The organism is Pseudomonas sp. ADAK13 (assembly GCF_012935715.1).
Classification (GTDB): domain Bacteria; phylum Pseudomonadota; class Gammaproteobacteria; order Pseudomonadales; family Pseudomonadaceae; genus Aquipseudomonas.
Genome location: NZ_CP052860.1, coordinates 397,672 through 511,419 on the forward strand (window position 1 = coordinate 397,672; position 113,748 = coordinate 511,419).

Here is a 113,748-nt window from a genome sequence, read left to right on the forward strand (position 1 = left end):
TTACTCGCCTTTTGCGCCGATATTTACGGCCAGTTCACAAAGTGCAGTCAGTCTTGAGCCAGACCACGGCGAATGCTTCGGAAACAACGCCTGTTACGAGCTGAGTGAGAGCACAGTCGCCCACACCCGGTCTTGTTTAGCCATGAGCGTGTTCTCCCCATTGGAGAACACGGTAAATGCCAACCCGCTGCGGATTCTGCGCGCGGCAGCACCCGAATTATCAGGGATACGTGTAGGGTGGAGATGCACAACCGTCGGACCGTGTAGCACTAGGCTTATATTTAGACGCTTCATCTCGTCCACAGTCGCCGGTTGATTCCTCCTCCTGACTGAGTGCTTAAGTCACCACAGCAAGCAGGAAGCGTACGTCGCGATATCGCCCATTTTGGCGGGTATTGCTGGACACTGGAGTGGCCAACCACTCTTGACGCACCTGACACCGACCGTGAGAAGTCGTGTGTGCCGAACGCCGTTTCCGGCAGCCCGGAAACCGACGGTACAACATGAAAAGAATGCTGATTAACGCAACTCAACCCGAAGAGTTGCGTGTTGCACTGGTAGACGGCCAACGCCTCTACGACCTGGACATCGAGTCCGGTGCACGCGAGCAAAAGAAGGCCAACATCTATAAAGGCCGGATTACTCGTATCGAACCAAGCCTTGAGGCTGCCTTTGTCGATTTCGGCTCCGAGCGCCATGGCTTCCTGCCCCTCAAAGAAATCTCCCGCGAATACTTCAAGAAAGCCCCTGAAGGCCGCGTGAACATCAAGGACGTCCTGAGCGAAGGCCAGGAAGTCATCGTTCAGGTGGAAAAAGAAGAACGTGGCAACAAGGGCGCGGCCCTGACCACCTTCATCAGCCTGGCTGGCCGCTATCTGGTCCTGATGCCGAACAACCCGCGTGCCGGCGGTATCTCCCGTCGCATCGAAGGCGAAGAGCGCAACGAACTGCGTGAAGCGCTGAACGGCTTGATCGCTCCGGCCGACATGGGCCTGATCGTGCGCACTGCCGGCCTGGGCCGCAGCAGCGAAGAAATGCAGTGGGACCTCGACTACCTGCTGCAACTGTGGACCGCTATCAAAGAAGCGTCCCTGGATCGTTCCGCGCCGTTCCTGATCTACCAGGAAAGCAACGTGATCATCCGCGCCATCCGCGATTACCTGCGCCAGGACATCGGCGAAGTGCTGATCGACAGCGTTGAAGCCCAGGACGAAGCCCTGACCTTCATCCGCCAGGTGATGCCGCAGTACGCCAGCAAGATCAAGCTGTACGAAGACAGCGTTCCGCTGTTCAACCGTTTCCAGATCGAAAGCCAGATCGAGACCGCTTTCCAGCGCGTGGTCGAACTGCCTTCCGGCGGCTCCATCGTGATCGACCCGACCGAAGCCCTGGTGTCCATCGACATCAACTCGGCGCGCGCCACGAAGGGTAGCGACATCGAAGAAACCGCCCTGCAGACCAACCTGGAAGCGGCTGAAGAAATCGCCCGCCAACTGCGCCTGCGTGACATCGGCGGCCTGATCGTGATCGACTTCATCGACATGACCCCGGCCAAGAACCAGCGCGCCGTGGAAGAGAAAGTCCGCGAATGCCTGGAAGCTGACCGTGCCCGCGTACAGGTCGGCCGTATCTCGCGCTTCGGCCTGCTGGAAATGTCCCGTCAGCGCCTGCGTCCATCCCTGGGCGAAAGCAGCGGCATCGTCTGCCCGCGTTGCAACGGCACCGGTATCATCCGTGACGTTGAATCGCTGTCGCTGGCGATCCTGCGCCTGATCGAAGAAGAAGCCCTGAAAGACCGCACTGCCGAAGTGCGCGCCCAGGTGCCGATCCCGGTCGCTGCGTTCCTGCTCAACGAAAAACGCAACTCGATCACCAAGATCGAACTGCGCACCCGTGCCCGCATCGTCATCCTGCCGAACGATCATCTCGAAACGCCGCACTTCGAAGTGCAGCGCCTGCGTGATGACAGCCCGGAAGCCCACGTCAATCAGTCCAGCTACGAAATCGCTGCGGCCGCTGCCGAAGTGGAAGAAGTCCAGCCAGCCGCTGCGACCCGTACCCTGGTTCGCCAGGAAGCCGCCGTCAAGACCGCGCCAGCCCGTGCCAACGCACCGGTTCCGGTTGAAGCTGCTGCTCCGGTTGCAGCGCCTGCTGCCCTGCCTGAGCCAAGCCTGTTCAAGGGCCTGGTGAAGTCACTGGTCAGCCTGTTCGCCACCAAGGAAGAGCCGGTTGCTCCGGTTGTGGTCGAGAAGCCTGTGACTGAACGCCCTGCACGCAACGAAGAGCGTCGCAACGGTCGTCAGCAGAGCCGCAATCGCAACGGTCGCCGTGACGAAGAGCGCAAGCCTCGTGAAGAACGTGCACCGCGCGAAGAACGCGCCCCACGTGAAGAGCGCCAGCCGCGCGAAGCCCGTGAAGAAACGCCAGTCGTAGCCCGTGAAGAGCGTGCTCCGCGCGAAGAACGTGCACCGCGCACTCCACGCGCCCCGCGTGAAGACCGCAAGCCACGTGGCGAGCGTGAAGAACGCGTGCGTGAATTGCGTGAGCCGCTGGACGCAGCTCCTGCTGTAGCCGCTGCTGCTGCCACCGTTGCCACTGCTGAAGAACGTCCAGCTCGTCAGCCTCGTGAAGAACGTGCGCCACGCCCTCCTCGTGAAGAGCGTCAACCACGTGCCGAGCAGGCTGCTGTTGCCGGTGAAGAAGAAGAGCTGCTGTCCAACGAAGATCAGCAACAGGAAGACGGCCAGGAGAACGCCGAAGGCGATCGTCCACGCCGCCGCTCCCGTGGTCAGCGTCGTCGCAGCAACCGTCGTGAGCGTCAACGTGACGCCAACGGCAATGAAATCGAAGGCTCGGAAGAGACCGGCGAAGCTACCCCAGCCGCTACCGGCGAACCGACTGGCGCCGAACTGGCTGCCGGCCTGGCCGTCACCGCTGCGGTTGCCAGCTCGGTCATCAGCGCGCCTGCTGAAGCCCAAGCCAACGAGCAAGCTGAAGCCGCTACCGCTGCCATCCAGGAAAACACAGTGGTAGAGACGCCAGTCGTCGAAGCCCCGGTGGTTGAAGCTACGACTCCGGTCGAAGCGCCAACTGTTCCGGAAGTGGAAGTCGCGCCGGTTCGTCACGTTCGTGAAGTTCGCGAGCCTCAGCCTGTCGCTGAAGTGGTTGCCGAGCCTGAGGTTGTGGTTGAACCACAGCCAGTGGTTGAAGCGGTTGTTCAAGCACCGGTTGCCGAGCCAACCCCGGAAGTGCGTGAGGTTCGCGAAGAACAGACCGCCTTCCAGTGGACCGCCGAGCCAGCTCCAGTGGCTGAAGTAGTCGAAGCTCCAGCGCCGGCTCCCGTCGTCGAGGAAGCTCCAGCGCCCGTCGCTGAAGTGGTTGTCGCCGCGGAACCGGTTGCCGTTGTTGCCGAGCCTGCACCCGTGGTTGAAGCACCCGTGGTTGCCGAAGTCGCCGCTCCGGTGGTTGAAGCCGCTCCGGTCAGCGCCCTGACCGAAAACGGTCGTGCGCCGAACGACCCGCGTGAAGTGCGTCGTCGTCGCAAGGAAGCTGAAGCAGCTGCCGCTGCTGCCAAGGCCGCTGCCGAAGCAGCTCCAGCCGTCGCTGAAGTGGTCGAAGCAGCTCCTGCTCCGGTTACCGAGGCCGTGGTTGAGCACACTGCCCCTGTCGTCGACGAGAACGTGCGTTCCGTTGAAGAAGTGGTAGAGCACCAGCCTAAAGCCCTGGAAGAAGAGCACGAGCCTAAACCCCTCGTCTGATTCCATCGGCCACTAAAAAGCCCCGCCTGAGTGATCAGGCGGGGCTTTTTTATGTCTGCCCATCAGCTAGCGATAGCTCAGCAAAGCCGGCACGTCCACATCCCACAACACACCGGGATCATCTACCGCCACTTGCTTTAGCGACGCATGGGCAAACAGTGGCTTTGCTCCACGATCACCCGTCAGCGCCATTAACGCCGGGCCGAACGAACGGCCAAACCCTACGGGATGCCCGTACTGGCCTGCGTGCACCGGCACACTGATATCGTCTTCTTCAAGGCCTGCCATCACCTGCTCGATACTCGTGGACAGGATGAACGGCATATCTCCCAGCACCACCAACCAGCCAGCAGACGGCCCGCTGGCCGCCACCGCCGCGGCGATGCTGTCGCCCATGCCCGGCGAGCGCAAAAGCAGCACTTCGCAACGGTGCACTTTTGCCAGCCGGATGACCTCCGTGCGATCCGGCGACGTCACCAGCCAACGCCTGCTAACCGTCGGCGGCAAATTCACCAGCACCTGTTCGATCACCGGCCGCGTGATGCCATCCCGGCCCACGCAAGGCGCCAGCAACTTGTCCTGATCCGCGCCCGCCTCGGCCCGAAAACGACTGCCCTGCCCCGCCGCCAGGATGATCGCGGTGACGCCCGTCAACTGACTACTGCCTGCAACGGCTTTTTCTGCAACAGATCAATCCCGTTCTTGATGGCGACGATTTCTGCCATCAACGACAAGGCGATCTCCGCCGGCGTATGGCTGCCGATATGCAGGCCGATAGGGCCATGCAACCGCGCAATGGCCTCCGCACTCAACCCCAGCGCCGCAAGGTTCTCCCGGCGTTTCTGGCTGTTGACCCGCGAACCCAGGGCGCCAATATAGAACGCCTTGGAATTGAGGGCCGTCAGCAGCGCCATGTCATCCAGGCGCGGGTCATGGGTGAGCGCGACGATGGCGGTGCGTTCATCGGTCTGGATATTCAGCACCGCTTCATCCGGCATGCCCGGCACAAAGCGCCCGTGTTGCTCTTCCCAGCCATAGACAAACTCCTGGCGCGGGTCGCAGATCAGCACTTCGAAATCCAGCAACCGCGCCATTTCCGCCACATAGCGTGACAGTTGGCCCGCGCCGATCAGCAGCAGGCGCCAGCGCGGGCCATAAATCGCTCGCAATCGGTCACCGTCGAAGGTGACCGTATCGGTCTTGCTCGCACCGCTCAGCACCACCTCACCGGTGGCCAAGTCCAACTCGCGGGCGACTATCTCGTGCGCCTCGCAACGCGCCAGCAGTTCAGCGACCCAACCCGGATCGCCCACCCGCTCCTCCGTCAGGCGCAAGGTGCCGCCACAGGGCAGGCCAAACCTTGCGGCCTCATCGCGGGTTACGCCATAGGTCACGAGCTGTACAGGCGGCCCGTCATCAGGCAACCGGCCATCCTGCAAACGGGCGATCAAGTCGTCCTCAATGCACCCGCCCGACACCGAGCCAATCACCACCCCATCGCCACGCAAGGCCAGCATGGCCCCCGGTGGGCGCGGCGCGCTGCCCCACGTCTGGACCACGCTGTACAGCACCACCCGCTGCCCGGCGCGGCGCCATTCCAGCACGCTGCGCAATACATTCAGATCGACACTGTCCATCAGGCGTTCGCCTCCTGCCAATCTTCCATGAGCTGATAAAAATATTGATAGTCAGCTAAGTTAACTCAGCGGAAATAAAAAAGCCCTGCAATGCAGGGCTTGGTGCGTCAAAAAACAAGCTTAGTTCAATAGCGATTGGGCTCCATTTCCAGCACAACCTGGAAACGCTTTTCGATGTCCTGCTGGATACGTAGCGCCAGGCCGGCAATGTCCTGGCCGGTGGCCGCGCCGTAGTTCACCAGCACCAGTGCCTGCAAGCGATGCACACCGGCGTCTCCCTCGCGAAAGCCCTTCCAGCCAGCCTTGTCGATCAGCCAGCCGGCGGCCAGTTTCATCTGCCCGTCGGCCTGGGGGTAAGCCACCAAGTCCGGGTATTGACGCTGCAACTCGGCGGCCAGCGCCTGGGACACCAGCGGGTTCTTGAAGAAGCTGCCAGCATTGCCGAGCACCGCCGGGTCCGGGAGCTTCTCGCTTCGAATACTGCAAATGGCCCGGCTGACGTCGCTGGGGGTGGCCTGCGTAACGCCTTGCTCGGTCAGGCGCTGTTGCACCGGCCCGTACTCAAGCTTCAGGTGCACGGCGCGACTCAAGGCAAAGCGCACCCTAAGGATCAGCCAGCGGCCGGTTTCGTGCTTGAACAGGCTGTCGCGGTAGGCAAAGTTGCACTCGGCCAGGCTGAAATCCCGCAGCTCGCCGGTCTGGCGGTCGAGGGCAGTCAGGCCGGCGAACACGTCCTTGATCTCCACCCCGTAGGCGCCGATGTTCTGCATTGGTGCGGCACCAACCGTGCCCGGAATGAGGCTGAGGTTTTCCAGGCCGGAAAAGCCCTGGGCCAACGTCCACAGTACAAAGGGATGCCAGGCTTCGCCGGCTTCGGCTTCGACCACGACGTGCACGCCTTCATCCTGCACTACCCGAATGCCGTGGCTGGCCATGCGCAGCACCAGCGCGTCGATGTCCTGGGTCAACAGCAAATTGCTGCCACCACCAATCACCAGCAATGGCAGCTGTTCCCCGGCGGCGTAGGCCAACGCCTCACGCACGTCCGCGTCGTTGTGGGCCTCGGCAAACAGCCGGGCACGCACGTCGATGCCAAAGCTGTTGAACGGCTTGAGGGAAACCTGTGCCTGCACCTGCAACGTCATAACCGGCCCTTCAATTCAATCACCAACAAGTCACAGGCGCGCTCGATCAGGTCGAGGACAGTTTCGAAGCCCTGGTCGCCTTCGTAGTAAGGGTCCGGCACCTCATCCACCACCGAGTCGTAACGGCGCAGGAACAGGTCCAGGTCCGCCTTGCCCTGGGCCGGCTGCATGGCCTTGAGGTTGCGCAGGTTGCTCTGGTCCATGGCCAGGATCAGGTCGTAGCGGGAAAAGTCCGCACGCGACACCTGCTGTGCACGCTGGGCCGACAAGTCGTAGCCACGCTGCAGCGCCGCTCGCTGGCTGCGCTTGTCCGGCGGGTTGCCGACGTGCCATTCACCGGTGCCGGCCGACGCCACTTCAACCTGATCAGCTAGGCCGGCTTCACGCAGTTTGTGACGCAACACGCCTTCTGCCGTGGGCGAACGGCAGATATTGCCCAGGCAGACGAACAGAACCTGCATCAGGCCCCCAGCAGGCGACGGACGCGCTCGAGGTCTTCAGGGGTGTCGACACCGGCCGGGGGCGCTTCCAGGGCATCGCCCACGTGAATGCGCACGCCGTGCCACAGGGCCCGCAGTTGTTCCAGGGATTCGGTGTTTTCCAGCCAGCACGGACCCCAGCTGACGAAGTCATGCAGGAAACCGGCGCGGTAGGCGTAAATGCCGATGTGGCGGCGGTAAGGCACGCCAGTCGGCAGCACGTCAGGCTGTTTGGCGAATGCATCCCGCGCCCACGGCAAGGTGGAGCGGCTGAAGGTCAGCGCCAGGCCATTGATGTCGCTGACCACTTTCACCACGTTGGGGTTGAACAGGGTCTCGATGTCTTCAATCGGCTCGGCCAGGGTCGCCATGCGGGCTTCGCCATGGGCTGCCAGGTTGGCTGCGACCTGATCGATCACGCAGGGCGGAATCAACGGTTCGTCGCCTTGCACGTTGACCACGATGGCGTCGGCCGCCAGCCCCAGCTTGGTGGCCACTTCGGCCAGGCGGTCGGTGCCGGAATTGTGGTCTTCACGGGTCAGCACCGCTTCGGCGCCAAAGCGTTTGCAGGCCTCGATGATGCGCGGATCATCGGTGGCTACCACCACCCGCTCGGCGCTGCTTTTGCAGGCCTGTTCCCACACCAGCTGGATCATCGGCTTGTCGCCGATCAGCTGCAGCGGTTTGCCGGGCAGGCGAGTGGAGGCGTAGCGGGACGGGATGACAACGGTGAAGGCGGTGGTCATTTATCCAGGCGCTCGTCGGTGGTCAGGGTGCGGGCTTCGCTTTCGAGCATTACCGGAATGCCATCACGGATCGGGTAAGCCAGGCCGGCGCCCTTGCTGATCAGCTCGGTTTTGTCGGCGCTGAGCTTGAGCGGGCCTTTGCAGATCGGGCAAGCAAGGATATCGAGCAGTTTGGTGTCCATGAGTGTGTCCTGGAGAGCAGCGTTTTAAGGCAAAAGGCGGGCGGGCAGCAAGCGCATCAACTGCGTGTCGAACCAGGCGACAAACGCCGGTGACGGTGCCGCGTCCACCGCAAGGTACCACCAGTCGGGCCTGGCAAAGGCGCGGCACTTCACCGCGTCCTTTTCAGTCATGACCAACGGCAGTGCCGGTGTGAAATTCAAGACCTCGGCGCTGTAGGGCGCGTGGTCGGCAAAAGCATGGGGTATTGGGCGCCAGTGTAGCGTTTCAAGGGTGTTGAAGAAACGTTGCGGGTTACCGATGCCGGCCACCGCATGCACCTGCTGCCCCACCGGAAAGTGATCCACGGGTTTGCGCTCGCCGGTGTGCAGGTTGACCAGCGTGGTGGGCAGCAGACGGAAGGCAAAGCCATCCTCGCGGTCAGCGCCTGCGCCGTTGTAAAGCAGCGCATCGACGCTCTGCAAACGCTCGGCCGGCTCGCGCAACGGGCCCGCCGGCAGGCAACGGCGATTGCCGAGCCCACGGGCGGCGTCAATCAACACCAGCTCCAGGTCACGGGCCAGGCGGTAATGTTGCAGGCCGTCGTCGGAAAGAATCAGATCCAGGGTTTCGCTGGCCAGCAGCGCTTTTACGGCGCGACTGCGGTCGGGGTCGATCATCAGCGGTACGCCGCTGCGTTGTACGATCAACAGCGGTTCATCCCCCGCCACCGCAGCGGTATCACTGGCTTCAACGCGCCATGGAAATTGTGGCGGTTTTGCGCCATAACCCCGGCTGACCACGCCGACGCGCAAGCCGCTGCGCTGGCAATGGTCGATCAGCCAAAGAATCAGGGGGGTCTTGCCGGTGCCACCGACGGTGATATTACCGACGACCACAACCGGCACCGGCGACTGATAGATCTCGCCCTCGCCCGCCAGGAACCGCGCACGTTTGCGCTGCACTACACCGCGATAGAGGGATTCCAGCGGCTGCAGCAACGCCAGCGCCGGATGGCCTTCGTACCAGGCCTTGAGCAAACGATCGGTGATGGCCATCAGGGTTGGCTCGCCGCCTCGACGGTGGTCATGCGCAAATGGCTGAAGCCGAGCTTGCCGGCAGCGTCCATCGCAGTGATCACGGCCTGGTGCTTGGTGTTGCCATCGGCACTGATGGAAAGTGGCAGGCTGGTATCGCCACCCGACTCTTTCTGCAGTGCCTCCATCAGGCTGGCCAGGTCGTTTTTCTCCAGCAGCTGGTTATTCACCGAGAACACGCCGTCGGCACTGATGGCGATGTCCAGTTGCTTGGCCTGTTGGTCTTCCGCCGGCGAGCCGCTGACGGCTTCCGGCAGGTCGACCCGCAGCTGGGTTTCCCGGGTAAAGGTGGTGGTGACGACAAAAAACAGCAGCAGGATAAACACGACGTCGATCAATGACGCCAGGTTGATATCAACGTTTTCCCGTTGCTTGCGGCGAAATTTCACGCGTTGCCCTCAACCAGGTCCACATCACGGTCGCCCTGCACCACCTCCACCAGCTTGATGGCTTCCTGTTCCATGCCCACCACCAGTTCGTCGATGCGCCGTTGCAGGAACCGGTGGAAGAACACCGAAGGAATACCAACCATCAGGCCCGCCGCCGTGGTGATCAGGGCCTTGGAAATACCACCGGCCAGCACTGCGGCGTTGGTGGTCATGCCCGAGCCCATGAAGGAGCTGAAAATATCGATCATGCCCAGCACCGTGCCGAGCAGACCGAGCAAGGGCGCCATGGCGGCGATGGTGCCCAGGGCATTGATATAGCGCTCCAGTTCATGGATGACCCGGGCGGCGGCCTCTTCAATGCATTCCTTCATGATCTCGCGACCATGCTTGGAGTTGGCAAGGCCGGCGGCGAGGATTTCACCCAGGGGTGAGTTGGCCCGCAGCTCCTTGAGTTTTGCCTTGTCGAGCTGCTTGTTCTTGATCCAGCCCCAGACCTGGCCCAGCAGGTGGTCAGGTGTTACACGGCTGGCACGCAGGGTCCACAGGCGTTCGGCGATGATGCCGAGTGCGGCGATGGAACTCAAAATGATCGGCAACATCATCCAGCCGCCGGATTTGACCAATTCCCACACAGTGAATGTCCCCTTGAAAAAGTGCGCCACTTTACCATAAGGGTCCGGTGGAAGGGCTGGCCTGCCCCAGCGCATCCTGTCGCAGGGGCCGGTCTTTGGTAACGCTGTTTTGCGGCAGGTGCTCACGCCAGAAACGCCGCTGGCTGCGCGCGGCCACGGGCGGCTGGAAGGAGCCCAGTTGCAGGCGAAGCGCGCCTTGTTCGGCACTGTCGTAAATCGCAGCGCCCACCGCCTGGTAACGCTCCAGCACTTGAGGATGGGGGTGGCCAAAGGCATTGCTGCGACCCCGTGAAATCAAAACGGCCTTGGGCGCGAGGCGCTGTAGAAATGGCCCCGACGACGAACTGCGACTGCCATGGTGGGGCGCCTGCAACCAATCGACAGGGGCGCCCAAAGGCGTGGCCAGTAATGCCCGCTCGGCTTCCCGGTCAATATCCCCGGTCAGCAACAACCGCTCGCCATTGGCCTGCACCCGCAACACACAGGACATCTGGTTACCGTCCGTCGCATCAGGCCATTGCCACAATTCGAACGTCACGCCATCCCATTCCCATTGCTCGCCGCTGACACACGCTTGAGTACCGAGCGCCGCCGGTAGCCGCTCGGTCTCACCGCCCACCACACGCTTGATCGGCAGCCCTTGGGCGACAGCCAACGCACCACCGGCATGATCGGCGTCGGCGTGACTGAGCAGCATCAGGTCCAGCCCGGTGACACCCAGCTTGCGCAACGCGGGCAGTACGACACGAGCGCCGAGATCGAACTCGCCGGACCGTGGCCCGGCGTCATACAGCAGCACGTGGTTGCGGGTACGCAGGATGATCGACAACCCTTGGCCGACATCCAGTTGCACCACCTCGACCCGCCCGTGAGGTACCGTTTCCCGAGGTGGAAACACCGCCAGCAGCAACATCGGCCAGCCCAACAGTCGAAACGGGACGCCCTTGGGTAGCAATAACAGGACTGCCCCCAACACGCTGACCAGCCATAACCCCACGGGGACCTGGGCCGGGAGCCAGGCCGGCACGTACTGCGCCAGCAGCGCCAGGGCGTTGAACAGCCAATCCAGCGTGCCGCCCGCCAGCCACAACAAACCCTCACCTATATAAGGCAACGGCAATAACGCCGTCCCCAGCAGCGCCAGGGGCAATACCACCAGGCTGATCCACGGCACCGCCACCAGATTGGCCAGCGGCCCGCTCAGGCTGATGGGCAGGCCGAGCACCAGCAGCAGCGGAAACAGACCGATGGCAATCAACCATTGGGCACGGGTCCAGGCCTGCCAGGCACTCCAGGGGCCCAGTCGACCGCTGAACGCCAGGATCAGCACCGCGACGGCCGCAAAAGACAGCCAGAACCCCGGTTGCAGGCTCGCCAGCGGTTCGAGGACCAGCACTGCGTTCAGCGCCAAGAGCAGCGGCCACCAGATCCCCAGGTGGCGAAACCTCAGCCGCCACAGCAGGACCAATCCCACCATCACGCAAGCCCTTTGCACCGGCACCTCGAAGCCCGCCAGCAAGCCGTAGCCCAGCGCGGCGGCGAACCCCAGCCCGCAGGCCCAGGGCAGCCACGGCAAGGGTTTCGGCCAACACCCGTAGCGCGCCAGACCGGCGACCAGGCCATAGATCAACCCCGCCAGCAGGCCGATATGCTGGCCGGAAATCACCAATAGATGAACGGTGCCGGTGTCTTGCAGAACCCGCCAATCCTCGGCGGCCAAGCCTGAACCATCCCCAAGCACCAACGCTGCCAGGCCCGCCTCTCGCCCCTGGGCATCCACCGCCAGCAGCCGCTGGCGAATCCCGTCGCGCCAGGCATGTCGCGCAGGCGCCAGCCGCTGGCCGTCCTTGACCGAGCCGGTGGCGCCGATCCGCTGGGTCAGCAGCCAGGCTTCATAGTCAAAGCCCTCGGTATTGAGCAAGCCGGAAGGACGTTTGAGGGTGACGGCCAGCCGCCAGCGCTCGCCGCTCTGAACCGGCGGCCCGCCGCGCCACGACACCCGAATACGCTTGGGCAGCAGGTCCTTGCGTGACCGGCTGTCGGTCAGTTCGAAGCGCACACCGTCAGCCGTCTGCTGCGGCAGCCCGGTCACACGCCCTTCCAGCCAACGGGTCTGGCCATCCAGACGCGGCGCCAGCCGGTCATCCAGTGCCCACTGCGCACTGAGGCACGCCCAGCCCAACCCGAGCAGGAAAAACGCCAGCGGATAGGTGCGAAAAGGCAACAGCATCAGGGCCAGCACCGGTATCAACAGCAACCAGCCGCTGGACGGCAACGCGGGTAAAAAGCGCAAGGCGAGCAGCCCCAACGCCAGTGCGAACATCCCTGTTCTCATGGATCTTTCCTTGAAAGCGACCCAATGAGTCTTAGCCGGGCTACCGATGCGGCCTATTATTATTTGTCACAAAGTCTGAATTTCCCGTTCGTAGAATGCGGGCATACTTGCCCCTCGAACTGACCTGGACCCCTTATGCCACGGCGCTTATTCAAACGGTACATGCCCGATCCGACCAGCATTCGGGAACACAAGTCCTTACGCTTTCTCGGCAAATTGCTGCATGACCCGAACCTCTGGCACCTCAATCGGCATTCGGTCGCGCGGGCCATGGCGGTGGGCCTGTTCGCGGCATTTATCCCTATTCCCTTGCAGATGCTGCTGGCCGCGGTCCTCGCCATCAGCGTGCGCGGCAACATGCCGATTGCCGTCAGCCTGGTCTGGCTGACCAACCCGCTGACCATGCCGCCGGTGTTCTTCTGCACCTACATGACCGGCGCCTGGCTGATGAACGTGCCCCCCCGCAGCCTGCCCGATGAGTTGACCTGGGAATGGATCAGCGGGCAGTTGTCGACGCTCTGGCAACCCTTCCTGCTGGGCTCGGTGGTATTGGGGCTGGTGATGGCGGCGCTGGGGTATTGCCTGACCATGGGCTACTGGCGCTGGTGGGTGGCCCGCCAGTGGAAACGACGCAAACAGCGCAGGCTGTAGGCCTCAGCGGGCGAGCAAGCGCATATGCACGCGCAATCCCTGCCCGGTGTTTTCCGCCCACAGGCTGCCGTCCTGACGCTGCACGGCGTTGCGCGCAATGCTCAAGCCCAGGCCAAAGCCGCCGTCACCGGGACGTGAACCGTCCAGCCGGATGAACGGCGCAAAGATCCGCTCCAGCTCCAACTCATCAATCCCGCCGCCCTGGTCCTCCAGCCACAAGTGCCACTCATCGCCCTCGCGCTCGCCGCCCAACTGCACCGTGCCGTTTTGCGGGGAATGGCGGATAGCATTGCGCAGGATATTTTCCAGGGCCTGGGCCAGCAGGTTCAGATGGCCACGTACCCAGCAGTCAGCACCAAGCTCGCACTGCAAGCGTGAGGGCGACCAGCCACTTTCAAAACAGGCGTTTTCCCGAAGCATGTCCCACAGCGCCTGCACCTGGATGTCTTCCTTGGGCAGCGGCGCGCGTTCAGTGTCGAGCCACGCCAGTTGAAGGGTGTCTTCCACCAGCCGCTGCATGCCGTCGATTTCCCTTCCCAGGCGCTCGCGCAGTTGGGTCAGGTCCTGCTCGCTGTCGCTGGCCACGCGCAAGCGACTCAACGGCGTGCGCAACTCGTGGGACAGATCCCGCAGCAGTTGCTGCTGGAGCGCCACGGTGCCTTGCAGGCGTTCAGACATCTGGTCAAACGCGCGACCCAACTCCCCCAGTTCATCCTGGCGGCTGGTGGTGTCGCGGGAAAGCCGGGTACTCAGTTGATCAGCGCGCCAGGCGTTGGCCTGCTCGCGCAGGTGGTTGAGGGGCATGATCAACAACCGGTAAAGGCCAATGCACAACAACAGGGTGAACAACCCGGGAATCACGCCATTGGTCACGATTCGCCAGAACAACTGGTGTTGCCCGGGCATAAAACGCCTTGGCAACTCGATCACCAGAGACCCCGCACCCGGGTCGAGGGGGAACGGGATTTTCAACCATGGCAGGCCCTTGGCATGCCGGCTGACGGGCCAGTCCAGGCCACGCAGGAAGGTCAGGCGCTGGCTTTCCTTGTCCGTCAGCGGGTAGCTGCTCAGGGATTGCAGATCGTTGCCAATGACCCCCACCCACGTACGCTCGCGCTGGCCCATGGTGTGCAGCCACTCGTCTACCCCGGCGTTGCCGCCCTGGTTCCAGGCCAGTTCCGCGCCGGCCGCATAACCGCTCAGGGTGGCGCGGGCCTCGCTGGACAGAAAGGCATTCTGCTCTTCCATGTACCGGCCCCAGGACCAACTGAGCCAGATCATCAGCAAGCAGAAGGCAATCAGCAGGCAGGCCAGTTTCCAGAATAACGAGTGCTTGCCCGGCAGCCGTTTGAGCATGGCCTTAAAGCCCGTCATCGTGACCGCTCAACACATAGCCCTTGCCCCACACCGTGCGTACTTCCCGCTCGCTGTAGCCGATGGCCTTGAGCTTGCGACGTATCTGGCTGATGTGCATGTCCAGGCTGCGGTCATGGGGCGCATAGCCACGCTGAAATACGTGCTGGTAAAGGAAGGCCTTGCTGAGAACTTCCTCACTGTTGCGGTGCAGGGTTTCCAGCAGGCGATATTCGCTGCGGGTCAGCCCGGCCCATTGGTCCCGGTGAAAGACGTCAAACAGCTCATCATCGAAACGCAGGCTGCGGGCATCGCCGCGCACCGCCGCCAGCGCTGGCAGTGGCCGCCGGTCCAGGGCGACCCGGCGCAGGATCGCCTCGATGCGCACCCGCAACTCGGCCATGCTGAACGGCTTGGGCAGGTAATCATCCGCCCCCAGGCGAAAGCCGCTGATGCGGTCGGCTTCGGCGCCCAGGGCCGACATCAGGATCACCGGGATCGAATGGCTCCGGCGCAAATGCGTGAGCACCGACAGGCCGTCCATGCCCGGCAACAGGATGTCCATCAACACCACGTCGAAGCTCTGATCACGGGCCATTTGCAGGCCCTGCTGGCCATTCTGGCACCAGGTCACCCGGAAGCCACAGCGGCCCAGTTGTTCATGGACATAGGCGCCAAGCACAGGATCATCTTCAATCGCCAGGATACTGGGTAAGCCAACTGCTGCGGGATTCATTAGCGTCTGCAAGTCATTCTCAATGACTGATTATTCAAGATTGGCCCCCCATGAGCAACCGCCGCCAGGCGCCCGATGGTCCAAGGTTTGCTTCAGGTCATTAATTTGCAAGATTCCACGCCGCGCAAATGGCTACACTGCGCAGGTGGCGCGGGCCGGATGCCTGCGCGGAATTTCGACAACAGTGTGGTAGCAGGAGAGTGGCGTGCTTAGAAGAATGGGGATAAAGGGCCGCGTACTGTTGCTGACCTTATTGCCTACCAGCCTGATGGCGTTACTGCTGGGCGGGTATTTCACCTGGATGCAACTGTCGGAGCTGCAGTCGCAGTTGCTGCAACGTGGCGAGATGATCGCCGAGCAACTGGCGCCGCTGGTGGCCCCGGCCCTGAGTACCAAAAACACCGACCTGCTGGAACGCATCGCCACCCAGTCCCTGGAGCAAACCGACGTGCGCGCCGTGTCGTTCCTGGGGCCCGACCGCACGCCACTGGCCCATGCCGGCCCGACCATGCTCAATCAGCCGCCCATCGGCAACAGTTCGCACCTGTTGCAGCGCACCGGCAATGACGCGACGCGTTACCTGCTGCCGGTGTTCGGTCGCCATCGCAACCTCGCCGGTGACCTGATCCCCGACGAGTCCGACCGCCTGCTGGGCTGGGTCGAGCTGGAGCTTTCCCACAATGGCATGTTGCTGCGCGGCTACCGCAGCCTGTTCGCCAGCCTGCTGCTGATCGCCATCGGGCTGATTTGCACTGCGGCGCTGGCGTTGCGTATCAGCCGTACGATCAACGCACCGATCGGCCTGATCAAGCAGGCCGTGGCACAGCTCAAGGACGGCAACCTGGAAACCCGCTTGCCGCCCCTGGGCAGCCAGGAACTGGACCACCTGGCCTCGGGCATCAACCGCATGGCCGAGACCCTGCAAAACGCCCAGGAAGAATTGCAACACAGCATCGACCAGGCCACCGAAGACGTTCGGCAAAACCTGGAAACCATTGAAATCCAGAACATCGAGCTGGACCTGGCCCGCAAGGAAGCGCTTGAGGCCAGCCGCATCAAGTCGGAGTTCCTGGCCAACATGAGCCATGAGATCCGCACACCGCTGAACGGCATCCTCGGCTTTACCCACTTGTTGCAGAAAAGCGAGCTGTCGCCCCGTCAGCTGGATTACCTGGGCACCATCGAAAAATCCGCTGACAACCTGCTGGGCATCATCAACGAAATCCTCGATTTCTCGAAAATCGAGGCCGGCAAGCTGGTGCTCGACAGCATCCCGTTCAACCTGCGGGACCTGCTGCAAGACACCCTGACCATCCTCGCCCCGGCCGCCCATGCCAAACAGCTGGAGCTGGTGAGCCTGGTCTACCGTGACACGCCGTTGTCGCTGGTGGGCGACCCGCTGCGGCTCAAGCAGATCCTCACTAACCTGGTGAGCAACGCGATCAAGTTCACCCGCGAAGGCACTATCGTTGCCCGCGCCATGCTGGAAGACGAACAGGAAGACAGCGTGCAACTGCGCATCAGCGTGCAGGACACCGGCATCGGCCTGTCGAACCAGGACGTGCGGGCGCTGTTCCAGGCATTCAGCCAGGCGGACAATTCGCTGTCACGGCAACCTGGCGGCACCGGCCTGGGGCTGGTGATTTCCAAGCGCCTGATCGAGCAGATGGGCGGCGAGATTGGCGTCGACAGCACGCCGGGGGAAGGCTCGGAATTCTGGATCAGCCTGAACCTGCCAAAGACCCGTGACGACATCGAAGACCTGCCCTCCGCGCCGCTGCTGGGCCGCCGTGTGGCCGTGCTGGAAAACCACGAACTCGCGCGCCAGGCCCTGCAACACCAGTTGGAAGATTGCGGCCTGGAAGTCACGCCGTTCAACAGCCTGGAGAGCCTGACCAACGGCATCACCAGCGCCCACCAGACCGAACAGGCCATCGACCTCGCGGTTCTGGGCATCACCGCCAACGACATTCCGCCGGAGCGTTTGAACCAACATCTGTGGGACCTCGAACACCTGGGCTGCAAGGTGCTGGTGCTGTGCCCCACCACCGAACAGCTGCTGTTCAACCAGTCGGTGCCCAACCCCAACAGCCAGTTGCAGGCCAAACCTGCCTGCACGCGCAAACTGCGCCGTGCCCTGGCCGACCTGATCAGCCCGCGCCCGTTGCGCAGCGAACCCGGCGAGCCGCTATCCAGTCGCGCGCCGCGGGTGCTGTGTGTCGACGACAACCCGGCCAACCTGCTGCTGGTGCAAACCCTGCTGGAAGACATGGGCGCCAAGGTCCAGGCGGTGGAAAGCGGCTACTCGGCCATCGAAGCGGTGAAACAGGAAGCCTTCGACCTGGTGTTAATGGACGTGCAAATGCCCGGCATGGACGGTCGCCAGAGCACCGAGGCGATTCGCACCTGGGAAAGTGAACGCCACGGCACACCGCTGCCCATCGTCGCGCTGACCGCCCATGCCATGGCCAATGAAAAACGCGCCCTGCTGCAAAGCGGCATGGATGACTACCTGACCAAACCCATCAGCGAACGGCAACTGGCCCAAGTGGTGTTGAAATGGACCGGGCTGGCCCTGCGCAATCAAGGCCCGGAACGCGGCGCCGAGAGTTTCGGGCAGGCCACGCAATTGCCGGTACTGGACCACGAAGAAGGTTTGCGCCTGGCGGCCGGCAAGGCGGATCTGGCGGCGGACATGCTGGCGATGCTGCTGGCTTCGCTGGAGGCCGACCGGGAAGCCATTCGTATCGCCCGCGACGCCAACGACCGCAACGCCCTGATCGAGCGGGTTCACCGCCTGCACGGCGCCACCCGGTATTGCGGCGTGCCACAACTGCGCGCGGCCTGCCAACGGGCCGAGACCCTGCTCAAACAGGACGACGCCAAGGCCATGCCGGCCCTGGATGAGCTGGACATGGCGATTGCCCGGCTGGCCAGCGAGGCGCGGGTCAGCGCGTAAGCCTCACACAGCAAAGAGGCTTTCCTGTGGCGAGGGGGCTTGTCCCCCGTTGGAGTGCGTAGCGCTCCCGCTTTTTGGGGGCCGCTACGCAGCCCAACGGGGGACAAGCCCCCTCGCCACAAAATCAGCTTTCCATCATCAAGAAGGAATATTTGATGCGCATCATCCTCTTCAGCAGCCAGACCTACGACCGCGAGAGCTTTCTCGCCCAACCGTTGCCCGAAGGTCTGCAACTGCAATTCCAACCGGCCCGGCTGAACCTCGACACCGTGGCCCTGGCCGAACACCACGAAGTGGTCTGCGCCTTTATCAATGACGACCTCAGCGCCCCGGTGCTGGAGCAACTGGCCAACGGCGGCACGCGCCTGATCGCCCTGCGCTCGGCCGGCTACAACCATGTCGACCTGGCCGCCGCCAAGCGCCTGGGCCTGACCATCGTGCGGGTGCCGGCCTACTCGCCCCATGCGGTGGCCGAACATGCGGTCGCGCTGATCCTGGCCCTCAACCGCCGCCTGCACCGCGCCTACAACCGCACCCGCGACGGCGACTTCAGCCTGCATGGCCTGACCGGTTTCGACTTGGTGGGCAAGACGGTCGGCGTGGTGGGTACCGGGCAGATCGGCGCCACGTTCGCCAAGATCATGGCCGGGTTCGGCTGCCAGTTGCTGGCGTACGACCCCTACCCCAACCCGCAGGTCGAGGCCCTCGGTGCGCGCTATGTGAGCCTGCCGCAGTTGCTCGGCGAGTCACAGATCATCAGCCTGCATTGCCCGCTGACGGCGGACAGCAAACATTTGATCAACGCCCAAAGCCTGGCCCATATGCAGCCCGGCGCAATGCTGATCAACACCGGGCGCGGCGGTTTGGTGGACACCCCGGCGCTGATCGACGCGCTTAAGGACGGCCAACTCGGCTATTTGGGGCTGGATGTGTACGAAGAAGAGGCCCAGCTGTTTTTCGAAGACCGCTCGGACTTGCCCCTGCAAGACGACGTACTGGCACGCCTGCTGACCTTCCCCAACGTAATCATCACCGCGCACCAGGCCTTCCTGACCCGCGAGGCGCTGGGAGCGATTGCCGGCACCACCCTGGCCAACATTGCGGCGTGGGCCGGCGGGCAGGCGCAAAACCTCGTCGAAGGATGATCAGCGGTCACATAGCCGCGCCATGATGGGGCGCGGCCCGTGATAGGATGCCGCGCCTATTTGGAGGATCCATGGCCGAACACGATTTCCGCTTCAGCTTGCTGAGCCCGCAACACACCCTGATCGAATGCCGCGCCCTGGTGCCGGGCCGTTATCAGGTCACCGGCAACGGTGGCTCGATCAAGCACGGCGACGTTCTGATCGTCACCCTGCGCGGCAGTAAAACCCTGTCGATGCGCCTCACCGTCGAAGGCGATGCGCGCTACTCCATACGCCCGGCGGGCCAGTGGGTCGCCATGGCCCAGGGGCCGAAATTCGGCGAGCTGGAGATTCACACCTGGAAGGTCAACTGCGACAGCTGCGACAACGTGCTGGAGTTTGAATTCGCGGTGGAAACCAAGCTGACCAAGGAGCCGCTGCAACCGGCCGCCACTGCACGGGTTACCGAGCTGGGCTGGGCCACGATGGGTGACAAGCACCGCTGCCCGAAATGCCAGCAGGCCGCGCAATGAAAGCCGTGCTGATGCTGGCCGTGCTGGGCGCAGGCCTTGCGGGCTGCGCCAGCGATGAGGTCAAGCTCAAGCAGGATCACAGCTACGTGGTGGAATGGATCGGTGAGCGGCCGCTGATGGATTACGCGCACTTGACCGTAACCCTCGGCGCCGATGGCCGGGCTTACGGCAACGGCGGCTGCAACCACTGGTTTGCACCCTACACCCTGGACGGCGACAAGCTGAGCTTCGGCAAGGTCGGCAGCACCCGCAAACTCTGCGCCGAGGCGTTGATGGAGCAGGAACACCGTTTCTTCCAGGCCCTGCAGGGCGTACAGCGCTGGGACATCTCGCCGATCGAACAGACCCGTTTCTGGCCGGCGGACGGCAAGCCGTTGCGGTTGTGGCTGGAAGAAGGCTGATTCCTCGCTTCTGTGGGAGCTGGCAAGCCAGCTCCTACATTTAACCGCGCAGCGCCTTGAGCTTGGCCAACACACCCTCGGCCGTCTGCTCACCCATCAGTTGTTCGCGCACCTTGCCCTTGTCATCGATGATGTAGGTCACCGGCAAGGCTTCGCTGCGAGGAATATCGAAGATTTCGTCCGGGTTCTGCGCCAGTACGGTGAACTTGATGCCCAGTTTCTCGCTGGCGCTTTTGAGCTCTTCACCCTGGGCGTTGTCGAAGTTCACGCCGAACACCCCCACCGACTGGCCCTTGAGCTGTTCGGCCAAGGCGTTGAGTTCAGGGATTTCGGTACGGCACGGGCCACACCACTCCGCCCAGTAGTTAACCACCAGCCATTGCTTGTCCAGGCGCTCGGCGGCCACTTTCTGACCGTATTGGTCAACGCCATAATCATTGCCACAGCCGCTGAGCAGCAGTGTGCCGATGATTGCCAATGCGCCTAACAGTCGCCTCGTCATGGGGTAATCCTTCGTAAAAATGAACGTTGGCTGCGGCCTATCGCCTCTCATGGTTTAAGGACGTGGCGCAGCGCGGGTAGAATACCCGCCACCTTACGCAAGATGCGACCCGCACATGACCGATCTGACGCTTTATCACAACCCGCGCTGCTCGAAATCCCGCGGTGCGCTCGAACTGCTGGAAGCCCGTGGCCTCACACCCAACGTGGTGCGCTACCTGGAAACCCCGCTCGACGCCGCGCAATTGCAGGCCTTGCTCGGCAAATTGAAGATCAGCGCGCGACAACTGCTGCGTACCGGCGAAGACGAATACAAAACCCTCAACCTGGCCGACGCCAGCCTCAGCGAGGCGCAGTTGATTGCCGCCATCGCCGCTCATCCGAAACTGATGGAGCGCCCAATCCTCGAAACCGCCGACAAGGCCGTGATCGGCCGCCCGCCGGAGAATGTCCTGGAGCTGGTTTCGTGAGTGCGCCGTATGTGCTGGTGTTGTATTACAGCCGCAACGGCTCGGTCAGCGAAATGGCCCGGCAGATTGCCCGGGGCGTCGAGCAAGCCGGGCTTGAGGCGCGGCTGCGTACCGTGCCGGCCATCTCCAGCGAGTGCGAAGCCGTGGCGCCGAGCATTCCGGTCGACGGTCCGCTGTACTGCAGCCTCGACGACCTGCAGAACTGTTCCGGCCTGGCCCTGGGCAGCCCGACCCGTTTCGGCAACATGGCCGCGCCGCTCAAGTACTTTCTCGACGGCACCAGCAACCTGTGGCTGACCGGCGCCCTGGTCGGCAAGCCGGCGGGGGTGTTCACTTCTACCGCCAGCCTGCACGGCGGCCAGGAAACCACGCTGATGTCGATGCTGCTGCCGCTGCTGCACCACGGCATGCTGATCACCGGCTTGCCCTACAGCGAACAGGCGTTGCTGGACACCAAAGGCGGCGGCACGCCCTACGGCGCCAGCCACCACTCCGGTGCCGACGGCAAGCGTGCGCTGGATCAGCACGAGATCGCCCTGTGCCGCGCCCTCGGCCTGCGCCTGGCGAAGACCGCCGCGCTACTGGAGAACGGCCGTGGCCAGGAAGCCTAAGGTACTCCCGCCCCAGGCCTGGCTGGAGCCACGGGTCAAGGCGATGCGGGCGCTGAGCCTGCTGGCGTTTCTGGGTCTGGTGGGGTTGCTGTGCGCCTACTACCTGGCGTTCGCCGACCTGCATGGCGCGCGGCCGTGGGTGATTCTGCTGATCGAACTGGTGCCGCTGCTGTTACTGGCACCGGGGATGATTCTGGGCAGCGCGCGCGGGCATTCGTGGATGTGCTTTGTGGTGAATCTTTACTTCATCAAGGGCGCGCTGGCGGCGTATGACCCGAACCGGCAATGGTTTGGCGTGCTGGAGATGCTGGCGAGCCTGGCGGTGTTCTGCACGGCGTTGATGTATGTGCGGTACCGTCATCAGTTGAATCGGCGGTTGGCGGGGGAAGGTTTGCCTGCCTGAATGCATTTATTCAGGCAAAGCCGCAATCAATGTGGCTGGGGAGCTTGCTCCCTCACCACAGCAAGCCCCCTCACCACAAAAGCCCCCTCACCACAGGGTTATTTGTCGGGCTCAGTGGTTAACGGTGTAGGCCAACATCATCGACAACTGGCACATCGGCCGCCCGCTTTCGGCATGCCACTGGTTGAACGCGCCCTGTACCGTGGCCAGGTCCCGCAGGCTGGTCGGTACCTTGTCGACAATCTTCTGCGCGTTCAGCGCCGCCACCACGTCATAGCTCGGCACGAACGTGTCCTTGCCCACCATCCGCAAAAAGCGCGGCGCCGACAGCCCGCCCAACTGGTGGCCGTGCTTGCTCAGGTACTTCCACAGGCCGACGATATCGGTCACCGGCCAGTCAGCGATCAACGCGCCGAAGCTGCCCTTTTCCTTCTCGACATCCAGAATCATCTGCGCATTGCGCGGCACGCTCTTGAGCTTGCCCAAGTGGCGGATGATGCGCGTGTCCTGCATCAGCCGCTCCAGGTGTTCGGCACCCATCAGCACGACTTTTTCCGGGTCGAACCCAAAGAACACCTGCTCGAATGCCGGCCACTTGGCGTCCACCACGCTGTGCTTCAAGCCGGCGCGAAACACCCGCAGCGACAGGGTCGACAGGTAGCGGTCATCGCTGATCTTGCGCAGTTTCGCCGGGGTCAGGGGCACGGGCAGATGGGCTTCCAGCTCGGCCGCCGAACCGAAACGGTTCAGACAATATTCGTGCAGCCACTTGTAATCGCGCATGCCCTCTCCTAAGGATTGAAATGAAAACGGCGCCCAGGAGCGCCGTCTGTCAGAGCGGTGAAATGGCTCAGAGGTTCACTACGTTGACGAAGCGCGAAGCCGCACTTTCGTCGATACGCAGGCTGGTGAAGTCGAACAGGTTACGGTCGGCCAACTGCGAGGGCTGCACGTTCTGCAAGCTGCGGAAGATGCTGTCGACGCGGCCGGGAGTCTTGCGGTCCCAGTCCTGGAGCATGTCCTTGACCACCTGGCGTTGCAGGTTTTCCTGGGATCCACAGAGGTTGCACGGGATGATCGGGAATTGCTTGAGGTCGGAGTACGCCTGGATGTCTTTCTCATGGCAGTACGCCAGCGGGCGAATCACCACGTTGCGCCCGTCGTCGGCCCGCAGCTTGGGCGGCATGGCCTTGAGGCTGCCGTTGAAGAACATGTTCAGGAAGAACGTTTCGACGATGTCATCGCGGTGATGACCCAGGGCCATCTTGGTCGCGCCGATCTCGTCGGCAAAGGTGTAGAGCGTGCCCCGGCGCAGGCGCGAGCACAGCGAGCAGGTGGTCTTGCCTTCCGGGACCAGTTCCTTGACCACCGAGTAGGTGTCTTTCTCGACGATGTGGTACTCGATCCCCAATTCCTTGAGGTAGGCCGGCAGCACATGCTCGGGAAACCCCGGCTGCTTCTGGTCCATGTTCACGGCGACGATCTCGAACTTGATCGGCGCAACCTTTTGCAGGTGCATCAGCACGTCGAGCATGGTGTAGCTGTCCTTGCCGCCGGACAGGCAGACCATGACCTTGTCGCCCTCTTCGATCATGTTGAAATCGGCGACTGCCTCACCGGCCTGGCGACGCAGGCGTTTTTGCAGTTTGTTCTGGTTGACCGTAAGAGTGCCCATGGCGCTTGGATCCGCGAAAGGTGTGTGACGAAAAGCCGGGTATTTTACCGGGATGGGCGAGCGAGTTCCAATTAACAGACCCCGCCGCGATTAAGCCCAATGTTTACAGCGCAATTTGCTCTAAAGCCCTACAGTTTTTCAGGTCATCACTTCCTATACTGCGACATAAGGTCGCACATATATCCAGACCTTTCAGGCCAATTGGCCCGTGGGCGCTCCACTGGGGGGCGATGGTAATAACGACAGGAGTGACTGGCATGATCCATCACGTCGTGGGACTTTTCACCCACCCCGATCAGGAATGGCGGGAAATCCGTGGCGATAAAGAAGAAAGCATCGGCCACATGTACCTCACCCACACGCTGATCCTCGCGGCGATCCCCGCTGTATCAGCCTTTATCGGTACCACTCAGGTAGGTTGGGTGATCGGCAGCCGCGCCCCGGTGATGCTGACAGTGGAAAGCGCGTTGTGGATGACCCTCATGTCTTACGCCGCGATGCTCGGTGGCGTGGCGGTGATGGGCGCGTTCATTCACTGGATGGCCCGCACCTATGACGCCAACCCCAGCATGGCGCGCTGCGTGGCGTTTGCCACCTACACCGCGACACCGCTGTTTATCGGCGGGCTGGCCGCGTTGTACCCGCATATGTGGCTGGGGATGGTCGTCGGCACGGCCGCCATTTGCTACACGGTGTACCTGCTGTACGTAGGGCTGCCGACCTTCATGAATATCCATCCGGACGAAGGTTTTCTGTTTTCCAGCTCGGTGCTGGCGGTAGGCCTGGTGGTGCTGGTGGCGATCATGGCCTTTACCGTGATCGTCTGGGGGCTGGGCGTAGGCCCGATCTACACCAACTGACGCGGTTCAACCCGCAGGAAAAGCCACCGCAAGGTGGCTTTGTGCGTTATGCATGACCATTCGGCGCCTGACAGATTCGGATACACCCTGGTTTGCGGCATACTGGACGTCTCTGGAGATATGTACAGCATGCCCGAGCAACTCAATACCCGCGTCGAAGATTGTTTCCTGCAAGCCGAATCCTTTTTCAAACGAAGCTTCAAACGCCCCCAGGTCAGCCTCAAGCTGCGGGGCCAGAAGGCCGGTGTCGCGCATTTGCACGAGAACCTGCTGCGCTTCAACCCGCAGTTGTACCGTGAAAACAGCCAACACTTCCTTAAACAGACGGTCGCCCATGAAGTGGCACACCTGATTGCCCACCAATTGTTCGGCGAGCACATCCAGCCCCATGGCGAGGAATGGCAGTTGATCATGCGTGGGGTTTACGAACTGCCGCCGGATCGCTGCCACACCTATGAAATCCAGCGGCGGCGGGTGACGCGGTATATCTACCGCTGCCCGTGTGCCGACAGCGACTTCCCGTTTTCGCCCCAGCGTCATGGGTTGGTGAGCCAGGGGCGGCGGTATTTGTGCCGCCGGTGCCGGCAGACTTTGGTGTTTACCGGGGAAACCAGGGTGGAATAAGGGCCTCATCGCAGGCAAGCCAGCTCCCACATTGGAATGCATTTCAACTGTGGGAGCTGGCTTGCCTGCGATAGCGTCAGCCCAGGCGCTACTGAATCACCTTGGCACGCCGCAGATCGTCTATCTGCCGAGCACTGAAGCCCAACTCCGCCAACACCTCTTCGCTGTGAGCGCCCAATGCCGCTCCGATGTGCCTGGCCGCCGGCAAGCCTTCGGAAAACTTCAGCGGACAGGCTATCTGCGCCTGTGCGGAACCATCGCCCCGCGGCACCTGGCTGACCAGCTCCCGGGCTTTCAATTGTGGGTGCTCGACGGCCTCGCTCAGGCCCAATACCGGTTCGACACACGCATCAATCCCGGCAAACAACGCACACAGCTCATCAAAGCTGCGTTTCTCGAACTCGACCTGCAGCGCCAGCTTGAGGGTTTTCTGCTGCTCGGGTTTGGGCGACAAGCCCTGCGTGGCCAACTCCGGCCGCCCGAGCGCCGTACACAACTGCTGCATAAAGGCCGGCTCCAGGCTGCCCACCGACAACCAGCGCCCTTCCCGCGAACGGTAATAGTCATAGAAGCTGCCGCCATTGAGCACCTGGTTCTCCCACGCCGGCTCCACGCCACACGCCAGGTAACCCGCGCCGGCCATGGCATTCAGGCTGAACGCGCAGTCGGTCATGCTCACATCCAGGTATTGCCCCACCCCGCTCTGCTGCCGGGCGATCACCGCCGCCAGCAAGCCGACCACCGCGTGCAACGAGCCGCCGCCCACATCCGCCAATTGCACGCCCAGGGGCAACGGGCCGCTGTCCTGACGCCCGGTGTAGCTGGCGATACCGGCCAGCGCCAGGTAGTTGATGTCATGGCCGGCGCGATCCTTGTAGGGGCCGGTCTGGCCGTAGCCAGTGATGGAGACGTAGATCAGCTTCGGGTTGATCGCCTTCAAGGCCTCGTAGCCCAGGCCCAGGCGCTCCATCACCCCGGGACGAAATTGCTCGAGCACGATGTCGTAGTCCGCCACCAACTGCCGCACGATCGCCACGGCCTCGGCCTGCTTGAGGTCCAGGGCCAGGCTGCGTTTGTTGCGATTGAGGTAGGCATGGCTGGCCGATACACCCTGGTCATGGGGCGGCAACACCCGCAGCAGGTCCATGCGCGTGGGTGACTCGATGCGCAGCACCTCGGCGCCCATGTCGGCCAGCAGCAACGAGGCAAACGGCCCCGGCAGCAAGGTGGAGAAATCCAGTACTTTGAGGGACGCCAAGGGGCCTGACATGAAGACTCCGATTCCGGTTCGATGAGTCACAGAGTAGGCAATCCCGGCAGAAAGCGGCAATCACCTTAACCAACACCAACAGTGACCGTTGTGCTCGAACAGGCATAAAAAAACCCATCCGAAGATGGGTTTTTTACACGCGGTGCAGCCTTACTTGACGGCGGTTGGGGTCGGGCCTTCGGCCACGCCCAGGTCGTCTTCTTCACGGGTCTCGGAGATACCGCGACCACCGGAAGCCAGTTCGACTTGCAGTTTGTCTTCGTCCAGTTCCTTGACCCACTTGGCCACAACCAGGGTCGCAACGGCGTTGCCTACCAGGTTGGTCAGTGCGCGGGCTTCGGACATGAAGCGGTCGATACCCAGGATCAGCGCCAGGCCGGCAACCGGCAGGTGGCCAACAGCCGACAGGGTAGCGGCCAGTACGATGAAGCCCGAACCGGTTACGCCAGCCGCGCCTTTGGAGGACAGCAGCAGTACCAGCAACAGGGTGATCTGGTGGGTGATGTCCATGTGGGTGTCAGTCGCCTGGGCGATGAACACGGCAGCCATGGTCAGGTAGATCGAAGTACCGTCCAGGTTGAAGGAGTAGCCAGTCGGGATAACCAGACCCACTACCGACTTCTTGGCGCCCAGGCGTTCCATTTTGATCAGCATGCGTGGCAGTGCGGACTCGGACGAGGAAGTACCCAGTACGATCAGCAGTTCTTCACGGATGTAGCGGATCAGTTTCAGGACGCTGAAGCCGTGAGCGCGGCAGATGCCACCCAGCACGATCAACACGAACAGGATGCAGGTGATGTAGAAGCAGATCATCAACTGGCCCAACTGCACCAGCGAACCTACACCGTAGGCACCGATGGTGAACGCCATGGCGCCCAGGGCACCGAGTGGCGCGAGCTTCATGATCATGTTGATGATGTTGAACATCACGTGAGCGAAACGATCGATGAAGTCCAGCACCGGCTTGCCGTAGGCACCCAGGCGATGCAGGGCGAAACCGAAGATCACCGAGAACATCAGCACTTGCAGGATGTCACCGGTGGCGAACGCGCCAACGATGGTGTTCGGGATCACGTTCAGCAGGAAGCCAACGATGCTCTGGTCTGCACCGGCAGTCACGTAGGCCGCGACTTTCGAAGCGTCCAGGGTAGCCACGTCGATGTGCATGCCGGCGCCCGGTTGCACAACGTTGACCACGACCAGGCCGATCAGCAGGGCGATGGTGGAAACGATTTCGAAGTACAGCAGCGCGTAGCCGCCGGTTTTGCCGACCGATTTCATGCTTTGCATGCCAGCGATGCCGCTGACAACAGTGCAGAAGATGATCGGGGCGATGACCATTTTGATCAGCTTGATAAAGCCGTCACCCAGTGGCTTGAGGGCCACGCCGGTCTGCGGGTAGAAGTGACCGAGCAAAATACCGATAACGATTGCAACGATCACCTGGAAATACAGGGATTTGTACAGTGGCTGACGAGTCGTCATTGCAAAGTTCCTCAATCGTCTCGTGTGGCAAATATCCGCCATTGCCCACGACACTTGAATTGCGAACCCTCCTGCACTGGAGGGATTTGTTGTTTGAGAGCCCGCTCAAGGCCGGTCTCCCTGCGCTCTGTATCGCAAGCGTCGTGCCACATTTGCTGAAAACCGCTGAAGGCCTTTAGACATCAGCGCTCGGGGGATTTTCAGCTTCAGACAGCCCCTACAGACAGTGGCGGGTTTCCGCCTACCCGCCCGATCTCGTCCTACAATTTGGCGGATATCCGCCTTGTTGCCCCCGCACAGGATGGCTAACATCCGCCACTCAATGGACGAGGCCCCTCATGCGTGAACGTACCATCGCCAGTCACTACGCCCGGGCCGCCCTCGGCGGTGCGCGCCGGGCCGGTTTCGATTACTCGGGCCTGCTGCAGCAAGTGGGCATTACCCCGGAATTGCTGAGCGAACCCCGCGCCCGCATCGCCCCGGAACAATTCACCCGGCTCCTGCAGATGCTGTGGTTGGCGCTGGATGACGAATACCTGGGTTTCGCCGAAGGCCCGAGCAAGCGCGGCACTTTCGCCATGATGTGCCACGCGCTGATTCATTGCCGCACCCTGGAGAAGGCTCTGGAACGCGGTCTATTATTTTATAGCCTATTCCCGCAGGGTCCGCGCTGGCGCCTGACGCGCGAGGGGGAAATGGCCCGCTTGAGCCTGGATGATTCGCAACTCTGGGACCCGGATCACTTCCTCAGCGAATGCCTGCTGGTGATCTGGCATCGCCTCGGCAGTTGGCTGATCGGCCAGCGTATCCGCCTGGACCAGGCCACCTTCAGCTACCCGATGCCGCCCCACGCCACTGAGTACGACTTGCTGTTCCCCTGCCCGCAGGTGTTTTCGGCGCCTACCAGCAGCCTGGTGTTTCCGAGCCGCTATCTGAGCCTGCCGCTGTTGCAGGACGAGCGCACCCTCAAGCATTTCCTCGAACGTTCACCGGCCGACCTGTTGTCACGCCCGGATGAAGGCGACAGTTTGAGCAGCCAGTTGCGGCGCTTGTTAAGCCGCGACCGCACGCCCTGGCCCGACCTGGAAGCCGTCGCCCAGCACCTGCATATCAGCCCACAGACCCTGCGTCGGCATTTGCGGGAAGAAGGCACCAGCTTTCAGGCACTCAAGGATGAACTGCGCCGGGACATTGCGATTTATCACTTGGGGCGGGCGGATTTGTCGCTGCAGGAAATCGCCGAGCAGTTGGGGTTTTCCGAACCGTCGGCGTTTCATCGGGCGTTCAAGAAGTGGACCGGGTTGACGCCGGGGGCCTATAGAGCACAAGAGAGTTAGATAAGCGTTGCCAGTACCCGCCTCATCGCGGGCAAGCCCGGCTCCCACAGTTTGATTTGTGGACACAGTCACAATGTGGGAGCTGGCTTGCCTGCGATGAGGCCGGTGCAGCCATAAAGATCACACGGCCGGAAAGTGAATCTTGAACGCGGCCCCCCCTAGCGGTGAATCCCCCAGGGTCAACCGTGCGCTGTAGCTTTCAATGATGTCCTTGACCACCGCCAGGCCAATGCCCTGCCCCGGATGCTGGCGGTCGAGCCGCTCGCCTCGTTGCAGGATGCGCGCACGCTGGTCCGGCGGCACGCCGGGGCCGTCATCTTCGATGCACAACTCGGTGCCTTCCAGGCTTTCCTGCAAGCTGATGCGCACTTCGCTCAGGCACAGGCGGTAGGCGTTTTCCAGCAGGTTGCCGAGCAGTTCCAGCAAGGCGCCCTTCTCGATCGGCACGTCACAGTCGTCCGGCAAATCGAAAGCCACCTTCACACCCTTGTCGCGGTAGACCTTGTCCAGGGTATCGCACAGGCTTTGCAGCACCGGCTCCAGCCGCACCTGGTGACGCACCAGGCCGCTTTTACGCAGGCTGGCGCGCTGCAACTGGTAGCTGATCTGCTGGCTCATGCGCTCGATCTGCGATTGCAGCACCCAGGCCTGGTCCCGGTCTTCGGGGCGCTGGGCCATGTCTTCGCTCACGCCCTGCAACACCGCCAACGGGGTTTTCAGGCTGTGGGCCAGGTCGTCCAGAGAATCGCGGTAACGGGTGCGTTGCTCGCGCTCGCTGTGGAGCAAGCGGTTGAGGGAGCCGGTCAGGCGCAGCAGTTCGCGGGGGTGTTGCTCGCTGAGGCTTTCCCGGGTGCCGCCTTCGATCTCATCCAGCTCCTGGCTCAGCCGGCGCAGCGCTTGCAGGCCCCAGGTCAGGCCCAGCCACAACAGGGTGAGCAGCACCAGCAAGGCGGCGCCGAAACCCAGGTAGAGGTTTTCCCGCAGGCCTTCGAGGGTCAGTTGGTATTCGCGCACCGGTTGCAGGGCGACAATACTGAATGCCGCGCTCTTGCCGCCCAGCAGCTTGACCTCGACGTCATAGACAAAAAATTCCTGGCCGTTGGCCTCGCGAATCCGTGCGAACTCGTTGCCGCGCCCGTCATAGCGCGGCTTGTAGTTGATGTTCTCTTCCTGGGTGGCACGCGAACGCCAGACCAGGTGGCCTTCGCGGTCATAGATGTAGCCCAGCAGGCGGCTATCGGTGAGGTTGAAGCGCTCATCCGGTAACTGCGCGGGCATCAGCAGGCGATTGTTTTCAACCCGGGCAGCCGAAATCAGCGTCGTGACATCCGACGCCAGGCGCTGCTCGATGGAGTCCTGCAGGGCCAGGCTGAAGGCGCCCTGCATGGCCGGCAACAAGGCCAGCATAAACAGCACGGCCAGGATGGTGGCCGCGAGCATCAACCGCACACGTAACGAGCGAATCAACGGCAGCGCTCATTAAACAGGTAGCCCAGGCCGCGCACGGTGTCGATCGGCTTGAACCCTGCCGGGCCTTCCAGCTTGCGACGCAGGCGGCCCACCAGCACTTCGATGACGTTCGGATCACGCTCGTCGTCATCGGGGTAGAGCTGTTCCATCAAGCGGTCCTTGGCGACCACCTGCTGATGGTGACGCATCAGGTATTCGAGGATGCGGTATTCGTAGGCGGTCAGCGCCAGTGGCTGTTCGTCGAGGGACGCCTGCTTGCGATTGAGGTCCAGCAGCAACGGCCCGGCGACGATGGTCGATTGGGTAAACCCGCTGGAGCGGCGCAGCAGTGCGTTCATTCGCGCTTCCAGTTCTTCGAACTGGAACGGCTTGACCACGTAGTCGTCGGCACCGGCGGCCAGGCCTTCGACTTTGTCCTGCCAGTTGCCGCGGGCGGTCAGGATCAGGATCGGAAACGTTTTGGCCTGGGCGCGCAGTTGGCGGATCAGGTCCAGGCCGCCCATGCCAGGCAGGCCCAGGTCGATGATCGCCAGGTCGTGGTTGAATTGCCCGGTCTGGTACAGCGCCTCCTCGGCATTGGCGACGGCCTCGACCACGTGACCGCTGTCGGTAAGGCGGGTCAACAGGTGATGACGCAGCAACGCCTCATCTTCGACAACCAGCAATTTCATAAAGCTCTCCAAGGCAAATCAACTTTCCAACTGGGGTATATCATAGCGGCCCTGCAGGTCTTGCTGGCGCAGTTTACTGCCGTTGAAGTGACCTGACAGGTTTTCATTGCCTACGCGATAGTCCGACTGCGCAGGGTGCTGGCCCAGGGACTGGCCCCAGGGGGCGGCGTGTTCGCCGGCATCTTCGAAGCTCACCCGCTGAAGCAGGCTGTAGGGCTTTTTGCTCTTCTCTTTGGAGAAACCCGCGAAACTCGCGTCAGAGGCCTGCACGCCAGCAGTGGCACTGAGCATGGTTAACGCCAACATCAGCTTCTTGATCGCAGTCATGGTGCTACCTCATACGCTTTGGCTTTGGGTACGGGGCCAGACTACGCAGACGCCCCTGAACTCCCCCTGAACACTCTCTGAACCTGGGCTGAACCGAGGCCGGCTACTGTGTAAAGAGTTATTTACGTATCCCCGGCCGCAGGCTATCCAGCGGCCTTCCAACTCGGCAAAATACCCGGCATGAATTCCCTACCTGCTTGCTGCACCCCACTTGATGCCCATTGGCCGTTGCCCGTCGCCTTGCCCGGCACGGTCTTGCTGAGCACCCGTTTTGACCCGGCCCTGCTGGCCATCGGCGACTTCCAGCGCAGCGCCGTGCCGCCGCCCGCGAGCATCCAGCGTTCGGTGGCCAAGCGGCAGGCGGAGTTTCTGGCCGGTCGGCTATGTGCCCGCGCCGCGCTGCAGAAACTGGATGGGCTCGATTGCGTGCCGGCGATTGGCGAGGACCGCGCGCCGGTCTGGCCCGCCCACATCAGTGGGTCGATCACCCACAGCACCGGCCATGCGGCGGCCATCGTCGCTCACAAGGCCCAATGGCGCGGGCTGGGGATGGACCTGGAAAACCTGCTGACCCTGGAGCGGGCGGAACGCCTGGCCGGGGAAATCCTGACGCCGGATGAACTGCAGCGTATGGCGGCCGGGCCGCGGGAGCAGATTGCGCAGGTGGTGACGTTGACGTTTTCGGCCAAGGAGAGCCTGTTCAAGGCGCTCTACCCGATCGTGCAGAAGCGCTTCTATTTTGAGCATGCCGAGTTGCTGGAATGGTCGGATACCGGCCATGCGCGACTGCGGTTGCTGACGGACTTGTCCGCCGAGTGGTGCCATGGCAAGGAGCTGGAGGCGCAGTTTGCGGTGGATGGCGGGCAGTTGTTGAGCCTGGTGGCCGTCAGCGCCTGAAGCACCGTCATCGCAGGCAAGCCAGCTCCCACCTTTGATCGGGTTCTCACTGCAAAATGTGGGAGCTGGCTTGCCTGCGATGGCCGTTTCAGGTTTTCTCTTGGTCTCTTGGCCAACTCAGGCTGAAACACGCGCCCCCCAGGTTATTGCTCTTGCTGATCAACGCCCGGCCGCCGTGCCAATAGATGATCCGCCGCACAATCGACAATCCCAACCCGTGCCCGCCCGACGCACGGGTGCGGCTGTCGTCCAGCCGCAGGAACGGTGTGAAGATCCGCTCCCAGGCACTTTCCGGCACGCCCGGCCCGTCATCTTCCACGTCGATGCGGCAGCGCACCTGGCCCACCTGGTAACTGATCAGCACTTGCCCTTGGGCATGGCGCATGGCGTTGCTCACCAGGTTTTGCAGGGCACGGTGCAGGTAGCGCGGCTCGGCTTCCACCCACGCATCGTCCCAGTGGGCCGATGACAGGCAGATGCCCCGTGCCACGTTGATTTCCGGGCGCAGCGGCGACAGCTCCTCAATCACCTGATCAAGCAACGCACTGAGGTCGACCCGCTGGAAGTCCAGCGCCGGCGAACCCTGCTCCAGCCGCGCGTAGGTCAGCATTTCGTCCACCAGGCCATCGAGGTCCTGGATATCGCTGTCCATGCCTTCCATGTACTTGCGCCGCGCTTCAGGCGTGGCCGCGTCACCGATCATCTCCAGGCCGAATCGCAGGCGCGCCACCGGGGTGCGCAGTTCATGGGACACCGCACGCACCAGTTCGCGCTGGATCGCCAGCAGGCGTTGCAGGTGTTCGGCCATGCCATTAAACGCTGCGGCCAGGCGGCCGACCGAATCGGCCCCCCGGGCCGGCACCCGCACTTCCAGGCTGCCTTTGGCGATGCGCGTGGCGGCGGCTTCCAGGCCACTGAGGCGCCGCTCCAGTTGGCGCACCAATAAATAGACGATCAAGCCGATCAGGGTCAGGCTGATCAGCGCGATCAGGATCAGCCATTGCGCCGGGTATGGGTTCATCTGGTACAGCGGGCCGATTTCCAGGACCCACGGCGTGCCGACCATGCCGGCAAACACCCGGATCGAGTCGCCCCCCTTGCCCAGGGCCATCACGGTATCGCCTTCGGACACCCGGCGGCGCTGGTCATCATCCATATCCGCCTGATCGAGCATCACCAGGTGCATCTCGAAACCAAAGCCCTTGGCCTCTTTCAGGTCGGCGAGTTTCTGCGGCTGCTCGGCCACCGGGAAACGCACCAGCTCATCGGCCAGCAGGTAAATAGTCGCGCGGGCCAGTTGTTCGCTGATTTGCTGCACTTCACCGGTGAGCAACAGTTGTTCCTGGTCGCTGACCAACCGCAGCACCCTCGCTGCGTGAGGCCCGGTTTGCTCCACCAGCACCTGGCCGCGTTGCAGGCGGGTGCGCTGGCTCAGGTCCAGGTGCGCTTCGGCCACGGTCTGCAACTCCAGCGGGATGCCCAGCAAGCGCTCCCACACCGCCAGGGCGCGGCGGCGCTCGATGGCGCTCATGGGTTGCAGGTTGTCGCCCATCAGCGCGAAGGTGCCGTGGGCCAGGCGCTCGCGGTACTGGCCGCTGCGCACTTCATTGAGCAGGTGCAAGGCCAGTACGCCGAGCAACGCCACCAGAATCAGCGCCGCGCACATGCCGCCGTAGATGCGCAGGAAGATCGAGTTCACGGCGTAAGGTCAGCAGCAGCTTCGGGGACGAACAGGTAGCCCTTACTGCGAATGGTCTTGATCAGCCGCGGGTGAATCGGGTCGTCGCCGATTTTCGGGCGGATCCGCGAGATGCGCACGTCGATGGAGCGGTCCTGGCCGTCATAACCAATGCCGCGCAAGGCGGTGAAGATTTCTTCCCGGGACAGGATCCGCCCGGCATTCGCCACCAGCAGCCACAGCAGGTCGAATTCGGCACTGGTCAGCTCGATGCCCCCTTCGTGCAGCCAGGCTTCACGCAGGGCGTTGTCCACCACCAGCGGGCCGAATTGCAGACGCCGCTGTTTTTCGGGCGTGGCCGGCTCGACGCTTTCGCTGCGCCGCAGCAGGGCCTGGATCCGCGCCAGCAACAGGCGTGGGCGTACGGGCTTGCACACGTAGTCGTCGGCGCCCATGTCCAGGCCCAGCACCTGGTCCATGTCATCGGTACGCGCCGTCAACATCAGGATTACCCCGTCGTAGCGCTCGCGCACCTTGCGGCAGATGCTCAGGCCGTCTTCGCCGGGCAACATCAGGTCGAGGATCACCAGGTCTGGCTGCTCGGCGATGATCCGCGCCGCCGCGAGGGCGCCGTTGCCTTCCACCGACACCCGCAGGCCGTTGCTCTCCAGGTAGTCACGGGTCAACTCGGCCAGTCGTTCGTCGTCCTCGACAATCAATACCTGCCAGGCTTCTTGCTCCATGCGTTACCTCGGTTCTCATTATTGTAGGAGCGGGCTCGCTCCTACAGTTGTCATGTGGAATGAACAAGATATCGCGTGAATTAAAGGACGATTGTAGCCATGAGCCAGCCCTCTAGCACAAGCGCGCAAATGCGTTCGGACATCGTGTTTTTTTGTGATAGGGTTCGCGCCCGCAAAAATTCAACCGGGTGTTTTCACCTCGGAATATTCAGTGACAAACGGCGCAATCCAGCAGTACTGCGGCCTACACGGCTGTTCCACGTTTCATACACATTTTACCCACAACGTTATCCACAGGTAGTCCGTTGCTAAGCCCCCCAAAACGCATTATCTTGTAGGTCGTCGCAAAAAAAACCCTACATGTAGGGTTTTCAGCGAAAAGACCAAACACAAATCAGACAAGAAACTCAAGCTCTTTCTTGCTCCTGTTTGGTTGAACTTAAGCCTTTTTCAGAAGACCAAACCGCGCACGCGGATGGCAGCCGTTTTCTGCCCCGATCAGGCGAAAACGGTACGGGTGTTGCAGTACGAAACTGTCACCCACCAGGAATACGGTAAAGAGCCCCAAGGCTTGTAACCGAAGACTTCGGCATGGAAGCGGCGCGAACAGCTCCCTTCCTCCTGTCCCGAAGTTGTTATGCCAGGCCCAGGCCTGTTGTAAGTGCTTCAGGACGGAACGGTGGGCACCGTGATGGTGCCCAAATAAATATAGAATGTGGAGACAACCCCCCATGCAAACCGACACAACTCGCGAGAACCCGCAAGGCTCCGTGCCGCAGGCCGCTGATTCGAACCTGGATCTGTCCGCCACCGCGCCCGGCCAATTGCGTGTGATCAAGCGTAACGGCACTGTCGTTCCTTACACCGATGACAAAATCACCGTCGCCATCACCAAAGCGTTTCTTGCAGTTGAAGGCGGCACCGCTGCTGCCTCGTCGCGCATCCACGACACCGTTGCCCGCCTGACCGAACAGGTCACCGCAACGTTCAAGCGTCGCATGCCATCGGGCGGCACCATCCACATCGAAGAAATCCAGGACCAGGTCGAACTGGCCCTGATGCGTGCCGGCGAGCAGAAAGTTGCCCGCGACTACGTGATCTACCGTGACTCCCGCGCCAAGGAACGTGCCGTACGCTCCCCGGCCGAAGAAGCCGCCGTACAAGCTCACCCGTCGATCCGCATCACCCTGGCCGACGGTACGTTTGCACCGCTGGACCTGGGCCGCCTGAACACCATCATCACCGAGGCCTGCGAAGGCCTGGAAGAAGTCGATGGTGACCTGATCCAGCGTGAAACCCTGAAGAACCTGTACGACGGCGTGGCCCTGACCGACGTCAACACCGCCCTGGTGATGACCGCCCGTACCCTGGTTGAACGTGAGCCGAACTACTCGTTCGTGACCGCGCGCCTGCTGATGGACACCCTGCGTGCCGAAGGCCTGGGCTTCCTGAAAGTCGCCGACAGCGCCACCCACCACGAGATGGCCGACCTGTACGCCAAGGCCCTGCCTGCGTACATCGCCAAGGGTATCGAATTCGAATTGCTGAACCCGGTCCTGGCCACCTTCGACCTGGAAAAACTCGGCAAGGCAATCAACCACGAGCGCGACCAGCAGTTCACGTACCTGGGCCTGCAAACCCTGTACGACCGTTACTTCATCCATAAGGACGGTATCCGCTTCGAACTGCCGCAAGTGTTCTTCATGCGCGTGGCCATGGGCCTGGCGATTGAAGAGAAGCAGAAAGAAGACCGTGCCATCGAGTTCTACAACCTGTTGTCGTCCTTCGACTACATGTCGTCGACTCCGACCCTGTTCAACGCCGGTACCCTGCGTCCACAGCTGTCGAGCTGCTACCTGACCACCGTGCCGGATGACCTGTCGGGCATCTACCACGCGATCCACGACAACGCCATGCTGTCCAAATTCGCCGGCGGCCTGGGTAACGACTGGACGCCGGTGCGTGCACTGGGTTCGTACATCAAGGGCACCAACGGCAAGTCCCAGGGCGTTGTACCGTTCCTGAAAGTGGTGAACGACACCGCCGTCGCCGTGAACCAGGGTGGCAAGCGCAAAGGCGCTGTGTGTGCCTACCTGGAAACCTGGCACATGGACATTGAAGAGTTCATCGAGCTGCGCAAGAACACCGGTGATGACCGTCGTCGTACCCACGACATGAACACCGCCAACTGGATCCCTGACCTGTTCATGAAGCGTGTCTTCGATGACGGCAAGTGGACCCTGTTCTCGCCATCCGAAGTACCGGACCTGCACGACCTGACCGGCAAGGCCTTCGAAGAGCGCTACGAGTACTACGAAGCCCTCACCGAATACCCGGGCAAGGTCAAGCTGTTCAAGACCATCCAGGCCAAAGACCTGTGGCGTAAAATGCTCTCCATGCTGTTTGAAACCGGCCACCCATGGCTGACCTTCAAAGACCCGTGCAACCTGCGCAGCCCGCAGCAGCACGTGGGCGTGGTCCACAGCTCGAACCTGTGCACCGAGATCACCTTGAACACCAACAAGGACGAAATCGCCGTTTGCAACCTGGGCTCGATCAACCTGCCGAACCACATCGTCAACGGCAAGCTGGACACCGCCAAGCTGGAACGCACCGTGAACACCGCCGTTCGCATGCTCGATAACGTGATCGACATCAACTACTACTCGGTACCACAGGCGCAGAACTCCAACTTCAAGCACCGTCCGGTTGGCCTCGGCATCATGGGCTTCCAGGACGCGCTGTACCTGCAGCACATTCCTTACGGTTCGGACGCTGCGGTCGAGTTCGCCGACAAGTCCATGGAAGCGGTGAGCTACTACGCGATCCAGGCTTCCTGCGACCTGGCCGACGAGCGCGGCGCCTACGAGACGTTCCAGGGTTCGCTGTGGTCCAAAGGCATCCTGCCGCTGGATTCGCAACAGATCCTGATCGAGCAACGTGGCCAGAAGTACATCGACGTTGACCTGAACGAATCCCTGGACTGGGCGCCGGTACGTGCCCGTGTGCAGAAAGGTATTCGTAACTCCAACATCATGGCCATCGCACCGACCGCCACCATCGCCAACATCACTGGCGTATCGCAGTCGATCGAACCGACTTACCAGAACCTGTATGTGAAATCGAACCTGTCGGGCGAATTCACCGTGATCAACCCGTACCTGGTTCGCGACCTCAAGGCCCGCGGCCTGTGGGACTCGGTCATGATCAACGACCTGAAGTACTACGACGGTTCGGTGCAGCAGATCGAACGCATCCCGCAAGAACTCAAAGAGCTCTACGCGACGGCCTTCGAAGTGGACACCAAGTGGATCGTTGACGCCGCCAGCCGTCGTCAGAAGTGGATCGACCAGGCTCAGTCGCTGAACCTGTACATCGCCGGCGCATCGGGCAAGAAGCTGGACGTGACCTACCGCATGGCGTGGTACCGTGGCCTGAAAACCACTTACTACCTCCGTGCCCTGGCCGCTACCAGTACCGAGAAGTCGACCATCAACACCGGCAAGCTGAACGCTGTTTCCAGCGGCGGCAACCACGGTGATGATTCGGTTCTCGCCGCTCCTGCCGGCCCGGCGCCAGTGCCTAAAGCCTGCGCGATCGACGAGCCGGATTGCGAAGCTTGCCAGTAAGCTGAGCCGGTCCCGGGTTTAACCACCCAGGCTTGAATAACCCCCGATAGGCCTATGGCGTATCGGGGGTTTTCTTTTGCCCGCTAAAAAAGCGCGCGGGCCTTAGAACAATACGGTTGCCATACCGGACTGAGGCACGCCGCCTCGCTGCCCCCATAACTCAATCCGGCCGTTTATCACGGCCATCGAGTGCCCGCCGTATTCCACCGTCCCCACCTTGCTGTTTCTCAGATCCTCATCGGTCGCTGGCCTGTAACGTCCTTTCAGACCCAGGCGGTCCAGCCCCTCCCGCGCATACTCTCCATCGTTGAGGCTATTCATCGCCGCCTGGAAACTGCGTCCTGCCGTACCGTCGTTGTTTTCCATCTGCGCCCGCTTGGCGCTCGCCGCATACATGAAGTTGGCATCAGTCATCATGGCCGGGTCATCGCCCTTGAACCGAGCATGGGTGGCAGCCTGCTGCAATTCGCTCTGCGACAGGTGGAGTTTGAATCCATCACGCATGGTCACGTCGAAACCGTCACCGCTCTCCTTCACCTCCTTGAAGACGTCGGTGGGCTTCTGGCCAAACTGCATCATGGCGGCCTTTATCGCCGAGACAGTGATGCAGTTGCCGTCGGGGCCCTGGCTGAAACCACTCCAGATATTGTCCGGTTTTTTCCCCGGGTTGCTGTTGTCGGGTTTGTAGTTGAAATGTTTTGCGCCTTCGGTGAGCGGTTTGTTGCTCATGGACTCGGAGGGACCAAACCCGCCACCACCAAGGCCGCCACCGCCACCGCCGCCACCGCCGCCGCCACCGCCACCGCCACCGGGCGAAGGAGTGGGCGCCGGTGAAGGGGAAGGCGCATCCGGAAACAAGTCCGGAAACAGTGCCTTCAAAAGCGCCAACCACTGTTCGGATAACTCTTTCTTCAGTTGCTCGAGAATCTCCTTGAACGCTTCATCACCCAGCTCTTTTCGTTTTTCATGAAGTTTGTCGCGCAGGTCCTGGGCGGTCTGGCTCTTGGAGGTTTTTTCGGCGTCATCCAACTGCCTGAGCAGGCTTGTGACGGTTTCCTTTTCAGACGCCAGGTTATCCTTGATGCCATCCGAACCGCCGGCGCCCCTCTGGTACCGCCCTGCCCCCCAAACGTCATATGGCACACCCCCCGAACCATCGCGTGACACCGAAAGACCCCACATACCTTCCCCTCCACCAATAATCACAAGGCACAACGGCTCTTGGCTTGATAGGTGGTCAAACAGGCATCGCACGTTCCGGTAGACGACCAAAAAAAAAGCCCCTCGATCGAGGGGCTTTCCGGTGAAGCGGCTTAAAGCGACAGCATCAGGTCATCTGAATGATGGTCTGCATGATGGTGCTTTGGGTGGAGATGGTCTTGGCGTTCGCCTGATAGTTGCTCTGGGCCTTGATCAGGTCCACCAGCTCGTTGGTCAGGTTGACGTTGGAGTTCTCCAGGGAGTTGGCCACGATCGAACCCAAGGTGCCGGATTGCGGGGTATCAAACCCTGGCTGGCCCGACGCAAAGGTCTCTTTCCAGGTGGTGCCGCCGTTTGGCTGCAAGCCCTGCTCGTTGTTGAAACTCGCCAGGGAGATCTGGCCAATGGCCTTGCTCTGCTGATTGCTGAAAGTGGCGAAGAGTACACCGGTGCCGTCGATTTTCAGCCCGGTGATCTGGCCGGTGGCGTAGCCATCGGTGGTCGGCGGGTTGCGATAGGTAGCCGAGTTGTACTGGGTGATGTTCGCCATGTTGACGGCAACCCCGGCTGTATTGGCAGCCGCCCCGTTAGACGTCCAGACACCGTTGACCAGGCCGCCCGGCTTCCAGTCGGAAATGGTCAGCGTGGTATTGGAAGCGGTGGCTGGCGGGGTGACGATGCCCGTGAGCTTGCCCGAGCTGTCAAACGACAGCGTCGAGGCGACTGGCGCCTTGACGTCGGTGCCGGTGCCGCTGATCGGCGAGCCGTCAGGGTTACGTCCGTCGATCAGCGTGTAGGACTTCCAGGTGTTGGAGTCTGTCTTCACCAGGTACTGCACCATCGGATGCGCGTTGCCCTGCGTATCGTAAAGGGTGGTGGAGTACTGGGTAGTGAAGCTGTCCGACTTCGTCGGATCAAATGGGTGTGCCGTCTGGTCGATCGGCAGCTCGGACGAGTTCAGGTTACTGGTGGAATCCACCTTGCTCGACGCCTTCGGCGGCAGGTTCGACAGGTTCAGTTGCAGGTCGGTCAAACCACCCTTCTGAATGTTGCCATCGGCGTCGGCCGCATAGCCTTGCAGGCGCGAAGTACCGGTGTTGTTGGTGATGTAGCCGTCCTTGTCGGCACGGAAGGCACCGCTACGGGTGTACTCCAGCGAGCCGTCGCTGCCCTTCTGCACGAAGAAGCCGCCACCCTGGATCGCCATGTCCAGAATGCCGCCGCTGTTGTTGACGTCACCCTGGGTGAACTGCTGGGACACTGCCGCCAGGTTCACGCCATTACCGATGCTGTTCTGGCCGGTGCCCAACTTGGAAGCCGCGTAGATATCCGCAAATTCCGCACGGGACGACTTGAAACCGGTGGTCGCGACGTTGGCGATGTTGTTACCGGTCACGTCCAGTTGTTTGTTGGCCGCATAGAGGCCGCTAAGGCCGATGTTAAAAGACATTGTTCTCTCCTTTTGCCGTATTTAGCCGGCTCTATGTACCGATAGTCTGAATTTGCGACAGCTTGATACTGCCCATGCCGCCCGCCAGGTTAAGCAGCATTTCGCCGCCGTTCGTACCCAGGGTCACGCTGGTCACCGTTGCCGGCAGCGAGGTAGCCAGGGCAACCGAGTCACCCTTGTCATTCTTGGTGGTGGCATTGAAGGTGTAGGTGCCTGGAGGCGCCGTCTCGCCCGCATCGTTCTTGCCATCCCAGACAAAGCTGGAATTGCCGGCGCTCTGGGCGCCCATGTCGATGGTGCGTACGACGTTGCCGTCCTTGTCGGTGATCTTGACGGAGACGTTACCCGTCGCTGCCGTCACCGCCACGGAACCGGTCATGCTCTTGCTGGTATCAACCATGGCCTTGTCGGTCTGGGTGATCACCGAGCGCCCCACCAGCGACGAAGCCTGCAGCGCCTGCGAGGAACTGAAGTTGCTGGAAATCGCGTTCACCGAGTCATTCAGGGTGTTGATGCCTTCCAGGCTACTGAACTGCGCCAGCTGTGCCACGAACGCGCCGTTGTCCTGGGGCGACAGCGGGTTCTGGTTTTTCAGTTGGGTTACCAGCAGTTGCAGGAACGCGTCCTTGCCCAACGACTGGTTGCCGGTCGCCGAACTGACAGCGCTGCCGACGCTGCTGTTATCTGTCGCAGTCTTGACCTTGGAATTGAAAAGGTCCTGGACCGCCGTGTTGGTCGAACTGGTATCAACAATGGCCATTATTTGGCGCCCCTTATCACTGACCCAGGGTCAGGACCTTCTGCATCATGGTTTTGGCGGTGTTCATCATTTCCGCGTTGGTCTGGAACGAGCGGCTGGCGGAAATCATGTCGGCCATTTCCTCGACCACGTTGACGTTGGGGTAGTACACGTACCCTTTTTCGTTCGCGGCGGGGTGGTTCGGCTCGTAGCGGGCTTCGAGGTTGCTCTGGTCTTCGACCACACCGAGCACCTGCACGCCCTGGCCTGCGGCATCCTGGTTCTGGAACAGCGAGTCGCCGCTACCGCTCTGGCCACCCTGGCCGCCCTGGAACATGGTGGCGAACACCGGGTGCCGGGCGCGGTAGGTCTGGTCAATGCTCGACGACACGGTCTCGGCGTTGGCGATGTTACTGGCGACGGTGTTGAGGCGCGTGGTCTGCGCGCTCATGCCACTACCGGCAATATTGAAAACACTGGCGAGGGACATGGCTTACTCTCCACGCAGGGCTGACATCAGCCCTTTGAATTTGCTGTTGAGCAGGGTGAAGCTGGCCTGGAAGTTCACCGAGTTCTCGGCGTAGGCCGATTGCTCCAGCTGGGCGTCCACGGTGTTCTGGTCGATCGACGGTTGCATCGGCGTGCGATACAACAGCGACTCGTCACCATTGCCCAGGCCTTGCGCTTCGATATGACGGCTGTTGGTCATGTTCAGGGCGAAGGTGCCGTTCTTGGTCTTGTCTTGCTGTGCGGCGAGCACGGCAGAGAAGTCCAGGTCCCGAGCCTTGTAGTTCGGGGTGTCGGCGTTGGCAATGTTGTTGGCCAGGACTTCGGCACGCTGGGCGCGGAAGCCCAGGGCTTGTTCGTGGATACCGAGCGCTTTATCGAAGCTGATGCTCATGGCGGAAACCTTTAGGGGCTGACCTGCTTTTCGTAACTAGGATTTAGCAAGGGCCATGCCAAGTTGCCGGAGCGCCGTAAATCAAGGGTTTGCGACAGGATTGCCGGCGGCAATGCCAGAAAAGCGGCAAAGGGTTTCCGCGAAACGCCAGTAAAGCGGCAATGCCGGCTTGCCGCTTTGCGGTGTCTAGTCCTGAAATAGGTTTACACCTGTTTTAGCCTCAAAACGCCCGATGCACCGCATCGGGCGTTTTGTATTTCAGCGACAGATGAGGCCGCTCGTTGTTATAGATCAGCACCGACTCGTCTACCATCCGGATGGCCTCTGCAAAATCTTTGGGGCGATGCAGCAATAACTCGTTTTTCAAAATCCCATTCACACGCTCAGCCAATGCATTTTGGTAGCAGTCGTAGCCATCGGTCATTGAGCAGGTGATGCCGTACTTGGCATGCAACCGCTGATAAAGCTCGGAGCAGTATTGGACGCCTCTGTCCGAGTGATGCACCAGGCGTTGTTCCGTTGTCCGCTGCTTGAGGGCTTTTTTGAACGCCTGGATCACCGATTCGGCGTGCAAGCTTTCATGGATATGGTGCCCCACGATTTTTCGAGAGTACGCATCGGTGATCAAACTCAGATAAGCCACACCCGTTTGCGTTGGTAAGTAGGTGATGTCCGCAACCCATACTTGCTCTGGCGCCTTGGCGACTACCTGAATCGGCCCATCTTTGAGCCGGTTTGGATGACGGCGAAAGCGATGATGGCTGTCTGTCGTTTTGTGATAGGCCCGTCTGCGGGGAACCAGTTCGCGCCGATCTCGCAAGATATCGAATAAACGGTCTCGACCAACCTTTACGGTCACTTCTGGCTCAGTGCGCATTAGATTGTGAAGTTTTCGGGTGCCAATGCGCGGTTGCCGAAGTCGCTTTTCCCTCACGAATCCCATCACTTCCTGGGCATGACGGGCCCGGGCATCACACGCCCGGTTGCGCTTGTAATAAGCCTGGCGGGAAATCCCCATGAACTGGCAAGCCCGACTAATGCTCAGGTCTTGGATCTGCCCCTGGGAGAGGACTTACCGGATCGCTTTTTACGACAGAAACACCGAAGTCGTTCTTCAAAACATCAACGACGGCTTCGAAAAACTGAGCTTTCTGGTTGGCTTGGGCAAGCTTTTCTTCAAGCTCTTTGATTCGCTGTTCGGGTGTCAGCGGTTTATCGGGCTCATCCATGGAACGAGGTCTCTTGGAGCGAATGGACGCGCCTTGACTCCAGTCCTGCCGACCATGCCTGCGTAACCAATTCAGTACAGTCGTTTTACCCTGAATGCCATAGCGCTCTTGAGCCTCTTTATAACTCAACTCGCCTTTTTCGACCTGATCGACGACCGACAATTTAAAGGTTAGCGTGTAATCACGCTGACTGCGCCTTTCTCCCGTATTCATTACTCCCTCCTGAGAATGGGTCAGAAGGTGTAAACCTTATTCAGGACGGAACACGGCCATAAAAAAAGGGAGACCTCTGCAGGCCTCCCTTTTTTGTTCAAGCGCTCATCACTTGGCCTGGTAAATGATCCCCGGGCTGCACTGCACCATCTGGTAATGATCCGGCAAACCGTTCAGCGCCTCGGAAGCGCCGAGGAACAGGTAACCGCCACGCTTGAGGGTGCCGTGGATGCGCAACAGAATGTCTTTCTTCACCTCGGCCGAGAAGTAGATCAACACGTTGCGGCAAAACACCATGTCGAACTTGCCCAGGCTGGCATAACTGTCCAGCAGATTGAACGAGCGAAACTCCACCCGGCTCTTGATCGGCGCTTTGACCGCCCAGCGCCCCGCGCCTTTAGGGTCGAAGAAACGTTGCAACCGCTCCGGGGACAACCCGCGGCCCAGTGCCAGGCTGTCGTATTCGCCGGTCTTGCAATTGGTGAGCATGGTGCCGGACAAGTCAGTGGCAACGATTTGCGCCCCTGCCTTCAGTTGGCCCATGTTGGTCCGCTCGAACTCGTCGATGGACATCGAAATCGAATACGGCTCCTGCCCCGACGAACAGGCCGCCGACCAGATGCGCAGGCGCTGGCCGGGGGCAGCCTTGATGGCCTCGGGCAGCACCTTGTTCTTGAGCACCTCGAACGGATAGGTGTCACGAAACCACAAGGTTTCGTTGGTGGTCATGGCATCGACCACCATCTCCTTGAGCCCGCTGCGCGGCTGGCCCTGGATCCGCTGCACCAACTCCCCGAGGGACTTGATGCCTTGCTGCTCCATCAGTTTGTTGAGACGGCTGGATACCAGGTACTGCTTGTTTTCACCGAGCAATATGCCACAGGCTTTTTCCAGGAAGACCCGGAACTGTTCGAAATCCAAATTACCCGTAGACAATGATACCGCCTCTTAAATCGTGTGACCGCCAGGGAAAAAGCCCCTAGCCGTGATCTGCTGCCTTGATCCGGTCAACTACCCGGGATGCCAGGTCATCAGGGCGGAATTTGGCCAGGAAGTCATCGGCACCGACCTTCTTGACCATTGCCTGATTGAATACACCGGACAACGAAGTATGCAGGATGATATGTAATTTTTGCATGCGTGGGTCGTTGCGTATCTCGGCCGTGAGGGTGTAGCCGTCCATTTCCGGCATCTCGATGTCGGAGATCATCATCAGGAATTCTTCTTCCGGTTTCTTGCCCTCATCCACCAGCTTGCGCAGGTAATCCAGGGCCTGGCGACCGTCATTAAGCGCCACCACTTCAACGCCAACCGTCTGCAGGCAGCGGGACACCTGCTTGCGTGCCACCGAGGAGTCGTCCACCGTCAGCACCCGCAGCGAGATCGCCTTGTGCGCGGTCTCGGCGTCTACTACGCCGACCGAAATCGCCTCGGAGGTCGGCGCCACTTCGGCGAGGATTTTCTCCACGTCGATGATTTCCACCAACTGGTTGTCGACCCGCGTCACGGCCGTGAGGTAGTGATCGCGGCCGGTGCCCTTGGGCGGCGGATGGATCTCTTCCCAGTTCATGTTGACGATGCGTTCCACCGAACGCACCAGGAAACCCTGGGTCTTGGTGTTGTACTCGGTGATGATCACGAACGGACTTTCGCGGTCCTGCAAACCCGCCGAACCGGTGGCCATGGCCAGGTCAAGAATCGGGATGGTCGCGCCACGGATGTTCGCCACACCGCACACCACCGGGCTGGACTTGGGCATTATTGTCAGCTTGGGACACTGCAGCACCTCCCGCACCTTGAAGACGTTAATCCCGTAAAGCTGCTTGCCGTCCAGACGAAACAGCAGCAACTCCAGGCGATTCTGCCCCACCAGCTGTGTGCGCTGGTTTACTGAATCCATTACACCGGCCATGCCCAGACTCCTACGCTAAAACTTAGGGGTACGACGCGTACCCAACACTAAACGGCACGAGCTTTGCTTTTTTATTGGCCATGGACATCAAAACGACAGTTTCCCGACGCCCCCGATCCCCACAGTACCGCAGATTGATCTGCGTCTCGATGGCGTTGCTTGCCCTGGCTGCGGGCCAGCCGGCCCGTGCCAGTAACGTCACCTTGCCTGATCTGCTTATCGGCGTCACTCAGGGCTTTCTTGAGTTCACTGTAGAAGATTATCTGGCGACCACACAGACGCCGGGGCGCTATGAAATCCAGGTCAACCAGCTGGATCCGCGCCTGCGCATGCCGATGTGCGACAAGGAATTGACAGCCTCCCTCGAAAGCCCGGCCCAACCCATCGGGCGCGTGACCGTGAAGGTTCGCTGCGAAGGCGCCTCGCCCTGGACGGTGTTCGTGCCAGCCCAGGTCAAGCTGTTTCGTGACGTGGTGGTGGTGACCCGGCCGTTGAAACGCACCGGAATCATTGGTTACGAAGACGTTGCCATGCGTGAACGGGACATCAGCCTGATCACCCAGAGCTACCTCACGTCCGTTGACCAGGCGATCGGGCAGAAACTTACCCGACCAATGGTCACCGACCAAGTGATTACCCTGGTCAACCTTGAACAGGCCGAAGTGGTGCGCAAGGGCGACCAGGTGGTGATTTCCGCCAGCAGCGGCGGACTGAATGTAAAAATGCCCGGGGAAGCCCTGTCCAACGGCGGCATGAGTGAACAGATTCGCGTCAAGAACCTCAATTCCAACCGCGTGATCAAGGCCCGGGTGACGGCACCCGGGCAGGTTGAGGTGGCTTTATAGATCACTGGCATAGGACGCCAGCTTTTCCTACACTGTGCGCAAAGCAGCATCGCGTATAGGTTTATTGTCAATCGAGCCTAAAGTTTGTCCGGGTATGGCCGAAAACATGGCAAGCGTCCAAATACCCAGAGGTTTTTTTAACATGGTCATCGATTTCAGTCGTTTGAATAACGCCCTGCCAACGCCTGGCTCTTCGCGCACCAGCGGTGCCAAAGACAGCGTTGAAGCCAAGTCCCAGCCTCTGCCTGCCAAGACAGAACAGGCCGGTGCCAGCCAAAGCGGGGAATCGGTACACCTGAGCAATGAGGCTCAACAGTTGCAGAAGGTCACTGACTCGCTGAGCGATCAGCCGGTTGTCAATAAAGCCCGCGTGGCCGAATTGAAGCAGGCGATTGCGGATGGCAGCTATAAGGTCGACAGCAACCGTGTAGCCAGCAAGCTGCTTAACTTCGAAGCCGAGCGCTAGGCAAAGGCCTGCGCCAGGCTTTTGGACGCTTAAACCCCAAGGCCAGCCATGCACGACGAAAACTTGCTACAACTGATCATTGAAGATTTGACTCCCGCACAGCAGTTGCTGGAGTTACTTCGGGAAGAATCCCTGGCCCTGTTCGGCCGCGACATGCGCATGCTGGAAGAAATTCTGGCTCGCAAGCAATCGCTGATCGTCCTGCTGGAACAACACGGCAAGAAACGCAGCCAGATTCTCGTCAGCCTGGGCCTGCCTGCCGACCACAAAGGCCTGGAGCAACTCGCCAGCCACTCCACGGTCGGCGACCAGTTGCTGGCCCAGAGCAAAGAACTCAACCAGTTGCTGACCCTGTGCCAGGAAACCAACATCGTCAACGGCCAGGCGATCCAGCGTCAACAAGCCACGACCGCCAATCAGTTGCGTATCCTCCACGGCGGCGAGCCTCCAGCCCTCTACAACGCTCAAGGCTCCACCTCACGCCTGGCCAAGCCAAGCACCCGCAGCCAAGCCTGAAACCAGTTTAAGCGCGCCCTATCCAAGGCGCGCCACATGCTGGCAAAATGAAAGCACTTGCGTGTAGTCGTATTTTGTCTGGAGATGGAAGAACCGTGTTCAACGCCCTTAACGCGGAAGATGCTCCGCAGCCACCCAAGGTACTCACCACGCCGCTGGAAATCGCGGGCACCTTGCGGATGCTGCAAGAGAGCCACGACCCGCTGATCATCACCTTCCACGAACGCAACCAGCGCTTTCAAAGCTACCTGGTCGAAGTCGACCGGGACAGCAAGTCGCTGGCCCTGGACGAAATGATCCCGCGTGACGGCGAACGCTACCTTGAGAATGGCGAAGCTTTCCGTATCGAAGGTTTTCATGATGGCGTGCGAGTGGCCTGGGAAAGCAACGGCACCCTGACCCTTGACGAAGCCCACGGCCACCGCGTTTATCGCGGCAGCATGCCCGACGAAGTGATTTACCATCAGCGCCGCAATGCGTTCCGCGCGGCCCTGAAGCTGGCGCAACTGGTGAACGTCGAGCTGGGCGGTGAAAAACTCAAGGCCCCCATCGGCGGCAAGCTGCTGGATATTTCCGCCACCGGCTGCAAATTGCGTTTCGAAGGGGACATCTCCGAGCGCCTGCAACTGGGCCAGGTCTACGACCGCTTCATCGCCGCCCTGCCCTTTGGCAGCATGACCACCTCGGTGGAACTGCGCTATCTGCACTTCGAAGAAAGGATCAACACCACCTTCGCCGGCGTGCGCTTTCACAACATGAGCGGGCTGGTGCAGCGCCAGGTCGAACGGTTCGTCTACCAACTGCAGCGCGAAGCGCGTCGGTTCGACAAGGACGACGATCTTTAAGCAGTAAAAGGCCGCGAAAAAAAAACGGGCAGCTCCTTAAAGGAACTGCCCGTTTTTGCTTTCAGGGGCGCGCCCTGCTCAGGTCGTGAGGGTGATCATCCGGGTCCGGATGCTCCAGGGGCTCGGTGACAAGTTCCGGCTCATCCACCACCGGCTCGGGATCCACCTCGGGCTCCGGGTCCGGAACGGCGGTCTGCATCTGCTCCTGCACCACCTGCTCATCCACACGCGGGTCGAGGCATGCCACCAGTGGCGAACTGGACATGCTGTCGGGCATCGCCACGTGGTGCAGCGGTGCGTCGTCCACCTGATGCAGGTTGGTGACCGCCTTCGGCCGGATGCGCCAGACCAGGATCAACGCACACAGGCTGAAAAACGCGTACAGCATGTGGCTGCCGAACAGCTTCATCACCACACCTGCCAACAGCGGACCGACACTCGCGCCGACCCCGTAGGTCACCAGCAACATTGCCGTGAGCGACACCCGGCGATCGCCCTCGACGTGGTCATTGGAGAACGCCACGGCCAACGGATACAGGCAGAATTGCACCAGGGAGCAGAGAAAGCCCGCAACAAACAGCACTTCCAGCGGCACCTGACTCATGATCGCCAGCGGCAGCGCGGCCACCGCCAGGCACAAGGCGAAGCAGCGGATCAACAGCGCGCGGTCATAGCGGTCAGACAACCAGCCCAGCGGCCATTGCACCAGCAGCCCGGCGAAGATGCAGCTACCCATGAACAGACCGACCTGCTCGGTGGTCAGCCCTTGCTGCGAGGCATAGAGCGGCGCCAAACCATAGAACGAACCCACGATCAGCCCAGCACCCAACACGGTACTGAGGGACTGTGGCACCCGCTTGATAAAGAAACGCGGTTCCATCGGCGCCGGGTGCAGGGGCGCCGGGTGAATGCGGCGAGTCATCGCCACCGGTACCAGGCACAGCGCAAAACACAGCGCGACCAGCATCAGCAACTCAAGCCCCAATTGCGGGTGCATCACAAGAATCAGTTGGCCCAGCACCAGGCCCAGGTACGACGCGATCATGTAGCCGCTGAACACCACGCCCCGCTGCTTGGCGTCTGCCTGCTCGTTGAGCCAGCTCTCGATGACCATGTACTGGCACATCATGCCGAGGCCGACAATCATCCGCAGCACGATCCAGGCCGGCAGCCAATTGATCAGCCCGTGCCCGAGCACCGCCGCGCCGACAATCCCGGCACAGGTGGCATACGCCCGGATATGCCCGACCCGGGCAATCAGGCGGTGACCGATCTTGCCCCCCAATACCAGGCCAAAATAGTTGGCCGCCATCAACGCACCGACCCACAGGCTGTCGACGTGGTCTGCCGCCAGGCGCAAGGCCAGGTAAGTACTGAGCAGGCCGGAGCCGATCAGCATCATCAAGGAGGCAAAATAAAGGGCTCGAAAAGATTTCCAGATCTGGCGCATCGGCGTTCCGAGCGGCTCCTTGCAGTGGGGGTTCAGGGCTACCGGAATGATAGTCCCGCGTCGTCGGGTCCGGACAGCCAAAACACGCGGTTGCCGGGGAATATTTTGCTCATGCCAATTGGCTACGTGTCAGACGCTCGACAATGACCCGCGAGGTACACGATGCAGACGAATACTTGCGTCGCCCCGCTCTTGCCTCCCGTGTGAACGTCAAACGCCGGCAAGGTTCGGTTGGTGTTTGAAAAGACTGGCGCACCTGGACGCCCAGCCACAAAAAAGCCCCGCCAGACAAATCTGATCGGGGCTCTCTGACGTTTCAGCCACTTGGGCAGCAACGATTATATGGTGTCCCAGGGCCGGTTCGAACGGCCAACCTTCCCCTTAGGAGGGGGATGCTCTATCCAATTGAGCTACTGGGACAAATGACAGCCATCGGGCCAGAGGCGCGGCGATAGACGGCGTGCATGTTAACGGCGCAGGTGAATTTTGTCATGTCGTCCGTGGGCTTTTTGAGTGTAGGCCCATGCCCGCGATCGCAAGTCGCATTCCGCTCAATGATTACGGGCAATCCGCAGCCATCGTGCAAAATGCACTCCCCCAAAATGCCATCATTGCAAATTGCAACATCACACCTACCTGGACAGTAATTAACTATTTGATTTTAAAGGATTTATTATCAAATAAAGACTGGCACGGCACCTGCAATCCTTTATCCTACAAATACAGTCCGGCCCAGCCATCTGCGGAGAACATGCCCATGAACAGCGCACTTCTACTAGCCCTCAATACCGTTGCATTGGCTGCGCTGGTGATGTTCCATTTTCAATCCAACACCTCCGACGACGCGGCGCAAGTCAGCCAGGCGATCCCCCATCACCTGCAGCAACGCCCGCAACTGGCGGTCATGAAGCCGAACATGCAATCACCGCTGCAACTGACCCAGGGCACTCAAGCTGCCCCTTCGACTGAACACTGGGTTTTCTGAACCGCTTACCGGAGTATTCCATGACCAAGCCCGCCTGGCTGTTTCTGACACTGGCCCTGGCCTGCGCCGGCCTCGGCCTGAACGTAGTGTCGCAAGACCTGCAGACCGTCTCTTTCGTCGCCGCCGGTGTGTTTGGCAGCCTGTGGGTACTGGCAATCGTCATTGGTCGCCGCATCAAATTCGACCCCGTACTGCGCTGAATCTCCCCGCTCGTCGCCCTTCCGAAACTAGCTGCCACCTACCGGATCATTCGTCCGGGCAGCTGACCATATGTCGCTCCGCCCTCGTAAATTGGCAATTTGCCACTAATCTTAAAGTTAAGGGCAAAAGGCCATATTGCTATAGGATGTGCGCCCGAAAAGCCTTTTGCGCCTAGGGCCCGCGGCCTTGCCCCCTGTTTGGGTGCAACCGTGGAAAAGTTTTCCAACCAGTCCGCAAATTTTGAAATGAGTACTGGCATAAAGCCGGTAGCCGGTTCAATATTTGTCACAGAATTGACGCCAAGGAACTGGCAAATCTGAGGCATGATGCGGCCTCTTTGCAATTCAGGTTGAACATTTGGCAGCAAGCCTTGTCCTAACATTCATCTTGCGGCCAATTCCAAAAACCGCTCCCCTGAACTAACCGGTTAAATATATGCGCCCATTGAAACAGGCAATTTATTCCAGCCGTACGGCTGACAAGTTCGTCGTACGTCTGCCAGACGGAATGCGGGAACGCATTGCCGAGGTGGCTCGCAATCATCACCGCAGCATGAACTCCGAAATCATCGCACGCCTGGAACAAAGCCTGATTCAGGAAGGTGCGCTGGGCGACGAGCTGAGCATGCGCCTGGACAGCCCCGAGCTGTCACTGCACGAACGCGAACTGCTGCAGCGTTTTCGTCAGCTCTCCCACCGCCAGCAAAATGCTCTCGTCTCGCTTATTGCACATGACGTTGAGGCAGCCGCAGAAGCCAACTGATTGGCAACCGAAAGCTGAAAGCCAGCCATGCGCTGGCTTTTTTTTGCCTGTGATTTGGTAAAGAAAGGATCAAGGGGCACAAGCCCCTTGATCGGGAGAAGGGATCAAAGCAGGAAGATGGTGGCCAAGCCCAGGAAGATGAAGAAGCCGCCACTGTCAGTCATGGCCGTGATCATCACACTGGCGCCCATGGCCGGGTCCCGCCCAAGGCGCACCAGGGTCATTGGAATCAGCACCCCCATCAGGGCCGCCAGCAGCAGGTTAAGCGTCATGGCCGCAGTCATGACCACCCCGAGCGACCAACTGCCATACAGCAGGTACGCCACGATACCGATGACACCACCCCACACCAGGCCATTGATCAGCGCGACCGCAAGCTCCTTGCGCATCAACCGCTTACCGTGCCCGGTGCCCACCTGATCCAGCGCCATGGCACGTACGATCATGGTGATGGTCTGGTTACCCGAGTTACCGCCAATACCCGCCACAATCGGCATCAGTGCAGCCAAGGCCACCAGCTTCTCGATGGAGCCCTCGAACAGGCCGATGACCCGTGAAGCAATAAACGCGGTAATCAAATTGACCGCCAGCCAGGCCCAGCGGTTACGCAGGGATTTCCAGACTGACGCAAAAATGTCTTCTTCTTCCCGCAGACCCGCCATGTTGAGGACTTCGCTTTCGCTCTCCTCACGAATCAGGTCGACCATTTCATCGATGGTCAGACGGCCGATCAGCTTGCCGTTCTTGTCGACCACCGGGGCCGAGATCAAGTCATAACGCTCGAACGCCTGAGCGGCATCGTAAGCGTCTTCGTCGGGATGGAAACTCACCGGGTCACTGGCCATGACGTCCGCGACTTTCTTCTCCGGGTCATTGACCAGCAGGCGCTTGATCGGCAGCACGCCCTTGAGAATGCCTTCGTAATCGACCACGAACAGTTTGTCGGTATGGCCTGGCAGCTCCTTGAGGCGGCGCAGGTAACGCAAAACCACTTCCAGGCTGACGTCTTCGCGGATGGTGACCATCTCGAAGTCCATCAGCGCGCCGACTTGCTCCTCGTCGTAGGACAACGCGGAGCGCACACGCTCACGCTGTTGGCCGTCGAGGGTTTCCATCAGCTCATGGACGACGTCACGCGGCAGCTCGGAAGCCAGGTCAGCGAGTTCGTCGGCATCCATGTCCTTGGCAGCAGCCAGGAGCTCATGATCGTCCATGTCGGCGATCAGGGTTTCACGGACCGAGTCGGATACTTCGAGGAGAATGTCGCCGTCGCGATCAGCCTTGACCAACTGCCAGAGGGTCAGACGATCATCAAGCGGCAAGGCTTCGAGGATGTAGGCGACGTCGGCGGAGTGCAGGTCATCGAGCTTGCGTTGCAGCTCGACGAGATTTTGCCGGTGAACCAGGTTCTCGACCCGGTCATGATTCGGGCCTTCCTGGCGATGCGTCAGGTCTTCGACCACGCGCTGGCGCTGCAGCAGCTCAACGACTTGAGCCAGGCGATCCTGCAGGCTTTCTTGTGTTTTCTTTACTTCAACTTCGGTCATAGGCGAACTCCACTCCCAGCAGCAGGGCACGCCGGAAGGATCAATCAGTCAATTCATGATTGGTAAAACGGGGTACTGAGTAACTACTGGGTAAGTCCATGGAGGTGTTCCACAAGCCCCGGCGGGGCTGACGGGCGCAATGATACACCGGGCGACCGCTTTTAACGTCAAAAAACTGGAAAGAACAAGCGCTTGCGACACAAAGCTGAGCATTGGCCGCAGATATGAACTGCGACGACGCAGCCCCAAAGGAAAACACATGGGCAGGAGAAAAAGTCGCGACGGGAAATAAAAACCCCAGACGGCAAAAAGCCCGCACTAGGCGGGCTTTTTGTTGTTTGGTGCACTCGACAGGATTCGAACCTGTGACCGCTCGGTTCGTAGCCGAGTACTCTATCCAGCTGAGCTACGAGTGCAGATTGTGTTTTTAGACCAGATCACAACTGGTTGAAGCCAAGCTACCTGCATTGCTGCAACTAACTCTTAAATGGTGCACTCGACAGGATTCGAACCTGTGACCGCTCGGTTCGTAGCCGAGTACTCTATCCAGCTGAGCTACGAGTGCATTTGTTGCCGCGCATTATAGGCCGTTCAATCTCTATGTAAAGCTATTTTTTCGTTTAGTTTCAACAACTTAGCGAAAAAACCAGATTGCAACGTACTAAGCAAATAATGGCGGAGAACGGGGGATTCGAACCCCCGACACCCTTTTGAGGTGTACTCCCTTAGCAGGGGAGCGCCTTCGGCCACTCGGCCAGCTCTCCGCAACACGGGGCGTATATTAACCAGCTTCATCCCCGTTTGCAAACATAAAAAACGATAAAAATTAATGGCTTGGTTCTTCGTCCTTCTCTTTCTTGATCCGCAGGTAGATTTCCTCGCGGTGGACAGCCACCTCTTTCGGAGCGTTAACCCCGATACGCACTTGATTGCCTTTGACGCCGAGCACGGTCACGGTGATTTCGCCATCACCAATAATCAGGCTTTCTGCGCATCGACGAGTCAGAATCAGCATACCTTTCTCCTCACGCATTTCATTTCGGGAACAACAGTCTGCAAAAAAAAGGCATTCGACCTACAACCAAATGGCCGTAGCCCTACCCGCCTAAGTATTGTCGAGCACAGGTAAAAGAACAGGTCTTCACCACGCACCCGGCAAAAAAATGAAAGGCGCGGATAACCGCGCCTTCCTGGCAACGCGTCACTCGCCCTGTCGGGCCGGAGCGTCCAGCTCAAACGCGGTATGCAATGCGCGTACAGCCAGTTCCAGGTACTTCTCTTCGATCACCACCGACACCTTGATTTCCGACGTGGAGATCATCTGGATGTTGATGCTTTCCTTGGCCAGGGCTTCGAACATGCGGCTGGCAACACCCGCATGGGAACGCATGCCCACGCCCACGATCGACACCTTGGCGATCTTGGTATCGCCAACCACTTCACGGGCGCCAATCTCGCTCGCGGTGTTCAACAACACCTTCTGCGCCGCATCGTACTCGTTGCGGTGCACGGTGAAGGTGAAATCGGTGGTGTTATCGTGCGCAACGTTCTGCACGATCATGTCGACTTCAATGTTTTCGCCGCTGATTGGCCCGAGAATCTTGAAGGCCACGCCCGGGGTGTCTGGCACGCCACGGATGGTCAGCTTGGCTTCATCGCGGTTAAAAGCGATGCCGGAAATGATCGGCTGTTCCATGGATTCCTCTTCATCAATAGTAATGAGGGTGCCCGGACCCTCCTTGAAGCTGTGCAGTACGCGCAGCGGAACGTTGTACTTGCCGGCAAACTCAACAGCACGGATCTGCAACACCTTGGAACCGAGACTGGCCATTTCCAGCATCTCTTCAAAGGTGATCTTGTCCAGGCGCTGGGCCACGGACACAACCCGTGGGTCGGTGGTGTAGACGCCATCCACATCGGTGTAGATCTGGCATTCGTCAGCCTTCAGGGCTGCCGCCAGCGCCACGCCGGTGGTGTCGGAACCACCACGACCAAGGGTGGTGATGTTGCCGTGCTCGTCGACGCCCTGGAAACCGGCGACAACCACCACACGACCGGCCTTCAGGTCAGCGCGAATCTTCTGGTCATCAATCTGCAGGATGCGCGCCTTGGTGTGGGCGCTATCCGTCAGAATGCGGACCTGGTTGCCAGTGTAGGACACCGCCGGCACACCACGCTTGTTCAGCGCCATGGCCAGCAACGCGATGGTCACCTGCTCACCGGTGGAAATGATCACATCCAGCTCACGGGGAACCGGTTGTTGATCGCCACTGATTTGCTTGGCCAGATCGATCAGGCGATTGGTCTCGCCGCTCATGGCCGACAGCACCACCACCAGGTCATCGCCGGCATCGCGGAATTTCTTAACCTTGTCGGCGACCTGCTCGATTCTTTCGACAGAGCCGACCGAGGTGCCTCCAAATTTCTGTACGATCAAAGCCATTTCTAAGCCGCCTCAGCCCGTAAAGGGGCGCCTATTATTCAATCAACCAGCACTGACCGAGCCCGTGACTAGACCACGGGCTCATTAACAGCGTCTTAAATACCTGCCTCGACAAACGGCACGGTCAGGGCCAGGGCCGCGTCCAGGGCACCGGCGTCTACACCACCGCCTTGCGCCATGTCCGGACGACCACCGCCCTTCCCGCCCACTGCCGCGGCGGCTTGCTTCATCAAATCACCGGCCTTGAGTTGGCCAGTCAGGTCCTTGGTTACACCGGCAACCAGAACGACCTTATCCTCATGGACACTGCCGAGCAGGATCACTGCGCGGCCGAGCTTGTTCTTCAACTGATCGACCAAGGCCAACAGCGCCTTGCCATCCTGACCGTCCAGGCGCACGGCCAGGACCTTCACGCCTTTGACGTCCAGGGCGGAAGCCGACAGGTCATCGCCCGCCGCGCTGGCCGCCTTGGCCTGCAACTGCTCCAGCTGTTTTTCCAGCTGACGGTTGCGCTCCAGTACACCGGAGAGCTTGTCGATCAGGTTGTCGCGGCTGCCCTTGACCAGGCTGGCCGCTTCCTTGAGTTGTTCTTCAGCCGCATTGAGGTAGGCCAGGGCCGCAGCACCGGTGACCGCTTCAATACGGCGCACGCCGGAAGCCACACCGCCTTCGCTGATGATTTTCAGCAGGCCGATGTCGCCGGTACGGCTGGCGTGGATACCGCCGCACAGCTCCACCGAGAAGCTGCCGCCCATGCTCAGCACGCGCACTTCGTCGCCATACTTCTCGCCGAACAGCGCCATGGCGCCCTTCTTCTTGGCGGTCTCGATGTCGGTTTCTTCGGTTTCAACCGGAGTGTTCTTGCGAATCTCGGCGTTGACGATGTCTTCCAGGGCCTTCAACTGCTCAGGCTTGATCGCCTCGAAATGACTGAAGTCAAAGCGCAGGCGCTGGCTGTCCACCAACGAACCTTTCTGCTGCACATGCTCACCCAATACCTGACGCAACGCGGCGTGCAGCAAGTGAGTGGCCGAATGATTCAAAGCAGTTGCATGCCGTACGTCGGCATCTACCTGAGTGTCCACCGGCGCACCGACGGTCAGGTTACCCAGCACCAGCAAGCCGTGGTGCAGGAACGCACCGCCGGTCTTGGTGGTGTCGCGCACGTCAAAACGACCGGAGGTCGAGCTCAGGAAACCACAGTCGCCGACCTGGCCACCGGACTCGGCGTAGAACGGGGTCTGGTCGAGGACCACAACCGCCTCGTCACCTTCGTTCAGCACGTCGACCGACTTGCCGTCCTTATAGATAGCCACGATCTTGGCCGAGCCAACGGTGGCCTCATAACCAATGAACGAAGTGGCCACATCAACCTTTACCAGGGTGTTGTAGTCCAGGCCAAAGGAGCTGGCGGAACGGGCGCGGACGCGCTGGGCTTCCATCTCACGCTCAAAGCCTGCTTCGTCGATGGTCAGCTCGCGTTCACGGGCGATGTCGGCGGTCAGGTCCATCGGGAAACCGTAGGTGTCGTACAGCTTGAACACCACGTCGCCCGGCACCACGGTGCCTTTAAGCTCAGCCAGGTCCTGTTCGAGGATCTTCAGGCCGTGCTCCAGGGTCTTGGAGAACTGCTCTTCTTCAGCCTTGAGCACGCGCTCGATGTTGGCTTGCTGCTGCTTGAGTTCCGGGAAGGCATCGCCCATCTCGGCCACCAGCGCGGCAACGATCTTGTAGAAGAAGCTGCCGGTAGCGCCCAGCTTGTTACCGTGACGGCAGGCGCGACGGATGATGCGGCGCAGCACATAGCCACGGCCTTCGTTCGACGGCAGCACACCGTCAGCGATCAGGAAGCCGCAGGAACGGATGTGGTCCGACACGACCTTGAGCGACGACTGATTGTCGTTGGCGCAGCCAATGGCCGCAGCCGAAGCGCTCAGCAGGTTGGTGAACAGGTCGATCTCGTAGTTGGAGTGAACGTGCTGCATCACCGCACTGATCCGCTCCAGGCCCATGCCGGTGTCGACCGACGGGGCTGGCAGCGGATGCAACACGCCATCGGCGGTGCGGTTGAACTGCATGAACACGTTGTTCCAGATTTCGATGTAGCGATCGCCGTCTTCTTCCGGCGAGCCCGGTGGGCCACCCCAGATGTCGGCGCCGTGATCGTAGAAGATCTCGGTGCAGGGGCCGCACGGGCCGGTATCGCCCATGGTCCAGAAGTTGTCGGAGGCGTAAGGCGCGCCTTTGTTGTCGCCGATGCGAATCATGCGCTCAACCGGCACACCGATCTGCTGGGTCCAGATGTCGTAGGCTTCGTCATCGGTGGCGTAGACGGTCACCCAGAGCTTTTCCTTCGGCAGCTTCAGCACGCCGGTCAGGAAGGTCCAGGCGAAGGTGATCGCATCTTTCTTGAAATAGTCGCCGAAGCTGAAGTTACCCAGCATCTCGAAGAAGGTGTGGTGGCGGGCGGTGTAGCCCACGTTTTCCAGGTCGCTGTTCTTGCCGCCGGCGCGTACGCACTTCTGGCTGCTGGTGGCGCGGGTGTAGGCGCGCTTTTCCTGGCCCAGGAAGCAGTCCTTGAACTGGTTCATCCCCGCGTTAGTGAACAGCAGGGTTGGGTCATTGCCTGGGATCAAGGAGCTGGAGGCGACACGGGTGTGACCTTGCTCTTCGAAGAAGCGAAGGAAGGCTTCACGGATTTCTGCGCTTTTCATTAGGTTCTTCCACGGAGGCTGCGGCCAAAGGCCAGTGCTAAACGTCATCAGACGGAGCGACGGCAAAGGGCCGCATTATATCGGCCCTTTGCCCGTGGTACAGCGTGTTTATGTGATAGAAACAGTCAATTAGACGGTCTGCACTGTCATTTTCGGGAAAACTCGACGAATGTCGCGAGCACTTGCTCCATCTGTGCCCGATTGACGTCCAGGTGAGTGACCATGCGCAGGCGCGGCGCGGCACTCAACTTGATCCCGCGCTCGGCGGCAAACGCCTTCAAGGCCGGGGCCCGATCGCCGATATCAACGTAGACCATGTTGGTCTGCACCGGCTCCACCGTGTAACCCGCCTTGCGCAGTTCATCTCCCAGCCATTGGGCATTGGCATGGTCGTCGGCCAGGCGCTGCACCTGGTGGTCCAGGGCATACAGCCCCGCCGCCGCCAGCGAACCGGCCTGGCGCATGCCGCCACCGACCATCTTGCGCAAACGACGGGCCTTGGCGATCAACGCCGTGGAGCCGCACAACACCGAGCCGATCGGCGCACCCAGGCCCTTGGACAGGCACACCGACACCGAATCGAAGTGCCGGGCAATCTCCCGGGCATCCACACCCAGCTTGACCGCAGCGTTATAAAGCCGCGCGCCGTCGAGGTGCAAGGCCAGGCCGTGTTCCCGGGTGAATGCCCGCGCAGCCGCCAGGTATTCAAGAGGCAGGACTTTGCCCTGCATGGTGTTTTCCAGCGCCAGCAAACGGGTGCGGGCGAAGTGGAAGTCGTCTGGCTTGATTGCGGCCAGCACCTGCTCAAGGCTCAGGGAACCGTCAGCCTGCACTTCCAGGGGTTGCGGCTGGATCGAACCCAGCACTGCCGCGCCGCCGCCTTCGTATTTGTAGGTGTGGGCCTGCTGACCGACGATGTATTCCTCGCCCCGCTCGCAGTGCGCCATCAACGCCAGCAAGTTGCTCATGGTGCCGGTGGGCACGAACAACGCGGCGGCAAAACCCAGGCGCTTGGCCAGTTCGGCTTCCAGGCGGTTGACGCTCGGGTCTTCGCCGTAGACGTCGTCGCCACTGGCCGCAGTCGCCATCGCGTCGAGCATGCCTGGGGTCGGTTGGGTCACTGTGTCGCTGCGCAGGTCAATCACGGTCATCAAACTAGCCTCTAGCGGATTTGGGGCGTTTCTTGTGTTAACGATTACTGCGGGCAAACCCGCGGAATATCAAGCCCCGTGCTTGCACAATCGAATACCAACCAAACAAACCGATATAGGTTATCGATAAACCAACCGTGCAGTTTCTGAAAAACCATGATAAAAACTCTCCGCCGCCAGGGTTCTGGCGGCAACGTTCTCAGGGCGGGGTGTAATTCCCCACCGGCGGTAATTGCACGCAACGTGCATAGCCCGCGAGCGCTTGGCGCCTCGAACTGCCTCGGCAGGACGGCGACAAGGTCAGCAGACCCGGTGTGATCCCGGGGCCGACGGTCATAGTCCGGATGAAGAGAGAACGGGATTGGCACCTAAGGGCCGAACGCTGGATTTCATGCTCGCATGACCCGGCTGTCCGTACCCTTAAATCCCATTCGATTCATATCGCCCTGTTTTTTTCTTAAACAGGAGTCAGAACATGCAACCCACCGCAATCGACAGCAAAAGCAAAAACCATCACGGCGAGCGCGTCGCGTTTATCCAGGCCTGCTGGCACAAGGATATTGTCGATCAGAGCCGTAAAGGCTTCCTCGCCGAAATGATCGCCCAGGGCTACCAGGAATCGGACATCGATTTCTTTGAAGTCGGCGGCGCCTTTGAAATGCCCCTGCACGCCAAGCTGCTGGCCAAGTCCGGCCGTTATGCCGGTATCGTCGCGGCCGCCCTGGTGGTGGACGGCGGGATCTACCGTCACGAGTTCGTTGCCCAGTCAGTGGTCAGCGGCCTGATGCAGGTTCAACTGGAAACCGAAGTGCCGGTGTTCTCGGTATCCTTGACCCCGCACCACTTCCACGCGGGCAGCGAGCACCACACCTTCTTTTATGAGCACTTCGTGCACAAGGGCCAGGAAGCGGCACGCACCTGCGCCGACACCCTGCACAAGGTTCGCGCGCTGCGTCGCAATGAGCCACGGGCTCTAGCGGTTTAAGCAACACCACAAAGCCCAGTCTTAGAGCCGGGCTTGTGTGGGAGCTGGCTTGCCTGCGATAGCATCGCCTCGGTGTATCTGGCAGACCGAGTTGATCCTATCGCAGGCAAGCCAGCTCCCACATTTGACCGAGTCGGCCTCGGGATTCAGGCCAGGCCGGCATCCGTAGTCGGCACAATCAATATCCCGGCTCGCAAGCCATTCTTGACCTTCGGGTTCGGGAAGATGATGCGTGCGCCCTCCTCCTCGATGACCCAGCGGGTCTTGGCAATGTCCTCGGCCAGCAGGTAACCCTTCTCCAACTCCGAAAAGTTTTCCACGTCGGCCGGCAAATGCAGGACGAAGGTATCGCTGTGCTTGATCACTTCCCGGGAGACGCTGAACAGCTTCAGGCCGTCCAGGCTCTCGGTGGCCGGCTCGTTGCCTTCGATGATCTGCTTGAGGCGCGCCTCCAGGCGGGACACGTCCACGCCCTGGTTCTGCCCGAACGGCCGGGCCTTGCCCAGCTCCAGGGTGAAGGACTCGGCCTCCAGCTGCTCGTAGGTAAACGCCGTGAAGGTGATCGAGGTCTTGTTCTGCAACAACACCGCTTCCATGCCGGCGGCTCGCAGGCGCGCCAGTTCGCGGCGTGAATGCTGGCGACCGTCCTTCCACGGGTACAGCGCGAACTGCTCGATCTTCGAGCCACGAATGGCGGTGTGCAGGTCGTAATGCAAACGGCTACGCCCCGGAACGCTGAAGAACGTGCGGGCCAACTGCTCAAGCTCGGCAGCGCGCATGGCTTCCGGGCCGATGTTTTGCTCGTGACGGCCATTGAACAGCCGGTTGACGTCCAGTTCGAGATAACGCTCGCCGCGGCGCATGGCCTCGGGGTTACCGAACAGGAACAGAATACGGGTGCGGGGCTTGATCTCCCCGCGGGCAATGCCATGCAGCAAGCGGTCGGCCAATTCGATCGGCGCGGTTTCGTTGCCATGGATGCCGGACGACAACAGCACGTCGCCGCCGTTGTCCCGCGCCTCAGGAGGCCGCACTTCCAGCGCGCCCTCGCTGAGCCAGCGCAGTTGCACGCCGTCGACAGTCAGTTGAATTTTTTGCGCCGGTTCGCGACCGGCGAGGGTCAGTTCAAGCAGTTTGCCGAGGGCGAGCATAAGCAGCTTCCTTAGTGGTTGCAGCCAGGACCGTGGACGTGATCGTCGTCATCACCTTCAACGTCGGCCGGTTCCATTTCCAGTTGCAGGCTCATCAGGTTGGTGGCCAATGGGCGCATCAGCAGGTTGGCGTATTCGGCGTCGCCTTCTTCCACGTCCACGCCGATCAGCAGTTGGCCGCGGCCGTCGTGCTGGATCCAGATCTCCTTGCCCTGCCAGACCACGGCGACGCGGGTGCAGGAAGTTTCCAGCTGTGTGCCGTCGGTGTCTTCAAGGATCAGTTTCAGGGTGTCGGTGGTCATAAATAGTTCTCAGCCGTGCGGCGTTAATTGATCTGGAAAGGATAAACCGAGCCCAGTTTAAGGATTTGCGTCAGTTCATCCAGTGCCGTCCGGCACTCAAGCAGCAATTGCGGGTCAGCCAGGTCGGTTTCCCGCAGGCTGTCGCGGTAGTGCTTGTCGACCCATTGGGTGAGCGTGTCGTACAACGGCGCCGTCATGATAACCCCTGGGTTGACCGCCGCCAGTTCGGTTTCATTCAAGGCCACGCGCAAGCGCAGGCACGCGGGGCCACCGCCGTTCTGCATGCTTTGCTTGAGGTCGAAGACTTTGACTTCGCGGATCAGCCCGCCGGAAGACGTCAGGCCTTGCAGGTACTGCCAGACGCGCTCGTTGGCGCGGCATTCTTCCGGCACGATCAGCAGCATCGAGCCGTCGGCGCGGGTCAGCAACTGGCTGTTGAACAGGTAGGAACGCACCGCGTCTTCCACACCGACCTGGGCCCGGGGCACGCAGATCGACTGGAAATTGCCGCCGAGCTTGCCGAGTTTGCCCTGCAGCTCGCCGAGCATCTGTTCGGTATTGAGGAACGCATCTTCGTGATAGAACAGCACTTCGCCGTTGCCCACCGCGATCACGTCGTTGTGGAACACACCGGCATCAATCACCGCCGGGTTCTGCTGGGCGTAGACCACGCCGTCATCCCGCAGGCCGTGCAGGCGGGCGACCGCCTGGGAAGCTTCGAGGGTCTGGCGCGCCGGGTACTTTTGCGGCGCCGGGTAGCGGGTATCGAACGCGCTGCGGCCGAACACGAAAAACTCTACGCCCGCCTCGCCATAGTCACGGCAGAAACGGGTGTGGTTGGCCGCGCCTTCGTCGCCGAACTGTGCCACTGCCGGCAAGGCCGCGTGGTGGGCGAAGTGTTTTTGATCGGCAAACATCGCCCCCAGCACGCGGCTGGTGGTCGGGTGTTCGATGCTGCGGTGGTATTTGCAGTTGAGGTTGGCGGCAGTGAAATGCACGCGGCCATCGGCGGTGTCGGCGCTTGGGCTGACAGTCGCGGCATTGGCCACCCACATGCTCGACGCCGAGCAACTGGCGACCAGCAACGGCATGGCCTGCCTGGCCGCTTGCTGGATGACTTGCGCGTCGGTGCCGGCAAAACCAAGGCTGCGCAAGGCGGCCACATCAGGACGCTCCTGGGGCGCCAGCACACCTTGCACGAAGCCCATTTCCATCAGGGCTTTCATCTTCGCCAGGCCCTGCAACGCCGCTTCCTTCGGGTTGGAAGACTGCTGGCTGTTGCTCTGGGACGCGACGTTGCCGTAGGACAAACCGCCGTAGTTATGGGTCGGCCCCACGAGACCGTCAAAATTGACTTCACAGGATTTCATCGGCGAGGCTCCACGAACATCTGTATTTTTATAGGCATCAAGTGCAGATCTGTATCTGTTAACCCGATCAAGTGTAGGAGCTGGCTTGCCTGCGATGCAGACGACTCGGCCTTTCAACTGGACCGAGGGGATGCCATCGCAGGCAAGCCAGCTCCCACATTAGATCAGTGTCACTTTCACTTAAGCGTTACGCCTGGGGTCAGCGACGCAGGCAGCACCAGGCTCGGGGTCTCAAGCGAGGCCACCGGGTACGCGCAATAATCCGCCGCGTAATAGGCACTGGCGCGATGGTTGCCCGAAGCCCCTACGCCGCCGAACGGCGCGCTGCTCGCGGCCCCTGTCAGCTGTTTGTTCCAGTTGACGATCCCGGCACGGCTCTCCAGCCAGAACTGCTGGTAACGCGCTTCGGAATCCGACAGCAAACCCGCCGCCAAGCCGTATTGGGTGTTGTTGGCCTCGGCAATCGCCGCGGCGAAATCAGCGTAGCGGATCACTTGCAGCAGCGGGCCGAACAGCTCTTCGTCAGCACGATCGGCGACCTCGGTCACATCAATAATGCCCGGCGTCAGCAGCGCGGCCTGGGCCTGTGGCTGAGTCATCTCCAGCAACGCGATCGCGCCATTGGCCAGCAGCAATTCCTGGGCATCCATCAACGCCTTGGCGGCGCCGAGGGAAATCACCGAGCCCATGAACGGCGCCGGTTGTTGGTCGAACGCGCCCACTTCAATGGTCGAGCTCACCGCCACCAAGCGCGCGAGCAACGCATCGCCCCAGGCGCCTTCCGGCACCAGCAAGCGACGGGCACAGGTGCAACGCTGGCCGGCCGAGATAAACGCCGACTGGATAATGGTGTACACCGCGGCATCCACATCGGCCACTTCGTCCACCACCAGCGGGTTGTTGCCGCCCATTTCCAGCGCGAGGATCTTGTCCGGGCGCCCGGCGAATTGCTGGTGCAGATGGTTGCCGGTGCGGCTGGAGCCGGTGAAGAACAAGCCGTCGATGCCCGGATTCGCCGCCAGGGCGATCCCGGTTTCCCGCGCGCCTTGCAGCAGGTTCAGCACACCCGCCGGCAGGCCGGCGTCGATCCAGCATTGCACGGTCAGTTCGGCGACTTTCGGGGTCAGTTCGCTGGGCTTGAACAGCACGGTGTTACCCGCCAGCAAGGCCGGCACGATGTGCCCGTTAGGCAAGTGACCCGGGAAGTTGTAAGGGCCGAACACCGCCACCACGCCGTGGGGTTTGTGACGCAAGACGGCCGTGGCGTCGCCCAATGGGCCGCTCCTCTCGCCGGTACGTTCGCGGTAGCTCTGCACCGAGATCGCAACCTTGTTGACCATGCTGGTGACTTCGGTGGCCGATTCCCACAAAGGCTTGCCGGTTTCCTCACCGATGCAGCGGGCGAGTTCGTCGGCACGGCTTTTCAGGTTGGCTGCGAAGGCTTCCAGCACGCTCAGGCGCTCCTCCAGGGAACGCTTGGCCCAGGCTGGAAACGCCTGGCGCGCGGCCTGAACGGCAGACTCGACCTGCTCGGTAGTCGCGCTGTTACCCGACCACACCACCTGCTGGGTCACCGGGTTCAGCGATTCAACCACGTCACCCTGGCCAGCCAGCCAGCTACCTGCGATATACAACGAATTCATTATTTCGACTCCCGGGCAGCGGACAACGGTACGGCACGCACTTGATCACCGGCGATCAGTTGCAGGCGCTTGGCGGTCTGCTGATCGACCACCAGGGTGCCGGCAGCCAACCGCGCCGGTGCTGCGGTGATGCGGCAATCTTCACGTTTACGGTTATGGATCAGGAACGGCGTGGCGTCGTCCCCCGGCGTGCCAATCGCCAACACCAGCGCTTCGCTGTCGCGTACCGCGCGGATCTTGGTGGTTTCACACTCCACCGCCGGGCCTGCGTCGAAGATGTCGACGTAACCCTGGTAGCTGAAGCCTTCGCTCTTGAGCATGCTCAAGGCCGGCTCGGTGTCGGTATGGACCTTGCCGATCACGTTGCGCGCGTCTTCGGACAGGAAGCAGGTGTACAGCGGAAACTTCGGCATCAGCTCGGCGATAAACGCCTTGTTGCCCACACCGGTAAGGTAGTCGGCCTGGCTGAATTCCATCTTGAAGAAGTGCCGGCCCAGGCTTTCCCAGAACGGCGAACGCCCGGCTTCGTCGGACATGCCGCGCATCTCGGCGATGATCTTGTTACCGAACAGCTGCGGGAATTCCGCGATAAACAGCATGCGCGCCTTGGCCAGCATGCGGCCGTTAAGGCCGTTGCGGTAATCGGCGTGCAGGAACAGCGAACACAGCTCGGAGTTGCCGGTCAGGTCGTTGGCCAGAAACAGCGTCGGGATTTCCCGGTAGATGTTCAGCTCCTGGGAAGCACTGACCGTCAGGCCCACCCGGAAGTTGTACCAGGGCTCGCGCAGGCCGACAGCACCGGCGATGGCGGAAATCCCCACCACGCGGCCTTCGTCGTTTTCCAGCACGAACAGGTAGTCTGCATCACCGCGCCCGGCTTCGCCGCGAAAGGTCTTTTCAGCCCAGCCGACCCGGTGGGTCAGGCGCTCTTCGTTGGCCGGCAAGGTGGTGAGGCCGGTGCCGGTGCTGCGCGCCAGATCAATCAGGGCCGGTAAATCGCTGCTGCGTACGGGACGAACGATCATGCTATCTCCTCAAACGGGCCGCTGTTGTCAGCCACCCGCGAAACTCTGTTTATACCGCTACCAGGCGCACGCTCGCGCCTTCGCCAACGCCCAGGGCCTCGGCGGTTTCCAGGTCCAGGGTCACTGGCTTTCCGGGCGCGTAGTCCAGCTCCAGCATCACTGCGCGGTAATCCTGCAACTGGCCGTTGCTGACCAGGTACTGGCGGCCGACACCCTTGGCCATCTCGCCGATCTTCACCGGCACCACACGGCTCTGAGCGATCGAGCGAATGCCCGATACCCGTGCGTGCAGCGTGGGGCCGCCGTCGAAGATGTCGATGTAATGGTCGGTCTCGAAGCCTTCGCGCATCAGGATGTCGAAGGTGATCTGCGCCCGCGGGTGCACCTGGCCCATGGCTTCCTGGGCGGCGTCCGGCAACAGCGGCACGTAGATCGGGTAATGCGGCATCAGTTCGGCAAGGAAGGTCCGGCTCTTCAACCCGCACAGGCGTTCGGCGGCAGCGTAGTTGAGGTCGAAGAAGTTGCGGCCAATCGCATCCCAGAACGGCGAATCACCGTTCTCGTCGCTGTAGCCCACGATCTCGGTCACCACCGAATCCGCAAAACGCTCCGGGTGGCCGGCCACGAACAGCAGGCGGCCACGGGAGTTGAGTTCCGACCACGGCGAACCCACCAGCTCCGGCACCACGTAGAAACTGGTCAACAAGCTGTTGCCGGTCAGGTCGTGGCACTGCGAAAGCACGTGGATCTTGTTGTGGATCTTCAGCTCGCGGGAGGCGTGCACGAAGGTTTCGTTACGGAAGCTGTAGAACGGTTCCGAGTAGCCAGCCGAAGCGACGATGGCCGAGCAGCCCACCAGCTTGCCGGCGGCGGTGTCTTCCAGGACGAAGAAATAGCTTTCTTCACCGTTGAAGCTGACCTCGGCGGCGAAGGACGCTTCGCTTGCGGCGATCTTGTCGCTCAGGCGTTCGACATCATCCGGCAAGGAGGTGACACCAATCGGGCTGTCCGCAGCCAGACGCTGTACCTCGCCCAGATCAGCCATTTGCGCGGGGCGCATCACCAGCATGGTGTCACTCCTTAACTCGAAAACTCACAGAGGGAAAAATGCCGGACAGGGGGAACTGCCTACACAGGACTTATTGTGTAAGCAGATCCATGTGGGAGCCGGGCTTGCCCGCGATGACGGTGTGTCAGTCAGCACAGATGTTGCCTGTGGCACCGCCATCGCAGGCAAGCCAGCTCCCACACTTGATCCGGTCCGGCCTTAAAATTTTTGTTCGACGCCAGGATCGCCAGGCGCCGAACGGTCCATCAGGCTTGCGTCAGCTTTTTCACAGCACGCTCGAAGCGGTCCAGGCCTTCCTGGATATCGGCGTCTTCCACCACCAGGCTCGGGGCGAAACGCACCACGTCCGGACCGGCTTGCAGGATCATCAAGCCTTCACGCTCGGCGGCGTTGAAGATGTCCTTTGCCTTGCCCTTCCAGGCATCGCTCAGCACGCAGCCGAGCAGCAGGCCCAGGCCCCGCACTTCGGTGAAGATGCCGTATTGCTGGCCGATCTTCTCCAGGCGGGAAACGAACAGGTCATGCTTGGCATTAACACCGGCCAGCACTTGCGGGGTGTTGATCACGTCGATCACCGCTTCCGCCACCGCACACGCCAGCGGGTTGCCGCCGTAGGTGGTGCCGTGGGTGCCGACCACCAGGTGCTTGGCCAAGTCCTCGCGGGTCAGCATGGCTGCGATCGGGAAACCACCGCCCAGGCTCTTGGCGCTGGTGAGGATGTCGGGCACGACGCCGTAATGCTGGTAGGCGAACAGCTCGCCGCTGCGGCCCATGCCGGTTTGCACTTCGTCGAACACCAGCAGCGCGTTGTTCGCGTCGCACAGGTCGCGGGCACCTTGCAGGTATGAAAGTTCAGCCGGCAATACGCCGCCCTCACCCTGGATCGGCTCCAGCACCACGGCGCAGGTCTTGTCCGAAACGGCGGCTTTCAGTGCCTCCAGATCGTTGTAAGGCACGTGGGTGATGCCGACGATTTTCGGACCGAAGCCGTCGGAATACTTCGACTGGCCACCCACGTTCACGGTGAACAGGGTGCGGCCGTGGAAGCTGTTCAGCGCGGCGATGATTTCGTATTTCTCGGTGCCGAAGCGGTCGAACGCGACACGACGGGCCAGCTTGAAAGCGGCCTCGTTGGCTTCAGCGCCGGAGTTGCAGAAGAACACACGCTCGGCAAACGTGGCGTCGATCAGCTTGTGGGCCAGGCGCAGGGCCGGCTCGTTAGTGAAGACGTTGGACACGTGCCACAGCTTGTTGGCCTGTTCGGTCAGTGCACCGACCAGCGCCGGGTGGGCGTGGCCCAATACGTTGACCGCGATGCCGCCGGCAAAGTCGATCAGCTCTCGGCCCGCCTGGTCCCAAACGCGGGAACCTTCGCCACGCACGGGGATGAAAGCGGCAGGTGCGTAGTTGGGAACCATGACCTGGTCGAAATCGGCACGTTGCACCGGGGCTTGCTCAACGGACATCGGAGTCTCCTGAAGAGGAACGCCTGCCTGAAACTGGCGGGCGATGCAGGGATTGTAAGGACAGTTTTCAGCGCGGCCTTGCCGCCAAGCGACAACTTCTTATAGCGCCAACCCGTGATTTTCGCGGGTTTACGCCAATGCGACAAATAGCATCGCAATGGCGCAGTTTAAACCGCCCGGCGTGGTTATGGGCGCCGTTGGCCGTAATTGATTTGGACCGGCGGCTGCGAGCGCCAATGCGCAACTATGTAGCTCCCGGGCAGGCGACTGCTTTGTGAAAGTGTTGATCTCATCCGCGTAAAAGGAAAGGCGCCATGCCTGGCATCGACGATCAACGTTTCTCCCCTGATGTTGCAGAACAGCCCGACAGCCATTATCAACTGCTGGCCCAGGCCACTCCCGAATGGCTGGTGCTCGCCTCTGTGAACCGCCGCGCACGACTCAAGAACGCCACGCCTCATGTCAAGCCCTGGTACAAAACCGCCACCGGCGAGCAGCACCGCCAGTTACGCATGCACACCGCCAGCCACTGGACCGCGCAAAACCAGGTCGAGCAACGCCTGGCATCGCTTCAAGACGTCAACGCGTTCGCCGCCCCCTTGCTGGCCGCAGCCCTGAAAAGCCGGTTCGGGCTCACGCTGGACGTCAGGGCCACATTTTTGCGCTTGTACATCCCCGCCACCATTCCCTGGTTTACGGTTAAAACCGGCGCCGCGCGCACCTGGACCGTTTCGCTGCTGGACGCCGCGCTGCACAACTTCGAGGCCAGCGAGACCCGGCCCGACGCCTTCGAGGCCGCCAGCACGTTCATTACTCAGCCCGATGCACGTGGCCACTTCCAGGTATTGCCCGAGATCAACCGCAGCCTGTCTATCCCCGCGTTTACCCAACTGTGCAGAACCCTGGATATCGGTGCGCAGTACAAAATCTACCTGGAAGAGAACCTGGGCATCACCAATGGCCTGGTCGCGACGGTTCTGCAACGCGAAGTCAGGGCGAGTGAGCGTGCCGCACTGGAGGCCGCGTTAAAGCTGGCCCATATGAAGGGCGACCTGGACGGTTCTATTTATGAGGCGTTGCAGGGCGTGCTTGATGGCCGGCCCGGCATGCAGATGGCGGGCAAGCCTGTGCATTGCCATGACCTGAGCATGATGTCTGCGCGACTGACCGCGATTGTGCTCTTCGCACCCGACCTGGAGCGCCATCTCGCCACGGTGCCGGTGGTGGCCTACGTCCCGGACGACCCGGAACACCCCATCAAGCAATACGCCTCGACGGGCGCTCTGTGTGCCGAACTCACCCGGCAACTGCGCGACAGGGACTATCAACATTTCTTCAGCCGGTTCGTCGCCCACGAAGACCGTGGGTTCTTTTTCGCCAACCTCAACGACCGCCTGAGCAAGATCACCTGGCACCCTCACAACCCTGCCGACCCGCAACCCACCTGGCGCGAAACCCCGCAGGCCCGGCCCAACCTGCAACTGAGTGCGCCGGGGTTTTCCGGTGATTTATTGACGCATGTGTATCAGCAAAAGCTCAACAAGATCCTCAATGACGCCCAAGTCATCGCCGTTTCCACCGCCCGGGTCGACCAGAAAGCGCGCTGGGAGCAGTGGGATTCGTTCCAGAAAATCGCCACAACGCTGCTTGATATCGCCGCGCTGGTGGTTGCTCCGCTGGTGCCAGTACTGGGAGAACTGATGATGGCCTACATGGCCTATCAACTGCTGGATGAAACCTTCGAAGGCATCGTCGACTGGGCGCAAGGCCAAACCACTGAAGCCTTTGAGCACCTGATGGGCATGGTCGAGGCGTTGGTGCAACTGGGTACCTTCGGTGCGGGCGCAGCGATTGTCGCCGGTGAGTTTAGAGCGCTGTTACCGCAACGTACGGTCACCTTCATCGACAGTTTCAAACCGGTTCAGGCTCCCAACGGCAAACCTCTGTACTGGAAGCCTGACCTGAAACCCTATGAGCGCAAAGTCAAGCTCCCCGAACACTCAACCCCCAACAAACAAGGTATCCATCAACACCTGGACCAGGCCGTGATCCGCCTGAACGAGACCCCCTACGTGCTGAATAAATCACCCGGCGATGACGACTTCTCGCTGTTGCATCCGGGCCGCCCCGACGCCTATCAACCCAAAGCCTGGCACAACCAAACCGGCGCCTGGCAAACCGAGCTTGATCACCCCTTGTACTGGGACACAGACACACTGCTGCGTCGGCTGGGGCACACGGCAAGCACCTTCAGCCGCGAGGAACTGGAGCAGATACGACGTGTGAGCAACACCCCTGAAAACGTGCTGCGCCAGGTGCATGTTCAGCGCGAGCCCACCCCCGTGCTGCTGGAGGACACACTCAAGCGCTTCAAGATCGAGCAAGACATTTCGGCCTTCATCGAACAAATGAACAGCGACGATCCGGTGGTGTATAGCAATGCGTCCCCCCTGACTCAACTGCAATTACTCTGCGACAGCGGCATCTGGCCCGAAACCAGAACGCTGCAAGTGGTCGATGCCAGAGGCCAGATACTGTGGCAGTACGCGCCCCGCCAGAACGTCCCACGGGTGCGGATCAGCCAGGCGCAACTCACCAGCGGCGACTTGCCGAGAACCTTGCTTTTGTCATTGGATGAGCCTGAGATCAAGACACTGTTGGGCGAGGCGTTTGGTCAACCGCCCCGAGCGCTTGAGGTGCGCGCCCGCCTACTCAGGAAAAAAATTGCACAGACCGCCGAAGCACAAAAAACCAACCTGTTCGAGTCGCGCTACAGGGCCGCGAACCCACCCGAGCACGGCGCCGCTCAGCGACTGATGGACAGTAAACCCGGGCTCCCGGCCTCGGTAGCCAATGTGCTGCTGGAGCAGGCCAGCGACCTGGAGCGGGCAGAACTTCGCAGCGCAAAAATCCCCAAGCGCCTGGACCAACTGGCCAGCTGGGCACGCCAGGAAACCCGCTTGAACCGCGCCTATGAAGGCCTGTACCTCAACGCCCCGACAAACCTGGACACCCACACCCTGGCCCTGCATTCCCTGCCAGAGTTGCCGGGATGGTCGGGCAATGTTCGCCTGGAAGTGCGTGAACACACCTTCAGCGGCGCCCTGCGCGACAGTATTGGCAACGCCACCGCAAAGGAACGCAAAGTACTGGTGCATGAGGAGGGTCAATATCAGGCCTACGACAACGAAGGCCTGCACCTGCAGGGCGATTCCGATTTTTACACGGCGGTGCTGCAAGCCCTGCCCGACAACGAGCGCAATGCACTCAACCTTCACATCCGGCAAGGTCCACAACTACGCCAAGCCCTCGCCAGGGTGGCCTTGCCCCGTGACCGGCTGCGGCCCAATCTCGAGCGCCACCCCGTCAGACCACCCGCCACCGGTCAAATCCCAAGGCTGCCAGGCGGCCTCAAGGGTTATCCGGAACCCCACCCGCCGATGCCCGCAGTGGGTGCTCCACTGTCTTTGCTCCAGCGCGCACAAGCGCTCTATCCCGCCGACACGCCAGAGCAAAACACACTATTGCTGCAGCGCCTGAATCGTCTCCCGGGCGGTGCATTGCCACAGTTGGAGCAACTGCACGTGGAATACGCACGACTGTCCCGGGATATGGCGGATTGGCGTAGAGACATCCCCCGCACCGATCCACAAACACACGCCCCGCTTTCCGCTGACACCTACGCCTATGAACAGCAAAAACGTGGCGTACTGGCCGAGCAGATCCAACGCTGCTGGCGCCGGGAAACCGAGCCTGCCATGAATGAAGATGGCGAAATTGTCGGCTATAGCCTGGTGTACGAAGAACCCATCATGGGGCAACTGCCCACACTGACAGCCAACTTCGAGCATGTCTCGACACTCGGCTTGATGGGTGATGAAGGCACCTCGGGCGTCCTGGGGTTTATCCAGCACTTTCGCAATCTGCGAACCCTGGAATTGCGCGGCATGCCGCTGGGGGTTTTTCCCGATCAATTGGCGATGATGCCGCACCTGACCGAACTGGTGCTCGACAACTGCAACGTTCAACTGACCGGGCAGAGCCTGGCAGCGCTGTCGTCGATGACGCGCCTGGAATCCCTGGACCTGTTCAACAATCCGCTGGGCAGAGTACCGAGTGTCGAAGCGATGCCCAGCCTCAAGTACCTGGACCTGTCCTCCACCGGGATTGACCAAATCCCGGCCGGCTTACTCACACGCCCCAGGCTTGAAAGTGCAATTCTCAACAACAACCGCATCGCCGAATTGCCCGATGCGATATTCGAACTGTCGGGCGCGATCAGTGAAGGGTTAGACCTGGAGAACAACCCCTTCCCCGAGCCCCTCATCGCGCGTATCAAACAGCATTTCCAGCACACCGGGGAACGCTGGGAAACGACTGCGCCATGGCCAGACATCAACAGCCTCAAAGCACTCTATCCGACCTTCAGCACCCACGAATGCAACCTGTTCATCTTCAACATGCCCGGCAGTCTCGAAGCCGGTCGACTGGAACTGAGCCGCCTGGGCGCCGAGTACGAAAAACTGACAGCAGACCTGCAAGAGTGGCAAATCAGCGTTCCCACGCACCACCCCATCCTGGGCACGGAACTCCCGCAGCAGGTTCGCGCGCAGGAGCAAGTCAAACGCCAGGCGCTCAAGGAATTGCTGGAAGCCTGCTGGCGCCGGGAACTTTCAACGGATGACGCCGACGACGGCCCCACCCTCACCCACGAGCTGAGTTACACCACCACGCTGCTGGGGGATTTCCCCACCGTGACCGCCAATTTTGATCATGTGACACTGCTGTCGCTATACGGCGAAGACGCCACCAGCGGCATCGGCCACTTTCTTGAAAGCTTCCCCAGGCTCAGAAGCCTTTCCATCCAGGGCTACCGGCTGCAACGCATCCCCGAGCAAGTCTTCCGGCTGGCACGCTTGCGTGAACTGATCCTGCCACACGGCGATATACACCTCACTGTTGAGTCGAACAACGCGCTGGCAGACCTGCACCAGCTGACCTATCTGGACTTGAGCGACAATGTGTTGAGCCTCACGCCGCGGCTGGGCAAGATGCAGCAACTGGCGATCCTGGACTTGCAATCCACCGGTATCCAGCAGGTACCACAAGGGCTGTTTTCATTGAGGAACATCGTCGCCGCCGACCTCAGGGACAATGCGATCCGGCATATCGACAGCGGCATCCTGGAAATGCCCGTGCCCAACTTCAACGCAATACTATGGGACGGGAATCCACTGTCGAGGCCAAGCCTGGCCAACCTTCGACGTTATGCACAACGCCACCGCATGGACCTGCCGACCGAGCAATAAAGCCTAGCCGCGTTCGGACGGCACCGACGACAACTCGAACGGGCTGCTGCTGCGGCGCTGGTTACGGTCTTCACGGGGGGTGGCGCCAAAGAAGTTGCGGTAGGCGCTGGAGAAGTGCGGCCCCGAGGAGAAGCCGCACGACAGGCCGATCTGGATGATCGACTTGCTGGTTTGCATGAGCATCTGGCGGGCCTTGTTCAGGCGCAATTCCAGGTAGTACTGGCTGGGAACACGATTGAGGTATTGCTTGAAGATGCGCTCGAGCTGTCGTCGGGACACGCACACATGCTGGGCGATTTCGTCGGTGGTCAGCGGTTCTTCGATGTTGGCTTCCATCAGCAACACGGCCTGGGTCAGCTTTGGATGGCTGGAGCCCAGGCGGTTTTGCAGCGGGATACGCTGGCGCTCGCCGCCTTCGCGGATGCGCTCCACCACCAGTTCCTCCGAGACGGCGCCCGCCAGTTCGGCACCGTGATCACGGGCCAGCACCGCCAGCAGCAGGTCGAGTACCGACATGCCACCGCAGGCGGTCAGGCGGTCACGGTCCCAGTCGAACAGATGGCTGGTGGCGATGACCTTGGGGAAACGCTCGGCGAAATCGTCCTGCCAGCGCCAGTGCACGGCGGCGCGATAACCGTCGAGCAAACCCAGTTGTGCCAACGGGTAAACACCGGCCGACAAACCGCCAATCACGCAACCGGCGCGCACCAGTTGTTTGAGTGCGGTGCTGAGCTGGGACGCGATGACGGTCGGCGGCTCATCCGCCAGCAGGAACAGCTTTTGAAAGCCTTCCAGCTTGCCGGCCCACGGCTCACCCGGCAGTTGCCAGGCGCCGTCGACTGGCGGTTCGGCCTGCAAAAACGAGAGTTCGTACACCACGTCCGGATGCACCCGCTGAGCAACGCGCAAGGCCTCCTCAGCCAGCGCAAGCGTCAGTGCTTTAGTGCTGGGCCAAATCAGGAAACCAATTCGATGGGCAGTCATGGAGTGCTATCCGAAGCGAAAAACAGTAATGAAGACAAAGGCCAATGCTAGCCCGTAAACCAACACAAATCTCAAAACATATAGAGATCTAATGTGGGAGCTGGCTTGCCTGCGATGGCGGCATGTCTGTGCCAGAGAGGCAAACTGACCCACCGCTATCGCAGGCAAGCCAGCTCCCACAGGGGATCGGGGCCAGCCTTAAAGCTGTGAAGCTTGCACTAATTCAGTGCATAAAAGCAGTTCTGTTTACTTCAAGCTGCCGGAAAGAAACTGCTGCAAACGCTCAGACTGCGGGTTAACCAGCACTTCGCGCGGGTTGCCACGTTCTTCGACGATGCCTTTGTGCAGGAACACCAGTTGGTTGGAGACTTCACGGGCGAAGCCCATTTCGTGGGTCACCACCACCATGGTCCGGCCTTCCTGGGCCAGGTCCTGCATCACTTTGAGCACTTCGCCCACCAGTTCCGGGTCGAGGGCCGAGGTGGGCTCGTCAAACAGCATCACCTCAGGTTCCATCGCCAACGCACGGGCAATCGCCACACGCTGCTGCTCGCCACCGGACATGTGGCCGGGGAACGCATCCTTACGATGGCCCACCCCCACTTTAGCCAGGTAGTGCTCGGCCTTTTCCCGGGCGTCTTTTTTCGACATGCCGAGGACGTGCACCGGCGCTTCCATGACGTTTTCCAGCGCCGTCATGTGGGACCACAGGTTGAAATGCTGGAACACCATCGACAGCCGCGAACGCATGCGTTGCAGCTGTTTGGGGTCCGCGGCCTTCATGGCGCCGTCTTTGTTGGCCACCAGTTTCAGCTCTTCGTTGTTGAGCAGAATCTTGCCGGCGTGGGGTTGCTCCAGCAGGTTGATGCAGCGCAAAAAGGTACTTTTGCCCGAACCACTGGACCCGATGATGCTGATCACATCACCGGCCGCGGCGGCCAGGGACACACCTTTGAGCACTTCATGACTGCCATAGCGTTTATGCAGGTCTTGGACTTCAAGTTTGTACATGCGGTCGGTTCTCACAAAAACAGTTGGTCAGTCGTTGAGCAAGCGCCCGTGCCGCAGCGCTTCGCGCCCCGCCACCTTGGCCAGCCAGAAACCCGCTTGGGCATAACGCAGCCGTTCAACGGCAAACAACACCCCAGGCGTGCCCGCGCAAACAATGCTCACGCGGTCGGACAAGGGATCGATCACTTCAAATATCGGGTCGCCGGCTTCCACGACATCCCCGGCTTTACGCAGGTAACTGATCACGCCGGCGTGGGGCGCGAACAACAACTCGGTGCCTTCAAAGGGCAGGCCTTCGCAGGGTTCGTGTTGCGGCGCGGGCCATTCACCACGGATCAGGCCTTGCTCGGCGAGGAACGCCAGAATGCCTTCGGCGTGGAAAATCGCTTCGTCACGGCCGGTGTCGGCCTGGCCGCCCAGCTCCAGGGTCGTCGCCAGGCACGCCAGTGGAATCTGCGCCTCGGGAAACGCCCGGGACAAGCGCAACCACGGCAGCGAACAGGCTTCGTCAAACGAACTGCCGCCGGAATCTTCCGCCAGCAGGCCGACCTTCACATTCAAATGCGCCGACAGCGATCGCCACTGCGGCCAGTGCTGCGGCAGCGCGTACATGTGCAGCGCGGCCTCGGCATCGCAATGCAAGTCGAGGACGACGTCGGCGGTGCACGCATGGCTCAGTAAAACCCGCTGCATGCCTTGCAACTGGCTACTGGGCGCCGGCAGGGCGTTGAGCGCATCGGTCATGGCCTGGCGGATCATCCGGACGTTGGCGTGCGGGTCATCGCCCAAGCGGTCCTGGAGCAACGCGGCAACCGGCTCGCTCAACTCAACGAAATCCCGGTTGAAATTCTTGCCGCTGCCGATCTCGAAACGGCCCTGGTGGCTGCCTTGCAGCAACTGCCCCAGGCCCATCGGATTGGCCACCGGCACCAGCTCGATCACGCCGTTAAGAGCGCCTTGCTGTTCCAGTTCGGCCAGGCGCTTCTTCAGCTCCCAGGCGGCACGCATGCCGGGCAATTCATCGGCGTGCAGGCTGGCCTGGATAAAGGCCTTGCGCTCGCCGCTGCCGAAACGGAACACCGTCAGCTGGCGTTCGCAGCCCAGGTGACCCCAGGGCAACAGGTGATCGATACGTTCCATATCAATGCTTCCGTGGAGCCAGGTAGCTCAGCCAGCGGCCTTCGGCCAACTTGAACAGGCGCACCAGGATGAAGGTCAGGCACAGGTAGAACGCGCCGGCGGTGATATAGGCTTCGAACGGCAAGTAGTACTGGGCGTTCACCGTGCGCGCGGCACCGGTGATGTCGATCAGGGTGACGATGGAGGCCAGGCTGGTGGTCTGGAGCATCATTATCACTTCGTTGCTGTATTGCGGCAGCGCGCGGCGCAGGGCCGATGGCAGCAGGATCCGGCGGTACAGCTTGTAGCGCGACATGCCCATCGCCTTGGCCGCTTCGATCTCGCCATGGGGCGTGGCCTTGAGGCTGCCGGCGATGATTTCGGCGGTGTAGGCGCTGGTGTTTACGGCGAACGCCAGGCACGCGCAGAAGGTCGCGCTGGACAGCAGCGGCCACAGGAAGCTTTCACGCACCGCTTCAAACTGGGCCAGGCCGTAGTAGATCAAGAACAGCTGCACCAGCATCGGCGTGCCACGAATCACGTAGGTGTACAGCCAGGCCACGCCGTTGACGATTGGTTGCTTGGACACGCGCATCAGGCCCAGGGGCAAGGCCGCGAGCAAGCCGAAGAACAGCGAAATGGCCAGCAGTTTCAGGGTGGTCAGCAAGCCGCCGAGGTACAGCGGCATGGCCTCCCAGATGACGTTGTAGTCGAAGATCATAGATCAGCCGCCTTTACGCCTACCGAGTAGCGCTTCTCAAGATGACGCAGGGCCAGCAACGACACGCTGGTGATCACCAGGTACATCGCCGCCACTGCGAGGAAGAAGGTAAAAGGTTCGCGGGTGGCGTCTGCCGCCTGCTTGGCCTTGAACATCATGTCTTGCAGGCCCACCACCGAAATCAGTGCGGTGGCCTTGGTCAGTACCAGCCAGTTGTTGGTAAACCCGGGGATCGCCAGCCGAATCATCTGCGGCACCATCACCCGGAAAAACACCTGGAAGGGGCTCATGCCATAAGCAAGGCCGGCTTCGGCCTGGCCCTTGGGAATGGCCATGAAGGCGCCACGGAAGGTTTCCGAGAGATAGGCGCCAAAGATGAAACCCAGGGTGCCGATGCCGGCGGCCAAGGGGTTCAAGTCAATGTAGTCGTTGTAGCCGAGCAGCGGCGCAACGCGGTTAAGCAGGTCCTGACCGCCGTAGAAAATCAGCAGGATCAGCACCAGGTCGGGGATCCCGCGGATCACCGTGGAGTACAGGTCGCCCAGCCAGGCCAACCAGCGCACCGGCGACAGGCGTAACGCGACCCCGATCAGACCCAGAACAATGGCCAGGGCCATGGACGACAAGGCGAGCTGAAGCGTCAACCATGCGCCATCGAGGATGACAGCCCCGTAGCCTTTCAACATGATTCAGGTCCTCGAAAAGGGGGATGAAAAAATGGCGCAAACTTCAGAGACCCTGTTGCTTGCGCCATTCTGGACAGACAGCTGCGACGGTTTACTTGGCTTCTGGGCCGTAAATGTCGAAGTTGAAGTACTTGTCCTGGATTGCCTTGTATTTGCCGTTGGCACGGATCGCGGCGATAGCAGCGTTGATGCGGTCCAGGTTTTCCTTGTCGCCTTTACGCACGGCGATGCCGATGCCGTCGCCGAAGTATTTGGCGTCGGTGAAGGCCGGGCCGATGAACGCGTAGCCTTTACCGGCTGGCGTGTCGAGGAAACCTTCCTGCAACAGGGTGGCGTCGGCCACGGTGCCGTCGAGACGACCGGCTTCTACGTCCAGGTAGATTTCGTTCTGCGAGCTGTAAGGCACCACGGTGGCGCCTTTCGGAGCCAGGACTTCCTTGGCGAAACGGTCGTGGATCGAACCGCGCTGTACGCCGATCTTCTTGCCTTTCAGCTCATCCAGGCTGTCGCTGACAACGGTACCTTCCTTCAACACCAGGCGCGCCGGGGTCAGGTAGTAACGGTTGGTGAAGTCCACGGACTTCTTGCGATCTTCAGTGATGGACATCGAGGACAGGATGGCGTCGATCTTGCGCACTTTCAGCGCCGGGATCAGGCCGTCGAATTCCTGCTCGACCCAGGTGCACTTGACCTTCATCTCTTCGCACAGGGCGTTGCCGATGTCGTAGTCAAAACCGACGATGCTGCCGTCCGGTGCCTTGGAGGCAAACGGAGGGTAAGCCGCTTCAATACCAATCTTCAGGGGCTTGCCTTCGGCGAAAGCCTGCATGGACAGCACGGACAGCGCCAGGGCGCCCAACAGCACGAGTTTCTTCATCTTGGGACTCCATCGGTATAGGGCAAAACAGCAGTATGAGCCAGAGCCCACGATGCGACTGAGTGAAACCGAATAGCGTTGCTGCGTCCTGCGCCAGTTCAACATCGGCGACGACGAGCGAGTGATCGGCATTCTAACGACAGGCCGGAAGCCGATATTTCCTCAATGCGACAACAATTTACAGAAGCACCGAGAAAGCGGTTCCAGCACATTGACAGCCTCTGGATTTTATGCAGAGGCAAAAGATATTAAACCTGTTAACGCTGCAAATTGCGGGCCTATTATTCGCAAACCCTTCTAGCACGGCAAGTGTAGCGTTTGATCTAATTTTTCAGGGCGTCTAAAACGCGGGTTTTCGGGGCACGGGCGTAGCACTTTGCCTCATGTTTGGGCGCGGGGTTACACATTTACGGGATTCGGTAACATTCAGAAACTTCCTACAATGAAAACCGATATTTATTGGTGTGGGAGTTGAAACGCGATCCACTATGGGAGCTGGCTTGCCTGCGATGGCGGTGGGCCAGCCAACACAGTGGGGTCTGATACGCCGCCATCGCAGGCAAGCCAGCTCCCACATTAATGCGGTCTTGGCAGTGGCATTTGCCGCTCCTCACAAAAAAGCCCCATCCGGCTCACACCGAATGGGGCTCTGCCCTACAACCCCGCCTTACGCGACGTTCATGGTCTTGTGCGTCTCGATCAAATGCGCCACCACACTCGGGTCCGCCAGGGTGGAGATATCCCCCAACCCGTCGTACTCAGCCGTCGCAATCTTGCGCAGGATCCGGCGCATGATTTTCCCCGAACGGGTCTTCGGCAAGCCCGGCGCCCACTGGATCACATCCGGTGAAGCAATCGGCCCGATCTCTTTACGCACCCAGTTTTTCAGCTCCAGACGCAGCGCTTCATTCGGCTCTTCGCCGTTTTTCAGCGTCACATACACATAGATGCCCTGGCCTTTGATGTCGTGCGGCACACCCACCACCGCCGCTTCCGCGACTTTCGGGTGGGCAACCATCGCGCTTTCAATCTCGGCGGTCCCCATGCGGTGGCCAGACACGTTAAGCACGTCGTCCACCCGGCCGGTGATCCAGTAGTAGCCATCCTCGTCACGGCGTGCACCGTCACCGGTGAAGTACATGCCACGGAAGGTCTTGAAGTAGGTGTCCACAAACCGGTCATGGTCGCCATACAGCGTACGTGCCTGGCCCGGCCACGAATCGAGAATCACCAGGTTGCCCTCGGCCACGCCTTCGATCAGGTTACCCAGGTTGTCCACCAGTGCCGGCACCACGCCAAAGAACGGCCGTGCCGCCGAACCCGGCTTGAGCGCATGGGCGCCCGGCAACGGGCTCATCATGTTGCCGCCGGTTTCGGTTTGCCACCAGGTGTCGACGATCGGGCAGCGGGATTGGCCGACGTTCTTGTAGTACCAGTCCCACGCTTCCGGGTTAATCGGCTCACCCACCGAACCCAACAGGCGCAAGCTGCTGCCATCGGCGCCTTCCACGGCGGCCTTGCCGGACGCCATCATGGCGCGGATCGCGGTCGGTGCGGTGTAGAGGATGTTGACCTGGTGCTTGTCGACGATCTTCGCCACCCGGGTGATGTCCGGGTAGTTCGGCACGCCTTCGAACATCAGCGTGGTCGCGCCGTTGGCCAGTGGGCCATAGACGATATAGGTGTGGCCGGTGACCCAGCCGACGTCGGCGGTGCACCAGTAGATTTCGCCCGGGCGGTAGTCGAACACGCGCTCGTGGGTCAGGGCTGCATACAACAGGTAGCCGCCGGTGGTGTGCTGCACGCCCTTCGGCTTGCCGGTGGAACCCGAGGTGTAAAGGATGAACAGTGCTTCTTCGGCGCCCATCTCTTTCGGCGCGCACACGGTGCCCGCCACTTTCATCAGGTCTTCGTACCAGATGTCGCGATGCTGGTTCCACTTGATGTTGCCGCCGGTGCGCTTGCACACGATGACTTTCTGGATGCTGCTGGTTTCCGGGTTGGTCAGGGCGTCGTCGACGTTGGCCTTCAGGGAAATTTTCTTGCCGGCACGGATGCCTTCGTCGGCGGTGATCACCACCTTGGATTTGCAGTCGATGATCCGACCGGCCAGGGCTTCTGGCGAGAACCCGCCAAACACCACCGAGTGAATCGCACCGATCCGGGCACAGGCCAGCATGGCGACCGCAGCTTCGGGAATCATCGGCATATAGATAGTCACCACGTCGCCGCGGTGCACATCCTGGCCGCGCAGGGCGTTGGCGAACTTGCAGACTTCTTCATGCAGCTCGCGGTAGGTGATGGTGCGGCTTTCGGCAGGGTCGTCGCCTTCCCAGATGATTGCGGGCTGGTCGCCACGCTCGGCGAGATGACGGTCCAGACAGTTGTAGGAAACGTTGAGGGTGCCGTCGGCAAACCACTTGATGTCGACATGGTGATCGTCGAAGGAGGTCTGCTTCACCGTGGTGAAAGGCTTGATCCAGTCAAGGCGCTTGGCTTGCTCGCGCCAGAAACCGTCGGGGTTGACCACCGACTGCTGGTACATGGCCTTGTAGGTCGCCTCATCGGTCAGCGTGTTGGCTGCTACTTCGGGGCGAACGGGGTACAGAGAAGCCGCACTCATCTTTCTTACCTCGGTGACATAGTTGTTGTTGTATGGCCCTGTTGTAGCCGGGCCGGGCCTATAGAACCATTCGACGATGGTAGTAACAAGCCCCTACAAATTGCCCACCTATACCCCGGCGGCGCTCTGGCCCGCGGCCTGTGGCGCTTTGCAGGTTTCTGAAAAAACCTTCATCTCGGGATTGTTACAAAAACCACCAATAGTGTTTATCAAAAGCACGGGTATATGAATTAAACCCGTGCGCCTAAAATCAACCACGCCATCAAGGCACTGTGATTAACAACGTAACAGCCCCCACGAAGGCAACGTTAATCCGAACTTCCCAATTAAGTTACACACGTGGCCTCAGAAGGGCCCCGTGACCCCTTTCGACCGCCAAAAGGTAAATAGTAAAATGAAAGCGTTATTAGTTATGGCCCTTAGCAGCTTGTGCGCCACCGCCGCCCTGGCCGACGAAGCCCCGACTGACGTAGCCAGCCAGAGCACTCCGATTGTTGAGGATTACACTTACAGCACCCACTTGGATGTCGCCAAAGTTTTGTCGATGAGCAATGTTCCGGATGTATGCGAAGTTGTACCGGTAAAAATGGAATATGAAGACTCACAAGGTCAGCGTCATATTCTTCAATATCAGGTCATGGGTAACGGTTGCTCTAACGGCTGATAACTTCGTTAGTTGCCATTGACTCAGATCTTATTCGCCGCAAGAAATCGTTCTTGCGGCAAAGAGCCGGCTTCTCCCCCCCACCGCTTGAATCGAATGCTACGATTGTGGCGCCGCCACCTCACCTGCACGGCAGGATGCATTCATGCGAGCCAGTTTCGAAAAAATCCCAACCGAGGCGAACACCTCCTGGACCCTGCTGAACAGGCGTCTACCGGAGGCGATTCCGTTTGAATGGCACCACCATCCCGAATACGAACTGACCCTCACCCTCAACAGCCGCGGGCACCGCTATATCAGCAACGATGTGGCGCTGTACGATGATGGCGACCTGGTGCTGGTGGGCCCGAACGTGCCCCACAGCTGGTCCTCCGCCGAGCTGATCGACCCCGCCACACCGCACATTGCCCTGGTTATCTGGTTTTCGGAGGCTTGGGCAGAGTCGCTGGTGCAGCTGTTTCCGGAGATGGTATCGACGCGCGCACTGTTGGCTGCAGCGCGGCAGGCACTGAGCTTCAGTGACGCCACGTCCCGGGCACTGCGGCCGGTGATCGAAGCCATGGTCGAGCAAGACGCCTCCCAGCGGCTGATCTCGTTGCTCACCGTGCTCAACACATTGTCCCGGGACATCGCCGCGCAGCCTATTGCGATAGAAGTTGCGACGCCTCACATCACGGAAGACGCACGCATCCGCCGCGTCCTGGACCACTTGCACGGCCACTATGCGCAACCTGTAGGCATTCCCGAATTGGCGCAAATGGCCTGCGTCAGCGTCTCCGCCTTCCACCGAATGTTCCGCAAACACACACGCTGCACGGCGCTGGACTACATCGTTCGGCTGCGTATCGGACACGCCTGCGCGCTGTTGATGCAGGGCAACCTGGCGGTCAGCGCGATTTCCGAACAGGTGGGCTATGCCTCCCAGGCGTTGTTCAATCGGCAGTTCAAGGCGCACAAGGGCATGACGCCTTCACAATTTCGGGTTCAGCACGGCCATCACTTTCAATAAGCGGATTCTTCTACACGCCTTACAACAAACGCCAGAATCGTACTGCTCAACGCTCCAAATCAGGCTGCCGCCCGAGCAGGCCGGAGTGATTCCATACCTGTATGCACAACAACAATACAGGTCACCCCATGAGCAACTACCACGCCTTCGAATGTGCCGAGCTACCGGACGACTACAAGCGCAGCATCGTCGCGATGAAAAAGGCATTGCGCGCGCAAATCGGCGATGTGCCCGCGCTGTTTGCCGAGGTCAGCGAGTTTATCTGCGGTGAAATCGCCTCGATCAGGGCTACGACCGCCTGGCCCGAGCTCGACTTTGAGACCATCGCCAACGGCCGGGTCACCGAAGAACAACGAGCCCTCATCAAACGCCGGGGCTGCCTGGTGATCCGCAACCACTTCCCCCGCCAGCAGGTGCTCGGGTGGGACAAAAGCCTGCTGGACTACCTCGACCACAACCATTTCGACGAGGTGTACCGCGGCCCGGCCGACAACTTCTTCGGCAACCTCGAAGCCTCACGCCCGGAAATATTCCCCATTTATTGGTCCGACGCCCAGATGCAGGTGCGCCAACACGAACGCATGGGCGCCGCACAGTCATTCCTCAACCGCCTGTGGACCATCAACTCCCAGGGCCGGCAATGGTTCGACCCGGACGTCAACGCGCTGTACCCCGACCGCGTGCGCCGCCGCCCACCCGGCACCACCTCCAAAGGGCTTGGCCCGCACACCGATTCCGGCGCGCTGGAACGCTGGCTGCACCCCGCCTACCTCAAGGTGTTCGACAAGATCTACCGCAACGACTTCAAGGCGTACGACCCCTGGGACGCCGCACATCGCACCGAAGTCGATGAATACGCCTACAAGGACACGGTGAAATGCTCGGCCTTCCGTACCTTCCAGGGCTGGACCGCGCTGTGCGACATGCAGGCCGACCAGGGCGTGCTGCATACCTTGCCGAGCCCCAAGGCCATGGCCTACCTGCTGCTGCGGCCGTTGCTGGACGACGTCCCCGAAGATGAGCTGTGCGGTGTTGCACCGGGCAAAGTGCTGCCGATTTCAGAGAAATGGCACCCGCTGCTGGTCCAGGGCATGACCCCGATTCCGGATGTGCAGGCCGGCGATTCAGTGTGGTGGCACTGCGACGTGATCCACAGCGTCGCCCCAGTCGAAAACCAGCAGGGTTGGGGCAACGTAATGTACGTGCCCGCCGCGCCCATGTGCCCGAAAAACCAGCGGTACGCCAAGGATGTGCTCCGGGCGTTCGAGCAAGGGGTTTCGCCGGATGACTTTGCCCGGGAGGACTACGAGAAAGACTGGAAAGACCGCTTTATGGCACCACAACTGAATGCCCTCGGCCGTAAAGGGCTGGGGCTGGAATAAACACCGCTCCGGCGCATCGAAACAAACGCCTACCGCCCGTCAAAAAATTCCAAGCCAGGCAAAGCCTTGTAAACCCGGACCTTGGCTGCAAACACCACCATTTTGGCCGCTCACCGAGACCATCCGCCGCAACACAAAGCCGAATTTTTCCCTATAATGCGCGGGTAAATCGGGCCTGCAATATCCCTTTACACTGGGATGAAGAGCCAGACCTGAGGCCCCCGCTGGAGCTCGCAAGCACTGCTCCGCCCCTCAAGCCTCAAGCAGAACACCCGTAACCCTGATTCCGTTTAATGCGTGCGCTAGCTGCAACAAACGATTCCTTAAGATCCACCGCGGCCTTTGGGCCGTGTGAACACCCAACCATCCGGTTTCACACGGGCACCTTAGAGCCCTCACGCAGGAGACGACACGTCATGCTGAGCTGGGACGAGTTCGACAAAGAAGAAGACGGCGAAGTAGTTGCCAAAGGCGCCAACGCCGGCCACGCCACCGAAGCCAACATGGACCGCCTCGACGGTGCCGGCGCTGCTGCCGCCATCGAAGCCCGCGCCGTCACCGCCGCTGACTCCGCCGCCATCGTGCGCGCCAAGGCCGCCCTCGACAAACTCGACGTCGCCGAAGGCCTCGCTGAGCTCGAAGGCTCCGCCGCCCGCGTCGCCGTTGACGAAAAGCGCATGATCAACTGCCGCGCCGACCTCAACCAACTCGTGCCGTTCAAGTACGACTGGGCCTGGCAGAAATACCTCGACGGCTGCGCCAACCACTGGATGCCGCAAGAGGTCAACATGACCGCCGACATCGCCCTGTGGAAAAACCCCGAAGGCCTGACCGACGACGAGCGTCGCATCGTCATGCGGAACCTCGGCTTCTTCTCCACTGCGGATTCGTTGGTCGCGAACAACCTGGTCCTGGCCGTGTACCGCCTGATCACCAACCCGGAGTGCCGCCAGTACATCCTGCGCCAGGCCTTCGAAGAAGCGATCCACACCCACGCCTACCAGTACTGCATCGAATCGTTGGCCATGGATGAAGGCGAGATCTTCAACATGTACCACGAGATTCCGTCGGTCGCCAAAAAGGCCGCCTGGGGCTTGAAGTACACCCGCTCGATCTCCGATCCGAAGTTCGAAACCGGCACCGTCGAGACCGACAAAGAGCTGCTGCGTAACCTGGTCGCCTACTACTGCGTCCTGGAAGGCATCTTCTTCTACTGCGGCTTCACCCAGATCCTGTCCATGGGCCGTCGCAACAAAATGACCGGCGTGGCCGAGCAGTTCCAGTACATCCTGCGCGATGAGTCGATGCACCTGAACTTCGGTATCGATGTGATCAACCAGATCAAAATCGAAAACCCGCACCTGTGGGATGCCGAGATGAAGGAAGAAGCGACCCAGATGATCCTGCAAGGGACTCAGCTGGAGATTGAATACGCGCGTGACACCATGCCACGCGGTGTACTCGGCATGAATGCGGCGATGATGGAGGACTACCTCAAGTTCATCGCGAATCGTCGTTTGTCGCAGATTGGGTTGAAGGAAGAGTATCCAGGGACGACGAATCCGTTCCCTTGGATGAGCGAGATCATGGACTTGAAGAAAGAGAAGAACTTCTTCGAGACCCGTGTGATCGAGTACCAGACTGGTGGTGCGCTGAGCTGGGATTGATTCCTAAGCTAACTAAAAAGCCCTGACTTGATCAGGGCTTTTTTGTATTTGCAGAAGGCCAAATCCGACAGGCAGGTAGGAAATTTCGTGGACGCGTTAGTGGCCACTCAGTATCGTCCGAAGGTTTTCTACCTTTGGCGACTGCATGGATATCACAAAAGATAAAACGGACTGGGACGACGCGGAGTTAGCCGCAGCGGTAGAGGCTTACTTGAAAATGTTGGCCTGGGAAAAAAGCGGCCAACGTTTTAACAAAGCCTATGAGAACCGCTTGCTACGTCAGGGACCAATCGCAGGCCGCACAGAAGGCTCTATCGAATTTCGTATGCAGAATATTTCTGCGGTTCTGGTCCAAATGGGCCTGGACCGGATCAAGGGATACAAACCTGCAAAGAACGTGGGCTCGGGAGTAGAACAACAGATTCGCAAAGTTCTCACCGCCTTTCGTATATTTGAATCAGATGAAACAGCCCAAACTGCAGATGAGCAAACCCTCGTCCGCCGAGCCTCCAAGCTACTGCAGCGGCCAATCGATAAGGTGCCGGAAGGAATTGCGAAGCCACAGAAAGTGTCCGTTGTCGGTACCGCTTATGTTCGCGATCCCAAATTACGCGCCTGGGTACTGAAAGAAGCCAATGGCATCTGCGAAGGCTGCGGCTCGAACGCGCCTTTCGAAGTCGACGGCCAGCCATTTCTTGAAGTACATCACGTCAAGCACCTCGCCCAGAAGGGTTCGGATCGCATCACCAATGCTGTAGCCTTGTGCCCCAATTGCCATCAGCGGTGTCACCGGTCGAGCGACCGGGATGTTTTCACCAAAGGGCTTTACTCCAAAATCAACAGATTGATACCGGAGTAAACTCTTGCTGTCAGAGCAGATGCACCTTCCAAAAAATAGTAGATAGGACCGAGACCCGCCCGTGAACCCAGACATGCTCGAATCCGGCCCCTTGGATGCCAAAGTACTTTCCGTCTTTGACTTCGACGGCACCCTGACCCACCACGACAGTTTCGTGCCGTTCCTGAAGTTCGCCTTTGGTAAAGGTGAGTTCATCCGCAGGATGGTGAAGCTGGCGGTGCCTGGCGCGCAATTCCTGTTGCGCGTCATCAGCCGTGATGAGCTCAAGGCGCAGTTGATCCGCACCTTTATGACCGGCGTGGATAAGGCGTGGGTTCAGCAGAAAGCTGAGGAATACTGCCAGGCGTATTGGAACAAGTTGATGCGCCCAACCGGGCTGCAATCGGTGGCCGATGAGGTGAAGTCCGGAGCGGTGGTGACGTTGTGTTCGGCGTCGCCGGCGTTGGTGTTGCAGCCGTTTGCGGATCGGCTTGGGATCAGGTTGATTGGCACTGAGCTTGAGGTGGTTGACGGGGTGTTGACCGGCAAGCTCACGGGGAATAATTGCCGGTGTGAGAATAAGGTGCTTCGGCTTGAGGCGGTTTATGGGGATCTGGGGGAGTATCGGCTCAGGGCCTGGGGTGATACGCGCGGGGATCGGGAGTTGTTGGCGGCGGCGCAGGATGCGCATTTTCGGCATTTTCATGCGAAGAAAAAGCGGGCCAGGTTGCAGCGGTGATGCGGGTGGATGGGGTCTGCGGGTAGACCGAGTTGATCCCATCGCAGCCTCGCTGGGGCTCGACAGCTCCCACAGAATTCAGTTGCCGATAGGCCTTCTTCAACCTCCCTGGTGCCTATCAGCCGTTTCCTGCGGTCACGAAAGCGCTAGTGAGCGCTTAAATTTAATAATAAATCCACCGTGCGTGTCGAAAACGATAACAACCCACAGAGAGGTGATGCGGGTGGATATGGTCTGCGGGTAGACCGCGGTGATGCCATCGCAGCCTCGCTAAAGCTCGACAGCTCCCACAGGGGATCTCTGTAGGTTCTAAGGGTGGTGTGAATTCACTAGATGGGCGCTTTGAGATCCACACCCAGTGCCGTTGCGAAGGCTTTTACCAGTGGGCTGCGCGGGGTGTTGTGCTTGAGGATGACGTTGAACGGGGTGCTCAGGTGGATCTGCTCCGGGCATAACACGCGCAGGCGCCCTTCTTTCACCAGCGGTGTGGCGTAGTGTTCCGGGAGGAAGCCCAGGAAGCGGCCGGTGAGGATGAGGATGGCCACGGCTTCAACTTGTGAGGCCGACGCGGACTGGCTGTCGTAGCTGACGAAGTTGGCCTTGTCGCTGTGGATCGCGTACCGATGATTGACCACTTCATGCTGGCGCAACACATCTGCGTTGATGTTGCTCGCTTCGAACAGCGGATGCCCGACGGCGCAGTACGCGTGGGACTTTTCTTCGTAGAGCGGGAAATAATCGAATTCTTCCCGGCGCTGGTACACCGGCACGATGCCGACAATCAGCCGCCCTTCCACCACGCCTCGTTCAACTTCATCCAGTTGCGAGGCATGTAGGCGTAATCTTATTTTTGGCGATTCTGTATGTAGTTTTCCCAGCGCTTTAATCAGCGGTGAATTAACATCCGATACGGTGTTATCAATAACGCCCACACTAAGGTCGCCAATCAGTTCATTCTGCGCCGAACTAAGCTTGTCTCTGAAACTGTCCACCGAGGCAAATAGCTCTATGGACGCTTGATAGACTAATTTGCCTTCTTCGGTCAGGCCAAACCCTTCCCGCCCCCGCGTACACAGGCGCATGCCGATGCGGATTTCCAGGTCGGAAATCTGCTTGCTGATCGCCGCCAGGCCCACATTCAGCTCATTCTGCGCCGCGCTGAAGCCGCCCGCTTCGACCACGGCCTTGAACACCCGCAGCAATTTGAAGTCCAGGCCGCTGAGTTGCAGGGGCGGTCTTGTGCCGGGTTTTGGCGGTATGTTTCCAGAATTGGAAAGTGGGGTTTCCATAATACGTGTTGACCTCAAGTGCCATATTCAACAGGCTTTGACCTACTCCATGAACATCGCCGGGCGGCAATAATGAACATACTTAACCGCCCTTGGCAACCTTGAATATAGCGGGTTGAACGGCTTTTACCGGCTGATTTAACGCCCATAAAAACCTGACACTTCGATCAGGACTTTTCGTTTTGCTACTGCCCTCCGAATCCATAAGGCCAAGCCTCGTCCACCGGGCTTGTCACTTCTAAAAACAAGCGTGAGGAACACCATGTCTCAGCCCACCGATCGCCTCTGGGGTGCTCGTTTCAAGTCCGGCCCATCCGCTGCTTTGGCCGCGCTGTCGCGTTGCCCCGAGCGCTATTTTCGCCTGACGCCCTACGACCTGGCCGGCTCCCGGGCCCATGCCCGTGAGTTGCAGCGCGCCGGGTTGCTGGATGAGTCGGAAACCTTGCGCACCCTGGAAGCGCTGGACCGGATCGGTGAGGACTTTGCCGCTGGCCGCCTGCACCCGACGCTGGATGACGAGGATGTGCACACCTTCATCGAGCGGGTGTTGACCGAGCGTTTGGGCGCCCTGGGCGGCAAGCTGCGCGCCGGGCGTTCGCGTAACGACCAGACCGCCAACGATTTGCGCCTGTTCCTGCGGGACCACGCGCGCACCATCACCACCGAGGTGCTGGGTTTGCAGCAGGCGCTGGTGGACCAGGCCGAGCAGCATATCGAGAGTATCTGCCCGGGCTTCACCCATTTGCAGCAGGCGCAACCGATCGTGTTCGCCCATCACTTGCTGGCTCACGCGCAATCGATGCTGCGGGATGTGCAGCGTTTGGTGGACTGGGATGCGCGTACGGCGTTGTCGCCGTTGGGTGCAGCAGCAATGGCAGGTTCGGCGATTGCTCGTCAGCCGGAGCATTCAGCCAAGGAGATGGGTTACACCGGGCCGTGCGAAAACTCTATCGACGCTGTAGCCAGTCGTGACCATGTGGCGGAGTTTCTGTTTGTGGCGGGCATGCTCGGGGTGAATATTTCGCGGCTGTCGGAGGAGTTTTGCCTGTGGTCGTCGCGGCAGTTTCGCTGGGTGCAGTTGGACGATGCCTACGCCACCGGTAGCTCGATCATGCCGCAGAAGAAGAACCCGGACATTGCCGAACTGGCGCGGGGTAAGGCTGGGCGGTTGATTGGCAACCTGACCGGGTTGATGTCCACGCTCAAGTCGCTGCCGCTGTCGTATAACCGTGATTTGAGTGAAGACAAGCACAGCGTGTTGGACAGTGTGGATACGTTGCTGCTGGTGCTGCCGGCGATGGCCGGGATGGTTGCGACGATGAAGGTGCAGGTGGAAGAGCTGCGGCGTCAGGCGCCGATGGGTTTCACCCTGGCGACTGAGGTGGCGGATTGGTTGGCCACCCGTGGTGTGCCGTTCAAGGAGGCGCATGAGATTACTGGCGCCTTGGTACAGGCCTGTGAGAAGCATGAGATTGAATTGTGGGAAGCCTCACCGGCGTTGTTGGCGGAGGTGGATACGCGGCTGACGCCGGAAGTGCGTGAGTGCCTGACCCTGGAAGCGGCGATTGCGGCGCGCAGTGGTTGGGGTGGCACGGCGCCGGAGCGGGTAAGGGAGCAGATTGGGCGGTTGAAGGTGGCGTTGGCTGCGCAACAGAAGTGGGCAGAGCGTTACACCGGCTTTCGAATTTAGCGCCCACCTTGTAGGAGCCCGGCTTGCCGGCGATGGCGTTCTTGAAACCGCAATCGCCGGCAAGCCGGGCTCCTACAGGGATGTTGGTATCCAGTTAGATCGTTGTTTTGGAGAGTCACCATGAAACAAACCCCGGCAGAGCGCTTGCAAGCCGAGCGCCAGCAGACCGAGAACCAGTTCGATATCACCCAGTACGAGCACGTGCCCCGTCGCTATTACGGGCGGATGTTTTTCGCTACGTTGATCGTGATCGCCCTGGCCGCCTTGCTGCGGGCATTCGCCAATGGTCAGATCGAATGGTCCTACATCGGTCAGTTCCTCACGTCCGAGGCGATTATCTGGGGCCTGGTGAACACCATCATCATGTCGATCCTGGCCATGGCGCTGGGCGTGGTGATCGGGGTGATCACCGCCATCATGCGCATGTCGGCCAACCCGATCCTGCGTTACGTGGCCATCACCTACACCTGGCTGTTTCGTGGCACGCCGCTGATTCTGCAACTGCTGTTGTGGTTCAACCTGGCGCTGATTTTCCCGGTGATCGCGATTCCCGGGCTGTTCAGCATCGACACCGTGGACCTGATGACGCCATTCGTGGCCGCCCTCCTCGGCCTGAGCATCAACCAGGGTGCCTACACCGCCGAAGTAGTGCGCGCCGGCCTGTTGTCGGTGGACACCGGCCAGTACGAAGCTGCCAAGTCCATCGGTATGCCGAGCCTTCAAGCGCTGCGTAGGGTGATTCTTCCCCAGGCGATGCGGGTGATCATTCCGCCTGTAGGCAACGAGTTCATCAGCATGGTGAAAATGACCAGCCTGGCGAGTGTGATCCAGTACTCGGAGCTGCTGCACAACGCGCAAAACATCTACTACGCCAACGCCCGGGTCATGGAGCTGCTGATTGTTGCCGGCATCTGGTACCTGGCGGTGGTGACTGTTCTTTCATTCGGTCAGAGCCGCCTTGAGCGTCGTTTTGCCCGCGGCGCCGGCAAGCGTTCGTAAGCGCTGACTGAGGAGATTTGCCCCATGAGAAGCATCGTCAAGGCCGTGAACCTGAACAAGTATTACGACCAGTATCACGCGTTGCAGGACATCAACCTGGAAGTCGAGCAAGGCGAAGTGCTGTGCATCATCGGCCCGTCCGGTTCCGGCAAAAGTACCCTGCTGCGCTGCGTCAATCAGCTGGAGAAAATTGACAAGGGCGGCCTGTGGGTCGACGGCGAACTGGTGGGTTACCGGGTCGTCGGCAACAAGCTGCATGAGTTGAATGAATCGCAGATCGCCCGTCAGCGCCTGGCCACCGGCATGGTGTTTCAGCGCTTCAATTTGTTCCCGCACATGACCGTGTTGCAGAACATCATCGAAGGCCCGTGCCAGGTGCTCAAGCGCTCACCCAAGGAAGCCACCGAGGACGCGCTGGAGTTGCTGGCCCGGGTTGGCCTGGCGGACAAGCGCAATGCCTACCCGGTGGAATTGTCCGGCGGCCAGCAACAGCGTGTGGCGATTGCCCGCGCGTTGGCGATGCGCCCCAAGCTGATGTTGTTTGACGAACCCACGTCAGCCCTCGACCCGGAGCTGGTAGGAGAAGTGCTGTCGGTGATGCGCGATTTGGCCACCACCGGCATGACCATGATTGTGGTCACCCATGAATTGGGCTTCGCCCGCGAAGTGTCCAACCGCATGGTGTTTATGGATGCCGGCCAGATTGTGGAAGCCGGCAGCCCTGAAGAAATTCTAATAAGCCCACAAAACCCGCGTACCCAAAGCTTTATCTCTGCCGTTCGCACTTAACTAAAAAACTAACGAGAACGCCCCCATGAAAAATCTGTTTCTTCCAAGTTTGCTCGTAGGCCTGATGGCCTCCACTTCGGTTTTGGCGGCATTGCCGGCAGCGATCAAGGACAAGGGTGAGATCAGCGCGGCCATCGTGCCGAACTACCCGCCGATGGATTTCAAGGACACCGCCACCAACAAACTCACCGGCCTGGATTTTGACCTGGGCAACGCCCTGGCCGAACGTCTGGGGGTGAAGATCAAGTGGCAGGAAACCGGCTTCGAACAGATGCTCAGCGGCCTGACCACCAAGCGCGTGGACATCGTGCTGTCGGGCATGAGCGACACGGCCGAGCGCCAGAAGGCGGTGACCTTTATCGACTACTTCACCAGCGGCCCGCAGTTCTACACCCTGGCCAAGCGTGAAGACCTCAAGGAATTGACCGACCTGTGCGGTAAGAAAGTCGGCACCAGCCGACGTACCACCTGGCCGTCGGAAATTGCCGCGTGGAGCAAGGAAAACTGCGAAAAAGCCGGTAAGCCAGCGATCGTGGTGATTGGCACTGAAGGCTCGGCGGATGCCCGGGCGCAGTTGCAGCAGAACCGTCTGGATGCGGCGATGCAGGGCAGTGAAACCATTCCTTACCTGATGTCGCTGGACAAGGGTAAGTACAAGCCGGTGGGCCTGGCGATTTCCAAGCAGTTCACCGGGTTGGGGATTGAGAAGAGCAATACCGAATTGGTCACGGCCATCAGCGAAACACTGCAGGGCATGATTGATGACGGTACGTACGGCAAGATCCTGAAGAAGTGGGACCTGGAGCAGGGTGCGGTGGAAAAAATCAGCATCAATGCCGGCCAGTAACACCGCGTAACCCTGTGGGAGCCGGGCTTGCCCGCGATGGCGGTGAGTCAGGCGACGAATATACAAGCTGACCCACCGCCATCGCAGGCAAGCCAGCTCCCACATTTGATCTTCATTGATCTGTAGAACCATGCTCGGCTTGACTACGCATTTATGACAAGGACATCCGCACCACCGTGGCCACCTACTCCCTGGTAATCCGCCGCCTGATGATCTGCTCGGTGACCATCGTCGTCAGCCGCGCCATGACCAGTCCGCTACTCGCGCTGTTGCTCAGCACCCGCCTGGGCCTCAACCAGCAAGACATCGGCTTGCTGATGGGCATCGCCGTGTTCATCGCCACCCTGCTGGGCCTCTACGGCGGCTACATCATCGACCGCCTGGAAAAGCGCAAGCTGCTGATCCTGGCAATGCTCTCCAGCTCCATCGGTTTTTTGTTGCTGACCTTTGCCAGCAACCTGTACCTGACTACCCTGACCCTGGTGATCACCGAAGCCGCTTCGGCGCTGTTCCTGATTGGCTCCAAGGCGATCATCAGCGAGAACCTGCCGGTGGGCCAGCGCGCCAAGGTGTTTTCCCTGCGCTACACCCTGACCAATGTCGGCTACGCCACCGGCCCGATGCTCGGCGTGGTGATTGCGGGCCAGATGCCCTTGGCGCCGTTCCTGATCGCCAGCGCGATTGCCTTTGGCAGCCTGTTCCTGATGATCGGCATCCCGCCGACCCAGCGCGACGACAGTAATAAACCCTTAAGTTTTCTCAGCACCCTGAGGACGTTGCGCAGTGATCGCACCTTGATCCTGTTCACCAGTGGCAGCCTGTTGAGCACCATTGTCCACGGGCGCTACACCCTGTATCTGTCGCAGTTTCTGCTGGTGGCCTACAAGCCGGAGAGCGCGCTGAAAATTCTCTCCGCGGTGCTGGCGTGCAACGCCATCACGGTAATTCTGATGCAGTACCAGATTGGCCGGTTCCTAAAGCGTGAACAGCTGCGCTACTGGATCGTGCTCGGCACCTCGCTGTTCATTGCGGGGCTGATCGGCTTCAGCATGGCGGACGGCCTGGTGTCGTGGTGTGTCGCGATGTTTGTGTTCACCTTGGGGGAGATGATCATCTACCCGTCCGAGTTCCTGTTTATCGACACCATCGCCCCCGACGCCCTGCGCGGGAGCTATTACGGTGCGCAGAACCTGGCGGCATTTGGCGGCGCATTGAGCCCGGTGATCTGCGGCTATCTGCTAATCAATGCCTCGCCCGCCTCGATGTTCTATGTACTGAGCGGGCTGACGGCGGTAGGTGGCACCTTGTGCTTCTTGAGTGGCCGGCGGGTGACGGTGCGTACGTGATTTCTGCTGATATTTGCGCGATATCCCGCTATTAATAGCGAAATATCTCACGGACCCGAGCCCCCCATGAAATTCGACACGGCCTACAGCCTGAGTCTCGACGACAAGCTGTCGATCTATGACGTGCGCGACCTGAATTTCGACGAAACCGCCGCCTTCGATTCCGACAAGGACAGCTTCCTGTGCCCCAACGATGAATGCCGGGCGGCATTTGCGGCAAGCAATGTGCTGGGCACGTTCAACGCGAAAAACGTCAATTACCTGCGCACACCGCATTTCAAAAATATCCCCAGCACCCGGCATATCGACGGTTGCCGCTACGCCAGCCGCCACGCCGGAAAAGGTGAAGCTGAGGATGGGCCGGAGGAAAACTTCCCGTCGGAATTTGTCCTGACGCGACGCCAGTACGAACGCAAGACAACGGTGATCGGTGCCGAAGGCGGCACCCCACAAGCACCACCGAAAACGCCCACAACCCGCAGCGCCGTGTCTTACAGCTCAAGCGACACCACCCCGGACAAAACCAGCGTCTTCGCCCACCCGGTGGAATGCTATGTGTCCAATATCGGCGACAAGGACAAGCTTAAAAGCATGCCCTTGAAGATCGGCGATCACACCGCGACCTATTGGACGTTTTTCAAGAAGATCGAATACCTGCAAGACAACAAAGGCCTGATCTACTGGGGCAAGATCAAGGCGATCAAGGACTACACCAGCAGCTTTCGCATCGACTTCGAAAAGAAGGCCTGGCTCGACAAGAAGCCCTACTCCATCAACGTTTACCTGAGCAAAAAACTGATCGAGAACTACCGCAAGCGCAAAGCGTTCCTGGAACAGATCAAGGCGGCGGTGGACAGTGAGCGGGCGTTGTATTGCTTCTTCTACGGGGTGACGCCGGAGCTGAAACAGGTACCGAGCAAGAGGAATCCCGAGCAAACGTTCGGCGTGTTCAGTGCCAATATCGAGAACCTGGACCACCTGATTATTCGCGAGGCGCCGGGGTTGGAAGAACGATAATGCGATTCCGGGTCAGGCCATTCGTCTGAACAGACCGTACTTTTCACGTGCAAGTGCGGCGCCCGCAGGGTCCAATCCGCCTACCGTGACCAACCAATGAATCACCATTTCCTCATCCGGCCAATGAAGCCCCTTCACATCTTTTAAGCTTCGAGGCGTATGGTTGATTTGAGCGTCGTAATGCAGAGCGCTCCAAGACGTTGCGGCAAGATCCACGCCTTTTGCGTCCACCTCAAAACTCCGCAATATTTCGTTGATTTGAGTCTGCGCACTCCGATCACCCCGCTGCTGCAGGCAGTACGACTCGACCAAACTGACGAATTGCTGCTCAGGTACCGACGGATCAACCAAATCCAAAACATCAGACTTTAAGGCGAGATCCAAAACGCCACTCATCCAACGATTAATAAAGGTGTGCACAAAACTATCGGCGTCTGCCTTTTTCATATCAAAAAACAACATGCAATAGCGGGTTTTCAGATGTATCGCCAACAACACATGTTTACGTTGCACCGTCGCAGCATGGACCAGCCACTGATGCGGGTCGGCGTACTGGTCATCGCCCTGGCTCTCCTGTGGCAGCGCTTTTTGAACCGGGGTGATTTTTTTGCCTTTGTGAGCCCGGCTAAAAAAATCGCTAGCCGCCTGTGTACAATTAAAACTTAGCATTAATGTATTTCCTGAACATTTTGCCTGAAGTCAAAGACAAGATTTTCAGTCGCCTGAAACCTGTTCAGCAACCCACTCGATGTCATAACGCTGCCTGACCGCGTAGCTGATAGCACTCAATGTCTCTTCGCTTAATACCGACAACTCTGAATCGGTCAACAAATCATGGCTGATCATTTGCGCAAGGCTCTCGCGGGCTTTCGAACGACTGTAGAAATCAAACATTAGGACGATATCGTTATCGCGATCCTTGGTGAGGCGATACAGCGTCCTGTACCGAGCCTCGGCAGACAGCGTTTCGCGCTCGCTGATGCTCTTTGCAGCAGCCAGGACGCCTAGGTAAAAGCGTTCAAGCGCCAATGCCCTGAGGGCCTTGAACTTCTTCCAGTCGCTTTCGGAAATGGACACCACGCTCCCCGATCACTTTCTTTTGAATAAAGAAGTAACCCTAGCCCTGCGACTGAAAGAACGCAAAAGCCACTTGCGTCAGACCAACATGCTCACCATCACCGCGCCCAACAACCCGATATACACCCGCGCATGCAGCGCGTCCGGGATGCGACCGATCCACGGCGTGGCCAGGCGAATGCCCAGCAGCGAGCCCAGGGTGAGGATGGCAAACGCCAGCAAGTCGACATAGCCGACAAACCACGCGCCCAATTCCACCTTGGCGAATCCCGCCATGACCATGTAGGTAAAGGTACCGGCCAGCGCCACCGGCACACTCAACGGGTTGGCCATGGACGTGGCCTGGGACATGCTCAAGCCGCACCGGCGCAACAGCGGCACGGTCATCACGCTGCCGCCCACCCCCAGGAAGGTCGCGATCAACCCAATGGCAATGCCGCCGCCCGTCACTTCCGCGCTGCCCAGGCGCCGTGGTGGGTGCGTGTCGTCCTGGCTGAGAAAGCCCCTGCGCAACAGGCAATCGACGAGGGTGACGGCCAGGTAAGCGATAAAGGCGTAGCGGATAAAGCTACCACTGGCGAACATCGCTGCACCGGCCCCAAGCACCGCGCCAATCCCGATAAACCCGCCCAACGGCCACAGGTAATGGCGAATCAGATTACCTTTGCGCCGGTGTTTTCCGGTGGCGATCAGCGCGTTGACGATCATCACGCAGGTGGAGGTAGCGACCGCGATATGCATCGCAGATTCACTTACTCCTGTGTCGTGGCTGAGCTTCAACATGCCGTACAGCAACGGCACCACCACGAATCCGCCGCCGAACCCGAACAGCACGGCGGTCACGCCGGTCATGCAGCCGAACAGCGCCAGTAATAGATAGAACATCGAGTATCGCCTTCAGCATCAGGAGGAGCCTTGGACGATAGAGATTCAAGGCTTGGCCCGCTTGCGCAAGTCGGCCAATAATGTGCGAGATATTGCCACTCTCGGAATCCGCCACATGCGCAACGTTTCCATCGCACAACTGGACCTGACGCCCCGAACGGTAGTGGCGATCGGCACCGACTATCCCGACGGCTATCTGCTCAAGCGCCACAGCCATCGGCGCGGGCAGTTGTTGTATGGCGCCACCGGCGTGATGCAAGTCAGCACCCAGAAAGGCAATTGGGTGGTGCCCCCCCAGCGCGCCGTGTGGATTCCCGCCCAGGTGCCCCATGAAGTACTGATGCTCGGCGTGTCGACCCGTAGCCTGTACATCGAACCGCACGCCGTCACCGATTTGGGTTCCAGTTGCCACGTCATCAGCATTTCGCCACTGATGCGCCAGCTGCTGATGGACGCGGTGGAGATGCCCCTTGAGTACGACGAGGCTGGTCGCGACGGTGCGCTGGTCAGCCTGCTATTGCATGAACTGGCCCGCGCCACGCACTTGCCGCTGCATATCCCGCTGCCGCAAGACCCGCGCTTGCTGACCTTGTGCCTGACGTTTGTGCAGCGCCCGGACGTGCACCAGTCACCGGCTCAATGGGCCGATCACTCGCACCTGAGCCTGCGCACCTTCAGCCGGCATTTTCGCCAGCAAACCGGCTTGAGCTTCGTGCAGTGGCGCCAGCGCGCCTGTGTGGTGCAGGCCCTGGCGCGGCTGGCCAGCGGCGAAAGCGTCACCCGCATCGCCCTGGACCTGGGTTACGAAAACCCGGCGGCTTTTTCCAGCATGTTCCGGCGGGTGCTCGGCCACTCACCGAGTACTTACCTGGAAGGGGCAAAATAGAGCGGCGGCAACCCTATCGAAAAATCCAGTTGATGAGCGGTCAAAACAACTGTACAAAAACACAGTATAATTTGCCCTCCCCCGTCGAACCTGGAGAAAGCCCATGTCCTCTCTGGCAATGAGCAGCACCGTAGAACAGCAGATCGTCCTTCACCAATTTACCCCACGGCACAGCGTGCAGGCCCGCCTCATGCTGGGCTGGAGCCGGGAAGACCTGGCCCGGGAAGCAGAGGTGGACGTGGACGCCCTCCAGCGTTTTGAAAGCCATGGCGATGTGGACGATGAGGTCCGCCTGAGTGTGGCGTTTCGTCTGGAGGCTGAAGGGTTGGTGTTTTTCCCGGGGTTTGCGCCGGGGTGGGGGATGAGTGTGAGGGGCTCTTTGCCCTTGTCGTCAGAGCATTCAGCGGTTGAAACGGCTGATTGAGATTTCTCTTTGCACTGACGTTTATCCCTATTTAGGTATATCCTCTCATGAGTTCATGGAAGCCACTCCTGTGGGTGGGCGGTAGCAAGAAAGATCTGCAGCAAATGCCTGGAGCTGTTCAAGATGTGTTTGGCTTTGCGCTTCACCTTGCTCAGGGAGGAAGCAAGCATTCACAAACCAAGGCACTGAAAGGGTTTGGCGGTAATGCGGTGCTTGAGGTCGTCGAGGATTGCGACGGCAACACTTATCGAGGGGTATATACCGTCCGTTTTGACTCAGCTGTTTACGTCCTCCATTGCTTCCAGAAGAAGTCGACAAAAGGCATCGCTACGGCACAGCACGACATACAACTGATCAAACAGCGACTCAAGGCGGCACAGGATCATGCACAAGCATCACAACGCGATTGAGATCGAAGAAAGCAGCGGCAATGTCTATGAAGACATCGGGCAACCCGACGCCAGTGAAATGCAGGTCAAAGCTCAACTGGCGGCGAAGATCGGGGAGATTCTCAAGACACGAAACCTCACTCAGGCACAAGCGTCCGTCATCCTTGGTTTATCGCAGCCCAAGGTGTCTGAAATGCTGCGTGGCAGGTTCCGGGGTATCAGTGAAGCCAAGATGCTTGAGTGCTTGTCCCGCCTGGGGCGAGATGTGCAAATCGTCATTACGGCTGCGCCCGCTTCGCGTACTCAAGGGCGTATTGAAGTGCTATTCGCCTGAGCTGCCCAAGGTTCTGGCCACCGTATATTGACGTCTATGCCTGCAACTGCAACGCCCGGCGGATCATTTGTGGCGGCTGGCCAAACGCCCGCAGAAAGGCACGACGCATGCGCTCCGGGTCACCGAAGCCCGTCTCCCGCGCGACGACATCGATGGAATGGCTGCCGGATTCGAGCATCAGCCGCGCCGCTTCAATGCGCAGGTGTTCGACCGCCTTGGCCGGGGACTGGCCGGTTTCGGCGCGAAACAGTCGGCTGAACTGGCGCGGGCTGAGGTGCGCCGCTTCGGCCAGTTGCTCTACCGAGAGATCCTCCTGCAGGTGTCCTTTGGCCCAGGCCAGGGCGGTTTGTACTCGGTCGGATTTGGGGTCCAGTTCCAGCAACGCGGAAAACTGCGACTGGCCACCGGCACGGCGATGGTAGACCACCAGTTTCTTCGCGACGTCGCGGGCCACTTCCACGCCCAGGTCGTGCTCTACGAGGGCCAGGGCCAGGTCGATGCAGGCAGTCATCCCGGCGGACGTCCATAAAGGGCCGTCTACGGTGAAGATACGGTCTTCCTCCAGCCTCACGTTGGGGTAGCGCTGGCGAAACGTCATGGCGTGGTACCAGTGGGTGGTTGCCTTGCGCCCCTCCAACAGCCCGGCCGCGGCCAGGTGGAAAGAACCGGTACAGGCCGACGTGACCCGGCGCGACGCCGTCAATGACGCCTGCAAATAGCCCACCATGCCAGGGGTGGGCTCCAGTAATTCGTTGTCTCCCAACACCACGATGGTGTCGTAGTCCTGCTGCCCAAAGGCCAGGCTATCGATGGCAAAGCCCATGGAGCTTTTGATCGGCCCACCGTGCTCCGACAGCAAGTCGACGCGATAGAACGGTCGCCCCACCACGAAGTTGGCAAATTCGAACACGCTGCTGGTGGACAGGCTGAGCACCTGAAAACCGGGAAACAGCACGATACCGACGGACACCATGGCCAAACCCTCATGTCTCTAAAGGTGGGATATATGACATTGCAGCCGCCACATTACACCCATAATCTTGGTTCCAACAAGGCCGATCCTCTCCCCGGCCATTTGGAGCAACTGCCATGTCACAACACAAAGGTTATGCCCTGATCACCGGTGCTTCGTCTGGAATAGGCGCGGTGTATGCCGACCGCCTGGCTCGAGCCGGCTACGACCTGATTCTGGTGGCCCGCAACCAGCAACGCCTGGAGCAACTGACAACCCGCTTGAAGGCCAGCACTCAACGTAACGTCGAGGTGATAGCCGCCGACCTCAATCTGCCGGCCGACCTGGCGCGGATCGCCCAGGTTGCCCACGACGACGGCCGTATCAGCCTGCTGGTGAATAACGCCGGCGTAGGAGCCACCGCTTCGCTGCTGGAGTCGGACGCCGATAAAATGGACGCAATGATCCTGCTGAACGTACTGGCGCTGACCCGCCTGGCCAAGGCTGCAGCAACCAACTTTGTCGCCCAGGGTCGCGGCACGATTATCAACATCGGCTCAATTGTCGCCCTCGCCCCCAAGCTGCTGAACGGCGTATATGGCGGCACCAAGGCCTTCGTGCAGGCCTTCAGCGAATCGTTGCAGCATGAACTTGCCGACAAGGGCGTGGTGGTTCAGGTCGTGCTGCCGGGTGCCACCGCCACGGAGTTCTGGGACATTGCAGGGCTGCCTGTGAACAACCTGCCGGAAACCATGGTGATGACCACCGAAAACCTGGTGGACGCTGCCCTCGCCGGCCTTGCCCAAGGTGAACGCGTGACGATCCCTTCGCTCTCGGACAGTGCGGATTGGGAGGCGTACGAAAGCGCGCGGCTGGCACTCGGTCCGAACCTGTCGCACCGTAATCCTGCCGCACGCTACGGGTTGAACTGAACCGGATTAACCCGGCCCGGGAATGAATGCAGGCTCCCTGATTGCCAGGGAGGCCTGCTCATACCCGTAGGCAACCGAAAGCAGCGTGGGTTCGTTCAAACTCGCACCGTAGAAATGAAGCGCTGTCGGCATACCGTCGTCGTCCATGCCGGACGGCACGGAGATTCCCGGGTAACCGGCCGCCGCTGCGAAGTAGTAGCTGCCTGAAAGGAAGTTCGACACGATTGCATCCAGCTTGTGCTCGGTCAGTGGTTTGTTGACGGTGTCCTTGAAAATCGGGCTGATAGCGGCCCACAGCCCTTCCCGCACGTGATCGCTCACGTCCAGGTCCTTGATCATGGTGAGCAACCCTTGGTCGGGAACGCCCGGCCCGGTGTTGCGCTCGTTGAACTCAACCAGCTCTGACAACGATTTCACCGGCAACCCTTCCCGCCCGGCCAGGTACGCCTCAAGCTTTTGCTTAACGTCGGCGTACAGGGCGAGGCTATAACTGTCGTAGGTATCGTCCGACACACCTTCGGCCAGCTTTCCCACCGGTACCAGTGTCGCGCCCTTGGCCTGCAGCAAGGTGAGAGCGTCTGCAAAATGCTGCCTGTCGGCTCTGATGTCAGGGTCTTCGGCGTCATCCGCCGATAACTCAGGCAAGGGTGTATAGCCTATGCGTTTGCCCACCAGCGAGTCAGGCGTGAGCCCGGTGGTGTGATGGTTTGTTTCGGTCATCGCATCCAGTGCTTGCGCAGCATCTCGCACGGTGCGGGTGAAGGTACCCACCGTGTCCAGGCGCGAGCTGGTCATCACCCCTTCGGTACTCACCAGGCCAACGGTGGGTTTGAAGCCAATCACACCGTTATAGGCCGCCGGCGCAATGATCGATCCATTGGTTTCGACCCCCAGTGCCAATGGCACCAACCCTTGGGCCACCGCTACGGCCGAGCCTGTACTCGAACCCGCCGGCTGGCCATTTAATCGGTGAGGGTTCAGGGTTTGACCGCCCCGGGAACTCCAGCCGTTGACCGGCGTGTCAGAGCGAAAATTGGACAACTCGCTCATGTTGGTTTTTCCGACGATGACCACGCCCGCCTTCAACAGGTTATCCACCACCCGGGCATTTTTTGCGGCAGGTGTCCCCACCAGCGCCGATGAGCCCGCGCTGGTCTGCATCTTGTCGCTGGTGTCGAAGACGTCTTTGAGTGCGATCGGCACACCATGCAAAGGGCCGCGCAGCTTGCCGTCGGCCCGCTCCCTGTCCAGTGCGCGGGCGTTCTCACGGGCATCCGGATTGATTTCAATAAACGCGTTGCCGCCCTGCAGGCCCTTGTCCAGGTTGGCTATTTGTCTGAGCGAATCCCTCACCACCGCCTCCGAACTGGCTCCGTTGGGGCTGGCCATATCGGCCGCCAACGCCTGCGCACTCCGGAAGCCCTGCGGCGCATGCGTTATCGCGTCGAAAAAACCTGTACTCCATCCCGCGCCCAAGCTTGGCCCAATCATTGATGACTCCCCGGCTGTCTGAAGGTGAGGGGTATCACTTGATAACCCGGGCTCAGTCTAAGAAGAGAATCACTCAATGGCGTTGGGGCAAATCTCCCAAACTTGTGCGATCACTCGCTCCGCGAAGTAGGCCCGTCAGGACTGCTCTTGTCCGCCAACAGCACCTGCCGGAAACCGTGCACCAGCGCCGCCAGGCGACCTCCGGCCCACCGCGCCCCATAGAACCAGACACCGGCCGATACACCCTCGACGTCAGCGCCGACCGGTAGGCAGAAACGCGGATGAACAGTGGTGGAAGCACGATGGAAAGCGGGGGTTTGTGCGTCGGATATCAGCGCGTCCAACTGATACTCAGTGACCCGCTCGTCGATCTCATTACTGTGGGCAAGGCTGAAATACCGCGTGTCATCCGCGATCAGGGCCGGCACGGGCACCAACTGGGCACCGGCAGTGCGCAGCAGGCTCAATACCCGGGAAAAATACTCGCTGTGGGAGACGGCTTCCCGACGCTCACCGCACCTGTATTCACCGGCAAAACCGATACGGCTGCCGGCGAGCGACGGAGTATTCCTCAAATGCCCGGCATCGGCGACCGGAGGAATCTCCACCATCACCTTCCCTTCGGGGTCGACGCCGCTCAAGGCGATCAGTGACAGCGCGGGGTCGCGCACGGTGCGCATCATGGGGCCCGGGATATCGAACCTGGGGCCTGGATCAACGCCCAGAGGACTCCCGGCGTGAAGACTGGCGCCAAACTCGAGCCCGCCCTGGTGCGTACTTTTATCGACAATCGCACCACCGCCGTGGCTGCCGAACACCAGTGGCGTCGAGCCAGGCTCGTGGCCCTTTTCTGCCGCAGCAATACCGGGCCCGACAACGGCAGTTTCTCCAAGCACGGGGGGCCTGATGTTGCGATGCTTCGACGGCACTCCCTCAACCTTGTCCGTCACCGGAACGTCAGGTGCGGGGCCGGATCCTTTCCCGGGCAACAACGGCCGGATCGTCAGTGACACGCCCGGCCCTATGCCTTTGCTGCTGTTATCGTCCATACATCCCACTCCTCGAGGGTTCTCACGAGGAGCGATTGCACCCTTTTGCCGGGAGGGGCGTATGTCGGAAATGGCTTGCAGCGCCGGCTGCCAAGCCCTTACCCGATGACGTGCTCTTCGCTGCCTTGATGCTCAACTTCCAGCCACCAGGCCTGCCCGCGCTCCGGCTGATTGAGCATGAAGGCCTGCCCCATCGGCGGCGTGGTGATGGACACATTACGCTCCCACGCCAGCGCCATGATGCGGTCGAAGGGTTCGTGCCACGCGTGAAACGCCAGGTCGAACGTGCCGTTGTGGATCGGCAGCAGCCAGCGGCCCTTCAAGTCGATGTGCGCCTGCAGGGTTTCTTCCGGCTGCATGTGAACGTGTGGCCAGTCGACGTTGTAGGCGCCGGTTTCCATCAGGGTCAGATCGAACGGACCGTACTGCTCGCCGATGCGCTTGAAGCCGTCGAAATAGCCGGTATCACCGCTGAAGAAAATCCGTCGTGGACCGTCGATCATCACCCACGAGCACCACAGCGTCTGGTTACCATCGAACAGGCCACGCCCGGAAAAATGCTGGGCCGGGGTCGAAACAAAACGGATCCCGTCGACTTCGGTGCCCTGCCACCAGTCCAGTTGCCGCACCTTGCTGGCGTCCACGCCCCACTTGACCAGCGTATCGCCCACACCCAGCGGCGCGAGAAAGTAGCGGGTCTTATCCGCCAGTTGCACCACTGCCTTGTGGTCCAGGTGGTCGTAGTGATTGTGGGAAAGAATCACCGCCTCGATCGGCGGCAGGTCCTCAAGGCTGATCGGCGGCTGGTGGAAGCGCTTGGGGCCGGCCCAACTGAAGGGCGACGCACGCTCGGCGAACACCGGGTCGGTCAGCCAGAACTTGCCGCGCATTTTCAGCAGCACAGTGGAGTGCCCGAGGCGGAAAACACTGTGGTCGGGGGCGGCAAACAGTTGCTCGCGGGTCAGCGGCTGCACCGGGATCTCACCCACCGGCCGTGTACTGCGAGGCTTCTGGAAGAGCATCTTCCACATGATGCCCAGGGTTTTGCCCAAGCCGCCATGCTGGATGGGCTTCTGATTGGTGAAGTGACCTTGATGCTGTTCGGAAGACTTGGGCGCTGAAGAAGAACTGTCGAGACGGGTTGAGATCGTGGCCATTACCGAGGAACTCCTGCAGACTGCTCAAAAAATTACACTGCACAGTGTAGTTTCTAGATTGCAACAAAACCGGGAGCAAGTAAACTACCGAGTGTAAGTTTCCCTTCAGAGCCGAAATCCCCCCATGACTGCACCCCTGCGCCTCACCGACCGTAAACGCGAAGCCATCGTGGCAGCCGCCATTGCCGAGTTTCGCGACAACGGGTTCGAGGTCACCAGCATGGACAAGATCGCCGCCACCGCGGGGGTTTCCAAGCGCACGGTGTACAACCACTTCCCGAGCAAGGAAGAGCTGTTCGCCGAAATCCTCCACCAGCTGTGGGCCAGCAGCGTTGCCCAACTGGACGTCAGCTACGCCAGTGACCGGCCGCTGCGCGAGCAACTGCGCGGGCTGCTGCAAGCCAAGATGACGATGATGTCGGACGCCAACTTCCTCGACCTGGCTCGCGTGGCGATTGCCGCCACCATCCATTCGCCGGAACGCGCCCAGGACATGGTCAACCGCCTGAGCAAACGCGAAGAAGGGTTCACCCAATGGGTGCGCGCCGCTCAGGAAGATGGTCGGTTGAGCTGCACCGACCCGTGCTTCGCCGCCCACCAGGTACAAAGCCTGCTCAAGGCTTTCGCCTTCTGGCCGCAGATCACCCTGGGCCAGCCCACGCTGGACGCCGATGCCCAGGCAAGCGTCATTGAGTCCGCCATCGACCTGTTCCTGGCCGGCTATGAGGTCGTGCCACGGCACTGACCTGTTGCAGGAACGACACCCAAGGTCGTTTTTTGACTTATTCGTCTCATGTCCTTTGCAAATGGCCCCGAAGGACACTGATTATTCCCACGCGAATAACTGACAATATTCACACGTATTATCCGACCAGTGGTTTTCCCGATCACGTGTGCCGTCGTACCTGCAAAAAAAGAATCGACCCAGGAATCTATGGAAAACCAACGAGGCAAAGGGCTGTCATTTGCCAGACGTATCTACAGGCCAAGGATCATCGGCCTGGGCATCGGCTGCATCAGCGTCATCGCTGCGCTTTACCCACTGCACATGCCAGGCTGGGTCTGGGCGTTGCTGCTGTTCAATGGTTTTGGCTGGGCGCACCTGGCGTATCAGCTTTCCTCTCGCTCCGACTTCCCCTACAAGGCTGAACGACGAAACCTGCTGTACGACTCGCTGCTCGGCGGGTTCTGGGCGGCCACCACCCAGTTCACGCCCCTGACGGCGGTGACCATCCTGTCGATGATGACCATGAACAACGTCGCCGCCGGCGGCAAACGCCTGTTCCTTCATGGCATCGTGGCGCAATTGGCGGGCATCGGCGTGTCATGGCTGCTGTTCGGGATGACCTTCAATCCCGACGTCAGCCTGATCCAGGTCTACGCCTGCCTGCCGATGCTGACGCTGTATCCCATGGCCCTGGGCATGGTCTGCTACCGCCTGGCGATCAAATTGTCGGAACACAAGCGTGCCCTGAGTGCCCTGAGCCGCACTGACAGCCTCACCGGCCTGCTCAACCACGGTTCGTGGAAAGACCTGCTGCACCTGAAGTTTCACAAGTGCCAGCAACAACACGTGCACGCCACCATCGCGCTGATCGACATCGACCACTTCAAGCAGATCAACGACAGCTATGGGCACATCATCGGTGACCAGGTACTGCGCCAACTGAGCCTGGAACTGCGGCGCAACCTGCGGGAAAACGACTTGGCCGGGCGTTACGGCGGCGACGAATTCTGTGTGATTCTTCCGGACATGCCCCTGGAACAGGCCGCGCAGGTGATGGAGCGCATGCGCGAAGTGTTCAGTAATTATCGCAACCCGGAAATTCCCGAGCTCAGGGTCAGCCTGAGCATTGGCCTGGCCTCGTTCCAACCCGCCTTCACCGACGCGGCCATGTGGCTCAACGCAGCGGACCGAGCGCTGTATGCCGCCAAGGACACCGGCCGTAACCGGGTCAATATCAGCGACTACGCGGTCGCCCATACCGCCTGAAACCCGCGCACTGCACCTCGTCTGAATTAAACGCAGCCGTCACCGACCGATAGCATAATGCCGCCATTGGTCGGCAGTCGTAGAACTTCTTGCTGGCAGTACCACTCAGAACCCGCTGTTCCACCCCTCTGTCAGCACAAGGAAGCTGGCAATGAGCACGCTCGCCGTAGGCTGAAGCCTTACGGTGGCAGGCGCCCCCATGGATACCCCTGACGCTTGCTTCCCCCGAGCACACGACCATGCTATTCAACACCCACAAAAAAACCATCAGCACCCTGCAAGCCACAATCGCCCAGCAGGCCAGCCTTCTCGACGCCATCGACCGCTCCATGGCAGTGATCGAATTCGACCTGCAAGGCACCGTCCTGCGGGCCAACGAGAATTTTCTCAAGGCCATGGACTACACCGCCGACCAAGTCCTGGGCCAATCCCATCGGCTGTTCTGCACCCCGGCCTTTGCCCGCAGCGCCGAGTACGGCCAGTTGTGGACGCAACTGCGCAACGGCCAATTCCAGTCGGGCACCTTCGAACGGGTGACTCGCAGCGGCCAGCCGATATGGCTGGAGGCCAGCTACAACCCGGTGCGCGATGAGTCCGGCAGCGTGGTGAAGGTGGTGAAATACGCCATGGACGTCACCCCGAAAATGCAGGCCGAGAGCGAAGCCAACGCCAAGCTGCAGGCCATCGACCGCGCCATGGCGGTGATCGAGTTCAACCTCGACGGCACCATCATCAGCGCCAACCAGAATTTTTTGCACCGCATGGGTTACAGCCTGGCGCAGGTGCAGGGCAAACATCACCGCATCTTCTGCACACCGGAGCTGGCCAACAGCAGCGCGTACAGCGATTTCTGGCGTCGGCTGAACCAGGGCGAACTGTTCAACGGCCAGTTCGAGCGCATCGACAAAAACGGCCAGATCGTGTGGCTGGAAGCCAATTACAACCCGGTGTACGACGCCAGCGGGCGCCTGTGCAAGGTGGTGAAGTACGCCTCCGACGTCACGGCCATGGTGGAGAAACACGCCGCCGACGCGCAAAGCGCGACCCAGGCCTATCACATCTCGCTGCAAACCCGGGACATCGCCGAAAAAGGCGCCGAGGTGATCCAGCAGACCGCCACGGGCATGCGCGAGATTGCCGCCAACATCGACGGCTCTTCCGCGCTGATCGCCAAGCTGGGCGAGCGTTCGCAGCAGATCACCGCCATCGTCAACACCATTCGCGGGATTGCCGACCAGACCAACCTGCTGGCCTTGAACGCCGCCATCGAAGCGGCACGGGCCGGTGAGCAAGGCCGTGGTTTCGCAGTGGTGGCCGATGAAGTACGGCAATTGGCGGCGCGCACCAGCGGTTCAACGGCAGAGATTTCCTCGATGATCGAGATGATCCAGAACGAAACCCGCCAGGCCATCGACAGCATGGACGGCACCCGCGACCGCGCGGCCCAGGGCGTGGACCTGGCCAACCAGGCCGGTACGGTGATCCTGCAGATTCGCGAAGGCGCCAGCGAGGCGGTGCAAGCCGTCAGTGCGTTTGCCAATGAGCAGGGCAACCGGTAAGCGACAGGCTTCTTCATGTGCCCGGTCAAGGGCTCGGTCTATAGTGGTGCCTGTCTTACGCCACGGATTCGAGCCCGCCATGACCCCGGATAAACCTGAAGCCAACGTTGATCATCTGCGTTTTCACCGTAAACACGCCCATCTCGCGCCGACCTTTGGCAACGACACGTTTGCGCTGAAAGCCGAAGCCTTTGCGCGGTTCTTCGGAACGCCGACTTTCCTTGGGGCGCAAACCGCGATTGTGGTGCTCTGGGTCGTGCTCAACATGACCGGCGTCACGCACTTTGACGTGTACCCGTTCATCCTCTTGAACCTGGCGTTCAGCCTGCAATCGGCCTATGCCGCGCCGTTGATCTTGCTGGCCCAAACCCGCCAGGCTGCGCGGGACAAAGCCCAGTCCGACGCCGACGCCCAGCACCGCGAAGCCCTGGCCGTGGCCAACACCGAACGCCAGGCCCAGGCGGCGCACACCACCAAGCAGTTGCTGGAACTGCTGGAACAGAACACCAAGCTCACCGAGATGACCAAACAACTGACCGAACGCATTGAAGGGCTGACCAGCGAAATGCATGACCACTTCGTCCGCAAGACCTGACCCTGCCACACCTCCAATGTGGGAGCTGGCTTGCCTGTGATTGCATCACTGCGGTATGCCTGATGTACCGCAGCGCCTGTATCGCAGGCAAGCCAGCTCCCACAGTCAGTTCACCGGCAAGCGCACATGCTGGCCCAACTGATCAAATAACGTCACCACCGAGCGCAAGGCCCGGCAATCGGGGCGTGTCAGCAGCCACAGGGCGGTGTCGTGCCCTACCAGCGGCGGGCTCAGCGGGTGCAAGTCCGCGCCCAGCAGGTAATCCGGCAACGCTGCCACGCCAAGCCCCGCGCGCACCAGTTCGGTCACCGAGACCATGCTGTTGCAGCGATAGGCCGGCATTACCCCCGGCAAGTGCTGGCGCCGCCAGGTGACGGTGGGGTGGTCCGGCAGGAAGTCATCCGGCGCGATCCAGTTCAGGGCGGCCAGCTCCGCGCCCGCGTGCTGGCGGGCATAGTCGGCACTGGCACACACCCGATACGACACCGTGCCCAGGCAACGTCCTACCAGATGCTCGGGCGGTGCCTTGGTCAGGCGCAAGGCGATATCCGCGTCGCGGCGGCTGAGGTTGGCAAAGTCATTGGAGGTGCTCAGTTCCAGGGTCAGCGCCGGGTAGCCGTGCATGAACTGCGCCAGGGCCGGCAATAACAGCGCTTGCAGCACCGAATCGGTACAGGTCAGGCGTACCGTGCCGCTGATCACTTCACCGCCCTGCTCCACCCCCACACGCGCCGCCTCCAGCGCCTGTTCGGCACGTTCGGCCTGCTCGGCGAGGGTGGTGGCCAAGGTGGTGGGCAGGTAGCCAGCGCGGCTCTTTTCGAACAGCGTCTGGCCCAGCGCCGTCTCCAGCCGCCGCACGGCTCGGAACACCGTAGACACATCCACCCGCAGCAACCCCGCCGCCCGTGCAAGCGTGCCGCCACGCACCAGTGCGAGGATCAGAGAGAGGTCGGGATAGTCGATTTGATAGTGCGCCGCTGCATTGAACATATGTGCTAACGCCAATATTGATTGCATGGACGCCAATCTATAGTGAGCGCCAGGACTCAACAAGCCACGGATACCCTCGATGAATAAAACCACCCTGCACCTGGCCCTGATCGGCGACTACGATGCGCAAGTCACCGCACATCAGGCCATTCCCTTGGCGTTGCAACAGGCCGGCGAGGCGTTGGGCCTGACGGTGCGGTTCGACTGGCTGGCCACCGACACGATCAAATCCACCGAACAACTGCAGCACTACGATGGCTTCTGGTGCGTCCCCGCCAGCCCCTACCGCGACCTCGACGGCGCCCTGCTGGCCATCCGTTATGCCCGCGAACAGCGGCGTCCTTTCCTCGGCACCTGCGGCGGCTTTCAACACGCGGTGCTGGAATATGCCCGCAACGTGCTGGGCTGGGCCGACGCCGAGCATGGTGAACTGGCCCCCGACTCGCCGCGCGCGGTACTGACACCCCTGACCTGCGCCCTGGTGGAGGCGACAGACAGCATCCGCCTGATGGCCTTTACTCACATCGCCGAGGCCTACGGCACCCTCGATCTCCTTGAAGGCTACCGCTGCCGCTATGGCATCAACCCAGACTTCGAAAGCGCACTGCTGGAGGCCGACCTGATTGCCAGCGGCCACGATTCAGCGGGCGACCTGCGGGCGGTGGAGTTGCTGGACCACCCGTTTTTTGTCGCCACCCTGTTCCAGCCGGAACGTGCGGCGCTTAAAGGCATCACCCCGCCGCTGGCCATTGCGCTGCTCAAGGCCTGCGCATGATCGCCAAGACGCCCAAGCCGCCGTATTACGCCGTGGTGTTCAGTTCGTTGCGCACTGAAGGTGACAACGGCTACGGACAATCCGCCGAGCGCATGCTGGAGCTGGCCCGGCAACAACCCGGTTTTCTCGGCGTGGAATCGGCGCGTGGGGACGACGGGCTGGGCATCACTGTGTCTTACTGGAGCAGCGAAGCCGCGATCCTGGCCTGGAAGCAGCACGCCGAACACACTGAGGTGCGCGAGCAAGGGCGCGCCACCTGGTACTCGGCGTGCCATACACGGGTGTGCAAGGTGGAGCGGGCTTACGCGTTCGAACGCTGAAACATCAACCTGTGCAAAACACTCAATGTGGGCAAGGGGCTTCTGTGGCGAGGGAGCTTGCTCCCGCTGGAGTGCGCAGCGCTCCCAAGCTTTTGGGTCTGCTGCGCAGCCCAGCGGGAGCAAGCTCCCTCGCCACAAAAAGCTCTCTCGCCGCAGGGGCAATGTGGCGCTCAACTGACCAAATGACGCACCGCACTGATCTGTGGAATCTCCACCCGGCGCATGTACACCCGCAGCGGTTCGGTAATGTTGATGCGATCGTCGATATTCTGGTCCAGCAACAACTGGATCCGCTCGCGGGACAAGGTCATGGCCTGCCCGTCCACCGGCAGCCAGACAAACTCGGAGGTAGGGATAATGCCGTCATCGGCCACGTCCATGCCGAAGGAATCTTCGCTGAAACGTACGATGTACTGGCCGGTCTTGCGGTTCAGGCCGACAAAACCGTGGAGTTGGTCGACGGCCTGGCAGATAAGCTCGGAGGTGATGCGCATGGTAAACCTCACTGAAAAGTCCTACTTGGACTGGAAAGATGGTTTACACGCGTGGCAAAAAAATCTGCCCTCTGATGGGGCAGCTAAAGGCAAGAGTACTGCATAGCACAGCACAAAAGCGCAGAAAAATGGCCCGTGAACACGTTAATGTCGGTTTGGTGATAGCGCCATTCGCATTCAATTGTTAAAAAGGAGCCCTTCTCAAAGTTACCTCCACGAAAGGACTTCGCATATGCCTGTCACGTTTACCAAGAGTGCCCTGCTGCTGGCCCTGATGTTGGGCCTTGGCCACGCACAGGCGGCAAGCCCGATCAGCCCTACCGAATTGGCCACCAACGAAGGCATTCCGCACCCTGCGGTGATTGCCCACCGTGGCGCGTCCTACGATGCACCGGAATCCACCGCCGCGGCCTACAAAGTAGCGCGCGACCTGGGTGCCGACTACCTGGAAATGGACCTGCAACGCAGCAAGGAC

Annotated in this window: 107 protein-coding genes, 4 tRNA genes and 1 riboswitch (1 of these 112 only partly in view); of the genes, 47 read left to right on the plus strand and 64 right to left on the minus strand. The window is 60.5% G+C overall.

The genetic code is table 11. From position 1 onward, the window contains the following. Positions 1-503: 503 nt before the first annotated feature. Entirely contained in the window at positions 504-3,758 is a 3,255-nt protein-coding gene (gene rne / locus HKK54_RS01895; protein WP_178120969.1) for a ribonuclease E, read from the plus strand. Positions 3,759-3,824: 66 nt separating this feature from the next. On the opposite strand, the gene HKK54_RS01900 is transcribed toward rne, so the two are convergent. The 10 genes from HKK54_RS01900 to HKK54_RS01945 form a co-directional block, all read right to left on the minus strand. Next, the gene (locus HKK54_RS01900; RefSeq protein WP_169386015.1) at positions 3,825-4,412 is read right to left on the minus strand and encodes a nucleotidyltransferase family protein; all 588 of its coding nucleotides are present in this window, start codon (positions 4,410-4,412) and stop codon (positions 3,825-3,827) included. Next, positions 4,409-5,395: an XdhC family protein gene (locus HKK54_RS01905; RefSeq protein WP_169386016.1), complete on the minus strand. Its 987-nt coding sequence runs from the start codon at positions 5,393-5,395 to the stop codon at positions 4,409-4,411. Before HKK54_RS01905 ends, HKK54_RS01900 begins: the two co-directional genes overlap by 4 nt. A gap of 125 nt (positions 5,396-5,520) precedes the next feature. Beyond that, the gene (gene murB / locus HKK54_RS01910; RefSeq protein ID WP_169386017.1) at positions 5,521-6,540 is read right to left on the minus strand and encodes a UDP-N-acetylmuramate dehydrogenase; all 1,020 of its coding nucleotides are present in this window, start codon (positions 6,538-6,540) and stop codon (positions 5,521-5,523) included. Next, the gene (locus tag HKK54_RS01915) at positions 6,537-7,001 is read right to left on the minus strand and encodes a low molecular weight protein-tyrosine-phosphatase (protein ID WP_010165863.1); all 465 of its coding nucleotides are present in this window, start codon (positions 6,999-7,001) and stop codon (positions 6,537-6,539) included. Before HKK54_RS01915 ends, murB begins: the two co-directional genes overlap by 4 nt. Then, positions 7,001-7,765, minus strand: a complete 765-nt coding sequence (gene kdsB / locus HKK54_RS01920) for a 3-deoxy-manno-octulosonate cytidylyltransferase (RefSeq protein WP_169386018.1) — start codon at positions 7,763-7,765, stop codon at positions 7,001-7,003. Before kdsB ends, HKK54_RS01915 begins: the two co-directional genes overlap by 1 nt. Next, positions 7,762-7,947: a Trm112 family protein gene (locus HKK54_RS01925; RefSeq protein ID WP_003174668.1), complete on the minus strand. Its 186-nt coding sequence runs from the start codon at positions 7,945-7,947 to the stop codon at positions 7,762-7,764. Before HKK54_RS01925 ends, kdsB begins: the two co-directional genes overlap by 4 nt. Positions 7,948-7,971: 24 nt before the next feature. Next, entirely contained in the window at positions 7,972-8,982 is a 1,011-nt protein-coding gene (gene lpxK, locus HKK54_RS01930) for a tetraacyldisaccharide 4'-kinase (protein WP_169386019.1), read from the minus strand. Further along, positions 8,982-9,410: an ExbD/TolR family protein gene (locus HKK54_RS01935; protein WP_169386020.1), complete on the minus strand. Its 429-nt coding sequence runs from the start codon at positions 9,408-9,410 to the stop codon at positions 8,982-8,984. Before HKK54_RS01935 ends, lpxK begins: the two co-directional genes overlap by 1 nt. After that, a complete protein-coding gene (locus HKK54_RS01940; protein WP_010165826.1) occupies positions 9,407-10,042 on the minus strand; it encodes a MotA/TolQ/ExbB proton channel family protein in 636 nt (211 codons plus the stop codon). The genes HKK54_RS01935 and HKK54_RS01940 overlap by 4 nt, the downstream gene beginning before the upstream one ends. 31 nt (positions 10,043-10,073) lie before the next feature. Further along, positions 10,074-12,365, minus strand: coding sequence for a DNA internalization-related competence protein ComEC/Rec2 (locus HKK54_RS01945; protein ID WP_169389232.1), 2,292 nt, complete (start codon positions 12,363-12,365; stop codon positions 10,074-10,076). A gap of 147 nt (positions 12,366-12,512) precedes the next feature. Here HKK54_RS01945 and HKK54_RS01950 point away from each other — a divergent pair, with 147 nt between their 5' ends. Further along, positions 12,513-13,028, plus strand: coding sequence for a DUF2062 domain-containing protein (locus tag HKK54_RS01950; protein WP_169386021.1), 516 nt, complete (start codon positions 12,513-12,515; stop codon positions 13,026-13,028). 3 nt (positions 13,029-13,031) lie between these two features. Here HKK54_RS01950 and HKK54_RS01955 read toward each other — a convergent pair whose 3' ends face one another. After that, positions 13,032-14,402 carry a sensor histidine kinase gene (locus tag HKK54_RS01955; protein ID WP_010165823.1) on the minus strand — a complete coding sequence of 457 codons (1,371 nt, stop codon included), beginning with the start codon at positions 14,400-14,402 and terminating at the stop codon, positions 13,032-13,034. Then, a complete protein-coding gene (locus tag HKK54_RS01960; protein WP_010165822.1) occupies positions 14,389-15,117 on the minus strand; it encodes a response regulator transcription factor in 729 nt (242 codons plus the stop codon). The genes HKK54_RS01955 and HKK54_RS01960 overlap by 14 nt, the downstream gene beginning before the upstream one ends. A 205-nt stretch (positions 15,118-15,322) precedes the next feature. Here HKK54_RS01960 and HKK54_RS01965 point away from each other — a divergent pair, with 205 nt between their 5' ends. The 4 genes from HKK54_RS01965 to HKK54_RS01980 all read left to right on the plus strand — a co-directional run bounded on the left by HKK54_RS01965 (position 15,323) and on the right by HKK54_RS01980 (position 20,134). Then, positions 15,323-18,076: a response regulator gene (locus HKK54_RS01965; RefSeq protein WP_169386022.1), complete on the plus strand. Its 2,754-nt coding sequence runs from the start codon at positions 15,323-15,325 to the stop codon at positions 18,074-18,076. Between the two features lie 155 nt (positions 18,077-18,231). Further along, entirely contained in the window at positions 18,232-19,221 is a 990-nt protein-coding gene (locus HKK54_RS01970; RefSeq protein ID WP_169386023.1) for a 2-hydroxyacid dehydrogenase, read from the plus strand. 71 nt (positions 19,222-19,292) lie between these two features. Then, positions 19,293-19,733 carry a hypothetical protein gene (locus HKK54_RS01975; protein ID WP_010165817.1) on the plus strand — a complete coding sequence of 147 codons (441 nt, stop codon included), beginning with the start codon at positions 19,293-19,295 and terminating at the stop codon, positions 19,731-19,733. Then, positions 19,730-20,134: an META domain-containing protein gene (locus HKK54_RS01980; protein WP_010165815.1), complete on the plus strand. Its 405-nt coding sequence runs from the start codon at positions 19,730-19,732 to the stop codon at positions 20,132-20,134. The genes HKK54_RS01975 and HKK54_RS01980 overlap by 4 nt, the downstream gene beginning before the upstream one ends. Positions 20,135-20,174: 40 nt before the next feature. Here the strand turns inward: HKK54_RS01980 and HKK54_RS01985 are convergent, their stop codons facing one another. Beyond that, entirely contained in the window at positions 20,175-20,636 is a 462-nt protein-coding gene (locus HKK54_RS01985; protein ID WP_010165813.1) for a TlpA disulfide reductase family protein, read from the minus strand. 115 nt (positions 20,637-20,751) lie between these two features. Between HKK54_RS01985 and arsC the strand changes: the two genes are divergently transcribed. Genes arsC through HKK54_RS02000 form a run of 3 tightly spaced genes read left to right on the plus strand, consistent with a single transcriptional unit; the run spans position 20,752 to position 22,119 of the window. Then, the gene (gene arsC, locus HKK54_RS01990; RefSeq protein WP_010165812.1) at positions 20,752-21,105 is read left to right on the plus strand and encodes an arsenate reductase (glutaredoxin); all 354 of its coding nucleotides are present in this window, start codon (positions 20,752-20,754) and stop codon (positions 21,103-21,105) included. Further along, on the plus strand, positions 21,102-21,716 hold the full coding sequence (gene wrbA, locus HKK54_RS01995) for an NAD(P)H:quinone oxidoreductase (protein WP_169386024.1): 615 nt from the start codon (positions 21,102-21,104) through the stop codon (positions 21,714-21,716). The genes arsC and wrbA overlap by 4 nt, the downstream gene beginning before the upstream one ends. Continuing rightward, positions 21,700-22,119 carry a DUF2069 domain-containing protein gene (locus tag HKK54_RS02000; protein ID WP_102604978.1) on the plus strand — a complete coding sequence of 140 codons (420 nt, stop codon included), beginning with the start codon at positions 21,700-21,702 and terminating at the stop codon, positions 22,117-22,119. The genes wrbA and HKK54_RS02000 overlap by 17 nt, the downstream gene beginning before the upstream one ends. A 111-nt stretch (positions 22,120-22,230) precedes the next feature. Here HKK54_RS02000 and HKK54_RS02005 read toward each other — a convergent pair whose 3' ends face one another. Together HKK54_RS02005 and ttcA are read right to left on the minus strand one after the other, a co-directional pair. Continuing rightward, positions 22,231-22,902 (minus strand): DNA-3-methyladenine glycosylase I, encoded by a 672-nt coding sequence (locus HKK54_RS02005; protein ID WP_010165806.1) that lies wholly within the window; start codon positions 22,900-22,902, stop codon positions 22,231-22,233. 67 nt (positions 22,903-22,969) lie between these two features. Then, on the minus strand, positions 22,970-23,794 hold the full coding sequence (ttcA, locus tag HKK54_RS02010) for a tRNA 2-thiocytidine(32) synthetase TtcA (protein WP_010165804.1): 825 nt from the start codon (positions 23,792-23,794) through the stop codon (positions 22,970-22,972). A gap of 257 nt (positions 23,795-24,051) precedes the next feature. On the opposite strand from ttcA, the gene HKK54_RS02015 reads away from it, so the two are divergent. Next, a complete protein-coding gene (locus tag HKK54_RS02015; protein WP_004371402.1) occupies positions 24,052-24,654 on the plus strand; it encodes a Yip1 family protein in 603 nt (200 codons plus the stop codon). 129 nt (positions 24,655-24,783) lie between these two features. Then, on the plus strand, positions 24,784-25,278 hold the full coding sequence (locus HKK54_RS02020) for a SprT family zinc-dependent metalloprotease (RefSeq protein WP_010165798.1): 495 nt from the start codon (positions 24,784-24,786) through the stop codon (positions 25,276-25,278). 88 nt (positions 25,279-25,366) lie between these two features. Here HKK54_RS02020 and HKK54_RS02025 read toward each other — a convergent pair whose 3' ends face one another. After that, the gene (locus tag HKK54_RS02025; protein ID WP_169386025.1) at positions 25,367-26,548 is read right to left on the minus strand and encodes a CaiB/BaiF CoA transferase family protein; all 1,182 of its coding nucleotides are present in this window, start codon (positions 26,546-26,548) and stop codon (positions 25,367-25,369) included. 150 nt (positions 26,549-26,698) lie between these two features. Then, positions 26,699-28,033 (minus strand): dicarboxylate/amino acid:cation symporter, encoded by a 1,335-nt coding sequence (locus HKK54_RS02030; RefSeq protein ID WP_010165794.1) that lies wholly within the window; start codon positions 28,031-28,033, stop codon positions 26,699-26,701. A gap of 338 nt (positions 28,034-28,371) precedes the next feature. Between HKK54_RS02030 and HKK54_RS02035 the strand changes: the two genes are divergently transcribed. Further along, a complete protein-coding gene (locus HKK54_RS02035; RefSeq protein ID WP_169386026.1) occupies positions 28,372-29,370 on the plus strand; it encodes an AraC family transcriptional regulator in 999 nt (332 codons plus the stop codon). 120 nt (positions 29,371-29,490) lie between these two features. Here the strand turns inward: HKK54_RS02035 and HKK54_RS02040 are convergent, their stop codons facing one another. The 3 genes from HKK54_RS02040 to HKK54_RS02050 are packed head-to-tail and all read right to left on the minus strand — an operon-like array spanning position 29,491 to position 31,838. Continuing rightward, the gene (locus tag HKK54_RS02040; protein ID WP_169386027.1) at positions 29,491-30,837 is read right to left on the minus strand and encodes an ATP-binding protein; all 1,347 of its coding nucleotides are present in this window, start codon (positions 30,835-30,837) and stop codon (positions 29,491-29,493) included. After that, positions 30,834-31,511: a response regulator transcription factor gene (locus HKK54_RS02045; RefSeq protein ID WP_003214228.1), complete on the minus strand. Its 678-nt coding sequence runs from the start codon at positions 31,509-31,511 to the stop codon at positions 30,834-30,836. Before HKK54_RS02045 ends, HKK54_RS02040 begins: the two co-directional genes overlap by 4 nt. Before the next feature lie 18 nt (positions 31,512-31,529). Beyond that, positions 31,530-31,838 carry a hypothetical protein gene (locus HKK54_RS02050; protein WP_010165784.1) on the minus strand — a complete coding sequence of 103 codons (309 nt, stop codon included), beginning with the start codon at positions 31,836-31,838 and terminating at the stop codon, positions 31,530-31,532. Positions 31,839-32,018: 180 nt separating this feature from the next. On the opposite strand from HKK54_RS02050, the gene HKK54_RS02055 reads away from it, so the two are divergent. After that, positions 32,019-32,735, plus strand: a complete 717-nt coding sequence (locus HKK54_RS02055; RefSeq protein WP_169386028.1) for a 4'-phosphopantetheinyl transferase family protein — start codon at positions 32,019-32,021, stop codon at positions 32,733-32,735. An 88-nt stretch (positions 32,736-32,823) separates the two neighbouring features. Here HKK54_RS02055 and HKK54_RS02060 read toward each other — a convergent pair whose 3' ends face one another. Beyond that, positions 32,824-34,434, minus strand: a complete 1,611-nt coding sequence (locus tag HKK54_RS02060) for an ATP-binding protein (RefSeq protein WP_169386029.1) — start codon at positions 34,432-34,434, stop codon at positions 32,824-32,826. Beyond that, positions 34,431-35,156 (minus strand): response regulator, encoded by a 726-nt coding sequence (locus tag HKK54_RS02065; protein WP_010165778.1) that lies wholly within the window; start codon positions 35,154-35,156, stop codon positions 34,431-34,433. Before HKK54_RS02065 ends, HKK54_RS02060 begins: the two co-directional genes overlap by 4 nt. Positions 35,157-35,887: 731 nt before the next feature. Between HKK54_RS02065 and HKK54_RS02070 the strand changes: the two genes are divergently transcribed. Then, positions 35,888-38,785: a ribonucleoside-diphosphate reductase subunit alpha gene (locus HKK54_RS02070; protein ID WP_010165776.1), complete on the plus strand. Its 2,898-nt coding sequence runs from the start codon at positions 35,888-35,890 to the stop codon at positions 38,783-38,785. Positions 38,786-38,887: 102 nt separating this feature from the next. Here the strand turns inward: HKK54_RS02070 and HKK54_RS02075 are convergent, their stop codons facing one another. The 8 genes from HKK54_RS02075 to HKK54_RS02110 form a co-directional block, all read right to left on the minus strand. After that, a complete protein-coding gene (locus HKK54_RS02075; RefSeq protein ID WP_169386030.1) occupies positions 38,888-39,967 on the minus strand; it encodes a hypothetical protein in 1,080 nt (359 codons plus the stop codon). A 145-nt stretch (positions 39,968-40,112) separates the two neighbouring features. Further along, positions 40,113-41,435: a flagellar hook protein FlgE gene (gene flgE / locus HKK54_RS02080; RefSeq protein ID WP_010165772.1), complete on the minus strand. Its 1,323-nt coding sequence runs from the start codon at positions 41,433-41,435 to the stop codon at positions 40,113-40,115. Between the two features lie 31 nt (positions 41,436-41,466). Then, a complete protein-coding gene (gene flgD, locus HKK54_RS02085; protein ID WP_010165771.1) occupies positions 41,467-42,195 on the minus strand; it encodes a flagellar hook assembly protein FlgD in 729 nt (242 codons plus the stop codon). A 16-nt stretch (positions 42,196-42,211) separates the two neighbouring features. Then, positions 42,212-42,664 carry a flagellar basal body rod protein FlgC gene (gene flgC / locus HKK54_RS02090; protein ID WP_003214244.1) on the minus strand — a complete coding sequence of 151 codons (453 nt, stop codon included), beginning with the start codon at positions 42,662-42,664 and terminating at the stop codon, positions 42,212-42,214. Positions 42,665-42,667: 3 nt separating this feature from the next. Next, a complete protein-coding gene (gene flgB / locus HKK54_RS02095; protein WP_003214246.1) occupies positions 42,668-43,075 on the minus strand; it encodes a flagellar basal body rod protein FlgB in 408 nt (135 codons plus the stop codon). Between the two features lie 220 nt (positions 43,076-43,295). Further along, a protein-coding gene (locus tag HKK54_RS02100; protein ID WP_442962319.1) for an IS3 family transposase occupies positions 43,296-44,517 on the minus strand; the annotation gives its coding sequence in 2 pieces (ribosomal slippage) (positions 43,296-44,148 and positions 44,147-44,517; 1,224 coding nt in all). Positions 44,518-44,625: 108 nt separating this feature from the next. Continuing rightward, the gene (cheR, locus tag HKK54_RS02105) at positions 44,626-45,453 is read right to left on the minus strand and encodes a protein-glutamate O-methyltransferase CheR (protein WP_010165768.1); all 828 of its coding nucleotides are present in this window, start codon (positions 45,451-45,453) and stop codon (positions 44,626-44,628) included. Between the two features lie 43 nt (positions 45,454-45,496). Continuing rightward, a complete protein-coding gene (locus HKK54_RS02110; protein ID WP_003214250.1) occupies positions 45,497-46,429 on the minus strand; it encodes a chemotaxis protein CheV in 933 nt (310 codons plus the stop codon). Positions 46,430-46,509: 80 nt separating this feature from the next. On the opposite strand from HKK54_RS02110, the gene flgA reads away from it, so the two are divergent. The 4 genes from flgA (at position 46,510) to HKK54_RS02130 (ending at position 49,101) form a co-directional block, all read left to right on the plus strand. Further along, complete coding sequence (flgA, locus tag HKK54_RS02115; RefSeq protein ID WP_169386031.1) at positions 46,510-47,274, plus strand: flagellar basal body P-ring formation chaperone FlgA; 765 nt, start codon at positions 46,510-46,512, stop codon at positions 47,272-47,274. 142 nt (positions 47,275-47,416) lie between these two features. After that, complete coding sequence (flgM, locus tag HKK54_RS02120) at positions 47,417-47,740, plus strand: flagellar biosynthesis anti-sigma factor FlgM (RefSeq protein ID WP_169386032.1); 324 nt, start codon at positions 47,417-47,419, stop codon at positions 47,738-47,740. 48 nt (positions 47,741-47,788) lie between these two features. Continuing rightward, positions 47,789-48,256: a flagella synthesis protein FlgN gene (locus HKK54_RS02125; protein WP_169386033.1), complete on the plus strand. Its 468-nt coding sequence runs from the start codon at positions 47,789-47,791 to the stop codon at positions 48,254-48,256. 95 nt (positions 48,257-48,351) lie between these two features. After that, entirely contained in the window at positions 48,352-49,101 is a 750-nt protein-coding gene (locus tag HKK54_RS02130; RefSeq protein WP_010165759.1) for a flagellar brake protein, read from the plus strand. Positions 49,102-49,162: 61 nt separating this feature from the next. Here the strand turns inward: HKK54_RS02130 and HKK54_RS02135 are convergent, their stop codons facing one another. After that, positions 49,163-50,551 (minus strand): MFS transporter, encoded by a 1,389-nt coding sequence (locus tag HKK54_RS02135; protein WP_169386034.1) that lies wholly within the window; start codon positions 50,549-50,551, stop codon positions 49,163-49,165. Positions 50,552-50,894: 343 nt separating this feature from the next. Next, a tRNA-Arg gene (locus tag HKK54_RS02140) sits at positions 50,895-50,971 on the minus strand. Positions 50,972-51,308: 337 nt separating this feature from the next. On the opposite strand from HKK54_RS02140, the gene HKK54_RS02145 reads away from it, so the two are divergent. From HKK54_RS02145 to HKK54_RS02155, 3 genes are all read left to right on the plus strand, one after another. Beyond that, a complete protein-coding gene (locus HKK54_RS02145) occupies positions 51,309-51,536 on the plus strand; it encodes a hypothetical protein (RefSeq protein ID WP_010165755.1) in 228 nt (75 codons plus the stop codon). Between the two features lie 20 nt (positions 51,537-51,556). Beyond that, positions 51,557-51,736, plus strand: a complete 180-nt coding sequence (locus tag HKK54_RS02150) for a PA3371 family protein (RefSeq protein ID WP_010165753.1) — start codon at positions 51,557-51,559, stop codon at positions 51,734-51,736. A gap of 436 nt (positions 51,737-52,172) precedes the next feature. Then, positions 52,173-52,499, plus strand: a complete 327-nt coding sequence (locus HKK54_RS02155; RefSeq protein ID WP_003175643.1) for an Arc family DNA-binding protein — start codon at positions 52,173-52,175, stop codon at positions 52,497-52,499. Between the two features lie 104 nt (positions 52,500-52,603). On the opposite strand, the gene mgtE is transcribed toward HKK54_RS02155, so the two are convergent. The 8 genes from mgtE to ltaE all read right to left on the minus strand — a co-directional run bounded on the left by mgtE (position 52,604) and on the right by ltaE (position 60,354). Next, entirely contained in the window at positions 52,604-54,046 is a 1,443-nt protein-coding gene (mgtE, locus tag HKK54_RS02160) for a magnesium transporter (protein ID WP_010165747.1), read from the minus strand. Between the two features lie 339 nt (positions 54,047-54,385). Next, positions 54,386-54,462, minus strand: a tRNA-Arg gene (locus HKK54_RS02165). A 72-nt stretch (positions 54,463-54,534) separates the two neighbouring features. Then, a tRNA-Arg gene (locus HKK54_RS02170) sits at positions 54,535-54,611 on the minus strand. Positions 54,612-54,719: 108 nt separating this feature from the next. Next, a tRNA-Ser gene (locus HKK54_RS02175) sits at positions 54,720-54,810 on the minus strand. A gap of 62 nt (positions 54,811-54,872) precedes the next feature. Then, a complete protein-coding gene (gene csrA / locus HKK54_RS02180) occupies positions 54,873-55,061 on the minus strand; it encodes a carbon storage regulator CsrA (protein WP_002554426.1) in 189 nt (62 codons plus the stop codon). Positions 55,062-55,247: 186 nt separating this feature from the next. Then, entirely contained in the window at positions 55,248-56,489 is a 1,242-nt protein-coding gene (locus tag HKK54_RS02185) for an aspartate kinase (protein WP_010165647.1), read from the minus strand. A gap of 95 nt (positions 56,490-56,584) precedes the next feature. Continuing rightward, the gene (gene alaS, locus HKK54_RS02190) at positions 56,585-59,203 is read right to left on the minus strand and encodes an alanine--tRNA ligase (RefSeq protein WP_169386035.1); all 2,619 of its coding nucleotides are present in this window, start codon (positions 59,201-59,203) and stop codon (positions 56,585-56,587) included. Positions 59,204-59,349: 146 nt separating this feature from the next. Next, positions 59,350-60,354, minus strand: a complete 1,005-nt coding sequence (ltaE, locus tag HKK54_RS02195; RefSeq protein WP_010165643.1) for a low-specificity L-threonine aldolase — start codon at positions 60,352-60,354, stop codon at positions 59,350-59,352. 191 nt (positions 60,355-60,545) lie between these two features. Beyond that, positions 60,546-60,715: riboswitch (FMN riboswitch) on the plus strand. A 114-nt stretch (positions 60,716-60,829) separates the two neighbouring features. On the opposite strand from ltaE, the gene HKK54_RS02200 reads away from it, so the two are divergent. Further along, complete coding sequence (locus HKK54_RS02200; RefSeq protein WP_003214313.1) at positions 60,830-61,339, plus strand: 6,7-dimethyl-8-ribityllumazine synthase; 510 nt, start codon at positions 60,830-60,832, stop codon at positions 61,337-61,339. A gap of 146 nt (positions 61,340-61,485) precedes the next feature. Here the strand turns inward: HKK54_RS02200 and astE are convergent, their stop codons facing one another. The 7 genes from astE to HKK54_RS02235 form a co-directional block, all read right to left on the minus strand. After that, positions 61,486-62,490, minus strand: coding sequence for a succinylglutamate desuccinylase (astE, locus tag HKK54_RS02205; RefSeq protein WP_169386036.1), 1,005 nt, complete (start codon positions 62,488-62,490; stop codon positions 61,486-61,488). An 11-nt stretch (positions 62,491-62,501) separates the two neighbouring features. Beyond that, the gene (locus HKK54_RS02210) at positions 62,502-62,792 is read right to left on the minus strand and encodes a hypothetical protein (RefSeq protein WP_003214319.1); all 291 of its coding nucleotides are present in this window, start codon (positions 62,790-62,792) and stop codon (positions 62,502-62,504) included. Positions 62,793-62,815: 23 nt separating this feature from the next. Next, positions 62,816-64,162: an N-succinylarginine dihydrolase gene (astB, locus tag HKK54_RS02215; protein ID WP_010165635.1), complete on the minus strand. Its 1,347-nt coding sequence runs from the start codon at positions 64,160-64,162 to the stop codon at positions 62,816-62,818. Positions 64,163-64,338: 176 nt separating this feature from the next. Then, entirely contained in the window at positions 64,339-65,808 is a 1,470-nt protein-coding gene (gene astD / locus HKK54_RS02220) for a succinylglutamate-semialdehyde dehydrogenase (RefSeq protein WP_169389233.1), read from the minus strand. Beyond that, entirely contained in the window at positions 65,805-66,830 is a 1,026-nt protein-coding gene (astA, locus tag HKK54_RS02225; protein WP_003214325.1) for an arginine N-succinyltransferase, read from the minus strand. Before astA ends, astD begins: the two co-directional genes overlap by 4 nt. 49 nt (positions 66,831-66,879) lie before the next feature. After that, the gene (gene aruF / locus HKK54_RS02230) at positions 66,880-67,899 is read right to left on the minus strand and encodes an arginine/ornithine succinyltransferase subunit alpha (protein ID WP_010165630.1); all 1,020 of its coding nucleotides are present in this window, start codon (positions 67,897-67,899) and stop codon (positions 66,880-66,882) included. Positions 67,900-68,144: 245 nt separating this feature from the next. After that, entirely contained in the window at positions 68,145-69,365 is a 1,221-nt protein-coding gene (locus HKK54_RS02235) for an aspartate aminotransferase family protein (RefSeq protein WP_169386037.1), read from the minus strand. Positions 69,366-69,679: 314 nt separating this feature from the next. On the opposite strand from HKK54_RS02235, the gene HKK54_RS02240 reads away from it, so the two are divergent. Next, positions 69,680-74,674, plus strand: coding sequence for a dermonecrotic toxin domain-containing protein (locus HKK54_RS02240; RefSeq protein WP_169386038.1), 4,995 nt, complete (start codon positions 69,680-69,682; stop codon positions 74,672-74,674). A 3-nt stretch (positions 74,675-74,677) separates the two neighbouring features. On the opposite strand, the gene HKK54_RS02245 is transcribed toward HKK54_RS02240, so the two are convergent. The 7 genes from HKK54_RS02245 to acs all read right to left on the minus strand — a co-directional run bounded on the left by HKK54_RS02245 (position 74,678) and on the right by acs (position 82,695). Further along, entirely contained in the window at positions 74,678-75,658 is a 981-nt protein-coding gene (locus HKK54_RS02245; RefSeq protein ID WP_010165624.1) for a GlxA family transcriptional regulator, read from the minus strand. Positions 75,659-75,904: 246 nt separating this feature from the next. Next, positions 75,905-76,669, minus strand: a complete 765-nt coding sequence (locus HKK54_RS02250) for an ABC transporter ATP-binding protein (RefSeq protein WP_003214336.1) — start codon at positions 76,667-76,669, stop codon at positions 75,905-75,907. Positions 76,670-76,696: 27 nt separating this feature from the next. Further along, the gene (locus tag HKK54_RS02255; RefSeq protein ID WP_169386039.1) at positions 76,697-77,809 is read right to left on the minus strand and encodes a succinylglutamate desuccinylase/aspartoacylase family protein; all 1,113 of its coding nucleotides are present in this window, start codon (positions 77,807-77,809) and stop codon (positions 76,697-76,699) included. Between the two features lies 1 nt (position 77,810). After that, entirely contained in the window at positions 77,811-78,509 is a 699-nt protein-coding gene (locus HKK54_RS02260) for an ABC transporter permease (protein ID WP_010165618.1), read from the minus strand. After that, positions 78,506-79,195: an ABC transporter permease gene (locus tag HKK54_RS02265; protein ID WP_003214341.1), complete on the minus strand. Its 690-nt coding sequence runs from the start codon at positions 79,193-79,195 to the stop codon at positions 78,506-78,508. The genes HKK54_RS02260 and HKK54_RS02265 overlap by 4 nt, the downstream gene beginning before the upstream one ends. A gap of 91 nt (positions 79,196-79,286) precedes the next feature. Beyond that, complete coding sequence (locus HKK54_RS02270; RefSeq protein WP_010165608.1) at positions 79,287-80,072, minus strand: ABC transporter substrate-binding protein; 786 nt, start codon at positions 80,070-80,072, stop codon at positions 79,287-79,289. Positions 80,073-80,739: 667 nt separating this feature from the next. Beyond that, positions 80,740-82,695 (minus strand): acetate--CoA ligase, encoded by a 1,956-nt coding sequence (acs, locus tag HKK54_RS02275; protein WP_169386040.1) that lies wholly within the window; start codon positions 82,693-82,695, stop codon positions 80,740-80,742. 394 nt (positions 82,696-83,089) lie between these two features. Between acs and HKK54_RS02280 the strand changes: the two genes are divergently transcribed. The 6 genes from HKK54_RS02280 (at position 83,090) to HKK54_RS02305 (ending at position 88,994) form a co-directional block, all read left to right on the plus strand. Continuing rightward, a complete protein-coding gene (locus HKK54_RS02280; protein WP_010165605.1) occupies positions 83,090-83,359 on the plus strand; it encodes a DUF2790 domain-containing protein in 270 nt (89 codons plus the stop codon). Between the two features lie 145 nt (positions 83,360-83,504). Then, on the plus strand, positions 83,505-84,368 hold the full coding sequence (locus HKK54_RS02285) for a helix-turn-helix domain-containing protein (RefSeq protein WP_169386041.1): 864 nt from the start codon (positions 83,505-83,507) through the stop codon (positions 84,366-84,368). A 128-nt stretch (positions 84,369-84,496) separates the two neighbouring features. Continuing rightward, complete coding sequence (locus tag HKK54_RS02290) at positions 84,497-85,750, plus strand: DUF1479 domain-containing protein (protein ID WP_169386042.1); 1,254 nt, start codon at positions 84,497-84,499, stop codon at positions 85,748-85,750. Positions 85,751-86,166: 416 nt separating this feature from the next. Beyond that, the gene (locus HKK54_RS02295) at positions 86,167-87,417 is read left to right on the plus strand and encodes a ribonucleotide-diphosphate reductase subunit beta (protein ID WP_023659243.1); all 1,251 of its coding nucleotides are present in this window, start codon (positions 86,167-86,169) and stop codon (positions 87,415-87,417) included. 145 nt (positions 87,418-87,562) lie between these two features. Further along, on the plus strand, positions 87,563-88,276 hold the full coding sequence (locus HKK54_RS02300) for an HNH endonuclease (protein WP_169386043.1): 714 nt from the start codon (positions 87,563-87,565) through the stop codon (positions 88,274-88,276). A 73-nt stretch (positions 88,277-88,349) separates the two neighbouring features. Next, positions 88,350-88,994 carry an HAD-IB family hydrolase gene (locus tag HKK54_RS02305; protein WP_169386044.1) on the plus strand — a complete coding sequence of 215 codons (645 nt, stop codon included), beginning with the start codon at positions 88,350-88,352 and terminating at the stop codon, positions 88,992-88,994. Positions 88,995-89,323: 329 nt separating this feature from the next. On the opposite strand, the gene HKK54_RS02310 is transcribed toward HKK54_RS02305, so the two are convergent. Further along, on the minus strand, positions 89,324-90,283 hold the full coding sequence (locus tag HKK54_RS02310; protein WP_169386045.1) for a LysR family transcriptional regulator: 960 nt from the start codon (positions 90,281-90,283) through the stop codon (positions 89,324-89,326). A gap of 262 nt (positions 90,284-90,545) precedes the next feature. Here HKK54_RS02310 and argH point away from each other — a divergent pair, with 262 nt between their 5' ends. From argH to HKK54_RS02340, 6 genes are all read left to right on the plus strand, one after another. Beyond that, complete coding sequence (gene argH / locus HKK54_RS02315; protein WP_169386046.1) at positions 90,546-91,973, plus strand: argininosuccinate lyase; 1,428 nt, start codon at positions 90,546-90,548, stop codon at positions 91,971-91,973. 120 nt (positions 91,974-92,093) lie between these two features. After that, positions 92,094-92,972, plus strand: a complete 879-nt coding sequence (locus tag HKK54_RS02320) for an amino acid ABC transporter permease (protein ID WP_003211504.1) — start codon at positions 92,094-92,096, stop codon at positions 92,970-92,972. Between the two features lie 24 nt (positions 92,973-92,996). Continuing rightward, positions 92,997-93,761: an amino acid ABC transporter ATP-binding protein gene (locus HKK54_RS02325; protein WP_003211502.1), complete on the plus strand. Its 765-nt coding sequence runs from the start codon at positions 92,997-92,999 to the stop codon at positions 93,759-93,761. Between the two features lie 25 nt (positions 93,762-93,786). After that, positions 93,787-94,608 (plus strand): ABC transporter substrate-binding protein, encoded by an 822-nt coding sequence (locus HKK54_RS02330; protein WP_169386047.1) that lies wholly within the window; start codon positions 93,787-93,789, stop codon positions 94,606-94,608. Positions 94,609-94,784: 176 nt separating this feature from the next. Next, positions 94,785-95,954, plus strand: a complete 1,170-nt coding sequence (locus tag HKK54_RS02335; RefSeq protein WP_169386048.1) for an MFS transporter — start codon at positions 94,785-94,787, stop codon at positions 95,952-95,954. A 66-nt stretch (positions 95,955-96,020) separates the two neighbouring features. Further along, complete coding sequence (locus HKK54_RS02340) at positions 96,021-96,971, plus strand: hypothetical protein (RefSeq protein ID WP_169386049.1); 951 nt, start codon at positions 96,021-96,023, stop codon at positions 96,969-96,971. 12 nt (positions 96,972-96,983) lie between these two features. On the opposite strand, the gene HKK54_RS02345 is transcribed toward HKK54_RS02340, so the two are convergent. From HKK54_RS02345 to HKK54_RS02355, 3 genes are all read right to left on the minus strand, one after another. After that, positions 96,984-97,640: a DUF6933 domain-containing protein gene (locus HKK54_RS02345; RefSeq protein WP_169386050.1), complete on the minus strand. Its 657-nt coding sequence runs from the start codon at positions 97,638-97,640 to the stop codon at positions 96,984-96,986. Positions 97,641-97,685: 45 nt separating this feature from the next. After that, positions 97,686-98,048, minus strand: coding sequence for a hypothetical protein (locus tag HKK54_RS02350; protein WP_169386051.1), 363 nt, complete (start codon positions 98,046-98,048; stop codon positions 97,686-97,688). Between the two features lie 78 nt (positions 98,049-98,126). Then, positions 98,127-98,933, minus strand: coding sequence for a sulfite exporter TauE/SafE family protein (locus HKK54_RS02355; protein ID WP_169386052.1), 807 nt, complete (start codon positions 98,931-98,933; stop codon positions 98,127-98,129). 115 nt (positions 98,934-99,048) lie between these two features. Between HKK54_RS02355 and HKK54_RS02360 the strand changes: the two genes are divergently transcribed. The 4 genes from HKK54_RS02360 (at position 99,049) to HKK54_RS02375 (ending at position 100,966) form a co-directional block, all read left to right on the plus strand. After that, positions 99,049-99,819 (plus strand): AraC family transcriptional regulator, encoded by a 771-nt coding sequence (locus HKK54_RS02360; protein WP_169386053.1) that lies wholly within the window; start codon positions 99,049-99,051, stop codon positions 99,817-99,819. 103 nt (positions 99,820-99,922) lie between these two features. Beyond that, the gene (locus tag HKK54_RS02365; RefSeq protein ID WP_169386054.1) at positions 99,923-100,243 is read left to right on the plus strand and encodes a helix-turn-helix domain-containing protein; all 321 of its coding nucleotides are present in this window, start codon (positions 99,923-99,925) and stop codon (positions 100,241-100,243) included. A 47-nt stretch (positions 100,244-100,290) separates the two neighbouring features. Continuing rightward, positions 100,291-100,653: a type II toxin-antitoxin system RelE/ParE family toxin gene (locus tag HKK54_RS02370; protein ID WP_169386055.1), complete on the plus strand. Its 363-nt coding sequence runs from the start codon at positions 100,291-100,293 to the stop codon at positions 100,651-100,653. Further along, positions 100,628-100,966, plus strand: a complete 339-nt coding sequence (locus tag HKK54_RS02375; protein ID WP_169386056.1) for a helix-turn-helix domain-containing protein — start codon at positions 100,628-100,630, stop codon at positions 100,964-100,966. Before HKK54_RS02370 ends, HKK54_RS02375 begins: the two co-directional genes overlap by 26 nt. A 34-nt stretch (positions 100,967-101,000) precedes the next feature. On the opposite strand, the gene HKK54_RS02380 is transcribed toward HKK54_RS02375, so the two are convergent. Then, on the minus strand, positions 101,001-101,939 hold the full coding sequence (locus HKK54_RS02380) for a GlxA family transcriptional regulator (protein ID WP_010169789.1): 939 nt from the start codon (positions 101,937-101,939) through the stop codon (positions 101,001-101,003). 116 nt (positions 101,940-102,055) lie between these two features. Between HKK54_RS02380 and HKK54_RS02385 the strand changes: the two genes are divergently transcribed. Further along, on the plus strand, positions 102,056-102,850 hold the full coding sequence (locus HKK54_RS02385; RefSeq protein ID WP_169386057.1) for an SDR family NAD(P)-dependent oxidoreductase: 795 nt from the start codon (positions 102,056-102,058) through the stop codon (positions 102,848-102,850). Positions 102,851-102,856: 6 nt separating this feature from the next. Here the strand turns inward: HKK54_RS02385 and HKK54_RS02390 are convergent, their stop codons facing one another. From HKK54_RS02390 to HKK54_RS02400, 3 genes are all read right to left on the minus strand, one after another. Then, a complete protein-coding gene (locus tag HKK54_RS02390; RefSeq protein ID WP_237151041.1) occupies positions 102,857-104,239 on the minus strand; it encodes an amidase family protein in 1,383 nt (460 codons plus the stop codon). Between the two features lie 212 nt (positions 104,240-104,451). Further along, complete coding sequence (locus HKK54_RS02395) at positions 104,452-105,237, minus strand: hypothetical protein (protein ID WP_237151042.1); 786 nt, start codon at positions 105,235-105,237, stop codon at positions 104,452-104,454. 251 nt (positions 105,238-105,488) lie between these two features. Further along, complete coding sequence (locus tag HKK54_RS02400; protein ID WP_169386060.1) at positions 105,489-106,547, minus strand: MBL fold metallo-hydrolase; 1,059 nt, start codon at positions 106,545-106,547, stop codon at positions 105,489-105,491. Between the two features lie 124 nt (positions 106,548-106,671). Between HKK54_RS02400 and HKK54_RS02405 the strand changes: the two genes are divergently transcribed. The 4 genes from HKK54_RS02405 to HKK54_RS02420 all read left to right on the plus strand — a co-directional run bounded on the left by HKK54_RS02405 (position 106,672) and on the right by HKK54_RS02420 (position 110,694). Next, positions 106,672-107,292 (plus strand): TetR/AcrR family transcriptional regulator, encoded by a 621-nt coding sequence (locus HKK54_RS02405; RefSeq protein WP_169386061.1) that lies wholly within the window; start codon positions 106,672-106,674, stop codon positions 107,290-107,292. 189 nt (positions 107,293-107,481) lie between these two features. Continuing rightward, the gene (locus tag HKK54_RS02410; RefSeq protein ID WP_169386062.1) at positions 107,482-108,540 is read left to right on the plus strand and encodes a diguanylate cyclase; all 1,059 of its coding nucleotides are present in this window, start codon (positions 107,482-107,484) and stop codon (positions 108,538-108,540) included. A gap of 239 nt (positions 108,541-108,779) precedes the next feature. Continuing rightward, positions 108,780-110,099: a methyl-accepting chemotaxis protein gene (locus tag HKK54_RS02415; protein ID WP_169386063.1), complete on the plus strand. Its 1,320-nt coding sequence runs from the start codon at positions 108,780-108,782 to the stop codon at positions 110,097-110,099. 79 nt (positions 110,100-110,178) lie between these two features. After that, positions 110,179-110,694 (plus strand): DUF1003 domain-containing protein, encoded by a 516-nt coding sequence (locus HKK54_RS02420; RefSeq protein ID WP_169386064.1) that lies wholly within the window; start codon positions 110,179-110,181, stop codon positions 110,692-110,694. A gap of 105 nt (positions 110,695-110,799) precedes the next feature. On the opposite strand, the gene HKK54_RS02425 is transcribed toward HKK54_RS02420, so the two are convergent. Continuing rightward, complete coding sequence (locus tag HKK54_RS02425; RefSeq protein WP_178121013.1) at positions 110,800-111,684, minus strand: LysR family transcriptional regulator; 885 nt, start codon at positions 111,682-111,684, stop codon at positions 110,800-110,802. Between the two features lie 79 nt (positions 111,685-111,763). Here HKK54_RS02425 and HKK54_RS02430 point away from each other — a divergent pair, with 79 nt between their 5' ends. Together HKK54_RS02430 and HKK54_RS02435 are read left to right on the plus strand one after the other, a co-directional pair. After that, a complete protein-coding gene (locus HKK54_RS02430; RefSeq protein WP_169386065.1) occupies positions 111,764-112,459 on the plus strand; it encodes a CTP synthase C-terminal region-related (seleno)protein in 696 nt (231 codons plus the stop codon). Beyond that, positions 112,456-112,779 (plus strand): antibiotic biosynthesis monooxygenase family protein, encoded by a 324-nt coding sequence (locus HKK54_RS02435; RefSeq protein WP_169386066.1) that lies wholly within the window; start codon positions 112,456-112,458, stop codon positions 112,777-112,779. The genes HKK54_RS02430 and HKK54_RS02435 overlap by 4 nt, the downstream gene beginning before the upstream one ends. A 170-nt stretch (positions 112,780-112,949) precedes the next feature. Here HKK54_RS02435 and HKK54_RS02440 read toward each other — a convergent pair whose 3' ends face one another. Further along, positions 112,950-113,273 carry a DUF2025 family protein gene (locus HKK54_RS02440; RefSeq protein WP_169386067.1) on the minus strand — a complete coding sequence of 108 codons (324 nt, stop codon included), beginning with the start codon at positions 113,271-113,273 and terminating at the stop codon, positions 112,950-112,952. Between the two features lie 232 nt (positions 113,274-113,505). On the opposite strand from HKK54_RS02440, the gene HKK54_RS02445 reads away from it, so the two are divergent. Then, on the plus strand, positions 113,506-113,748 hold the beginning of the coding sequence (locus tag HKK54_RS02445) for a glycerophosphodiester phosphodiesterase (protein ID WP_010169802.1). 885 nt of this gene lie beyond the right edge of the window; 243 of the gene's 1,128 nt are visible here — the first part of the coding sequence; its start codon is at positions 113,506-113,508; its stop codon lies beyond the right edge, outside the window.

Excerpts from the sequence above, each read along its gene's own strand:
- aruF (WP_010165630.1), bottom strand. The coding sequence starts at position 67,899 with ATGCTGGTGATGCGCCCCGCGCAAATGGCTGATCTGGGCGAGGTACAG.
- HKK54_RS02425 (WP_178121013.1), bottom strand. The coding sequence starts at position 111,684 with ATGTTCAATGCAGCGGCGCACTATCAAATCGACTATCCCGACCTCTCT.
- HKK54_RS01975 (WP_010165817.1), top strand. The coding sequence starts at position 19,293 with ATGGCCGAACACGATTTCCGCTTCAGCTTGCTGAGCCCGCAACACACC.
- HKK54_RS02240 (WP_169386038.1), top strand. The coding sequence starts at position 69,680 with ATGCCTGGCATCGACGATCAACGTTTCTCCCCTGATGTTGCAGAACAG.
- HKK54_RS02330 (WP_169386047.1), top strand. The coding sequence starts at position 93,787 with ATGAAAAATCTGTTTCTTCCAAGTTTGCTCGTAGGCCTGATGGCCTCC.
- arsC (WP_010165812.1), top strand. The coding sequence starts at position 20,752 with ATGACCGATCTGACGCTTTATCACAACCCGCGCTGCTCGAAATCCCGC.
- HKK54_RS02005 (WP_010165806.1), bottom strand. The coding sequence starts at position 22,902 with ATGCGCGATTACAAGTGGCTGCACGAATATTGTCTGAACCGTTTCGGT.
- HKK54_RS02370 (WP_169386055.1), top strand. The coding sequence starts at position 100,291 with ATGAGTTCATGGAAGCCACTCCTGTGGGTGGGCGGTAGCAAGAAAGAT.
- astA (WP_003214325.1), bottom strand. The coding sequence starts at position 66,830 with ATGATCGTTCGTCCCGTACGCAGCAGCGATTTACCGGCCCTGATTGAT.
- HKK54_RS02255 (WP_169386039.1), bottom strand. The coding sequence starts at position 77,809 with ATGGAACGTATCGATCACCTGTTGCCCTGGGGTCACCTGGGCTGCGAA.
- HKK54_RS02435 (WP_169386066.1), top strand. The coding sequence starts at position 112,456 with ATGATCGCCAAGACGCCCAAGCCGCCGTATTACGCCGTGGTGTTCAGT.
- HKK54_RS02295 (WP_023659243.1), top strand. The coding sequence starts at position 86,167 with ATGCTGAGCTGGGACGAGTTCGACAAAGAAGAAGACGGCGAAGTAGTT.
- HKK54_RS02355 (WP_169386052.1), bottom strand. The coding sequence starts at position 98,933 with ATGTTCTATCTATTACTGGCGCTGTTCGGCTGCATGACCGGCGTGACC.
- flgD (WP_010165771.1), bottom strand. The coding sequence starts at position 42,195 with ATGGCCATTGTTGATACCAGTTCGACCAACACGGCGGTCCAGGACCTT.
- HKK54_RS02380 (WP_010169789.1), bottom strand. The coding sequence starts at position 101,939 with ATGGTGTCCGTCGGTATCGTGCTGTTTCCCGGTTTTCAGGTGCTCAGC.
- HKK54_RS02365 (WP_169386054.1), top strand. The coding sequence starts at position 99,923 with ATGTCCTCTCTGGCAATGAGCAGCACCGTAGAACAGCAGATCGTCCTT.
- HKK54_RS02265 (WP_003214341.1), bottom strand. The coding sequence starts at position 79,195 with ATGTTGAAAGGCTACGGGGCTGTCATCCTCGATGGCGCATGGTTGACG.
- HKK54_RS02270 (WP_010165608.1), bottom strand. The coding sequence starts at position 80,072 with ATGAAGAAACTCGTGCTGTTGGGCGCCCTGGCGCTGTCCGTGCTGTCC.
- ltaE (WP_010165643.1), bottom strand. The coding sequence starts at position 60,354 with ATGACCGTGATTGACCTGCGCAGCGACACAGTGACCCAACCGACCCCA.
- HKK54_RS01970 (WP_169386023.1), top strand. The coding sequence starts at position 18,232 with ATGCGCATCATCCTCTTCAGCAGCCAGACCTACGACCGCGAGAGCTTT.
- HKK54_RS02075 (WP_169386030.1), bottom strand. The coding sequence starts at position 39,967 with ATGTGGGGTCTTTCGGTGTCACGCGATGGTTCGGGGGGTGTGCCATAT.
- HKK54_RS01960 (WP_010165822.1), bottom strand. The coding sequence starts at position 15,117 with ATGAATCCCGCAGCAGTTGGCTTACCCAGTATCCTGGCGATTGAAGAT.
- HKK54_RS02110 (WP_003214250.1), bottom strand. The coding sequence starts at position 46,429 with ATGGCCGGTGTAATGGATTCAGTAAACCAGCGCACACAGCTGGTGGGG.
- HKK54_RS01980 (WP_010165815.1), top strand. The coding sequence starts at position 19,730 with ATGAAAGCCGTGCTGATGCTGGCCGTGCTGGGCGCAGGCCTTGCGGGC.
- HKK54_RS02025 (WP_169386025.1), bottom strand. The coding sequence starts at position 26,548 with ATGTCAGGCCCCTTGGCGTCCCTCAAAGTACTGGATTTCTCCACCTTG.
- HKK54_RS02325 (WP_003211502.1), top strand. The coding sequence starts at position 92,997 with ATGAGAAGCATCGTCAAGGCCGTGAACCTGAACAAGTATTACGACCAG.
- HKK54_RS02065 (WP_010165778.1), bottom strand. The coding sequence starts at position 35,156 with ATGGAGCAAGAAGCCTGGCAGGTATTGATTGTCGAGGACGACGAACGA.
- flgB (WP_003214246.1), bottom strand. The coding sequence starts at position 43,075 with ATGAGCATCAGCTTCGATAAAGCGCTCGGTATCCACGAACAAGCCCTG.
- HKK54_RS02185 (WP_010165647.1), bottom strand. The coding sequence starts at position 56,489 with ATGGCTTTGATCGTACAGAAATTTGGAGGCACCTCGGTCGGCTCTGTC.
- kdsB (WP_169386018.1), bottom strand. The coding sequence starts at position 7,765 with ATGACCACCGCCTTCACCGTTGTCATCCCGTCCCGCTACGCCTCCACT.
- acs (WP_169386040.1), bottom strand. The coding sequence starts at position 82,695 with ATGAGTGCGGCTTCTCTGTACCCCGTTCGCCCCGAAGTAGCAGCCAAC.
- HKK54_RS02145 (WP_010165755.1), top strand. The coding sequence starts at position 51,309 with ATGAACAGCGCACTTCTACTAGCCCTCAATACCGTTGCATTGGCTGCG.
- HKK54_RS02210 (WP_003214319.1), bottom strand. The coding sequence starts at position 62,792 with ATGACCACCGACACCCTGAAACTGATCCTTGAAGACACCGACGGCACA.
- HKK54_RS02285 (WP_169386041.1), top strand. The coding sequence starts at position 83,505 with ATGCGAGCCAGTTTCGAAAAAATCCCAACCGAGGCGAACACCTCCTGG.
- HKK54_RS02375 (WP_169386056.1), top strand. The coding sequence starts at position 100,628 with ATGCACAAGCATCACAACGCGATTGAGATCGAAGAAAGCAGCGGCAAT.
- HKK54_RS02305 (WP_169386044.1), top strand. The coding sequence starts at position 88,350 with ATGCTCGAATCCGGCCCCTTGGATGCCAAAGTACTTTCCGTCTTTGAC.
- HKK54_RS02410 (WP_169386062.1), top strand. The coding sequence starts at position 107,482 with ATGGAAAACCAACGAGGCAAAGGGCTGTCATTTGCCAGACGTATCTAC.
- HKK54_RS01915 (WP_010165863.1), bottom strand. The coding sequence starts at position 7,001 with ATGCAGGTTCTGTTCGTCTGCCTGGGCAATATCTGCCGTTCGCCCACG.
- HKK54_RS02050 (WP_010165784.1), bottom strand. The coding sequence starts at position 31,838 with ATGACTGCGATCAAGAAGCTGATGTTGGCGTTAACCATGCTCAGTGCC.
- HKK54_RS02035 (WP_169386026.1), top strand. The coding sequence starts at position 28,372 with ATGCGTGAACGTACCATCGCCAGTCACTACGCCCGGGCCGCCCTCGGC.
- flgM (WP_169386032.1), top strand. The coding sequence starts at position 47,417 with ATGGTCATCGATTTCAGTCGTTTGAATAACGCCCTGCCAACGCCTGGC.
- lpxK (WP_169386019.1), bottom strand. The coding sequence starts at position 8,982 with ATGGCCATCACCGATCGTTTGCTCAAGGCCTGGTACGAAGGCCATCCG.
- HKK54_RS02430 (WP_169386065.1), top strand. The coding sequence starts at position 111,764 with ATGAATAAAACCACCCTGCACCTGGCCCTGATCGGCGACTACGATGCG.
- mgtE (WP_010165747.1), bottom strand. The coding sequence starts at position 54,046 with ATGACCGAAGTTGAAGTAAAGAAAACACAAGAAAGCCTGCAGGATCGC.
- HKK54_RS02155 (WP_003175643.1), top strand. The coding sequence starts at position 52,173 with ATGCGCCCATTGAAACAGGCAATTTATTCCAGCCGTACGGCTGACAAG.
- ttcA (WP_010165804.1), bottom strand. The coding sequence starts at position 23,794 with ATGGGCACTCTTACGGTCAACCAGAACAAACTGCAAAAACGCCTGCGT.
- argH (WP_169386046.1), top strand. The coding sequence starts at position 90,546 with ATGTCTCAGCCCACCGATCGCCTCTGGGGTGCTCGTTTCAAGTCCGGC.
- HKK54_RS01955 (WP_010165823.1), bottom strand. The coding sequence starts at position 14,402 with ATGACGGGCTTTAAGGCCATGCTCAAACGGCTGCCGGGCAAGCACTCG.
- HKK54_RS01905 (WP_169386016.1), bottom strand. The coding sequence starts at position 5,395 with ATGGACAGTGTCGATCTGAATGTATTGCGCAGCGTGCTGGAATGGCGC.
- HKK54_RS02385 (WP_169386057.1), top strand. The coding sequence starts at position 102,056 with ATGTCACAACACAAAGGTTATGCCCTGATCACCGGTGCTTCGTCTGGA.
- HKK54_RS02020 (WP_010165798.1), top strand. The coding sequence starts at position 24,784 with ATGCCCGAGCAACTCAATACCCGCGTCGAAGATTGTTTCCTGCAAGCC.
- alaS (WP_169386035.1), bottom strand. The coding sequence starts at position 59,203 with ATGAAAAGCGCAGAAATCCGTGAAGCCTTCCTTCGCTTCTTCGAAGAG.
- HKK54_RS02400 (WP_169386060.1), bottom strand. The coding sequence starts at position 106,547 with ATGGCCACGATCTCAACCCGTCTCGACAGTTCTTCTTCAGCGCCCAAG.
- HKK54_RS02250 (WP_003214336.1), bottom strand. The coding sequence starts at position 76,669 with ATGTACAAACTTGAAGTCCAAGACCTGCATAAACGCTATGGCAGTCAT.
- HKK54_RS02340 (WP_169386049.1), top strand. The coding sequence starts at position 96,021 with ATGAAATTCGACACGGCCTACAGCCTGAGTCTCGACGACAAGCTGTCG.
- HKK54_RS01950 (WP_169386021.1), top strand. The coding sequence starts at position 12,513 with ATGCCACGGCGCTTATTCAAACGGTACATGCCCGATCCGACCAGCATT.
- flgE (WP_010165772.1), bottom strand. The coding sequence starts at position 41,435 with ATGTCTTTTAACATCGGCCTTAGCGGCCTCTATGCGGCCAACAAACAA.
- HKK54_RS02360 (WP_169386053.1), top strand. The coding sequence starts at position 99,049 with ATGCGCAACGTTTCCATCGCACAACTGGACCTGACGCCCCGAACGGTA.
- HKK54_RS02135 (WP_169386034.1), bottom strand. The coding sequence starts at position 50,551 with ATGCGCCAGATCTGGAAATCTTTTCGAGCCCTTTATTTTGCCTCCTTG.
- HKK54_RS02200 (WP_003214313.1), top strand. The coding sequence starts at position 60,830 with ATGCAACCCACCGCAATCGACAGCAAAAGCAAAAACCATCACGGCGAG.
- astB (WP_010165635.1), bottom strand. The coding sequence starts at position 64,162 with ATGAAATCCTGTGAAGTCAATTTTGACGGTCTCGTGGGGCCGACCCAT.
- HKK54_RS02245 (WP_010165624.1), bottom strand. The coding sequence starts at position 75,658 with ATGACTGCCCATCGAATTGGTTTCCTGATTTGGCCCAGCACTAAAGCA.
- flgA (WP_169386031.1), top strand. The coding sequence starts at position 46,510 with ATGGACATCAAAACGACAGTTTCCCGACGCCCCCGATCCCCACAGTAC.
- HKK54_RS02420 (WP_169386064.1), top strand. The coding sequence starts at position 110,179 with ATGACCCCGGATAAACCTGAAGCCAACGTTGATCATCTGCGTTTTCAC.
- astE (WP_169386036.1), bottom strand. The coding sequence starts at position 62,490 with ATGCTCGCCCTCGGCAAACTGCTTGAACTGACCCTCGCCGGTCGCGAA.
- flgC (WP_003214244.1), bottom strand. The coding sequence starts at position 42,664 with ATGTCCCTCGCCAGTGTTTTCAATATTGCCGGTAGTGGCATGAGCGCG.
- HKK54_RS02055 (WP_169386028.1), top strand. The coding sequence starts at position 32,019 with ATGAATTCCCTACCTGCTTGCTGCACCCCACTTGATGCCCATTGGCCG.
- csrA (WP_002554426.1), bottom strand. The coding sequence starts at position 55,061 with ATGCTGATTCTGACTCGTCGATGCGCAGAAAGCCTGATTATTGGTGAT.
- HKK54_RS02030 (WP_010165794.1), bottom strand. The coding sequence starts at position 28,033 with ATGACGACTCGTCAGCCACTGTACAAATCCCTGTATTTCCAGGTGATC.
- HKK54_RS02260 (WP_010165618.1), bottom strand. The coding sequence starts at position 78,509 with ATGATCTTCGACTACAACGTCATCTGGGAGGCCATGCCGCTGTACCTC.
- rne (WP_178120969.1), top strand. The coding sequence starts at position 504 with ATGAAAAGAATGCTGATTAACGCAACTCAACCCGAAGAGTTGCGTGTT.
- HKK54_RS02405 (WP_169386061.1), top strand. The coding sequence starts at position 106,672 with ATGACTGCACCCCTGCGCCTCACCGACCGTAAACGCGAAGCCATCGTG.
- HKK54_RS02310 (WP_169386045.1), bottom strand. The coding sequence starts at position 90,283 with ATGGAAACCCCACTTTCCAATTCTGGAAACATACCGCCAAAACCCGGC.
- HKK54_RS01925 (WP_003174668.1), bottom strand. The coding sequence starts at position 7,947 with ATGGACACCAAACTGCTCGATATCCTTGCTTGCCCGATCTGCAAAGGC.
- HKK54_RS02300 (WP_169386043.1), top strand. The coding sequence starts at position 87,563 with ATGGATATCACAAAAGATAAAACGGACTGGGACGACGCGGAGTTAGCC.
- HKK54_RS02320 (WP_003211504.1), top strand. The coding sequence starts at position 92,094 with ATGAAACAAACCCCGGCAGAGCGCTTGCAAGCCGAGCGCCAGCAGACC.
- HKK54_RS02290 (WP_169386042.1), top strand. The coding sequence starts at position 84,497 with ATGAGCAACTACCACGCCTTCGAATGTGCCGAGCTACCGGACGACTAC.
- HKK54_RS02070 (WP_010165776.1), top strand. The coding sequence starts at position 35,888 with ATGCAAACCGACACAACTCGCGAGAACCCGCAAGGCTCCGTGCCGCAG.
- HKK54_RS02440 (WP_169386067.1), bottom strand. The coding sequence starts at position 113,273 with ATGCGCATCACCTCCGAGCTTATCTGCCAGGCCGTCGACCAACTCCAC.
- HKK54_RS02125 (WP_169386033.1), top strand. The coding sequence starts at position 47,789 with ATGCACGACGAAAACTTGCTACAACTGATCATTGAAGATTTGACTCCC.
- HKK54_RS01945 (WP_169389232.1), bottom strand. The coding sequence starts at position 12,365 with ATGTTCGCACTGGCGTTGGGGCTGCTCGCCTTGCGCTTTTTACCCGCG.
- HKK54_RS02150 (WP_010165753.1), top strand. The coding sequence starts at position 51,557 with ATGACCAAGCCCGCCTGGCTGTTTCTGACACTGGCCCTGGCCTGCGCC.
- murB (WP_169386017.1), bottom strand. The coding sequence starts at position 6,540 with ATGACGTTGCAGGTGCAGGCACAGGTTTCCCTCAAGCCGTTCAACAGC.
- HKK54_RS02045 (WP_003214228.1), bottom strand. The coding sequence starts at position 31,511 with ATGAAATTGCTGGTTGTCGAAGATGAGGCGTTGCTGCGTCATCACCTG.
- HKK54_RS01985 (WP_010165813.1), bottom strand. The coding sequence starts at position 20,636 with ATGACGAGGCGACTGTTAGGCGCATTGGCAATCATCGGCACACTGCTG.
- HKK54_RS02235 (WP_169386037.1), bottom strand. The coding sequence starts at position 69,365 with ATGTCCGTTGAGCAAGCCCCGGTGCAACGTGCCGATTTCGACCAGGTC.
- HKK54_RS02015 (WP_004371402.1), top strand. The coding sequence starts at position 24,052 with ATGATCCATCACGTCGTGGGACTTTTCACCCACCCCGATCAGGAATGG.
- HKK54_RS02280 (WP_010165605.1), top strand. The coding sequence starts at position 83,090 with ATGAAAGCGTTATTAGTTATGGCCCTTAGCAGCTTGTGCGCCACCGCC.
- HKK54_RS02415 (WP_169386063.1), top strand. The coding sequence starts at position 108,780 with ATGCTATTCAACACCCACAAAAAAACCATCAGCACCCTGCAAGCCACA.
- HKK54_RS02390 (WP_237151041.1), bottom strand. The coding sequence starts at position 104,239 with ATGGCCAGCCCCAACGGAGCCAGTTCGGAGGCGGTGGTGAGGGATTCG.
- HKK54_RS02345 (WP_169386050.1), bottom strand. The coding sequence starts at position 97,640 with ATGCTAAGTTTTAATTGTACACAGGCGGCTAGCGATTTTTTTAGCCGG.